Source organism: Alcaligenes sp. GW821-FHT11D07 (genome assembly GCF_058808495.1).
The window spans coordinates 1095618-1210960 of record NZ_JBXART010000001.1; the positions used below are offsets into that span (position 1 = coordinate 1095618).

General features: G+C 54.4%; 95 protein-coding genes, 1 tRNA gene, 1 pseudogene and 3 riboswitches (2 of these 100 cut by a window edge). Of the genes and pseudogenes, 35 read left to right on the forward strand and 62 right to left on the reverse strand.

What is annotated here, in order from left to right; all coding sequences use genetic code 11:
• From AC1RSM_RS05005 to AC1RSM_RS05025, 5 genes are all read left to right on the forward strand, one after another.
• Positions 1-482, forward strand: the 3' end of a protein-coding gene (locus AC1RSM_RS05005) for a TonB-dependent siderophore receptor (RefSeq protein WP_492930064.1). 1813 nt of this gene lie to the left of the window's left edge; the window shows 482 of its 2295 coding nt (coding positions 1814-2295); its start codon lies beyond the left edge, outside the window; the stop codon is at positions 480-482.
• A 208-nt stretch (positions 483-690) separates the two neighbouring features.
• A complete protein-coding gene (gene dsrO / locus AC1RSM_RS05010) occupies positions 691-1449 on the forward strand; it encodes a sulfate reduction electron transfer complex DsrMKJOP subunit DsrO (protein ID WP_492930066.1) in 759 nt (252 codons plus the stop codon).
• Positions 1450-1458: 9 nt separating this feature from the next.
• A complete protein-coding gene (gene nrfD, locus AC1RSM_RS05015; RefSeq protein ID WP_492930068.1) occupies positions 1459-2490 on the forward strand; it encodes an NrfD/PsrC family molybdoenzyme membrane anchor subunit in 1032 nt (343 codons plus the stop codon).
• 39 nt (positions 2491-2529) lie between these two features.
• A complete protein-coding gene (locus AC1RSM_RS05020; protein ID WP_492930070.1) occupies positions 2530-5655 on the forward strand; it encodes a tetrathionate reductase subunit A in 3126 nt (1041 codons plus the stop codon).
• A 737-nt stretch (positions 5656-6392) separates the two neighbouring features.
• Entirely contained in the window at positions 6393-6926 is a 534-nt protein-coding gene (locus AC1RSM_RS05025; RefSeq protein WP_492930072.1) for an AAA family ATPase, read from the forward strand.
• Positions 6927-7002: 76 nt separating this feature from the next.
• Here AC1RSM_RS05025 and AC1RSM_RS05030 read toward each other — a convergent pair whose 3' ends face one another.
• The 4 genes from AC1RSM_RS05030 to AC1RSM_RS05045 form a co-directional block, all read right to left on the reverse strand.
• Complete coding sequence (locus AC1RSM_RS05030) at positions 7003-7629, reverse strand: riboflavin synthase subunit alpha (protein ID WP_492930074.1); 627 nt, start codon at positions 7627-7629, stop codon at positions 7003-7005.
• Positions 7630-7780: 151 nt separating this feature from the next.
• Positions 7781-7926: riboswitch (FMN riboswitch) on the reverse strand.
• Positions 7927-7994: 68 nt separating this feature from the next.
• Positions 7995-8744: an SDR family NAD(P)-dependent oxidoreductase gene (locus tag AC1RSM_RS05035; protein WP_492930076.1), complete on the reverse strand. Its 750-nt coding sequence runs from the start codon at positions 8742-8744 to the stop codon at positions 7995-7997.
• 172 nt (positions 8745-8916) lie between these two features.
• Positions 8917-10209, reverse strand: coding sequence for an LLM class flavin-dependent oxidoreductase (locus AC1RSM_RS05040; protein WP_492930078.1), 1293 nt, complete (start codon positions 10207-10209; stop codon positions 8917-8919).
• Entirely contained in the window at positions 10206-10988 is a 783-nt protein-coding gene (locus tag AC1RSM_RS05045; RefSeq protein WP_492930080.1) for a 3-oxoacyl-ACP reductase, read from the reverse strand. Before AC1RSM_RS05045 ends, AC1RSM_RS05040 begins: the two co-directional genes overlap by 4 nt.
• A 49-nt stretch (positions 10989-11037) precedes the next feature.
• Positions 11038-11135, reverse strand: a riboswitch (TPP riboswitch).
• A 67-nt stretch (positions 11136-11202) separates the two neighbouring features.
• A riboswitch (TPP riboswitch) is annotated at positions 11203-11311 on the forward strand.
• Between the two features lie 141 nt (positions 11312-11452).
• Between AC1RSM_RS05045 and AC1RSM_RS05050 the strand changes: the two genes are divergently transcribed.
• Positions 11453-12892 (forward strand): sodium:solute symporter family protein, encoded by a 1440-nt coding sequence (locus tag AC1RSM_RS05050; RefSeq protein ID WP_492930082.1) that lies wholly within the window; start codon positions 11453-11455, stop codon positions 12890-12892.
• Positions 12893-12964: 72 nt separating this feature from the next.
• On the opposite strand, the gene AC1RSM_RS05055 is transcribed toward AC1RSM_RS05050, so the two are convergent.
• From AC1RSM_RS05055 to AC1RSM_RS05065, 3 genes are all read right to left on the reverse strand, one after another.
• Complete coding sequence (locus AC1RSM_RS05055) at positions 12965-13807, reverse strand: OmpA/MotB family protein (RefSeq protein WP_492930084.1); 843 nt, start codon at positions 13805-13807, stop codon at positions 12965-12967.
• A gap of 4 nt (positions 13808-13811) precedes the next feature.
• Positions 13812-14627, reverse strand: coding sequence for a motility protein A (locus tag AC1RSM_RS05060; protein ID WP_492930086.1), 816 nt, complete (start codon positions 14625-14627; stop codon positions 13812-13814).
• A 255-nt stretch (positions 14628-14882) separates the two neighbouring features.
• Positions 14883-15221, reverse strand: a complete 339-nt coding sequence (locus AC1RSM_RS05065) for a flagellar protein FlhE (RefSeq protein WP_492930088.1) — start codon at positions 15219-15221, stop codon at positions 14883-14885.
• A 288-nt stretch (positions 15222-15509) separates the two neighbouring features.
• Between AC1RSM_RS05065 and pbpG the strand changes: the two genes are divergently transcribed.
• The 6 genes from pbpG (at position 15510) to AC1RSM_RS05095 (ending at position 21140) form a co-directional block, all read left to right on the forward strand.
• Positions 15510-16514: a D-alanyl-D-alanine endopeptidase gene (gene pbpG, locus AC1RSM_RS05070; RefSeq protein ID WP_492930089.1), complete on the forward strand. Its 1005-nt coding sequence runs from the start codon at positions 15510-15512 to the stop codon at positions 16512-16514.
• Positions 16515-16660: 146 nt separating this feature from the next.
• On the forward strand, positions 16661-17575 hold the full coding sequence (locus tag AC1RSM_RS05075; RefSeq protein ID WP_492930091.1) for a LysR family transcriptional regulator: 915 nt from the start codon (positions 16661-16663) through the stop codon (positions 17573-17575).
• A gap of 158 nt (positions 17576-17733) precedes the next feature.
• The gene (locus AC1RSM_RS05080) at positions 17734-18723 is read left to right on the forward strand and encodes a Bug family tripartite tricarboxylate transporter substrate binding protein (RefSeq protein WP_492930093.1); all 990 of its coding nucleotides are present in this window, start codon (positions 17734-17736) and stop codon (positions 18721-18723) included.
• A gap of 42 nt (positions 18724-18765) precedes the next feature.
• Positions 18766-19731 (forward strand): M14 family metallopeptidase, encoded by a 966-nt coding sequence (locus AC1RSM_RS05085; RefSeq protein ID WP_492930095.1) that lies wholly within the window; start codon positions 18766-18768, stop codon positions 19729-19731.
• A 99-nt stretch (positions 19732-19830) separates the two neighbouring features.
• Positions 19831-20694, forward strand: coding sequence for an NRDE family protein (locus tag AC1RSM_RS05090; RefSeq protein WP_492930097.1), 864 nt, complete (start codon positions 19831-19833; stop codon positions 20692-20694).
• A gap of 26 nt (positions 20695-20720) precedes the next feature.
• Positions 20721-21140 carry a carboxypeptidase-like regulatory domain-containing protein gene (locus AC1RSM_RS05095; protein WP_492930099.1) on the forward strand — a complete coding sequence of 140 codons (420 nt, stop codon included), beginning with the start codon at positions 20721-20723 and terminating at the stop codon, positions 21138-21140.
• On the opposite strand, the gene AC1RSM_RS05100 is transcribed toward AC1RSM_RS05095, so the two are convergent.
• Positions 21127-21741, reverse strand: a complete 615-nt coding sequence (locus AC1RSM_RS05100) for a tRNA-uridine aminocarboxypropyltransferase (protein ID WP_492930101.1) — start codon at positions 21739-21741, stop codon at positions 21127-21129. The two genes, AC1RSM_RS05095 and AC1RSM_RS05100, sit on opposite strands and share 14 nt — an antisense overlap.
• Before the next feature lie 115 nt (positions 21742-21856).
• Between AC1RSM_RS05100 and imuA the strand changes: the two genes are divergently transcribed.
• The 5 genes from imuA to AC1RSM_RS05125 all read left to right on the forward strand — a co-directional run bounded on the left by imuA (position 21857) and on the right by AC1RSM_RS05125 (position 28101).
• Positions 21857-22597, forward strand: a complete 741-nt coding sequence (imuA, locus tag AC1RSM_RS05105) for a translesion DNA synthesis-associated protein ImuA (RefSeq protein ID WP_492930103.1) — start codon at positions 21857-21859, stop codon at positions 22595-22597.
• A complete protein-coding gene (locus AC1RSM_RS05110; RefSeq protein ID WP_492930105.1) occupies positions 22554-23837 on the forward strand; it encodes a DNA polymerase Y subunit UmuC family protein in 1284 nt (427 codons plus the stop codon). Before imuA ends, AC1RSM_RS05110 begins: the two co-directional genes overlap by 44 nt.
• Positions 23834-27016, forward strand: a complete 3183-nt coding sequence (locus AC1RSM_RS05115; RefSeq protein WP_492930107.1) for an error-prone DNA polymerase — start codon at positions 23834-23836, stop codon at positions 27014-27016. The genes AC1RSM_RS05110 and AC1RSM_RS05115 overlap by 4 nt, the downstream gene beginning before the upstream one ends.
• 207 nt (positions 27017-27223) lie before the next feature.
• Positions 27224-27685 (forward strand): GatB/YqeY domain-containing protein, encoded by a 462-nt coding sequence (locus AC1RSM_RS05120; protein WP_492930109.1) that lies wholly within the window; start codon positions 27224-27226, stop codon positions 27683-27685.
• A complete protein-coding gene (locus AC1RSM_RS05125) occupies positions 27682-28101 on the forward strand; it encodes a PaaI family thioesterase (protein WP_492930111.1) in 420 nt (139 codons plus the stop codon). Before AC1RSM_RS05120 ends, AC1RSM_RS05125 begins: the two co-directional genes overlap by 4 nt.
• A 91-nt stretch (positions 28102-28192) precedes the next feature.
• Here AC1RSM_RS05125 and AC1RSM_RS05130 read toward each other — a convergent pair whose 3' ends face one another.
• Complete coding sequence (locus AC1RSM_RS05130) at positions 28193-29293, reverse strand: alkene reductase (protein WP_492930113.1); 1101 nt, start codon at positions 29291-29293, stop codon at positions 28193-28195.
• A gap of 156 nt (positions 29294-29449) precedes the next feature.
• Between AC1RSM_RS05130 and AC1RSM_RS05135 the strand changes: the two genes are divergently transcribed.
• The 5 genes from AC1RSM_RS05135 (at position 29450) to AC1RSM_RS05155 (ending at position 33568) form a co-directional block, all read left to right on the forward strand.
• A complete protein-coding gene (locus AC1RSM_RS05135) occupies positions 29450-30103 on the forward strand; it encodes a potassium channel family protein (protein WP_492930115.1) in 654 nt (217 codons plus the stop codon).
• A gap of 3 nt (positions 30104-30106) precedes the next feature.
• Positions 30107-31474 (forward strand): TrkH family potassium uptake protein, encoded by a 1368-nt coding sequence (locus AC1RSM_RS05140; RefSeq protein WP_492930117.1) that lies wholly within the window; start codon positions 30107-30109, stop codon positions 31472-31474.
• A 132-nt stretch (positions 31475-31606) separates the two neighbouring features.
• The gene (locus tag AC1RSM_RS05145) at positions 31607-31807 is read left to right on the forward strand and encodes a hypothetical protein (RefSeq protein WP_492930119.1); all 201 of its coding nucleotides are present in this window, start codon (positions 31607-31609) and stop codon (positions 31805-31807) included.
• 57 nt (positions 31808-31864) lie between these two features.
• Positions 31865-32488: a hypothetical protein gene (locus tag AC1RSM_RS05150; RefSeq protein WP_492930121.1), complete on the forward strand. Its 624-nt coding sequence runs from the start codon at positions 31865-31867 to the stop codon at positions 32486-32488.
• Positions 32489-32644: 156 nt separating this feature from the next.
• Complete coding sequence (locus AC1RSM_RS05155) at positions 32645-33568, forward strand: formylglycine-generating enzyme family protein (protein WP_492930123.1); 924 nt, start codon at positions 32645-32647, stop codon at positions 33566-33568.
• A 23-nt stretch (positions 33569-33591) separates the two neighbouring features.
• Here the strand turns inward: AC1RSM_RS05155 and AC1RSM_RS05160 are convergent, their stop codons facing one another.
• A complete protein-coding gene (locus AC1RSM_RS05160) occupies positions 33592-34182 on the reverse strand; it encodes a TetR/AcrR family transcriptional regulator (protein ID WP_492930125.1) in 591 nt (196 codons plus the stop codon).
• Between the two features lie 2 nt (positions 34183-34184).
• Here AC1RSM_RS05160 and AC1RSM_RS05165 point away from each other — a divergent pair, with 2 nt between their 5' ends.
• Positions 34185-35552 carry an MFS transporter gene (locus AC1RSM_RS05165; RefSeq protein ID WP_492930127.1) on the forward strand — a complete coding sequence of 456 codons (1368 nt, stop codon included), beginning with the start codon at positions 34185-34187 and terminating at the stop codon, positions 35550-35552.
• A gap of 31 nt (positions 35553-35583) precedes the next feature.
• On the opposite strand, the gene AC1RSM_RS05170 is transcribed toward AC1RSM_RS05165, so the two are convergent.
• From AC1RSM_RS05170 to AC1RSM_RS05185, 4 genes are all read right to left on the reverse strand, one after another.
• A complete protein-coding gene (locus AC1RSM_RS05170) occupies positions 35584-36198 on the reverse strand; it encodes a helix-turn-helix domain-containing protein (protein WP_492930129.1) in 615 nt (204 codons plus the stop codon).
• A complete protein-coding gene (locus tag AC1RSM_RS05175; protein WP_492930130.1) occupies positions 36188-37261 on the reverse strand; it encodes a YkvI family membrane protein in 1074 nt (357 codons plus the stop codon). Before AC1RSM_RS05175 ends, AC1RSM_RS05170 begins: the two co-directional genes overlap by 11 nt.
• Positions 37262-37296: 35 nt before the next feature.
• Complete coding sequence (locus AC1RSM_RS05180; protein ID WP_492930132.1) at positions 37297-38427, reverse strand: NAD(P)/FAD-dependent oxidoreductase; 1131 nt, start codon at positions 38425-38427, stop codon at positions 37297-37299.
• A 382-nt stretch (positions 38428-38809) separates the two neighbouring features.
• Positions 38810-40888, reverse strand: a complete 2079-nt coding sequence (locus AC1RSM_RS05185) for a serine hydrolase domain-containing protein (RefSeq protein WP_492930134.1) — start codon at positions 40886-40888, stop codon at positions 38810-38812.
• A gap of 753 nt (positions 40889-41641) precedes the next feature.
• On the opposite strand from AC1RSM_RS05185, the gene AC1RSM_RS05190 reads away from it, so the two are divergent.
• The 3 genes from AC1RSM_RS05190 to dsdA all read left to right on the forward strand — a co-directional run bounded on the left by AC1RSM_RS05190 (position 41642) and on the right by dsdA (position 45468).
• A complete protein-coding gene (locus tag AC1RSM_RS05190) occupies positions 41642-43006 on the forward strand; it encodes a cytochrome c (RefSeq protein ID WP_492930136.1) in 1365 nt (454 codons plus the stop codon).
• Positions 42999-43910, forward strand: coding sequence for a c-type cytochrome (locus tag AC1RSM_RS05195; RefSeq protein ID WP_492930138.1), 912 nt, complete (start codon positions 42999-43001; stop codon positions 43908-43910). Before AC1RSM_RS05190 ends, AC1RSM_RS05195 begins: the two co-directional genes overlap by 8 nt.
• Before the next feature lie 208 nt (positions 43911-44118).
• Complete coding sequence (gene dsdA / locus AC1RSM_RS05200; RefSeq protein WP_492930140.1) at positions 44119-45468, forward strand: D-serine ammonia-lyase; 1350 nt, start codon at positions 44119-44121, stop codon at positions 45466-45468.
• 16 nt (positions 45469-45484) lie between these two features.
• Here the strand turns inward: dsdA and AC1RSM_RS05205 are convergent, their stop codons facing one another.
• Both AC1RSM_RS05205 and AC1RSM_RS05210 read right to left on the reverse strand, forming a co-directional pair.
• Positions 45485-46126 carry a hypothetical protein gene (locus AC1RSM_RS05205; RefSeq protein ID WP_492930142.1) on the reverse strand — a complete coding sequence of 214 codons (642 nt, stop codon included), beginning with the start codon at positions 46124-46126 and terminating at the stop codon, positions 45485-45487.
• Positions 46127-46291: 165 nt separating this feature from the next.
• Positions 46292-46591: a hypothetical protein gene (locus AC1RSM_RS05210; protein ID WP_492930143.1), complete on the reverse strand. Its 300-nt coding sequence runs from the start codon at positions 46589-46591 to the stop codon at positions 46292-46294.
• A gap of 235 nt (positions 46592-46826) precedes the next feature.
• On the opposite strand from AC1RSM_RS05210, the gene AC1RSM_RS05215 reads away from it, so the two are divergent.
• Positions 46827-48137: a ParB/Srx family N-terminal domain-containing protein gene (locus tag AC1RSM_RS05215; protein ID WP_492930144.1), complete on the forward strand. Its 1311-nt coding sequence runs from the start codon at positions 46827-46829 to the stop codon at positions 48135-48137.
• A 204-nt stretch (positions 48138-48341) separates the two neighbouring features.
• Here AC1RSM_RS05215 and AC1RSM_RS05220 read toward each other — a convergent pair whose 3' ends face one another.
• The gene (locus AC1RSM_RS05220; RefSeq protein ID WP_492930145.1) at positions 48342-48620 is read right to left on the reverse strand and encodes a hypothetical protein; all 279 of its coding nucleotides are present in this window, start codon (positions 48618-48620) and stop codon (positions 48342-48344) included.
• Between the two features lie 247 nt (positions 48621-48867).
• Between AC1RSM_RS05220 and AC1RSM_RS05225 the strand changes: the two genes are divergently transcribed.
• Both AC1RSM_RS05225 and AC1RSM_RS05230 read left to right on the forward strand, forming a co-directional pair.
• On the forward strand, positions 48868-49101 hold the full coding sequence (locus tag AC1RSM_RS05225; RefSeq protein ID WP_492930147.1) for a hypothetical protein: 234 nt from the start codon (positions 48868-48870) through the stop codon (positions 49099-49101).
• Between the two features lie 83 nt (positions 49102-49184).
• Entirely contained in the window at positions 49185-49334 is a 150-nt protein-coding gene (locus AC1RSM_RS05230) for a hypothetical protein (protein WP_492930149.1), read from the forward strand.
• Positions 49335-50144: 810 nt separating this feature from the next.
• On the opposite strand, the gene AC1RSM_RS05235 is transcribed toward AC1RSM_RS05230, so the two are convergent.
• Positions 50145-50684, reverse strand: coding sequence for a lipocalin family protein (locus tag AC1RSM_RS05235; RefSeq protein WP_492930151.1), 540 nt, complete (start codon positions 50682-50684; stop codon positions 50145-50147).
• Between the two features lie 797 nt (positions 50685-51481).
• On the reverse strand, positions 51482-51742 hold the full coding sequence (locus AC1RSM_RS05240) for a SemiSWEET family transporter (RefSeq protein WP_492930153.1): 261 nt from the start codon (positions 51740-51742) through the stop codon (positions 51482-51484).
• Positions 51743-52859: 1117 nt separating this feature from the next.
• Here AC1RSM_RS05240 and AC1RSM_RS05245 point away from each other — a divergent pair.
• Positions 52860-53279, forward strand: coding sequence for a BON domain-containing protein (locus AC1RSM_RS05245; RefSeq protein WP_492930155.1), 420 nt, complete (start codon positions 52860-52862; stop codon positions 53277-53279).
• Positions 53280-53317: 38 nt separating this feature from the next.
• Here AC1RSM_RS05245 and AC1RSM_RS05250 read toward each other — a convergent pair whose 3' ends face one another.
• The 21 genes and pseudogenes from AC1RSM_RS05250 to AC1RSM_RS05350 all read right to left on the reverse strand — a co-directional run bounded on the left by AC1RSM_RS05250 (position 53318) and on the right by AC1RSM_RS05350 (position 87112).
• Positions 53318-53485, reverse strand: a complete 168-nt coding sequence (locus tag AC1RSM_RS05250; protein WP_492930157.1) for a hypothetical protein — start codon at positions 53483-53485, stop codon at positions 53318-53320.
• Between the two features lie 518 nt (positions 53486-54003).
• Positions 54004-54080 (reverse strand) — tRNA-Pro (locus AC1RSM_RS05255).
• Between the two features lie 223 nt (positions 54081-54303).
• Positions 54304-55827 carry a M81 family metallopeptidase gene (locus AC1RSM_RS05260; protein ID WP_492930159.1) on the reverse strand — a complete coding sequence of 508 codons (1524 nt, stop codon included), beginning with the start codon at positions 55825-55827 and terminating at the stop codon, positions 54304-54306.
• 21 nt (positions 55828-55848) lie between these two features.
• Positions 55849-57030 carry a YgeY family selenium metabolism-linked hydrolase gene (locus AC1RSM_RS05265; RefSeq protein WP_492930161.1) on the reverse strand — a complete coding sequence of 394 codons (1182 nt, stop codon included), beginning with the start codon at positions 57028-57030 and terminating at the stop codon, positions 55849-55851.
• Positions 57021-57956, reverse strand: a complete 936-nt coding sequence (locus tag AC1RSM_RS05270) for an N-carbamoyl-D-amino-acid hydrolase (RefSeq protein WP_492930163.1) — start codon at positions 57954-57956, stop codon at positions 57021-57023. Before AC1RSM_RS05270 ends, AC1RSM_RS05265 begins: the two co-directional genes overlap by 10 nt.
• Before the next feature lie 134 nt (positions 57957-58090).
• Positions 58091-59734: a dipeptide ABC transporter ATP-binding protein gene (locus AC1RSM_RS05275; protein WP_492930165.1), complete on the reverse strand. Its 1644-nt coding sequence runs from the start codon at positions 59732-59734 to the stop codon at positions 58091-58093.
• Between the two features lie 24 nt (positions 59735-59758).
• The gene (locus AC1RSM_RS05280; protein WP_492930167.1) at positions 59759-60598 is read right to left on the reverse strand and encodes an ABC transporter permease; all 840 of its coding nucleotides are present in this window, start codon (positions 60596-60598) and stop codon (positions 59759-59761) included.
• Positions 60599-60625: 27 nt separating this feature from the next.
• A complete protein-coding gene (locus AC1RSM_RS05285) occupies positions 60626-61567 on the reverse strand; it encodes an ABC transporter permease (protein WP_492930169.1) in 942 nt (313 codons plus the stop codon).
• Positions 61564-63162 carry an ABC transporter substrate-binding protein gene (locus AC1RSM_RS05290; protein ID WP_492930171.1) on the reverse strand — a complete coding sequence of 533 codons (1599 nt, stop codon included), beginning with the start codon at positions 63160-63162 and terminating at the stop codon, positions 61564-61566. The genes AC1RSM_RS05285 and AC1RSM_RS05290 overlap by 4 nt, the downstream gene beginning before the upstream one ends.
• A 77-nt stretch (positions 63163-63239) precedes the next feature.
• Entirely contained in the window at positions 63240-64484 is a 1245-nt protein-coding gene (locus AC1RSM_RS05295; protein WP_492930173.1) for a Zn-dependent hydrolase, read from the reverse strand.
• Positions 64481-65728: a diaminopropionate ammonia-lyase gene (locus AC1RSM_RS05300; protein ID WP_492930175.1), complete on the reverse strand. Its 1248-nt coding sequence runs from the start codon at positions 65726-65728 to the stop codon at positions 64481-64483. The genes AC1RSM_RS05295 and AC1RSM_RS05300 overlap by 4 nt, the downstream gene beginning before the upstream one ends.
• Positions 65729-65749: 21 nt before the next feature.
• Positions 65750-66595 carry a MurR/RpiR family transcriptional regulator gene (locus AC1RSM_RS05305; protein WP_492930177.1) on the reverse strand — a complete coding sequence of 282 codons (846 nt, stop codon included), beginning with the start codon at positions 66593-66595 and terminating at the stop codon, positions 65750-65752.
• 325 nt (positions 66596-66920) lie between these two features.
• Positions 66921-68600 (reverse strand): hypothetical protein, encoded by a 1680-nt coding sequence (locus AC1RSM_RS05310; RefSeq protein WP_492930179.1) that lies wholly within the window; start codon positions 68598-68600, stop codon positions 66921-66923.
• A gap of 8 nt (positions 68601-68608) precedes the next feature.
• Complete coding sequence (locus AC1RSM_RS05315; protein WP_492930181.1) at positions 68609-69544, reverse strand: hypothetical protein; 936 nt, start codon at positions 69542-69544, stop codon at positions 68609-68611.
• 32 nt (positions 69545-69576) lie between these two features.
• A complete protein-coding gene (locus AC1RSM_RS05320; RefSeq protein ID WP_492930183.1) occupies positions 69577-74775 on the reverse strand; it encodes a YheC/YheD family protein in 5199 nt (1732 codons plus the stop codon).
• A 1-nt stretch (position 74776) separates the two neighbouring features.
• A complete protein-coding gene (locus AC1RSM_RS05325) occupies positions 74777-76018 on the reverse strand; it encodes a beta-barrel domain-containing protein (RefSeq protein ID WP_492930185.1) in 1242 nt (413 codons plus the stop codon).
• On the reverse strand, positions 76008-78197 hold the full coding sequence (locus AC1RSM_RS05330; protein ID WP_492930187.1) for a type I secretion system permease/ATPase: 2190 nt from the start codon (positions 78195-78197) through the stop codon (positions 76008-76010). Before AC1RSM_RS05330 ends, AC1RSM_RS05325 begins: the two co-directional genes overlap by 11 nt.
• Before the next feature lie 151 nt (positions 78198-78348).
• Positions 78349-80103 carry a BapA/Bap/LapF family large adhesin gene (locus tag AC1RSM_RS05335; RefSeq protein ID WP_492931463.1) on the reverse strand — a complete coding sequence of 585 codons (1755 nt, stop codon included), beginning with the start codon at positions 80101-80103 and terminating at the stop codon, positions 78349-78351.
• 47 nt (positions 80104-80150) lie between these two features.
• The gene (locus AC1RSM_RS05340) at positions 80151-84734 is read right to left on the reverse strand and encodes a hypothetical protein (protein ID WP_492931506.1); all 4584 of its coding nucleotides are present in this window, start codon (positions 84732-84734) and stop codon (positions 80151-80153) included.
• Positions 84735-85509: 775 nt separating this feature from the next.
• Positions 85510-85788, reverse strand: a pseudogene (locus tag AC1RSM_RS05345) (BapA/Bap/LapF family prefix-like domain-containing protein); the annotation flags it as partial.
• A gap of 55 nt (positions 85789-85843) precedes the next feature.
• The gene (locus AC1RSM_RS05350; protein ID WP_492930189.1) at positions 85844-87112 is read right to left on the reverse strand and encodes a TolC family protein; all 1269 of its coding nucleotides are present in this window, start codon (positions 87110-87112) and stop codon (positions 85844-85846) included.
• A 548-nt stretch (positions 87113-87660) separates the two neighbouring features.
• Here AC1RSM_RS05350 and AC1RSM_RS05355 point away from each other — a divergent pair.
• Positions 87661-88092: a helix-turn-helix domain-containing protein gene (locus tag AC1RSM_RS05355; protein WP_492930191.1), complete on the forward strand. Its 432-nt coding sequence runs from the start codon at positions 87661-87663 to the stop codon at positions 88090-88092.
• A gap of 162 nt (positions 88093-88254) precedes the next feature.
• On the opposite strand, the gene AC1RSM_RS05360 is transcribed toward AC1RSM_RS05355, so the two are convergent.
• Positions 88255-89013 carry a winged helix-turn-helix domain-containing protein gene (locus AC1RSM_RS05360; protein WP_492930193.1) on the reverse strand — a complete coding sequence of 253 codons (759 nt, stop codon included), beginning with the start codon at positions 89011-89013 and terminating at the stop codon, positions 88255-88257.
• Between the two features lie 410 nt (positions 89014-89423).
• Here AC1RSM_RS05360 and AC1RSM_RS05365 point away from each other — a divergent pair, with 410 nt between their 5' ends.
• Positions 89424-89936, forward strand: a complete 513-nt coding sequence (locus AC1RSM_RS05365; protein WP_492930195.1) for a helix-turn-helix domain-containing protein — start codon at positions 89424-89426, stop codon at positions 89934-89936.
• A 791-nt stretch (positions 89937-90727) separates the two neighbouring features.
• Here the strand turns inward: AC1RSM_RS05365 and sufT are convergent.
• The 8 genes from sufT to AC1RSM_RS05405 are packed head-to-tail and all read right to left on the reverse strand — an operon-like array spanning position 90728 to position 98879.
• Positions 90728-91288 carry a putative Fe-S cluster assembly protein SufT gene (gene sufT, locus AC1RSM_RS05370; RefSeq protein ID WP_492930197.1) on the reverse strand — a complete coding sequence of 187 codons (561 nt, stop codon included), beginning with the start codon at positions 91286-91288 and terminating at the stop codon, positions 90728-90730.
• 15 nt (positions 91289-91303) lie between these two features.
• A complete protein-coding gene (gene sufU, locus AC1RSM_RS05375) occupies positions 91304-91756 on the reverse strand; it encodes a Fe-S cluster assembly sulfur transfer protein SufU (RefSeq protein WP_492930199.1) in 453 nt (150 codons plus the stop codon).
• Positions 91757-93004 carry a cysteine desulfurase gene (locus AC1RSM_RS05380; RefSeq protein ID WP_492930201.1) on the reverse strand — a complete coding sequence of 416 codons (1248 nt, stop codon included), beginning with the start codon at positions 93002-93004 and terminating at the stop codon, positions 91757-91759. It abuts the gene before it with no gap.
• Positions 93001-94308, reverse strand: a complete 1308-nt coding sequence (sufD, locus tag AC1RSM_RS05385) for a Fe-S cluster assembly protein SufD (protein WP_492930203.1) — start codon at positions 94306-94308, stop codon at positions 93001-93003. Before sufD ends, AC1RSM_RS05380 begins: the two co-directional genes overlap by 4 nt.
• The gene (gene sufC / locus AC1RSM_RS05390) at positions 94305-95084 is read right to left on the reverse strand and encodes a Fe-S cluster assembly ATPase SufC (RefSeq protein WP_492930205.1); all 780 of its coding nucleotides are present in this window, start codon (positions 95082-95084) and stop codon (positions 94305-94307) included. Before sufC ends, sufD begins: the two co-directional genes overlap by 4 nt.
• Positions 95085-95097: 13 nt before the next feature.
• A complete protein-coding gene (gene sufB / locus AC1RSM_RS05395; RefSeq protein WP_492930207.1) occupies positions 95098-96546 on the reverse strand; it encodes a Fe-S cluster assembly protein SufB in 1449 nt (482 codons plus the stop codon).
• Positions 96543-97037: an SUF system Fe-S cluster assembly regulator gene (locus AC1RSM_RS05400; protein WP_492930209.1), complete on the reverse strand. Its 495-nt coding sequence runs from the start codon at positions 97035-97037 to the stop codon at positions 96543-96545. Before AC1RSM_RS05400 ends, sufB begins: the two co-directional genes overlap by 4 nt.
• A 60-nt stretch (positions 97038-97097) precedes the next feature.
• A complete protein-coding gene (locus AC1RSM_RS05405; protein ID WP_492930211.1) occupies positions 97098-98879 on the reverse strand; it encodes an ABCB family ABC transporter ATP-binding protein/permease in 1782 nt (593 codons plus the stop codon).
• A 527-nt stretch (positions 98880-99406) separates the two neighbouring features.
• Here AC1RSM_RS05405 and AC1RSM_RS05410 point away from each other — a divergent pair.
• Positions 99407-101119 carry an anti-sigma factor domain-containing protein gene (locus tag AC1RSM_RS05410; protein WP_492930213.1) on the forward strand — a complete coding sequence of 571 codons (1713 nt, stop codon included), beginning with the start codon at positions 99407-99409 and terminating at the stop codon, positions 101117-101119.
• Here the strand turns inward: AC1RSM_RS05410 and AC1RSM_RS05415 are convergent.
• The 7 genes from AC1RSM_RS05415 to rpmI all read right to left on the reverse strand — a co-directional run bounded on the left by AC1RSM_RS05415 (position 101097) and on the right by rpmI (position 106941).
• Entirely contained in the window at positions 101097-101906 is an 810-nt protein-coding gene (locus AC1RSM_RS05415) for a ferritin-like domain-containing protein (protein ID WP_492930215.1), read from the reverse strand. The two genes, AC1RSM_RS05410 and AC1RSM_RS05415, sit on opposite strands and share 23 nt — an antisense overlap.
• Before the next feature lie 70 nt (positions 101907-101976).
• The gene (locus AC1RSM_RS05420; protein ID WP_492930217.1) at positions 101977-102381 is read right to left on the reverse strand and encodes a MerR family transcriptional regulator; all 405 of its coding nucleotides are present in this window, start codon (positions 102379-102381) and stop codon (positions 101977-101979) included.
• A 77-nt stretch (positions 102382-102458) separates the two neighbouring features.
• Positions 102459-102782 (reverse strand): integration host factor subunit alpha, encoded by a 324-nt coding sequence (locus AC1RSM_RS05425; RefSeq protein WP_492930219.1) that lies wholly within the window; start codon positions 102780-102782, stop codon positions 102459-102461.
• 9 nt (positions 102783-102791) lie between these two features.
• On the reverse strand, positions 102792-105197 hold the full coding sequence (pheT, locus tag AC1RSM_RS05430; protein ID WP_492930221.1) for a phenylalanine--tRNA ligase subunit beta: 2406 nt from the start codon (positions 105195-105197) through the stop codon (positions 102792-102794).
• A gap of 77 nt (positions 105198-105274) precedes the next feature.
• A complete protein-coding gene (gene pheS, locus AC1RSM_RS05435) occupies positions 105275-106297 on the reverse strand; it encodes a phenylalanine--tRNA ligase subunit alpha (RefSeq protein ID WP_492930223.1) in 1023 nt (340 codons plus the stop codon).
• 70 nt (positions 106298-106367) lie between these two features.
• Complete coding sequence (gene rplT / locus AC1RSM_RS05440; RefSeq protein ID WP_009454390.1) at positions 106368-106727, reverse strand: 50S ribosomal protein L20; 360 nt, start codon at positions 106725-106727, stop codon at positions 106368-106370.
• Between the two features lie 16 nt (positions 106728-106743).
• The gene (gene rpmI / locus AC1RSM_RS05445) at positions 106744-106941 is read right to left on the reverse strand and encodes a 50S ribosomal protein L35 (protein ID WP_492930226.1); all 198 of its coding nucleotides are present in this window, start codon (positions 106939-106941) and stop codon (positions 106744-106746) included.
• Between the two features lie 994 nt (positions 106942-107935).
• On the opposite strand from rpmI, the gene AC1RSM_RS05450 reads away from it, so the two are divergent.
• Together AC1RSM_RS05450 and AC1RSM_RS05455 are read left to right on the forward strand one after the other, a co-directional pair.
• A complete protein-coding gene (locus tag AC1RSM_RS05450; RefSeq protein ID WP_492930227.1) occupies positions 107936-108709 on the forward strand; it encodes a hypothetical protein in 774 nt (257 codons plus the stop codon).
• A gap of 74 nt (positions 108710-108783) precedes the next feature.
• A complete protein-coding gene (locus tag AC1RSM_RS05455) occupies positions 108784-109566 on the forward strand; it encodes a hypothetical protein (RefSeq protein ID WP_492930229.1) in 783 nt (260 codons plus the stop codon).
• A gap of 148 nt (positions 109567-109714) precedes the next feature.
• Here AC1RSM_RS05455 and AC1RSM_RS05460 read toward each other — a convergent pair whose 3' ends face one another.
• The 6 genes from AC1RSM_RS05460 to ptsP form a co-directional block, all read right to left on the reverse strand.
• Positions 109715-111235, reverse strand: coding sequence for a YifB family Mg chelatase-like AAA ATPase (locus AC1RSM_RS05460; protein WP_492930231.1), 1521 nt, complete (start codon positions 111233-111235; stop codon positions 109715-109717).
• Between the two features lie 105 nt (positions 111236-111340).
• The gene (locus AC1RSM_RS05465) at positions 111341-112021 is read right to left on the reverse strand and encodes a pentapeptide repeat-containing protein (RefSeq protein ID WP_492930233.1); all 681 of its coding nucleotides are present in this window, start codon (positions 112019-112021) and stop codon (positions 111341-111343) included.
• Positions 112022-112122: 101 nt separating this feature from the next.
• Positions 112123-113277 carry an MFS transporter gene (locus AC1RSM_RS05470; RefSeq protein ID WP_492931465.1) on the reverse strand — a complete coding sequence of 385 codons (1155 nt, stop codon included), beginning with the start codon at positions 113275-113277 and terminating at the stop codon, positions 112123-112125.
• An 87-nt stretch (positions 113278-113364) separates the two neighbouring features.
• On the reverse strand, positions 113365-113652 hold the full coding sequence (locus AC1RSM_RS05475; RefSeq protein WP_492930235.1) for an accessory factor UbiK family protein: 288 nt from the start codon (positions 113650-113652) through the stop codon (positions 113365-113367).
• 106 nt (positions 113653-113758) lie between these two features.
• Positions 113759-114244 (reverse strand): hypothetical protein, encoded by a 486-nt coding sequence (locus AC1RSM_RS05480; protein ID WP_492930237.1) that lies wholly within the window; start codon positions 114242-114244, stop codon positions 113759-113761.
• Positions 114245-114562: 318 nt separating this feature from the next.
• On the reverse strand, positions 114563-115343 hold the final stretch of the coding sequence (gene ptsP / locus AC1RSM_RS05485; RefSeq protein ID WP_492931467.1) for a phosphoenolpyruvate--protein phosphotransferase. Its footprint extends 932 nt past the window's final position; 781 of the gene's 1713 nt are visible here — the last part of the coding sequence; its start codon lies beyond the right edge, outside the window — the gene reads right to left on this strand; it ends in the stop codon at positions 114563-114565.

A 115343-nucleotide genomic window follows, 5' to 3' on the forward strand; every position in this document is an offset into this window, starting at 1 on the left:
CGGGTCTGGAAGGTAACTTGACGCTGCCTTTGGCTGAAAACTGGCTGTGGTCAACCAACTTCACCTACATGATCGAGTCCAAGAACAAGACCACGGGTGAAGCGCTATCCACGATTCCCAAGTACACCATCAACACCACTCTGGACTGGAACGTGAATGCTGACTGGTCTTTGCGTGCCAAAGCAACCTTTTATGGTGAACAAAAACCGCCCAAGTATGACTTTTATGGCCAGCCTTTGACGGGCTCCGCCACCGACAAGGTTTCCCCTTATGCCTTGTTTGGCTTGAGTACGCAGTACAAGATCAACAAGCATTTCCGCATCAATGCCGGTGTGGATAATCTGTTCGACAAACGCCTGTTCCGTCGTGGTAATGCCATCGGTGTGAACCTGGGTACACCCAACTATATCTACGGTGCCGGTGCCTACACATTCAACCAACCCGGTCGCACTTTCTTCCTGGGCTTGAGCGGCACGTTCTAAGCAAAATCGTAAATAACTTAGGTATATAGCGCCCCGCTTACGGAAGACGGGGCGCTTTTTTATGCCTGAAAAGTACAGGCGAGCGTCAACATTTCAACCTTTAAATGTTCTGTTTGACCTTCATCAAGTCCGTATCTGTGAATTCTTAATATGCTTATAACTACAAATAATGTAATTGGGTTAAACCCAAGCAAAAAAAGGAAAACACATGATTCCCACCGCCGAGCCCAAGAAGGGCAAGCGACGTTTTCTTAAGGAATTGCTGGGCCTGAGCGCCGGTGCCACGATCATTCCTATTCAGCCTGTTCAGGCAGCCATGAATAGCCAGCCACCACGACGCGGTGGCGGTAAAGACGGGGCTCGCTATGGCATGGTGGTTGACTTGAGAAAGTGCATCGGTTGCCAGGCCTGTACGGTCAGCTGTTCGATCGAAAACGCTCCTCCCATTGGGCAGTTCCGCACCACGGTTCTGCAGTACGAAGTGCTGGACGAACAGCAGCAAGCGGCCATGCTGAGCTTGCCTCGCCTCTGTAATCACTGTGACGACCCACCCTGTGTGCCGGTTTGTCCTGTGCAGGCAACCTTCCAGCGCGAAGACGGTGTGGTGTTGGTCGACAACGAACGCTGTGTCGGCTGTGCCTACTGTGTACAGGCCTGTCCTTACGATGCCCGTTTCATTAACCATGAAACGCAGACCGCCGACAAGTGCACTTTCTGCGAGCATCGCCTGGAAGTGGGTCTGTTGCCAGCCTGTGTGGAAAGCTGTGTGGGCGGTGCCCGCATTATTGGCGACATGAACGACGAAGCCAGCACGATTTCCCAATTGCTCAAAGAGCACAAAGAGGAAATTCGCGTGCTCAAGCCCGGCATGAACACCAATCCGCATGTGTTCTACATCGGTTTGCCGGACGAGTTCGTTGATGGTGTGGATGGCCAGGCCAGTGTGCGCCTGACCACTCAGTTCTAAGGGGCCGCTATGTCTATTATCGAAATTTTGACCCCCGCCTATGAAGTTGCCTGGCTGCCTTGGGCGGTTCAATACTTTTTTCTGGTCGGGATTGCAGCAACCAGCACCGTGTGGGTGTGGCGTTGCGCCTGGTCCAGCGACAGCGCCTTGCGCCGTCTGGAACCGGCCTTGATGATTGTGCTGCTGTGCAGCAGCATTGCTGCACCAGTGTCCTTGCTGGCCGACCTGCATCAGCCCGGTCGTTTCTGGCACTTTTATGCCCATTTCACCCCTTGGTCCTGGATGTCGGTTGGTGCGGTGCTGCTGCCGATCTTCATCGGCCTGTCCGTGGCCAATGTGCTGGCGTGGTGGTTGGACAAGCGTGCGCTGTGGCGATGGCTGAGCCTTGCTTTGCTCCTGTCTGCCGTATCAATTCTGGTGTACACCGGGATGGAAGTGATGGTGCTGCGTTCGCGTCCCCTGTGGAATACCGCCTTCCTGCCGGTCAATTTCACATTGACGGCGGCTCTGGCCAGCTTGGGTGCCATCTTGTTAGTGGCCCGTTTCTTGCCGGGCGGCTTGGCAGCCTTGCCTTTGGGCATTGTGCGCCGCTGGTCTCTTGGTACGATCGCCGCGCTGGTGGTTTGCGCTGCCTCCTGGGCAATAGCCGGTTGGATGGGTTTAAGCGATTCGTTTGGCGCTGCATGGGATCTGTTCCAAACCTATCCGGTGTGGCAGCTTGGTTTTCTGGGCTCTTTGCTCCTGGGTCTGCTCATCGTGTATTTGCTCAGTCGCCCTGCCCAAGCTTTGCGAGGTCCCTTTTATAGCTTGCTGTGCGCTGCCCTGATGCTGGGCTCCGCCTGGGTCTTTCGTTGGATCATTTTTATGGCGGTCCAAGGCGTCCCCAAATACGGTGCTGGCCTGTATCTCTACACCATGCCCTTAGGCAGCGATGGTCTGCTGGGTATGCTGGGCGTGTTGGGCTTGTGCATTGCCTTGCTGGCCGCCAGCACCACCCTGCTTTCTCTGTTCCCCGCCCGTGGCCTTTCCAAAGCGGCTTGAACTTCGCGCAGATAAATCAGATTTCAGGTACTTAATGTCATGAGCAAGAAAAAAGAAACTCCTAACCTGTCTCGTCGACAGGTGCTGACTCGCGGCGGTGCTGCGGTGGGTGGCCTGGCTGCTTTTGCGGCAGGTTATAGCGATACAGTGATCAAGGCCGTGCATGGTCTGGGCCATGGCAGCGCAGGTGTGCCCACAGCCCACGCTACGCGCGGAAACTCCTTAAAGACTGAATTTCGGATAGACCCGATAACAGGCCTGCTGGATACGCAGCCTGGTCAAATCGTCAGCCCGTCTAGCTGTTTGGGTTGCTGGACCCAGTGCGGTGTACGAGTCCGCGTTGATACCGAGACAAATTCGATCTTGCGTATCGCAGGCAACCCTTATCACCCCTTGGCAACCACACGTCCTGCCGCGATGGAACTTCCTGTGCGAGAGGTCTACGCCATGCTGGGCGGTGAGAACGGCCTTGAAGGTCGTGCCAGCGCCTGTGCACGAGGTGCTTCCATGCTGGAACAGCACGCCAGCCCTTACCGTGTGTTGTCGCCCTTGAAGCGGGTGGGCCCCCGAGGTTCTGGTCAGTGGCAACGCATCAGCTTTGAGCAGTTGATTGAAGAGGTGTGCGAAGGTGGTGACCTTTTCAACGAAGGCAAAGTAGATGGTTTGCGTGCGATTTGGGATCATAAAACCCCTATCGACCCGGAAAACCCCGAGTTCGGCCCTATTGCCAATCAGTTGCTCTTTACCGATGCGTCCAACGAGGGGCGTACCCCGCTAATCAAACGCTTTGTTGAACAGTCCTTCGGAACCGTTAACTTCAGCAACCACGGTTCTTATTGTGGTCAGAGCTTCCGAGTAGGCACAGCTGCCGCCTTGGGTGATTTGAAATCCATGCCGCATGGCAAGCCTGACTGGAGCAATGCCCGTTTCGGCCTGTTTATTGGTGCAGCTCCGGCTCAAGCCGGTAACCCTTTCCAGCGCCAGGGCCGCGAGCTGGCCGAGGCGCGTTCACGCCCGGAAAACACCTTCCGCTATGTGGTGGTGTCCCCTATTCTGCCTACCTCGTCCAGTTTGGCCGCTGGCAGTGGCAACCGCTGGCAACCTGTCCTGCCCGGCAGTGACTTGTCCTTGGTAATGGGGATGCTGCGCTGGATTCTGGACAATGAACGTTTTGATGCTGAGTATCTGTCTCGGCCCCATGCTCCTACCGAACAAGATGTGGATATCGCCTCTTGGACCAATGCGAGTCATTTGCTGATCGCTGATCCTGAGCATCCTGAATTTGGACGCTACCTGCGAGGCACAGACCTTGCCTGGGAAAGTGCCGAGGGTAGCGAGCCCGCTTTTGTGGTGTTGGATGATCAAGGCCAATTGCGTGCGTACGAAGACGTAGACAGCGCCACCTTATTTGTAGATCAGCAGGTCACTATTGATGGCAAAGAGGTTCGTGTCTGTACCGCTTTGCAAATGCTGCGCGAGTGCAGCCATGAGCAAACGCTTGAGCAATACGCCAAAGGCTGTGGGGTGACGGAAGAAACCTTGGTGGAACTGACCCGCGAGTTCACCAGCTACGGCCGCCAAGCGGTTGTGGATGCTCACGGTGGCACCATGAGTGGCTCCGGCTTCTACACGGCGTATGCCATTGCCATGCTCAATACCTTGATGGGTAACTTGAACTTGAAGGGTGGCTTAGTGCTGGACGCAGGCCCATTTGGCCCCTTTGGTCCTGGTCCTCGCTATAACTTTGCTCAGTTCCCCGGCAAAGTGAAGGCCAGCGGTGTCAGCCTGTCTCGCAACCGTTTCGCTTACGAAAAATCCAGCGAATTCAAACGCCGTAAAGAGAGCGGCCAAGCTCTTTATCCGGCTCCTGCTCCCTGGTACCCCGCTGTCGGCGGCTTGAGCACTGAGATGATTGCCTCGGGCCTGAACGGCTATCCCTACACGTGCAAAGTGTGGATCAACCACATGAGCAATCCGGTTTACGCCATTGCCGGCTTCAAGAACACCTTGTTGGACAAGCTAAAAGACCCTGCAGCCTTACCCCTGTCCATCTCGGTCAATCCTTTTATCAATGAGACCAACGCCTACGCCGACTACATCGTACCGGACACCGTGACCTACGAAAGCTGGGGAGTCTCGGCCCCTTGGGCTGACGTGATCGCAAAATCCTCAACAGTACGTTGGCCTGTGGTGCCACCACGCGTCGATCGCACGGCAGATGGCAAACCCATCAGTCTGGAGAGCTTCCTGTTTGCGGTTGCTTTGCGCTTGGGCTTGCCTGGATTTGGCAAAGGCGTCTTGAAAGATAAAGATGGCCAAGCTCACGATTTGCTATGTGCAGAGGACTTTTATCTGCGTGGCATGGCCAATATCGCGTACGGAGCCGGTCGCCCTGTGGAAGACGCCACGGATGACGATATGCGCCTTACCGGTGTTGATCGTCTGTTCCCAGAATTGCAGTCTCGATTGCATGCTGAAGAGCAGAGAAAAGTAGCCATGCTACTGACTCGTGGTGGCCGTTTTGATCGGATTGAAAACGCTTGGAAAGGCAATCAGCTGAAAGCCCGTTATCAGCCTACTTTGCAGGTCTGGAGCGAGGATCTAGCCAAAATGCGCCATTCGCTGACCGGCGAACGCCTCAGCGGCTGCCCAAGCTGGTATCCCACCCGGATGGCTGATGGCAGTTCTATGCGTGAACACTACTCTGAACAAGAATGGCCTCTGTTGATGAGCTCATACAAGTCTAATCTTATGAGTTCCATGTCGATTGGAATGGACAGGCTACGTCAGGTTCACCCGCATAACCCGATCTCTCTGAACTTAGAAGATGCCAAGGGTATGGGGATCAGCAATGGTGATCATATTCGAGTCAGCACGCCAGGCGGATCGATCGAAGGCGTTGCTATGGTTCGGGGTGGAATCATGCGCGGTGCAATCGCCATTGAATACGGATTCGGGCATACCGAATTGGGCGCACGATCTCATCAGATTGATGGTCAAGCCATGCCTCACCGTCCTGATCTGGCAGCCGGCGTTAACCTGAACGATCTGGGTTTTGCTGATCCTACCCGTGGTGAAGGTCAGGATAACGTCTGGATTGACTGGGTTTCTGGTGCTGCCGTGCGTCAGGGTCTGCCCGCGAAGGTTGAAAAACTGTCTGCTTAAGCGCCCTGCTCTTTCAACTTGTTGTTGAGAGATAAAAAACGCCGATTGTGTCTTGATGAGCAATCGGCGTTTTGCGTTGACGTCGGGAGTTCAAGAGCATGGTTTATCTGGCGAACAGAGCAAACGCCAGTTGAGTGAGACGTTAACGAGCGATAACCACTGACTTTGATGCTTAGAAAGCCATGTCAGCGCTAGATAGCTTCATTCAAAGTCACCGATTTCGCCCTCTTTTTCTTGTAGACGGTCTTTTTCAATGCAGTAGAATCTTTTCCGTTAATTGCATTTTATATTCTATGACTGGACTTTATAGCGATCGGTCCTTACTGCTGTGACTATGGTTTGGGGGTTTAGCTGTGATTTTTAGCCGGTTTAGCTTCCTTCGTTCCTTCCCATGTCTGCTCAAATACCTAGGGTGACTCTGCTTAAGGATTAATGCGATTCTGAAAGCTAAGCTCGGTATCCTCCTCCACCATTCCCTATATTATTTAAGGACTTGGATCTGATCAGGCCTTTTAAAGATAAAGCCAGCTGCGTTAAACTACGCTCATCTTCACGGCGTCTCTATTCTAGATTCCGCCACCAGGGGCTCTCCCCTACATCCCTACATCCCTACATCCCTACATCCCTACATCCCTACATCCCTACATCCCTACATCCCTACATCCCTACATCCAGCTTCAGTGTCGGGGCATACCGCTGCCCAAAACATCCATCAACCTTTAGAACCACTCTTATTTATGAACGCATTCGTCCTTCTTTCCGGCTGCTCGGGCGGCGGCAAATCTACTTTGTTAGCGGAGCTGGAACAACGCGGATATGCCGTGGTCCAAGAGCCTGGCCGTCGCATTGTTCAGGATCAGTTGGCCCAGGGCGGAACGGCCCTGCCCTGGACGGACATGGAGGCCTTTTTACAGGCTGCAATCAGCATGGCTTGCGCAGACTATTCCAGCGCAGCACGCGATGGCCAATGGGTGTTTTTTGATCGTGGCGTGATTGATGCCGCGTCTGCATTGCAGGAACTCACCGGCAAGCCTGTGCTAAAGCAGATGAATACGCTCTACCCTTATCACCAACACGTGTTTTTGACGCCCCCGTGGCCAGAGATATATCTTTCTGATCCGGAGCGTCGTCATGATATGAACGCTGCAATAGAAGAATACGAACGTCTGGTGCAGGTTTACCCCGCACTCTGCTATCAAGTTAAGGTCTTGCCCAAAATCAGCGTGTCAGAGCGGGCGGATTGGGTCTTGAAAACCCTGACACAAAGATAGATCCCAGCAAAGGCACATAAAAAAGCCGCCAGTCAGAAAACTGGCAGCCCTTTGCTGACTACTTTTTGCCCAATTTTTAAGCAGGCAGAAATCGAGACAGTGTTCCTGCAATAGTGCGTTCCAACACATCTACCAGTACAAGCGTCTGCTGATCCACCTCGATATTCAAGAGATCACCGGCCTTGTACTGGGGGAACGTAGTCTGCCTGAGCGTCTCTGGAATCAGGTTGATCGTAACCACACCGTCTTCCACATCAGCCACCGTCAAGCTGCAGCCGTTCACGCCCAGAAAGCCGCGTGGAAATACGTATTTAGCCCAAGCTTCTGGCATACGAAAACGCAGACGGTTAGCCGCTTCAGAAATGCTTAATTCCAGCACTTCGGCAGTCGTGGCGATATGTCCTGCCATCACGTGGCCACCCACTTCTTCATTGAGCTTGGCCGATCGTTCGATATTGACCAGGTCGCCTGTTTTAAGCCCGCCCAGATTCGTGCGTTCCAATGTGACTGGAATCGCGTCAAAGGTGACTTTAGGTCCGGAAATGCTGGTCACGCTCAGGCACGTGCCTTCAACACTGACGCTGGCGCCCAGTTGCAGATCCACCAGCAGCTCGTCCGTGAAGTCGATTTCAAATTCCGTACGGCCGATCTCGGCTTTAACAGCGGTCAAAGGTCGAACCGCTTTAACAATACCGGTATACATCAGTGCGCTCCTTGGCAGAGTTCATGCAAAAGGCACGCGGCTAATGCAGGGGAAATAGGGAGTTTTTTCATGTGAACGCATCCTTGATTACACAATGCGTCCTCTGGGCTGCAATAAAACACGTCGCTGCCTGTATCACCAGGCAGCGATGCTTCATCTTCTTTCATCCGGACTGTGACCGTCGGCCCAGGTTTTGCACCTGATCTGCTGACCTTTCCTTCGCAGAAAAGCGCTCGCGGGCTTGGGACTGAGCCCTTTACCGCCGGTGGGGAATTTCACCCCGCCCTGAAGACCACTGCAGTGTAAATCCTGAGCTTGGCTCAAAGCAAGCCAGGCTACAGCGCAGTCATAGCGCTAAACAGCCTTTAGGCTTTGCGGTGTACGCTCAAGCCCGCAAAGCTTTGGGCAACCGGCATCAGCTCGATGTAGTTGACGTTCATGTGCGCGGGCGCATTCATGATCCAGGCAATGGTGCCAGCAATATCGTCAGGCGTCAGCGCGTCTACGTTCTGGTACAGCGCAGCCGCTTTATCTTTGTCGCCCAGGCGAACCGTAGAGAAATCCGTACCTGAACACAGGCCAGGCGCGACAGTCGAAACACGAACAGCGGTACCAGCCAAGTCAGCGCGCAGATTACGACCAAATTGATGCACAAAGGCCTTGGTCGCACCATATACATTGCCACCCGCGTAGGCATATTCACCCGCCGTGGAACCCAGGTTAATGATGTGACCACAGTTGCGCTCCACCATGCCCGGCAACAAAGCCTGCGTGATGTGCAACAAGGCGCTGATATTGGTGGCAACCATGGTGTCCCACTGATCCAGCTGGGCATCTTGGGCTTTATCCACCCCTAAGGCCAGACCGGCATTATTGATCAGCACATCGATATGGGGGAAGCGAGCTTTCAGGTCAGTCAACACGGCTTCGGAACGAGCGCGATCGGTCAAATCCACGCTGACAGGCACAAATCGTTCACCCAATTCCGCAGCTAGTGCATCCAGCTTGTCCTGACGACGAGCCAGGCCCAGGACGGTATGTCCCTCAGCGACCAATTGACGGGCAAGCGCAGCCCCAAATCCTGAAGAAGCCCCAGTGACAACGGCGGTTTTCATAGTGCGATCCCTATACAGCTCGCTGCTAGTTCAGCGGGCGACAGTTAAAGCATTAAGGATAGCAAAATTCAGCAAGACCGTAGGCCAATCAAGCAGGGAAAAAGAGGATAAACGCGGCAATCAAAAACTCTGACTTGGCATTTTTACCCACCTTGTCCCCTGCTAACCCTGACTAGGCCGCAGGACGCTCCAGCCCCAGATGACCACGCAAGGTCGTGTGCTCGTACTCGTGTCGGAACAAACCGCGCTTTTGCAGCACAGGGACAACTTGCTCAACAAAGTCTCGGATACCGCCCGGCAAGGACGGTGGCATCAAGTTAAAGCCATCCGCCCCTTCATTACGCCACCAGTGCTCAATCTGATCAGCAATAGATTCAGGTGTGCCCACCATGGTGCAATGACCACCGCCCGCCGCAATACGTCCCAGCAACTGACGCACTGTGGGCTGCTCGGTCTCGATAATGCGTAGCATCGTCGCGTAACGCCCTTTGGGTCCGCTAAAGCTTTCCAACGGAGGCAGCGGCGGCACGGGTGCATCCAGCTCCCAGTTCATGCAATCCTGACCGACAAACATACCCAGCTGACGCAGGGACGTTTCAGCCGGCAAAAGCTCATCCAGTTCCTGCTGTTTACGACGTGCCTCTTCCATGGTGGAGCCCACGTAGGTCACCAGTCCCGGCATCACCGGCACATCAACCCCACGCCCGGTTTCTCGCACGCGTCGTTTGATATCGCGGTAATACGCTTGGGCCGAAGGCAGGTCATAGGCCACCGCATAAATCGCCTCTGCTTTTCGGGCAGCCAAGTCCCGGCCTTGCTCGGAAGCACCCGCCTGAAACAGAACGGGCTGACCTTGAGGGGAGCGTGGCAGTGTCAAGGGCCCATCCACCAGGAAATGATCGCCTTTATGCAAAATCTGGCGAACCTGATCAACCTTGGCGTAATCACCTTGCCTATCCATGAGCAAAGCGCTGTCGCTCCAGGAGTCAAACAGCTGCAAAGACGTGTTCACAAACTCTTCCGCCCGTGCATAACGCCAGGCATGGTCAGGCATGGCCTCGTAACCGTGATTGCGTGCTTCGGAGTCGAACATGGACGTCACCACGTTCCAGCCCATACGGCCATTGGAGAGGTGGTCCAAAGAACACAGCATCCGCGCAGCTACAAAAGGCGTGTAAAAAGTGCTGGACACCGTGCTGATCAAACCGATGCGCTCAGTGGCTCGGGCCAAGGCCGCCATCATGGTCAAGGGTTCCAGAAACCAGCGCGGACCATCCGAAACATTGTCGCTGGACTGACCATCAGCGAAGAAAATAGCGTCCAGCTTGCCACGTTCGGCTAACTGAGTAAGCTCTTCGTAAAACCGCACATCGCCCAAGCGCTCGACTTGCGAGTCCGGATGACGCCACGCTGCCTTGTGATGACCGCAGCCCATAATGAATAAATTGAAATGCAGCTGCCTCATCCGTTTTTCACCAATCCGCCGTCAACAACCAGGTTTTGTCCTGTCACAGCACGTGCCCACGGGCCTGCAAAGAACAAAGCCGCATCGGCAAACTCTTCTGGTGTGGTGACACGGCGCAGCGGTGTGCTGGCAGCAATTAAATCAAAGACCGCTTCTGGCGTGGCGGCCGAGGCATCTGTCGTGCGCAGCAAGCCACCCGAAATCATATTGACCGTAATTTGATCCGGCCCCAGGTCGTGGGACAAGGTGCGAGTCATGGACAGCAACGCGGCCTTGGCGGCGGTGTAGTCGTGATAAGGCACTACGGGGTTCTGAAACAGATTGGTGCCGATATTGATGATGCGACCAAAACCGGCTTGTTTCATACCGGGCAAGGCGGCTTGTGTCGTGTTCAAGGCACCGCCCACAATACCTTCCAATTGCTGATTCAAGTGCGACCAGCGCAGCGTATCGGCATGGGGACGGGCATCACCGTTAAAAGAGAACTGGGGCAGCGCATTGTTCACTACCGTGGTGATGGGCTTGCCAAAGTGAGCTTGAGCGGTGGCAAACAAAGCCTGTACAGCAGCCGCATCCACGACATCAGCCTGCACGGCCAGACACTGCTGGGGGAATTCGTCCGCCAGCGCCTTGGCCGCTGCTTCGCTTTTCAGATAATTGATGACGACATTGGCACCCTGGCGTGCAAAGGCACGTACCAGCCAAGCCCCCAGGCCGCGTGCGCCGCCGGTAATCAGAACTACTTGTTGGGAGAGTTCCGAGACGTGTTCCACTGACATGACATTCCTTGCAAAAGATCGGCGAGGATGTCGGCCCAGTTCGGACTTAGGGCTAGTGTTCGGACATCCCTTCGCCAGTATGAGCTGGATCAGGTTCGACGGGTTTTATCTCAGCCCTTGCAATGAAGGACACCCCGTGCCGCAGGCCAGACCTTAGCATAAATTGGACTCAGTCGTATTATTGACATTTGAAAGAAGCTCTCCTACTCTTCTAGCCTGTTCCTGGGGGAGTCCTTAACGGGCTGAGACTCCGCATATCCTGCGGTAACCCTTAGAACCTGATCCGGGTCATGCCGGCGAAGGGAAAGGAAACGCGGCCTGGCAGCCTGCCCGCACGTGTCTGTGCGGCGCATTCACAAGCTCACACGCCCCATTTCAATCCCTCCATTTTTCTGCGCCTATTGTTGGCACCTCGCCAGCCTGGCCGGTTTGTGCCTGTTTCAACAGGCTTTTGGGGAGATCTCATGCTGGACCAACACGCCACCCTACTGTGGCTAATCATTTTTTCTGCCGCTTTTGCCTTGGCTGGGGTGCTTTATGCCCGCCACTACAACAGCTCGCTGGAAGACTTTGTCGTTGCCCGTAATAGCCAAAGTTCTTTGGCCACCATTCTGACTTTATTGGCTTCTTCGCTCGGTGCGTGGATTCTGTTCTCGCCCGCCCAGGCGGCCAGTTGGGGGGGCTTAAGTGCAGTCATTGGTTACGCCATCGGCTCCATGTCTCCTCGTCTGGCCATGATTCCCCTTGGCAAGCGCATGCGTGAATTGCTGCCTCGGGGCCACAGCTTGAGCGAGTTTGTGATCGCCCGTTATGGTCGCCCCATGTATGCACTGACCTTGGTCATCATGCTGTTTTATATGTTCATCTCCATGACGGCGGAAATCACCGCCATGTCCAAGATGATCTCCCTGATCGCACCGATTCCTTTATGGGTTCCGGCCAGCATCGTCTTGTTGGCCACACTGATCTACACCTCCTACGGTGGCCTGCGCGCTTCCATCTTTACCGACAAGGTACAGATGTTCGTGATTTTGCCCATGCTGTTTTTGATCGTCATGTTTGGCTGGCAAGCCGTGGGCGGCCCGGTGCAGCTGTTTGAAAGCGTCAAGCTGGAAGCCCCGCGCCTGATCGAACTGAGCGACCCCGTAGGCGTAAAAGCCGGACTGACCTTTTTTGTGGCCATCTTGTTAACCGGCCTGTTTCACCAAGGCAACTGGCAGCGCATCTATGCCGCCAAAGACACCCAATCCATGCGTCGCGGTTTTTTGCTGGGCGGTCTGTTGGTCGCCCCCTTCATCTTTCTGATGGGTTTGTTTGGCTTGGCATTTGTGGGCCTGGGTTCGCCCGGTGACAGCTCCGTTGCCTTGTTCAATGTGATCCTGCCGCACGTACCCGTCTGGTTTCTGGTCTTGCTGATCCCACTGGGCTTGTCTTTGGTCATGAGCAGTGCCGACACGGCGATCAGTGCGGTTTCCAGCTTGATTGCCGTTGACCTGAGCCGCATCATGCCGCATCGCAATACGGCTCAAATGATGAGTCTGTCGCGCTCTTTGATCTGGATTTGCTCCATCCCCGTTCTGTATGCCTCGTCCCAAGGCTTTAGCGTGCTGTACCTGTTCCTGTTGGCCGACTTGCTGTGCTCAGCGGCGGCATTCCCCGTGTTCTTTGGCCTATACAGCCGACGCTACGATGGCTTTACCGCCACCATCAGCACGATCGGCGGTTTGGTGGCTGGATTGGCGGTTTTCCCGCGCCCTGACGGCCCTATGGATTACTTGCTGGAATCTTTCCTGCTAGCTGCCATCGTGCCTGTTGCGATCAGCGTCTTGATCATGCCTTTACGCCGCCACCTGCCCAAGTTTGATTTATCGACTCTGGCCTCCTCGACCCGCGTACTGGACTAAGCGCCCCAAAAACAAAAACAAAAAAGCCCGGTTTGTAGATCACAAACCGGGCTTTTGTTTATCCGCTGAGACTTAGGGCGTTGCGCTGCTTTCAGTTGGTGGGATTTGCACAATAATCTCCACACGCCGATTACTGGCTCGCCCTTGCGCAGTTTCGTTATCACCCAAAGGCCGCGTGTCTGAGTACCCTACCGCACTCAGCCGCTGGCTGTTAATGCCATTGGCTTCCATATAGCGCACCACACTACCCGCACGCGCCCCCGACAACTCCCAATTGGACGGATAACGGTAGCTGCGAATCGGCACGGAATCGGTGTGGCCTTCAATCACGATAGGATGCGCGGACTTCTGCAAGACGGTGGCCAACTGGCGCAAGACTGCCAGACCTTCCAGCCCCAAATCCGCTCCGCCCGAGTTGAACAACAGCTCGCTATTGATGCGGAAGCTGACGGACTGATCGTTCATGACTACGTCAATGCTATCGCCCAAACCATCCAGATCCAGACCGTGATTGCCTTTACCTTTACCCTCACCCGCCCCTGACTCGGGAAACAAGCCGGCTCCGGCAGGCAGTAAACCAGCACCGTCCTTACCCGCTTGCGCCACGACCGTTGCCCCGCCCTGCCCTTGTCCTTGCGCCGCTGTTTGTGCCCGCTTGCCCGCAAACGAGAGCATCACAATCATCAAGACCAGCAGCAAGGTCATCATGTCCAGGTAGGTCGTCAACCACGCCTCTTCCTCTTCAGGAACCGCCAGCCCCGGATCGTTCCAAGGCCGACTGCGCCGTCTACTACCCAGATTGCTGGCCAACTGCTGTTCGATCTTGGCACCTCGGGCCTGCTCAAGCTCCTTTTGCAGAGACTTCTGGCGATCAGCCAGTTCTCCCAGGGTTAAGTCCTGCTCCTTGCTTGCCATGCGATCAACCCCGCTCGGGTGCCGGGTCAGCGTCGTCATCACGTCCGCCCCGATCGTTGATTTCGTCTTGATACTGCGCCATGAAGGAGTTCAGCGTTTCACGCATCAAGGCAGGGCCACGGCGCTGGCTCATCATGGACACCCCTTGCATGATCATGTTCATCAAGACCACACGTTGCTCGGTACGGCGCTCCAGCTTCACAGCCACCGGTTTGAACACCAGATTAGAGAGCAACACACCGTAAAACGTGGTCATCAAGGCCAGGGCCATTTGTTGACCAATGGAGGTGATATCCCCGTCACCCAGCAAGAACATCAGGTTCACCAGACCAATCAAGGTCCCCACCATGCCAAAGGCCGGCGCAAAACTGGCCATCAGGCGGAATAGCTGAGCTTCGGCATGTTCACGCGCACGCAAACGGCTGATACGCCATTGCAACAGGTCTTCGATGTCCTCTTGAGGCGCTCGGTCAATCACCAGTTGCACACCTGTTTTCAGAAACGGGTTGGCGACTTTATCCAGAGCCTCTTCAACGGCCCGAATATCTCCCATCATCCACAGGCGCGAAATATTGATCAGTTCGTCCATATCTTGCTGGGTGTACAGACGCTCGTTACGCAGCACAGTCCCGATCAAACCGAAAATACGGACGACTTCACTTAAGGGATAACTAATAAATGTGGCCGCCAAGGTGCCGACCAGCACAACCGCCAGACTGGGCAAATCCACGAACAGCGCGGGGTTTTCTGCGGTAAAAAACAAGATCACGGCAAACAGCAGCACGCTGGCTACGATGCCGATCAGAGTAGAGGGATTCATGCACAAGTCCTGGTTATGGCCCGAGGGGCATCAGGACTACATATCGGCAGGCTTTCTACTTTCTTTAGGCTTAGACCTTGAGGTGGATCAAGTACACAGACAATAAAGTCGTATATAGCGCGTAAAGCGCGTTTTCAGGCTCGCAAACTGGATTGGCACAACAAAATCCGCACTCTGCTTCACCCGTGGCCTCAGGGCTTTGTCGGCACTGCCTTGGATACTGGCTGTGGCCTGCATGGCGGAGCTTGCGTAGATTTAATGCTGATAATTCACTCGAATAGAGGTGTGCACCCGCACCGGTACCGTGCTACCCGCCCAGCTCCACACTTCATGATGCAGCACAAAGCCGCGTCTGGCGTCTTGCCCCTCGAAGGCCTTGGTGCTTAATGCCGCACCATTCATGTCTACGCAGGGGCCGCCTTGCAGACACAGGCGGCTTTTCAGCACGGCTCGTCCTGCATGCCGATAACTGACCTGCACTTTGCCCAATGTGCTGGCCTGAGCACGTATTTCCTCGGGCAAAACAAAGTGTTGTTCCGTGCGTGGGGAGCCTGTCGTGATGGCCTCACTGAACTGCTCACTATCCCAGGCCAAGGATGCACCTTGCCCGATCACCGGCACACTAGTCAAAGCCGTAAAAAGCAAGAATCGATTTAAAAACCTGTTTAAAAAAACAGGGTTTTTATTATTTTTTGATTTAAGAAAAAACATAAGCTGTGTTTTTATACAGATAAAAATAAGTTTCTTAATGATACCGCGCAGACATCTTAAATTTTTTTTAACTTTGGGCCGTAAGATACTAATATAAAGAGGATTTTTTCTGGTAGCATAAGCGCATAAATTCCTTCCGCCCTTCTGTTTCTCGCCCTCCGGGAACTGAAAATGCCTCAGACCAGAACAAATAAATTGATTCGCCACGCGCTATGTGTTTTATTTTTAGCGCCTTTTTCGACTTCGGCATTAGCGCAAACGCTAGCGCTGGCTGAACCGTCCTCGCTGGATGAAGCCACAGCCGCCGTTAGCTACAACGTGCCGCACCTGGTGTTCGAGAAGAACCTGCAGCCTATCAGCTATAGCGAAAACGATAGCCGCCGCGCCTTGAACGCCCTCAAACACGATGCCCTGATCCAGCATGCCGCTCTGCGTTCGGAAATTGCCTTTGTGCAAGATCTGGAATCCTCGACGGTGCTGTACCAGAAAAACAGCGACGCTGTGCGCCCGATTGCTTCCATCTCCAAGTTGATGACTGCGCTGGTCGTGGCGGAATCCGGCTTGCCCATGGACGAAATGCTGGAGATCATCGACGAAGATGTTGATCGCGTCAAACACTCCAGCTCGCGTCTTAGTGTGGGTTCCAAGCTCAGCCGCGCCGATATGATGCATCTGGCCCTGATGTCTTCGGAAAACCGGGCGGCTCATGCCTTGGGCCGCAGCTATCCCGGTGGCCTGCCCGCTTTTGTGCGTGCCATGAACGATAAGGCCCGCTCTTTGGGCATGCGCAACACACGTTTTGTGGAACCCACCGGCCTGTCCAGCGATAACGTGGCCAGCCCGCGTGATCTGGTCAAACTTTTGACCGCTACCAGCCAGCACTCCCGCATTCAGCAATACACCACCAACGACCAGTATTCGGTGCAACCTATCCGTGGTCGACAACTGGTGTTCAACAACACCAATCGTCTGGTGAAAAACGCCAACTGGGATATTCAGGTTTCCAAAACCGGCTTTATCAACGAGGCCGGTGAGTGCCTGGTGATGCTGACCAAGATCGAAGACCGGGAAGTGGCTATTGTGCTGCTTAACTCGTCGGGCCGATACTCCCGTATTGGTGATGCCGTCCGCATCCGTGACCTGGTTGAAAAGTCCAACGGTCTGGCCATGCTCTAAGCGTCTTGTCGCAGTCGGCCGGCTCGGTCGACTCCGCCATTTAACGCCCCAAAATCTGGTTTCACCGCCAGCTTTTGGGGCGTTTTCATACGCGTCTTTGACGCAGTACGACGCTACTTGCCATAACAATAAGGAAAAGCCCCTCTGTGACACAGCTCAAACTGCTTGAAGACTTTGTAACCTTGGCCCGGGCTGGCAGCTTTGTACGGGCCGCAGAACAGCGCCATGTCACCCACCCGGCATTTGGCCGCCGTATCCGGGCGCTGGAAGCCTGGGTCGGAACACCTTTGATACAACGCGACAGCCTGCCCATTAGCCTGACACCAGAAGGCCAGGTGTTCTACAACACGGCCAATCAAGTGCTGGAACAGCTGAACCGCGTACGCCGGCAATTGCAGGCGTCGGATCAAACCGGGCAAGGCAGTTTGCGCATTGCCACCGGCCGCAGTCTGGCCCGTACTTTGGTCACCGACTGGGTGAGCCGCTTGCACAAAGGTGCGCACGCCCCCTTGTCGGCTCATGTGCAGATCGACATCAATACCGGCATGATGGCGGATATGGCCAAATTGCTCGCCCAAGGTAAAACAGACTTTTTATGCTGTTATGAGCACCCGGCCTTGTCGATTGAACTGCTGGCCGAACAAGTCACCTACATGACCATCGCCACCGACAAGCTGGTGCCCACCTGCCAGCGCCGCAAAAACGGCACGCCTCTTTTTGAGCTCAACGCAGACAGTGGACGCAGCATTCCTTTGATTTCCTATTCCGGCGGTCTGGCCATGGCTAGAATTTTGGGCGACAAGCTGCATCACTTCCCTTATCCCCTGGTGAGTACCGTACGCTGCGATTCCCTGGATACGGCCATGGGATCGGTCCTGAAAGGCATGGGAGTGGCCTGGCTGCCGCTATCCATGATTGCCAACGAGTGCCGCCGGGGCACCTTGGTACAACTGGGCGGTAAAGGCGATGAAATCGCCTTCGAAGTCCGTCTGTACCGTTCTCGTGCACAGTTGTCCGATCTGGCTGAGTCAGTCTGGGCCTTCACCCAACAAAGCCGTTAAACCCGGCTCGATTCAAAAAAGCACGATGATGTGCCGTAACGGCACGGCATGACCTATAACAGCAGACACAATACTCTTTCATAACTAAGGATAAACAGGCCCCGAGCATCCTGACTGGCCGCTCGCCGGAGACCTATCCATCGAACGGGGAGTACATCATGTCTTTTTCCATTTCCAAGCGCCGTCTGGTTCTGGCCATTCTGGGTACCTGTAGCCTGCTGCAAGCCTCTATCAGCCAGGCAGACACCTACCCATCACGCAGCCTGACGCTAGTCGTAGGCTACCCCGCAGGGGGCAGTGTTGATTTAACGGCCCGTCTAGTGGCCGAAGAGCTCAGCGCCCGTCTGGGCCAGAGCGTTGTGGTTGAGAACGCGGGGGGAGCGGGCGGCACCATTGGTGCACAGCGCGTTCAGCGCGCTGCGGCAGACGGCTATACCTTGCTGCTGGGTTCGACTAACGAGATGATCATCGCCGGCATGATCAATAAAGCGGTCCGTTACGACGGGCAAAAAGACTTTACGCCTATTGGCATGATTGCCTCCCAGCCTTTGCTTTTGGCGGCCTCCAAAGAGTCCGGTATTCGCTCGGCAGCCGACTATGCTCAGAAATTGCGGGCCGCCGAACCCGAAGCCTTTAGCTTTGGGTCCTCCGGAGTGGGCACCACGCTGCACCTGGCCGGTGAAATGGTAAATGCTTCTACCGGCACTACAGCCATGCACGTACCCTACCGAGGCGTACCGCCCCTGGTTTCAGATCTGATGAGCGGACAGTTGGATACCGCCTACCTGGTCCTGTCTTCGGGCCTGTCACAAGCCCGCGCCGGTGCCATTGTACCTTTGGGTATTACAGAAACCAAAGCCTCTGCCGCCGCACCGGAAATTCCGCCCCTGGCAGATACCCCCGGCTTTGAGAAAGTGGATATCAACGTCTGGTTTGGTTTGTACGCCCCTAAAGACCTGCCTGAGTCCGTTGCCAACACCTTGCGCCAAGCCTTGAACAGCAGTTTGGAATCGGCTTCCCTACAGGAAAAAATGCAATCCAATGGCGCCACTTTGTACGCGCCGGGCATCAATGCTGCTGAGTTCCAGGCCAAAGAAATGGATAAATATGCTCGCCTGGTCGATCTGGCCAAGCTGCAAGCCGAATAAAACACAATCGCCCTGGCCGGTGGCTGGGGCGATGGAGTCATCATGCAATTTTCACTTTCTTTTCCAGACCTGAGCCAGGAGCGTCAGGGCAATACGGGCGTGCCCGGTGTCTGGAGCCTGGATTCAGGCCAGCCTGGCCGCACAGTCATGATCAGTGCCTTGATACACGGCAACGAGTTGTGCGGGGCCTGGGCGCTTAAGCAACTGCTGGCCAGCGCCTTACGCCCCCGCCGGGGCAAACTGATTCTGGCTTTCTGCAATCTGGACGCCTTTGATCGTTTTGACCCGGCCCAACACGATGCCAGTCGTTACGTGGACGAGGATATGAATCGCGTCTGGAGCGATCAAAAACTGGCTCAGGGTCAGACCCTTGAACAACGCCGGGCTCAGGCGATTTTGCCCTGGCTGGAACAGGCAGACTGGTTGCTAGACCTGCACTCCATGCACGAGCCCAGCGCCCCCTTATTGCTGACAGGCCCCTTGCCGCGCAATATCGAACTGGCTCGAACTCTGGCTGCGCCCGAGCACGTCATTGTGGACACCGGCCATAAAGACGGCGTACGCATGCGTGACTATGGTCGTTTTTCTGACCCAGAGGCTCAGGAAGCCCGTTCCTTGCTGCTGGAATGTGGCTTTCATGGCGATCCGGATACCCCTGCCATCGCTCTGAATCTGATTGCCCGCTTTTTGTTGGCCTCAGACATTGTTGAGGCGCAGGACTTACCATCAACCTGGCGTCAAGCGGACCCAGACCAGCAACACGTTCTACAAGTCACCCACGCCATTGTTGCTCCCTCCATGCAGGTGCACTTCACTGAAAACTGGCAAGGTCTGGAAACGCTATCGCAGGCAGGCAGCGTTATTGGCTATGCCGACGATCAGCCTTTGCTGACCCCTTACGATAATTGCACGCTGGTGATGCCCTCATTGCGTCAATTACGTCCCGGCGTCACGGTCGTGCGTTTGGCTCAGAACTATCAGCCCGTATCCCCACCCACCTCCACGTAGGTGCAAAGGCCAAGTTCCGCCTGGCAATCAGAAGAAAAAAAGCCGAACTTGGCGGCTCTTTGGCTACCAAAGCCTTCATAGCCATCCTACAATCGGCACATGTGCATCGCTTATATCGCCGTTGGAGTTAATGCAGATTGGCCGCTGATTATTGCCGCCAATCGCGATGAATATCATGCTCGCCCCAGCCAGCCGGCTCAGCCCTGGCACGACGAGCCGCAGGTGCTGGCAGGCCGGGATCTGCAAGCAGGCGGCACATGGCTGGGACTGTCACAAAACCGTGGGCGGCTGGCCTTGCTGACCAATTACCGGGAAGCACCCAGCCAGAAAGGCACGACGCAGCGTTCTCGGGGCGAGTTAATTCCACGGTTTTTGCGCGATGAGCGCTCGCCCGACGACTACCTGGCCGATCTTGCCCACCAACAGGCCGACTACGCAGGCTTTAATTTGTTCGTGCTGCAATGGCCCAATGACGAACATGCTTTGCAGTTGGGTTATTACAGCAACCGCCATCCCGACGGCAGCCCGCACACACTGCAAGCGGGTGTTCATGTCTTGAGCAATGCCTGGCTGAACACCCCTTGGCCCAAAAGCCTGTTCTTGAAAGAAACCCTGCAAGCTCAGAACTTTGATGGTTCTGCCGCCGCGTTCGAGGGCTTGTTCCAAGGTCTGCGCAATCAGGAAGTCGCCCCAGATGCCGACTTACCCAAAACCGGCTTGAGCCTGGCGCACGAACGCTTATTAAGCAGCCCTTTTATTGTCAGCCCCGATTACGGTACGCGTTGCACCACCGTTATCGCCATTAACCGGCACGGCCAAGGATGCTTGCGTGAGCGCAGCTTCAATGCCGATGCCCTTGTTAGTCGCCAACACGATTGGCCTGTGCACTGGCCTGCCTTTCATCGCAGTCCGGCCAGCAGCACTCCCCATAACAGCAACAGGGCTCCTAACAAGCCCGATTAGCCCCCTACTTCAAGCAAGGAAAACTCATGAGCTCTCGTCTTTCATTGATCGGCATTGCCATGTCGCTGGCCTTAATGAGCAGCCCCATTGTGCATTCGCAAGAATTGCCTCCCAGCCAGTATTACGGCTCTACCGAATACATCAGCGGCGGCATAGGCAGCGACGAAGCCCAACTATTTCGCATGGTACGCAGCACCTTCCCGCTCTCGGTGAATTTCTCGGCCAACCAGGGCGAGCGCGTTGGCTACATTTCCGATGTGCAACTGGTCATCCGTAATAGCGCTGATCAAACCGTGTTGAACAGTCTGATTGACGGGCCTTACTGCCTGATCCGCCTGTCACCCGGTTCCTACAAGGTATTTGCCACCTATCAGGGCCAAACCCAGGAACGCCAAACCACGATTGTCGAAAGCCAGCCGCGCGAGCTGAACTTTACCTGGAAGTAGGATAGTTACGTTGATAAGTATCCAGGCCCATGGCCTGGATCTGCTCATCGATCAAATGTTCAAAAGGCCGTAGCAAAGGGCTGAAATCCTGCTCCGGTGCCATTATCTGCATCACCCTGACAATGGCCTCCAAGGTAGAAACCGCTTGGGGGTCCGGGGCTTTACGCAGTCGGTAGCGCGAGACCTCGCCTTCGGGAAGAACCCAGCGCGGCAGAGTTTGCAAGACCGGGTTGCTATGCACGATCAAGCGGGCCTTGCGCCAAGTGCCATCAGGCACCACGATTAAATCCGGCTTTTCCCCCTCAGACATAGGCCCGACCACCTTGGCCTGTTCCCCCGGAAACAGCAGCACTGGCTGACGCGCTTGTGCCAAATGCGACTCCAAATCCTCAAACTGCTCCCCCACCCACATCTGCACGCCACGCAAACCCAAATAGGCCAGACGCGCTGTATTAAGCGCATGCCGGGCTTCGGAGTGATGCTGCAAAATCAAGACGGGGCAGGCCGCGTCAATCGAGGGAATTAAAGGACACAAGCAACGCGCCAGTGGACGCTGACACTGTTCACAACGTCCAGGGCGGAATAGAGGGGGAGATTTCATGCGGGAGCGCCAAACATAAGACCACAGTATATAAAAGTTCCCCTTTGGAGCGAATGCCACAGTTTGCCAGCAAACAAATTTACTGTATATTTATACAGCAATCAGGAGCAACAGCATGGCGAACTCACTTCGTTCACTCTTAGATCTTCACCCTTCCTTGTGGACAGGCAAACATTATGCGCATGCCGCAGGCTCCTGCTTGCCCAGCGGTTTTGATGCCCTGGATGCCCAGTTGCCGGGCGGTGGCTGGCCACTCGGCAGCTTGATCGAACTGCATGCCCCTATAGACAGTAGTGCCCTGTCCTTATTAATGCCTGCCTTAAGCACCCTGCAGGCAGAGCGTATGCGTGTGCTGATCGCTCCACCCTATCAACCCGTACAGCAGCGTTGGCGAGGCACTCCAGCCAACCTTAAGCAAGCGTCGCAGCCCCCCGAGGCGGACTTGCCTGCCCGCCTGCTGTGGATACGCAGCCAGCATTTGAACGACACCTTATGGGCTAGTGCCCAGGCGCTGCGTCATGGCCATTGTGCTGCCGTACTGACCTGGTTGCCTGCCCATGTTCCCTTGGCCTCCTTGCGCCAGTTGCAATTGCTGGCCAGCCATAGCGACAGCCTGTTTTTTTGTCTGCGTCCCGCTCATAGTCAAACCAATAGCCCCGCGCTTTTACGTCTGGAATTACAGCCCCGGCAAGACAGCCAGGGCCAAGCATGGCTGGATGTGCATATACGCAAACGACGCGGGCCGCCTTGCATGGACAGCATTGCTTTAGCCTTACACAACACCTTGATCCCGCCTGCCGCGGCCCCCTCTCATGTACCTGTGCCTGCGGCTACCCCAGAGCCTCATTACGCCTGAGGCCAGCGCTGAGCAGCAGGACGCCATTCAGGCTCTGTTGCTGCGTTACAGCCCTCAGTTGGCGAAAGTTCAAGCCGATTTATGGGTCTTGAGCCTGAGCGCCAGCATCCGGCTGTTTGGTGGCGTACGTGCTTTGTACCGACAAATTCGGACGACACTGCAAGACCTGATCCCCGAACCCTGTCTGGCATTGGCCCCGACGGCCCGCGCCGCCTGCTTGCTGGCCTTGTCCACGCAGAAGCAACGCCGCTGCCTGCGCCGCTTGCGTGCCTGCCTGAACCCCTTGCCCCTCCATCTTTTGGCGCCCCCGGTGGACCAATTGCAATGGCTGCACAATCTGGGCTGCCACACCTTGGGCCAATTGCATCAATTACCACGCGACGGCTTGGCCCAACGTGGGCTGCGCCCCCTCTTACTGCAGTTGGATCAGGCCTATGGCGTACAAAGCTGGACCCTGGAGTGGGTGCACAGCGCCCCTCAATTTACGCGCCGCATCGAATTGGACTCGCCTTCCAATAGCAAACCCACTGTATTACGTGCCTTGACCCGTGTATTGAAGCAGTTGGAGCTCTGGCTGAATCAATATCAACTGGCCTGCGGACGGCTGGAACTGGTACTGCACACGGAAAGGTACAAAGACCATCCCCGCAGCACATTGTTAGAACTGCAAATGGCTCGTTCTTGCTGGCGCAGCCAAGATTTCCTGCCCGTGTGGGAGGAACATTTTCAACCGTTGCAACTACACGCAGCCGTACAAAGCCTGCAGTTGCAGGCTCTGCAATTGCACCCGCGCCAGACCCATGCCAGCAGCCTGTTTCCCGATGCACGGCATTGGCAAGAGCAAGACCAGCAACTACTGGAGCGCTTGCAAGCCAGGCTGGGCCTGGAACAAATTCTGACGCCTGCGGCACAAGCCAGCTATCTGCCCGAGCAGGCCAACCAATGGTTGCCGGTGCAAACGGATCGCCCCCGCCCTGTCCAAGCCCCTCCTTTGCAACGTCCTTGCTGGATGTTGGATCAGGCCCAGCCTCTTGAACATGACCGCCAGTCTCCTTGTCTCAACCATCAACGCTTACGACTGGTTCAAGGCCCGGAACGGGTACAAACCGGCTGGTGGAGTGGTGACGGCCATCAGCAGCGGGACTACTTCATTGCCTTATGCCCACAAGGCAAACTCTATTGGGTGTACCGGGATTTAAGTCAGGAACAGGCCTGGTATCTGCACGGAGTCTTTGGATGAGCTCCATCGTAGACCTGCAATACTCGGAGCTGGACTGCCTGTCCAATTACAGCTTTTTGAATGGAGCTTCGCATCCCGAAGAGCTGGTCAGCCGCGCGGTAGAGCTAGGCTATAAAGCCCTGGCCCTCTGTGATTACGCTTCTATGGCCGGCGTGGTCCGCGCCTATGCCCAAGCCAAGCTTCATCCTGAAATTCGTTTTTTAGTCGGTAGCCGCTTCCGATTTACCGGGGCTTGGGATCGGCGCGCCTCCAGCACCGGCCATTCTGACGACAGCATCACCCACGAGCTTTTAATTCTGCCTCGCAACAAGGAAGGCTATGGGAATCTGTGCCAGTTCATTTCCCACCTGCATCAATCACTGGATTTAAAACACGAGGCCTCGATTGACTGGTCCTTGTTGCGGCAAGCTGGCCAAGGGAAAGAAAACCAGGTCTTGCCGGACTGCCTGCTTATTTACAAACCCGCTTACGGGCTTGATAGCCCCCAGATCCACGCGCAGACACAAAACCTGCTCAGCCTGTTTGCCGATCGTTTATTTTTAGGCATCAGCCTGCACCGACGCGATCAAGACACCCAACACTTGCGCACCGTGCGCTTGGTGGCTCAAGAGTGCGCGGTACGCTGCGCCGCTTTGGGAGGCGTACATATGCATGTGCGCTCACGCCAGCCTTTGCACGACACCCTGGCTGCCATTCGGCTTAAAACTCCTGTGCAAGACTGTGGCTGGGCCTTGGCAGGCAATGCTGAACATCACCTGCGCAGCCGCCTGCAATTAGCCAATCTGTACCCCGCAGAGCTTCGTGAGACGACCGATCACATTCAGCAGCAATGCCAGTTCTCCTTAAGCGAGATCCGCTACGAATACCCGGTCGAAATCGTGCCCCCCGGTCTTAGCGGAATTGAACATCTGCGGCAGGAAACCGAACGGGGTGCCCAGCGACGCTATCCTCAAGGGGTCAGCGAACACGTCCGAACGCGTCTGCATGAAGAACTCTCTTTGATCGAGGATCTGGGCTACGAATCGTATTTTCTAACCCTGCACGATATCGTTGGCTATGCTCGCAGCCAGGGGATTTTGTGCCAAGGCCGTGGGTCGGCCGCCAACTCCGCCGTGTGCTATTGCCTGGGGATTACTGAAGTTGACCCAGCCAGCAGCCACACCCTCTTTGCCCGTTTCATCAGCCGGGCTCGGGCCGAGCCACCAGATATTGATGTGGACTTCGAACACCAGCGCCGTGAAGAGGTCATCCAGTATATCTATCGAAAATATGGGCGGCATCGGGCGGCCTTAACTGCCGTCATCACGACCTACCGGCGGCGCAGCGCCTTGCGTGACACAGGCAAGGCGCTGGCTATTCCGCCAGCCTTGATCGAAGCCTTGATTCAATGCGACCGGGCCTGGCTGAAAGACACCCGCATTCAGGAGGACGTGTTCTCCCGTTTTCCTGAATGTCCGCCTGAACAAGCCCACCAGTGGCTGTCCTTGACCCGTCAGCTAATGGGGTTCCCGCGTCACTTGTCTCAGCATCCGGGCGGGTTTGTGATCTCCCAAACGCCTTTGCACCGGCTGGTCCCCATACAAAATGCCGCCATGCCAGGGCGTAGTGTCGTGCAATGGGATAAAGACGACCTGGATGTCTTAGGCCTGCTGAAAGTCGATATTCTGGCCTTGGGTATGTTGAGTGCTTTGCGACGCTGCCTGGACAGTATCAGTCAAGAAAAAGGCAAAGCTTTTCGCTTGCAGGACATTCCGCGTCACAGCGCCAAGACTTTTCGCATGATACGGCGGGCTGACACCTTGGGCGTTTTCCAGATCGAGTCCCGCGCCCAGATGAGCATGCTGCCTCGCCTGCGGCCCCATTGTTTTTATGATCTGGTGGTGCAAGTTGCCATTGTGCGTCCCGGTCCTATTCAAGGCGGCATGGTGCACCCGTATCTGGAGCGCCGCCGCGACCGTAGCAAAGTGGATTACCCCGCCCCAGAAATCCGCCATGTGCTGGAACGAACCTTGGGTGTGCCTATTTTTCAGGAACAAGCAATGGAGCTGGCCATGGAGGCCGCGGGCTTTTCAGCGGACAAGGCCGATGCCTTACGCCGTGCCATGGCTGCCTGGCGGCGTCGGGGAGGCTTGGGGCCCTTTGAGCAAGAGCTCCTGGATGGCATGGCTGAAAAAGGTTATGCCCCCGAATTTGCCCAGCGCCTGTTCGATCAGATCAGTGGTTTCGGGGAATATGGTTTTCCAGAAAGTCATTCGGCCAGTTTTGCCAAGCTGGCCTGGTTTAGCGCCTACCTGAAAGCGCGTTATCCCGATCACTTTCTGGCCGCTTTACTGAACTCCCAGCCCATGGGCTTTTATGGCCCCAGCCAATTAGTCCAGGATGCCCGTCGCCACGGCGTTCAAGTACTGCCCGTTGATGTGCAACACAGCCTGTTTGATAGCCATGTGTGTACAGAGGCAGGCGGGCAGCGCCGGGTACGCTTGGGTTTGCATATGGTCAAAGGACTCAGTCTGCTCGGTGCGCAGGCTATCGTGAATTACCGCCAGGCCCACCCTCAGCAAACACTGGATCTGGCCTGCTTGCGGCAGGAACTGGCTTTGTCGGCCCATGACCAGCAAGCCTTGGCGCAAGCCCATGCATTACGCAGTGCCTACGGCCAGCGCCGTGACAGCGTGTGGGACGCACGCCGCCCCAGCCAGCCGGGCCTGCTCAGTCACGCTGAATCACCGGATGCTACGCCAGACTTACCGCGAGCCAGCGTCGGGGTGGAGGTACTGAGCGACTATCAGTCCCTAGGTTTGAGCCTGACACGCCACCCCCTGGCCCTGCTGCGCAAGCATCTGGAACCCATGCGTTTTTCAAATGCGGAGCTCCTCAATCAACACTGCCCCGATCGACGGCTAGCACGCGCCTGTGGTCTGGTCACAACCCGCCAACGCCCCGGAACCGCCAAAGGAACCGTTTTTGTAACCTTAGAAGATGAGACCGGCAGCGTGAATGTGATTGTGCGCGAGGAGCTGGCACAGGAGCAGTCCAATGCCCTGCTGCAATCACGTTTGATGGGGGTCTACGGTGTTTGGCAACGCGATGGGGCTGTCTGCCACCTGATTGCACGCCGTTTAGTGAATATGAACCACCTGATTGGCGACTTGATGGCGCGTAGCCGGGATTTCCAATGAAACAAGCCCTCTCGTGGCCTGTATCAGGCAGCCTTCAAGCCAGTCTAGCGGCATCAGCCCTCCAGCCTGGCACCTTGGGAAAATACGCCGGGATACGCCTTTATCCTCCACACGCGTTTGGCAAGGTCGCAAAAATACCCAAGCGAGATTTTCCCCGCCGCGCCCCTGCGTTAAACTAGCGCTTTGCCCGTTCAACCAGGAACCACCATGAGTCAAACACTCAAAATCCGTTTAGCTGAAGATATCAAAACGGCAATGCGCGCTCGCGATAGCGGCCGTCTGGAAACCTTGCGTTTTCTGCAAGCTGCGATCAAACAACGCGAAGTGGACGAACGTATCGAGATGGGCGATGCCGACGTAACCAGCATCATCGAAAAACAGGTCAAACAACGCCGCGAATCTATTCAGGCTTTTGAATCGGCTGGCCGCACTGAAAGCGCGGAAAAAGAAAAATCCGAATTGGTGATTTTGCAGGAATACCTGCCCCAGCAAGCCGATAGCGCAGAAGTGGATGCAGTGATTGCAGAGGCCATTGCCCAGGCTCAGGCAGACGGCGCTCAAGGCCCGGCTTTGATGGGTAAAGTGATGGGCTTGGTCAAAACCAAGCTGGCCGGTCGTGCCGATATGTCCCAAGTCTCCGCTCAAGTGAAACAAAAACTGAACCCATGAAGCATTTGCAGGCCGAACTGGCGCAGCCCAAACAGGATTTTTTCGGCACCCATATCCCTTTGATGCAGCACCTGGGCCTGCAAACAGTCAGCAGTTCCGAGCAGGAGGTCGTCACCTTCCTGCCTTGGCAAGCCTGCAATGCCAACTCCCGGGCCGACGTCCATGGTGGCACCTTGATGGCCATCCTGGACTTCACCCTGAGCGCGGCTGCACGGGCAAAGCGCCCCGGCTCCGGCATGGCAACGATAGACATGAACACTCAGTTCCTGCTGCCAGCACGCGGTAATGTCTGGTTCAAAGCTTCCTGCCTGCACCTGGAAGGCGATACTGCCTATTGCGAAGGCGGTGGCTACGACGAAAAAGACCGCTTATTGGTTAAAGCGGCAGCCACCTTCCGGATTGTGCGTGGCAGCTAAGTACTGTGCCCCACAAACAGGCATCAAAAAAGCCCGTTTTGAACGGGCTTTTTTGATGCCTGCGAATCGCCACTCTGGCGACATCCAAGTCTTAATGCGTTTGTAGATCTTCGCCTACCGGCTGGTCCGATTCAGGATTGGACTTCAGGAAAGGATAGTCTGTATATCCCTTAGGGCCCTGCGTATAAAACGAATTGCAATCCCAGCTGTTCAAGGGAGCGCGTAACTGCAGGCGCAGGGGTAAATCCGGATTAGACAAAAAAGCCTTACCGAACGACACGGCATCTGCCATGCCTTTGGATAAAGTGGTCTGTGCCGTAGGCAAATCAAAATGCTCATTGGCGATAATCGCACCGCCAAACTGGCATTTAATCATGGGCAACAAGCTGTCTGAAGCCGGGCTTTCACGCAAAAACAAGAAAGCGATGTCACGTCGATCCAGTTCACAAGCCACATAAGAGAACAAACGAGCCGGATCAGAATCCTTCATGCCATGCAGACCGCCACGAGGGGACAAATGCACACCTACGCGGCCTGCGCCCCAAATCGCAACACAGGCATCCACAATTTCCAACAGGAAGCGGGAGCGATTTTCAATAGAGCCACCGTAATTATCGGTACGCGTATTGGAGCCGTCGTGCAGGAACTGATCGATCAAATACCCATTCGCGCCGTGAATCTCTACCCCATCAAAACCCGCGCTCAAAGCGTTTTGGGCGGCGACAGCAAAATCATCCACAATGTCTGCAATTTCTTCGCTGCGCAAAGCCCGTGGCACCACAAACTCACGTTCTGGGCTTAAATGGCTGACCGTGCCTTCACAGGCAATAGCGCTGGGCGCCACGGGCATTTGACCATTCAAAAATTCCGGGTCAGACACCCGGCCCACATGCCACAGTTGCAGGACAATACGACCGCCCCGAGCATGCACGGCTTGCGTGATGGTGCGCCAGGCGTCTACCTGTGCGCTACTCCAAATGCCCGGCGTGTGCGCATAGCCCACACCTTGCGGCGATACCGAGGTGGCTTCGGCTACAATCAGCCCCGCACTGGCACGCTGACAATAGTACATACGCATCAAATCATTGGGCATACGGCCCTCCGAGGCGCGCGCACGTGTCATAGGCGCCATGATGATGCGGTTCATGAGCTCAATATCACCCAGTTTGATCGGATCAAACAAACTAACCATTGTTTTACACTGTCCACTATTGATGTTTCCGCCGGGGCCCTAACGACACGCGCCCAAGGGAATACCCGATAAGGGTTTTTACCAGATATGTCTTTATACCATCAACGCTTAATTTGGCTTGAAATTGTTTCAAGCATCAAACGGATCAAATAAGCTATGGCACAGTTTGCCGTCATAGGACTAGGCCGCTTCGGATCGGCCTGCGCCCTGGAACTCATGAAAATGGGACACTCCGTACTTGGAGTGGATACCAATCCCAAATTGGTCAACAAATATGCGGACCAATTAAACCGTGCGGTCATTGCCGACGTCACTGATCGCCAAGCCCTGGAAGAACTGGGGCTGGACAATTATGACGTAGTTCTGGTTGCAATTGGAGCTGATATTGAAGCTTGTCTGGTTTGCGTGGTGCATTTGAAAAGTTTTGGGGTACCCACTATTTGGGCCAAAGCCATTTCCCACGCCCAGCATTTGATCCTGGCCAAAATTGGCGTGAATCGCATTATTCACCCTGAAGAAGAAATGGGCATACGGGTAGCCCAAATGCTGAGCTACCCCATGGTCAACGACTACATCAGCCTGGGCAACGGCGATTATGTGGTTGAAGTGACTGCCAGCGACAATATGAACGGCCAAACCATCAAAGATGTATTGCGCGAGCAAATGGACGAAGTGCAGGTCCTGCTGATCAAGCGCCGTGGCCAAACCACCATTCAACCCGCTCCTGACTACGCCTTGCATGCCAAAGACCTGTTGATCCTGCTGGGACAACTGCAAGCATTACGTACCGCCGCCCCCAAATTGGTTTGATGTATGCGCAACTGGCTGCCCAATAGTGTTATCCGCCGCCTTGAGGTCCCCCCTCATTCCCGGACCCTGAGCGCCAGCCCGCCCTTGGTGCTGGCCTTGGGTTTTCTGGCCTTGATTGTGCTAGGCGCTGTCTTGTTAAGCCTGCCACAAGCCGCTGATCAAAGACTGGGCTTTTTCGAGGCCCTGTTCATGGCGACCTCTGCGGTGACGGTGACCGGCCTGGCCGTGATCGACCCGGCTACGGATTTAACGCATTTCGGCCAGATTGTGCTTGCCCTGCTGGTGCAGATAGGTGGCATGGGCTTTGTGACCTTTGCGGTTATTGCGGCCATCACCATGCACAAACGCATCAGTGTCAGCCAACAGGCCTTGGCCCTGGAAGCCTTTAACCAAACCAGTGTTTCGCGCATACGCAGCACCGCTGTGCAGGTGTTCAAAATTGCCGCCTTGATCGAGCTGACCGCCGCGGCCATCCTATTTCTTCGATGGGCAATTGATTTCCCCTGGACTACGGCCTTGTACCGCGCCCTGTTCCATGCCGTCACAGCCTTCAACAACGCTGGATTCTCACTTTTTCATGATTCGCTGATTCCCATCTCCGGCGATATTGTGTCGGTGCTGACCTTGTCCAGCCTGATTATTCTGGGCGGGATTGGCTTTACCGTGCTGGCTGATGTGGGCCAGAAAAAGCGCTGGCAGACCTTGCTGCCCTATACCAAAATGATTCTGCTCGGCACGCTAATCCTGAATCTGATTGGTTTTCTTAGCCTATGGGCACTGGAATTCAATAATCCGCAGACCTTAGGCATGTTGGGCGTAGGCGATCAGGCACTAGCCGCCTGGATGCAAAATGCAGCCACCCGTACGGCCGGTTTTACCACCATGGATATTTCCAGCCTGCGAGACAGCACACAACTGATGCTGATTGTCTTGATGTTGATTGGTGGTGGCTCGCTAAGTACCGCCAGCGGCATCAAAATCGGCACTTTGATTGTTCTGTTGGCCGCCGTGCGCTCCTATATCCGCCAGCGCGAGGAAGTGGTTCTAATGGAACGCACCGTTGCCCCTGAAACAGTTCAAAAAGCCTTGGCCCTGTTTCTGATTACAGGCGCCTTGTACTTCCTCAGCGTGCTGCTGTTGACCTTGTTTGAGGACATGCCCCTGACCAGCCTGCTGTTTGAAGCGGCCTCCGCCTTGAGCACGACTGGCATGAGCCACGGCATTACGCACAAACTCTCTACCCCCAGCCAGATCCTAATTATGGTGCTGATGTTTGCCGGCCGCCTGGGCCCTCTGACCCTGATTTACTCTCTGGCCACACGCAAACGCAGCCGCATACGGTATCCGGACGGTAATTTTCAAGTAGGGTAAGCCTGTAGCTAAACCACAGATATACAAGAAGTTTTAAGAAAAACCACTATTGTCATCGATTTTTGGTATGGTTAATGGATGTAAACATCGAACAACTACAGATCGGGACACAGGCTTATGGATCACAGGAAGATGGCTACCTTAACCAAGCGCGCTGGAACGGGTCTTAGCGCTCTGTGTCGGGAACTGACCAGCCGTGGCATCAGTTATCACCCCTTGGTTGAGATGTATCAAAGTCAGATGGCCATTATCGGCTTGCTGAGCGATGAGGTTGTCGCTTTGCGAAAAGAACTGGATGATCTGAAAAAAGTAGTGAAAAAAAACGGCTCATGAGCCGTTTATTTTTTGTCTGTCACTTAATAGGCCCCCAAGGCTCTCATCGATCGCTTTTTGTTCACGCCCATGATTGCTGCCCTGCCCCGTTTTTGGCTGTTAGCCGCTTTAGCACTGTATTCGGTCAGCGCTAACAGTCAAAGCGACCAGGTTCTTTCCACATCCAGGCTCCCTAGCGCCCCGCGCACCCTCCCTCCGATCGCCCCCATTGCCCCGATTCAAAACCACGCCGACACTCTGCTCACGCCAGAGCATCAAGGTTCCCGCGTGTATATTGCCATTGACCAGTGGCACAGCCAGACAGATCTGGCCTCGGACGATCTGGCTCGCCCTGCCCGGCACGACAATCTGTTTGTGATCGTGAATTACCACTACACCAACAGCACGCCTCGGCCTTTGGACCCACGGATTCATCAGCCGCGCTTGTTCCTTGTGGACCCCGCAGGCCAAAAAATTGCTCCCAATCGACGGGCCAGCCAAGACTGGCGCTATGCCCAGGACATGGATACCACTGGTCCGGATAAACTTAATCCGCTGGTCACCGTCGCCGATGTTGCCGTGTTTGAGGTCAGCCCCTTATTATTTGATCCAGATCGCTGGAGCCTGATGATTCAAGACGGACAAAACGTCCGTATCCCCTTGCGTCGCATCCCTGAAAAGCGCGTTTCAAGCCCGGAATAGCCCTCTCCCGGCGACCAGGCCCGCCATAGAAATTAGTAAACCCTGCGCTCAGACAAGCCCGTCTTATCAGCAAGCATGAAATAATACGGGGCCATATAAGCGAAATTAATTAATCAAGCCCCGAACCTGAGCAGGGTCGGAAGCAAGGAACCCAGAGTGCGTCATACCCCCGTCCGGATCAGCGCCACCCTCATTGTTGCCAGCGTTTTACTGTTACTGGTGTTGAGGTCACTGCCCACGCGCCCCGAACCCGGCCCCGAATTAATTCAGGTAGAAGGCGGCTCCTTTACCGCAGGCAATTTCCAGGTGCCCATGCGCGCCCCTGATGGAGAACTGTCGGTGCAATGGGTGGCTCAAGCGGATCAACAAGTGCTGGCCCCCTACCCCGTAGAAGTCAGCGCTTTTTCCATCATGAAAAAAGAGGCCAGCAACGCCTTGTACGACCGCTTTTTAAAGCAAGCCAAACTTCCTGCACGATGGCAAGCCGTCAAGGGCGACGGGGATCAGGCCGCCAATATGCCCTACGACGAAGCCCAGGCATTTTGCACCTGGTTAGGTCAACAAAGTGGGCTGGACATGCGCTTGCCAACTGAAGCCGAATGGGAATATGCGGCTCGCAGCCGCGGACAAGCTTTCCCCTGGGCTACTGATAATGGCCAATGGCAAGCCGGGCGCAATCTGCCAGGGCAAGGCAAAGAATCCGACAAAACCGAAACGGGAGCCTTTCCGGCCAATCCCTTGGGAATACAAGATATGGCCAACGGGCTGCATGAATGGGTCATTTCCGACCCGGCGCGCGACCCAGTCAATGTGCGGATTTTCAAAGGGGGCAGCGATAGCACTGCCTCACCGCGCACAACTATTCCCACCCGGGGGACAGTCTTTCCCTTATCCGAAGCGGACATTGAAGCCAAACCCGAGCTGGCTCGCTTACGTGGTCGCAGCATAGGCACGGTTTATTTTCAAAACGCCACAGCCCGTTGCGTTGCCCCCATGAAGTCCAGCGGCACGCCCCCTGTGTCCGCCACGCAAAACACTATCCTGCCACCGATTTTTGATGATGTGCCAGACAAGCCCTAAAGTCAGGGCAGTGCATCACCAGACTAGGCGTTCTTCAGCAAACCCGTCGCCAGCGCAACGAACGCCTGCTTAGCCTTTTTCAACTCCACAGCAGGCTGTTCCGCCGCCGCAATCCACAAGGCCGCATTCAGGGTGGCGCCACTTAACAGCCTGGACATCGCCTCAGTTTCAATCTCCCTGATAATGCCCTCGCTCATCAACTGCTCCAAGCATTTCTTGGTGCCTTGAATGCAGGCATTCTGGTTCGCCCATTGTGCTGGATTACCCAACACCGCCGGACCATCCAGCAAGACAATGCGCTGAATCTCGGGTTCTATCGCCATCTCCATATAGGCAATGCTTTCACTGATAAAGCCCTGCCAGGTGGACTCAGCCTGACTGACAATGACCCGCAGGCGTGCCGACATTTCCTGATCTATCTCAGCAATCACCGCCTCCAGCAGGCCCTTCTTATCGCCAAAGTGGTGATACAGCGCGCCGCGAGTTAGCCCAACATCCGCCGTGAAATCATCCATGGAAGAATCGGCATACCCTTTTGTCGCAAACGCATGTCTGCCTGCCGCCAATAATCGTTGGCGTGTTTCTTTGATCATCTGATCGCGTTTTCTCACCATGAATGCGCCTGTCTCCACGTACTAAACCTAAAAACCATACGCCGCGTATGTCAATATCGGTCATTGACATACGCTGCGTATATTATTTCGCATACGCTACGTATGTTACTGCATACGAGGCGTATTTGAATGCTACAAGCTTCACCGTCGCCCAACAAGGACTAACCATGCCAAACGCTTACATAGAGATCTTTCATCCACCTGGAGCCAAAAGCTTCATGGCCGCGTCCACCCTGGCCAGGCTGGCACTCCCGATGACGACCATCGGCATTGTCGCCATGCTGTCCCAAACACACGGACAATACTGGCTAGCAGGTGCCGTCTCTGCCCTGTTCGCCATTGCCAATGCCCTTATTGCACCCAGGATCTCAAAGTGGGTGGATACCAAAGGCCAAGCCGCCGTGTTAAAACCCGCCACACTGATCACCCTTTTTGCGCTGCTGGGGTTAGCAATTGCCACCCACCGCGCATGGCCGATCTGGACTCTTTTTGTATTCGCACTTCTGGCCGGAGTCATGCCCAGCATGGCCGCCTTGTCCCGTGCCCGCTGGGCCGAGCTGTTTCGCGGTAAACCCCAGTTGCACACCGCGTTTTCGTTTGAATCCATTGTGGATGAGATCGCCTATATTTGCGGGCCGGTTTTTGGCATTGGCTTAAGCATCAGCTTGTTTCCCGAAGCGGGCGTATTGAGTTCAGCCTTCTTCCTGGCGATTGGCTCTTTTTGGCTCTCCTCACAAAAATCGACCGAACCACCAATCACGGTGAAAACAGACCTAAGCGGCAGCTCTATCCTGAAATACCCCGCGGTGTGGCTGGTTGCCCTTATGTTCGCAGGCATGGGCTGCATCGTGGGTACCGCCGAAGTTGCTGTCGTGGCACTCACAGAGGCCCAGGCCAATAAAGGAGCCGCAACCTACATCCTGTCTGCCAATGCCTTGGGCTCTTTTCTGGTCGGCATCGTTTTTGGTGCAATGAGTTTTAAAAGCTCGCTGACACAGCGCTTGTTTTATGCAGCACTGATTGCCACCTTGATGACCTTACCCTTGCCATTTACCGACTCTCTGGTCTGCTTGGCCTTTATCTACTTTCTGTCCGGTGCATCCCTGTCACCCACCTTTATTTCCGGCTTTGGCCTGATCGAACACACCGTGCCCTCCGCCCAGCTTACCGAAGGCATAACTTACGCTCAGACCGGCTTATTACTTGGCTTTGCCTTTGGCTCTGCAGCGACGGGTTGGGTGGTGGATGCCTATGGCCCGTCCAACGGTTTCTGGATTGCTGTCGGTGGTGGCGTCGCGGCCTTGCTCACAATTGCGAGCGGATACAAACATCTTTCAAGCGCCTCGCTGCGGCAAGCCTCCATAGCCTGACGACATTTAGCCCAGCCGCACTCAATAATGGCTAAACAATCCCCGGCGGCAAGCCGCTGGTACAGACGGCAACGACCTTAGCGTCTTCTACGCTGGTAGACAGGTAGATATGCCCGATGCCGCTGTCAAAATAAGCAGACTCGTGGGTTTCCAGAAACAGGGTTTCGCCGTTCTCAAACTGAATGGCGATAGAGCCAGACAGAACAATCACAAATTCCTGCCCGGCATGGCGGATATAGTCGTCGAACTCACTGGCATCGCGTGAATCAATCACGGCCAGAATCGGGTTCATATGCTTGCCGGTCAATTCGCCAAACAACAAGCCATATTCGTAGTTACGCGTGGCGTAGCCTGGGGTGGCGGTTGATTTATGGCTGGAAATGCCCACTTCAGTAGTGGGTAGAGGCTGGGCAGTTTCCCCATCCGGGACGGCAAACAGGGAGCCCACTTCTATATTCAGGGCGCGGGCCAGCACCACAAACTTTTCATAGCTTAAAGTGACCTGCCCCAGTTCTGCTTTGGAAATAGTAGAAAGCGCCAAGCCCGTTTTTTCAGCCACCTGCTTCAGTGTCTGTTTTTGATTATGTCGGGCTTGGCGCAGGCGCGTTCCTACCTGTTCCTTGCTGAGCAGTTCATTACGTAGCATTCCTGGATTGTAAGCGGCGCAAACGGAACCAGGCAATCAGAATCCAGGCCATCAACACGAAGCCCAAGTAGCCAAAGAAGGGGTACACCGTGCCCACCAAATTGATGAAACCGATCTTGGCTCCCACCAGTCCCAGCACACCGGCAACGGCCGTTCCAATATTGAATTTGCGCGTATTAGGCGTAAAGATGCGGGCCGAAAAGGAATACAGCACCCCTACCGAGGTCGTCAGAATCATGGCGAAAATCACCACGGACATCAGCGTCCCTAACACCCGAGACTGCTCGGTGGCCAGCATCAACATGGGCAAGGCGGCCGAACCAATGGTGTCGATGCGCCCAAATACGCCCGCACTGATCAGCACGATCAACACACCCAGCAATAAACCGCCCACCAGACCACCCAACAAGGCATTACGACGCGAGGTAGCTTGCGAACCGGCAATCATCAAAAACGGCGCCCCCACCACCATGTTGTAAGACACGTAGAGCAAGGCGGCGACTAACCAGTGACCAGCCCCTTGAGGCTTGGTATGGGCAATCACGTCCAGTTCTTGCAAGGGCAAGGTGCGCGTATTCCAGCTGTAAATGCACAAAAACACCACCATCAACACCAGGATGGGCGTGACGCTACCAATAAAGGCCAGCACGCGGTCCACTCGCAAAAACACCACCAGGACCGTAACCAGCATCACGGCAAGACTGCCGTACTCAGCAGGCACGCCCCATTGCTGCTCCATCAAGGAACCGCCACCTGCAAACATCACGACGGCAATCGCGTACATGAAAAAGGTGATCAAGACATCCACCACCACACCCATGCGCGGGCCGCAAATCAAATACAAACCCTCTTTAAACGAATGCGACACCGAGACCTGGCTTAACTCCCCCACCGCCATGCCCAGTATCGTGAAGCACACACCACTGACCACCCCTCCCAACAGCCCCCAATACCCAAAGCTGCTGAAAAACTGCAATATCTCTTGTCCTGATGCAAAGCCGGCCCCCACCACCACGCCGACAAAAGCCATCGCTATGCCCAGGATATTTTTTATATTCGACATGCTTTCTCCTCCGGGAGATCAAAGTGCTGCTGTTTTTATGTTCTGAAACGAGCGGGAGACACAATGGCAGGATCAATATCCAGCGCCTTCAAGGAGTCCGGCAGATCCTGTTGCTGCAACAAGCTGGCCGCCAACAAAGACGCACCGGCCGCTGTTTGAATGCCATAACCGCCTTGACCCGCCAACCAGAAAAAACCTGGGCAGTCTGCGTCTGGCCCAATCACGAGTTCTCCATCGGGAGCAAAGCTGCGCAGCCCCGCCCAGGTATGGCTAGGGCGACGAATTCGAAGCTGAGTGCGCTCTTCAATGCGGTAAATGCCGGTCGCCACATCCAATTCCTCGGCAACCACATCATGGGCATCTACATCGTCCGCATTGGCCGGCGAACCCAACAACATGCCCGCATCGGGTTTGAAGTAAAACTCTTCGCCAATATCAATGACAGCCGGCCAGTCGCGGTGGTCCACGCCTTCCGGAGGCGAAAACAGAAAGGCAGATCGGCGCTTGGGTTGAATGCCTAAAGGATTAAGACCACAACGCTCAGCCAGCGTGTCGGCCCATGCACCCGCCGCATTCACCAGTACCCGAGTGCGCAAGGGCTCAGGCTGGGAGCTCAGTTGGACTTCCCAAGATTCGCCGTCCCACTGCGCCGACACTACTTCTGTATCCAGACGCAGCGCTACGCCCTTGGCTTGGGCTCCTTTTAAAAAGCCTTGATGCAGCGCATGTACGTCCATGTCCTGACCTTGAGAGTCATACAAGCCGCCCACTAACTGAGCCGGGTCCAGGCACGGAACCATGGCCAAGGCTTCTTCGGCGGTCAGTCTGCTCACATCCAGACCTTGGCCGTGCCAATCTTGATACTGGCTGTCCAGCAAATCCTGCTGCTCGGCAGTACCTATGTACAGCACGCCCCGAGGCATCAAAATTGCGTGATCCGTGAAACCTTCAGGCGGATGGCTGAAAAAATCGTTACCCGCAACCGTCAGGGCGCGGATCGTCTCGGTACCGTAAGTTTCAACAAACATGGCGGCCGAACGTCCCGTGGAGTGATACGCAGCATGGGACTCTCTTTCCAGAACCAGCACTTGGGCGCTTTCAGGCAAACGGTAGGCCAACGACACACCCGCCATCCCGGCTCCAACAATTACGTAGTCATACACCATAAAATTCTCATATCCGATAATTGAGCGCCCATAGTAGGTCTTTCCCAGAAAAACATCCAAGAGGGTTTTTACTAGGCGGACACTTTCTGGCGAAACCGAGCCTTATTTCAAGCCGCTTCCACGTCATTTAGCGCCTCTAAAGGGATGGTTTCTCCCTGTTTTCAAAGATAGCGACAAGAAGGTAGAGACAGGGGGGCAGCACAGTCCCAAAACCCGTATCCAGCCGGCAAATTATTCAAACGTCACGAAACCTCTTTGAAAACCGGCGGGGGCAACAGATAGGATTGCGGTCAAAAAAGAAAAAAAACCTTCTGACTCGAACAAGTCAGAAGGCAAAAAAGCGCCCGTCTGTGCTCGACAGGCCGCTTTTGGGAAGAAAGACTTAATGAATATTCAGTTCAAACACGGCCGCAGGAGAACCGGCAAATACAATGCTGCCCTTTTTGGGCAAACGCACCGGACCGGCTCCATCCAACAAACTGTAATGAACACACGCCCCTTCTGCGTCATACACGGCGTAAGCGCTTTTTTCCGCTAAATTCACGTACAGCATCTGCTCGGCGGTCTGCTCATCCAGCATGAACCATTGTGCAAAACCAGTGGCTCCGATCTGCACCCGAGAGGTCTTTGTCGACAAAGCCGGGATAGCCTGCTCACTGAGCATTAAATCGTTGTTGAGCAGCAGATACTCCTGGCCGTCATGCAGCTCAAAGCTGGCATGCTGGGTTTCGCGACCCGCCTGCCCCGGAATTTGCACTTCACTGGCCGCGGTATACGCATCACGAATACGCAACGCTCCCACATAACCCGCCAGCTCCTTGCTTAAGGTCAGCTTGGCCCCTGGCAGCCCGTCCACAAAGTAATACTCCGAGTTATAGAGATACTTCAGCGGAAAGTAACGCAAGCCATCGCGTTGTGCCCACACCGTCTGAATCGCTTTATCCAAAACGTTTGGCTGCAGTTTCTGAGCTCGGTACGCGGATTCCGCATTCTGGCCTAAACCCTTGTCCATTTCATAACGTCGATCCCACAAATAGGTATGACCATTGGGGGCCTCCATGAACTCAATGCGAATGGCGCGCTTGGCATCCACAAAGCCCATCTGCCCGTCGTACTGATAGTGCTCCGTTTCCTGCGTTTCGGTCTCGATACGCAAGGCGCCATTCGCCTGAATATCAAGCTTCATCAAGGAGCCGCTATCGCCGTACACACCGGCATAGCGCATTAATTGTGTTGGCATGGAGGCGCCCGCCTCAAACGGAAAGGACTTTGTACTGATGGCAGACAAGTCAAACCCTTTCAGTTCCAGGGCCTTGAGCAGGATTTGTGTTGCCATCAACTGATTTGTGCCGCTATTTCCACCTGCGCTCAGCACAACGGCAGCTATATTCAATTTGGGCACCACCACCAAAATCGCATGATGGGCGCTGATATCCCCGCCTTTGGCCAAGGCCTGAATGCCCAGATCATTAAAAGGATAAAGCTTGACGCTGTCCCAACCCAAACCGTAGTTACCGCTATCGTCCACGTCCTTAGGCCATAAGCCACGCAAGTATTCCGGGGCTTGCATCGCCTCACGCGATTGAGGGGATAAAAGAGCCGGGCCGTCTTGCATGAACAGGCGAGCAAAATTGGCCATATCTTCAGCCGTGGAATTAACACCTCCCGAGGCAATCACGTTGTAGTGAATCCACGGCAAACCATGGTCGCGGCCTGGCCACTTCAAGCGCGCATAATTGTCGCCCGGCCCGCTTACCGGAGTGCTGGTATGTGTCATGCCCAAAGGCTCGTTAAACGAGGCCTGGATATAGTCGGTGAAACTTTGTCCGCTTAGCTGCTCAACCAGCTTCTCTGCCAAGGTAAAGCAACTATTGCAGTACACGGAAAATGCACCGGGATCAGCATTCAAGGTTTGCAGGACCAGGGTATCCAGGAACTGCTCGTAACCCTTGATATTGTTATCGCCCATGAACAGCGAGTCATTGATGACGTCATCCCCCCGTAAACCAGCGGAGTGATTCAGCAGCATGCGGGCCGTAATCTGCTGATAACGTGGGTCCGCCATGCGAAAGTTCGGTACGTACTGGTAGATAGGCGTATCCAGATCCAGCTTGCCCTCTTGCACCAGCTTCATGACGCTGGCTGCCCCAAACATCTTGCTGACAGAGCCAATGGCATACACCGTCTCATGGTCCAAGGGCGTGTCGTTCTCGCCTGCATACCCGGACAACACAATGGTGTTGTTCTCAATCAAGGCGTATTGCAGGCTAGTAATGTTCGGGCGCAACGCCACTTTGCGTGCCATTTCCTGAACATGACGGCTTAGCTCCGCCAGCGCGCGACTGCTTTGTAATGATTCACTGGTGGCAGGCTGTGTGTCAGCCATAACAGGCACAGCGGTGGCACAAAGAGCAATCAGGGCCAAGGCCTGCGTCGCTTTTTTCAGCCGTATCGTTAACATGGGATTTCCGTAGCAATAAAGCAAACAAGGATTAAGGGGCGTGACCTCGCTTTAGCAGGGTCCACGTCACTATCTCCACGCGCCCGGACAACGCGCATACGCTGCTTTAAGGACGCACAAGACAGACCGAATCATGCCCATGCATCGTGATGACTTGATGGAGTATTTTTAACCAAATAATTCTAAATGCGTCTAAATAACACAGACGACAAGTTTTTGTGTGTGCTTCTGAAAAGCAGAACGCCAGCCTGTGTAGCCTTGCCATCTCAGCCAAGAGCCTATAATTGGCACAAAATTTGCTTATACGTCAATGCCTTTGAACTATGAATCAAATAAAACAAGGCATTAGAGCTGAACAAGATGCTGGTTCAAGCCCGTATCCCTTCCCCGTTCTCACTTACATTTAATTCAAACAAGAGCGGCAAAAAAGCGAATCAGCTTGAGCTCAGAAATACACCTTCACCAAGAAAATACAGATGAGTGTCCCCCTAAAGCGTGCGTAGATGCGAACGTTAAGCACTAAGCCTCTTTGATCTCCTTCTACCGCTTGAGTCCTGAACCGTCTATTCAGCCGCCATATAACTGTCACTTTAAGATTACAATTTCATGCTCGTTATAAGCATATGTATATAACCCTTGTTTTAGATCAAATTTGCTCTGAACAGAGGTTTCTTGACCCCTTGGGCTGTCTATACCATGCGTACTGAGTGTGACATCAAGTTATTTGGCACATTTATTTAATAATTATGGGTAATGTCTATGAAAGCCTTGTCCAAGACTCTGATTCTTGCGCTAATTGGGCTGGGGGCCGCTTATGGTGGCTCTCAGCTCATACTGTCGCAACGCAGCATCGTCTCCTCATCGGCAAACACAATCAATCTTGATGATGAAACCTTGATCCAGCAGGGAGCCTACATCTCCCGCACAGGCGACTGTGTTGCCTGTCATACCGTTCCTGGTGGCCAAAAGTATGCAGGCGGCCTGGCCATGCAAACTCCGCTGGGAGCCATTTATTCGACCAATATCACGCCGGACAAAGCGACAGGCATAGGCAACTACAGCCTGGACGAGTTCAAAACCGCTGTTCAGCACGGTGTGCGTAAAGACGGGGCTGCCTTGTATCCGGCCATGCCCTACCCCTCCTACGCCATCATGAGCGAGCAAGACATGGACGCCTTGTACGCCTATTTCATGCGTGGGGTTCCGGCGGTCAAACAAGAAAATGCCGCACCGACACTGCCCAAGCTGTTTCAGATGCGCTGGACCATCGCTTTCTGGCAATGGATGTTCGCCCCCAAGGACCAACAATTTATCGCTGAGGAAGGACTGGATGAGCTGAAAAACCGTGGAGCCTATCTTGTTCAAGGCCCGGGTCACTGCGGCGCCTGTCATACCCCGCGTGGACTGGCCTACCAAGAACTGGCCCTGAGCCTGAAGGAGGGTGACGATTACCTGTCTGGCGCTGTCATTGATGGCTGGCGCGCCAAAAGCTTGCGCGGAGAAGGCCGTGGTCTGGCAAGCTGGTCCGAGGCTGAGCTGCTGGACTTCTTTGCCACCGGCCGCACGGACAAAGTGGCCGCTTTTGGGGCAATGACTGACGTGGTGGAACACAGCACCCAGCACATGAGCGCACAGGATCAAAACGCGATGGTCCAGTACCTGAAGTCCCTGCCCCCCGTCAAAGGTCGTAACCCAGACATCCCCCATCAAACCGATACCACTACTGCCGCTCTCTTGGCGGGTGATTACACATCGCCCGGCGCCTGGCTGTATGCCGCTCACTGTGTCACCTGTCACCGCGCAGACGGCAAGGGTGTGCCGCGCATCTTCCCGGCGCTGGCAGGCAACTCTGCTGTGTTTGCAAACAACCCGCAGTCGGTGATTCAAGTCACTTTGGAGGGGGGGCGCATGCCTGAAAACAAGGTCGACAAAATGACCTTCACCATGCCAGCTTTCCGTCATCTGGGCGACCAGGAAGTGGCAGATCTAGTTAATTTCATTCGCACTAGCTGGACCAACAAGGCCCCTACCGTCAAAGCCACCGACGTTGCCCATATCCGCCAGTTTGTTGCCAATAAAGCGCCTCATATCCTGCCCGAAGGAGCCCGCCATGAGTAAAGCCAAAACCGTGTCCATTCTGGCTGTGGCAGTAGCTGGGCTTGCCGCTGGCAGCTGGTATGCCTTTGCCAGCCCCACCTTGACCGGGCCAACGTCCTCCAGCTATCCCATCATTGATGTAGAAAGCAAACAGGTCATTGGGCAGTACACCATCCCGTCAGACCTGCTGATTGAAAAAGAGCCCGATGCAGAAGCTATTTTGTACGGCAAGCGCCTGCTGAACGAGACCCGTCGTTTACTGCCAGACAATGTGGGCGCGGCCATGAACTGCAATAGCTGCCACGTCGACCAGGGCAAAGCACCGCGCGGCGCTCACTACATCAACAGCTTTGTAAGCTACCCCAAAGTCATGCCGCGCTCGGGCAAGATGGTGGATCTGGCTGGTCGTATCAACGGCTGCTTCATGCGCTCCATGAACGGCAAAGCCCTGCCCGTGGATTCAGCTGAAATGCAAGGCATGCTGGCCTATATGAAATGGCTGAGTCAAGGTGTCCAGGTCGGCCAAAAAGTGCAGGTTCCTATTGACGGCCCACTGGACGAAAGCCTGGTTCCCAACACGGTACGAGGGCAAGCGCTGTATGCCGCCCAATGCGCCAGCTGCCACGGCATGAACGGGGAAGGCTTGAAGGACGAACGCGGCGATATTGTGTTCCCGCCACTGTGGGGCGATGAGTCTTTTAATATCGGAGCTGGCATGGCCCGCACCTATAAGGCGGCCGTTTTCATTAAATACAATATGCCGATGAGTGTGGCTTCCCATGGCGCGTGGGGCCAAGGGGGCGTGTTGCAAGATCAGGATGCGGTCGATATTGCGGAGTATTTCACCCATATGCCACGGCCTGACTTTGCAGGCAAAGTCAACGACTGGCCCAATGGTAAAAAGCCCAAGGATGCTCGCTACTAAAGCCGCTTAGCCCCTGCTTGGGACAGCCTGAAAGGGCGTAAGCAAGCTCTCCCAAGCCACTAAAACAGCCCTTTTTAAAAGGGCTGTTTTTTTATGGGAACCTTACCAGCGCTATCGCCCCCTCACCCGGACCTGCCCGCAACAGCCACAATCAGGTAGCATCTTTTTTCTGCCTTTGCCGATTTCACCTTACTGGTCAGCTCAACTTATGATCCATGGAAAGACCCTAGAAGCCTGGCAACACAGCCACCCGCTTATCCGCGACCTGATCGCCCTGAAAGAGAGCAACTGGTTCAATCCGGGTATTGCTTCCAGCGCCCAAGCCTTGTCAGACGTCGGGCTGACCGCCACTGATGTGCAAGCGGCCAGCGCGCGACTGCAACGCTTTGCGCCGTATTTAAGGAGCGTATTTCCCGATACGGCCGCCAGTGGTGGAATTATTGAGTCCCCTCTTTACCCACTCCCTCATCTGCGTCAGTCCTTGATTAAAGAGAATGGGCTGGAACACGTAGGCGCTTTATGGCTGAAAGCCGATAGCGAACTACCCATTTCCGGCTCCATCAAAGCCCGTGGCGGCATTCATGAAGTCCTGAAACACGCAGAAGACCTGGCTTTGCAAGCCGGACTCATCAGTCTGGACGAAGACTACAGCAAGCTGGCCAGCGAGAACGCTCGCCAGTTCTTTCAGCAATACTCAATTGCGGTCGGTTCAACTGGCAATCTGGGCTTGTCCATTGGCATCATGAGTGCGCAGCTTGGATTCAAAGTCAGCGTGCACATGTCTGCAGATGCCAGGCAATGGAAAAAAGACAAGTTGCGCAGCCACGGCGTGACGGTTGTCGAACATCAATCTGACTACAGCGTCGCGGTGGAGCAAGGACGCGAACAAGCCGCCGCTGATCCACGCTGCTATTTTGTGGATGACGAGAATTCCCCCGACCTGTTTTTGGGCTATGCCGTTGCGGCCGAGCGACTGGCTACGCAGTTCCAGCAAGCTGACATTCGCATCGACGCCGAACACCCTCTTTTTGTGTATCTGCCCTGCGGGGTAGGCGGTGGCCCGGGGGGCGTCGCCTTTGGTTTGAAGCTGGTGTTTGGTGACGCAGTGCATTGCATCTTTGCCGAGCCCACCCATTCCCCCTGCATGCTGCTGGGCGTGTATACCGGCCTGCATGATCTGATCAGCGTGCAAGATTTTGGCATTGATAACATCACGGCTGCTGACGGGCTGGCCGTAGGACGCCCATCGGGTTTTGTGGGCAAAGCCATGCAAAGGCTGATTGACGGTTACTACACCGTGACCGATGAACAGTTGTACCGCTTGATGCTCATGGTCTATGAAAACGACAAGGTGAAACTGGAGCCATCCGCCTTGGCAGGGGCCCCAGGAATGGTCCGTGTACTGAAATCACCCGAATATGTGCAGCGTATGGGATTGACGGATACGCAACTGAGCCAAGCGACTCATCTGATTTGGGGCACAGGCGGCAGCATGGTGCCAGACGAGGAGTTTCAGGCTTACTTGGACAAGGGGCGCCAACAAGCAAGCCTGGATTAAGCGCGGCGCACCACGCTTAGTTGGCCTTTCCCTGATGCGCTTTGAGCTGTTGCGCCCGCTCGCTCACAGCAAGTTTTTGATTGGCCGGATCATTCGCGTAGTCCAGCCATTCCTTGATGATGGGATGCTGATCCAGGGCGTAGGCATCCCGTGCCAGGCCCAGTGCTTTATCCAGTTGGATAGGGCCACATATGCCGCTGAAATAATGCTGGGACAGAGCCACTTTAGCGTGTGGAAGGTTCATGTCACTACCGCGCTTCAACCAGTTCTGCCCGGTACGAACCACGCTGCAATTAGTGTAGTGCTGACCAATTTCATAATAGGTTCTGCCCAGAGCCATGATGGAAGCCTCGTCACCCTGCTCGGCCGCATGCGCAACCTCCAGCAGTTTCTCCCGGCTAATGGGCATACCAGGATAAAACGTCTCCATTGCCGTCAGATAGCGGATATCAGGGTTGCCGCCAGTCACCTGCTTGCTAAGCACTTGCTCGCCTGTCGGCCCCTTGTAATTGGCCCCGCAAGACGCAGGATACGGCCCTTGTGGATTCAAGCAAGCAGCTTGCTCCGCATAGCGTTCTGACAAGATGTCGGAGGTGACGCAGCCGCCAAGCGCAAGCACAAGCACGGGAGTCAAAATAGATTTTGCGAAGTTAAGCACGATAGATTGTTCCTGCCAGCAGCTCAGTAATTGTTTTTTCTGTTTTTTCTGTATATGGCATTCAAGAAAACATAAAAGAAGGCCCTAGCACGAGCGCCCCCTTCAAAACGTGTCATGCAGCAACGAGCTACCGAACCCGCCTCCTGAATGGCAGCATACAGAAAGTCAGGATGGCTCTGCGGGGTCTGGCTGCGTATGATCATGCCCGCATTGGCCACATTTTCGGCGCGGGATCGGCGAATAGGTGGTAAACAAGCCCGGGCTTCCCATAAAGGGAGAAACATCGCATTTAGGGCAGCTAAAAGCCGTCATCGCGACCAGGCCCTGACCCAATATATAAACGCCAAACACCAGAAAGCTAAAGGTTCCCAGCGCCCGATCAAGTACCGGTATCCAGAAAGAAAACGTACACAGCACCAGGACATTGAACACCGTAAATAACCAGGCTTTTTTGTAGAGCGACATCCCTAACCTTTCTATTTAGCACCAGCACGAACTGGGCCAAAATGTTGATTCAAGGTGGGCTAGTTTACGGGATTGAAGCCAGGTCAGAACCCCTCGGAAGAAGCTGGTCACAATTTTGATAGAAAAACTGGGGGTGGGCCTGCTCCACACCGCTTACCCAAAAGAAGAAGTGCCATCTTCTGGCAATACCCGTCCTTCATCATCTACGCTCACTCAACCACATCCAGAACCCACTATGAGCCCCGCTATCTATCGTGTGTTTACCTTTCGCCCCGCTGGGCATAGCTTGTGGCGCACTATCAGCGCTGTGTTACTTCCCTTGGCCCTAGTGGCTTGCGGCAGCAGTACAGGCAGTCAAGAAGAGGACACCGCCTCTCTTGTTCCGCCCCCACCCACAGAGGAAACACCAGCGTCGCGCAATACCGCCTATCTGGATGCCCAACCGGGCGAAGTCCTGAAAGTTCGCATCGAGGAGCTGCGTCCCACACAGTCAGCCATTGGCTACGATCAGGTCTACTACAAGCTGGGCCGTTGGCAAGGCGATCTCCAACGATCAAGCTGGGCGAATGACAGCAAAAAGCAGTTGGATTACCTGAACCGCACAATAGGTAAAAAGTTCGATGATTACTGTGAAGATGTAGGCGGCACCGAACGAGCAGAGAAGTTTCTGAGCATTGCCGAAGTGCAAGCCGCCCGCCTGGATCAACCCACTACCTTCCTGTGCAAAGATGCCCCTGGCACCCAAACCGCTAAACTGAAAACCGTGGTTGTGGGCTGGGACGGGAATCTTTACCTGACTGATGGCCACCATACCTTTTCATCGCTACGTGAAATCCCCGACGGTGGACCTAAGCTGCCTGTGTGGGTGAAAGTAGATGCCAACTACAGCGCTCTGCCCGACGCCACCGCATTCTGGCAACGCATGATCGAAGACCGGCGCGTTTGGCTGCGAGACGGCCAGAACCAAGCCATCACCGTTGATCAGCTACCTGCACGCCTAGGGCTGGCCACGCCACAAGAGAGCGGCGGCATGCAAGAAGATCCGTATCGCTCGCTGGTCTATTTCACCCGTGACATTGCCTATGGCAACGGAGACTTGCCTGAATACGCCGAGTTTCTATGGGGCGATTGGTTACGTCGTCAGGTCTCTGCCAATGAGCTGCCAAGCCTAGCGCAATACATGATGGCGCCCCCTGCTACACCCGAGCAGATACTGGCGCCCAGTACCTTGAACAAGTCCCTGAAACCGGGCGGCTCGGACAAGAGCTATGCCGCAGCGGTACGTGATGCGTCCTTAAAAATGGCAGCACTACAGGATGATGAGCCGGTATTCGAAGACCGAACCGCCGCCTCTTTGGCACGTATTGTTTTGGAAGCCGATGCCGCCAGCGACTCACCCACCAAGACGGCCCGCGATACGCTGGAGGAGTTGCCACGCAATGATGTCAAATCAGATGGCAGCCCCCGAGGTGCTGGCAAGCTGTGGTTCGCCGTGAATTATCGCAACTGCGGAAAACCGGCAGCGGGCACTTGCTGGGGCTGGTAGATTGCACGACACCTTCCTGGCAAGCCGTCTGAATAGCCCACTGATGCGGAATGAAAGTACACGTTATCCAGACCTTGCCACAAGGGCTACATAAGCGGTCGCCGCTGCATTCACAGTCCGCCTTCACGGCGGATTTGATGCCCGCTGATACTTCACGAGTATCTCTCAGACCACGCCCCCAGCCTCAGTCAAAGGCAGGCAGATTCACTTTTTTTGCTTGAAATGCTCTTCCAGGCGTCGAATGCGGGATTTGATTTCCGCTTTGTCAAAAGCATCTTTGATCGCCTGGGTATTGAGCAATCTTTGCTGTTCGCTGGCGGGCAAGTCATCCCACAAGCTCAGTAAAGAGGCGCCTAAAAAGCCCAAGATCAATTGGTCTTCTTTATCCAGCTGATCTACCGCCCGAGACACGGCCAGAGCCTTGAGCTGGGAGCCACCGTCCTCGTCCCACTGCTGCTTTTCTGACGATATTTTTGTGCTCATGATCCACCCCAAACGGCTGATTAAGGAGCACTCAGTATAGGCTTGCAAGACTTTTTCAACTGAATTAACTTCAATCGAACAGACTTATTTTTTATTAAAATACAATGACTTACAAATGAGCATGGTGTGGATTTTCAGAACACGTCTAGTATGAAGATAGACCTTCTCGAGAACACCGTGAAGGAGCTACTGACGCTGTCACTCAGACTTTCTGACATGCATGCTGTCAGTCATGGCAGGAGTGCCTATGACTTACTACCTCCGGTCCACAGGAACCCAAGCTAACTTGCTTCGCTTCCCCCTTCAATCGGCTAGCGAAGCTGCCGAGCCTACTTCCCCAGATCCCCGCGACAAGCGCCCCGTCGAAATCGAACGTGTTGAAGATGAAGATCAAGCACAGCCGAACCCAGACGAGCGTACAGGCCAGGACGGTCCCCGAAACCCTCCCCCTGCGCAAAAAAATCAGTCCCTGTTGAACTGATCCCTTTCGCGGCACCGCAAGGCGGTCTTTTGCTGCCTGCGTTTAGCTCGCCGCGACGACGTTCTTTATATTGGAGTTATGACATGACACAATCCAACCAAAAACCCGAGCAAGCTCCCAAATCCCCCCAACAGCCTTCACCCGCTCCTGATCACAAAGCCGCCATGCATCCCGAAAAGCATGACGAGAAAAAGGACAGCAAAGTCCCGCAGGATCAGCCAAAAGGCAAGTAAGTAATGCTGCGCAGGCTCGCCCCAACGGGTCTGCTCCCCCAAGACCATCCCTTTCCCGCTCAGTTGATTATTCAGCCCAGCATCGCTCTGCCCCTAACACGTCGAACAAAAGCGCAGAACAACAATAAAAAAATGTAGATCACTCCAGCTTTATGACTGGAGCCACTCCTTAGAGGAGAAAACAGTGCATTATCAGGTTCCACAAACGCTGTGCGTTCTATGCCAGCTGTTACCCCTATCCAAATCACGCAGTCGCAAACACGAATCCATGGTCGTTGCCTGCGGTTCCTCAAAAAGAGACGACGAAGCTAAAAAAGCCCTTTATCAGTGCTCCAGTTGCAAGACATTGTGGCTGTACGAGCAAGACCGATGGGGAGCTTGCCTGGGTTTCAAACTCTGGCCCGGCGGCCTGCAGGATTTCAAGCATTAGCTGCCCCGCTTCTAAATACACAAAAGGGCCCGCAATGATGTCATTGCGGGCCCTTTTCATATCAGAAATAAAAGAGCGGCTACAGTCTCTAGAGCTTATCGGCCCCGAGCGGCCCCTCTTCCAGTGGGTTTATGATCGTGAGCGGCGCTGGCTCGTTTGATCCCTTCGTTGGGGGCCTGAGCTGGCCAACCCGGTTTGACCTGAGTGGGATCAGACTTGCGTACACTTGCTTTTTTAGGCGCCTTACCTTTCTTGTCCATTGTGACCTCCATTGGTCAATGGCGGCTCCAACAAATGTCAGAGCAGTAATACAGCATAGATCATTAGGCAATAAATAGCTTGTTTATCTACGCTATATCAAGGCGATACGTCCAAACCGGCTAGGGGTTTGTAGGAATAACTTTATCCGTCGCAAAACCTTGCGAGGCCGCAAAATCCAATAGCTGCTTCACAACCGCTTGATCAGCTGTCTTGTCCCGCGCCAGCACCCACAAATACTTGCGATCAGGCGTTCCCACCAAGGAATACTGATAATCCCCTTGCAGCTTCATAATCCAGTAATCCCCCCAGACCATCGGGAACCAAGAGAGCCACTTAGGCGCGAAGCGAACTTCCAATATGGCCGGATCTTCAGGATTGACACTGCTGTTCAGACGCCCTTCACCAAGCGCTTCTTTCACACTGCCATCCTTGGCGCGACAACGATTGGTGACCTGAATCGACTTGTCCTGGCCCATCACATAATCCGCCTGTACGTCGCCGACACACTCACGCTGAAAATTATTGGGTAGGCGTGCTTGTTCGTACCAGGTGCCCATGTACTTGTTCAAATCCACCTCTTTCTGGGTCGCCAAATCAGCGGGAGAGGAGGTGCAAGCCATCAGGGGCATCAACAACAACAGCGCAAAACCTGTTCTCATCACAATTCTCCTTGAAAGACCTCTTGAGAATACGCCAATGTTGAACCACAAACTGTTATGAAATGAAGGAATTAAGGATTAAAGCGAGATAAGACAGCACAGGCCTCCAAAGAACAGGCGGGCGCGGCCGTAGCAAACCGCCGTATCACTCGCGTAGCAGCCAATCAAAATCCTGTTTACGAGGCAAAGCGGTAAGGCTCAGACAAGCAACGTGTCTCATGGTCACGCTAAATAAAGTAGATATCGACGGTTTCCCGCCCTGAGCCCTGCACGCTTAGGGTTCAGATGTAAAAAGTTAAAAACAAAAAAAGGGCCGACGCTCTAATTGCCGTCGACCGCCATCCTGACTTTTAGCGTTTAAAACTACTTTTGAAGTTCGTTAACGATTTCAAGATACAGAGCACTAAGGTACATCGCGTCTTGTGGTCTGCAAATCTCGCCGGCTCCCTCAGAAGAAATACCTTCATTTGTCTCCCCTACTTTCCTCAAAGAAATACAGCACACTACTGCCAGCATCAGCTCTTTAGCCAGAGCATGTGCTTGAGTGGAACTTAATGCCATGTTTGTTATTAATCCATTATCAATTACAAGGAGTCAGGAAATTAACACGCAAGGTGTCACGCAGTAGCAGCTGGACACGATATGTGACATAGCTAACTTGAGCGATTCTTTATATGACATTAACGAAACAAATTGATAAACCAGGAACCTAATCAATAGCGTGCTGACCCTGCGCGAGCAATCCCACTGACCACGTCAATAGCTCGTGACTGACCGCAGATCGTTCAAGGTACGATCTAAATAGAAGTAGAAAAGGCGATAAATCCAAACACAATACCTGGGAGATTCGCCACCACAATGGGCCAATCACGTTTAGGTTTCTTGTACAGCCCATATACGACCCAAAGTGAACAATTAAAACCAGCCACTAAAGGTTGTACCCAACTACCTTTGATCCCATTCAAATTATTGCTTATTTGGGGAAGGTAAGAGACATACATGGCAACCGCCGTAAATGTTGCCATCCAGCCCAAATACGTAAGCACTTTGCTATCCATAGCGACTCTCCAACCCAATTATTGAAATTTTCCCAAGCTATACCGCATACAAAGCACTACAAATTACTGGATGGAATATACAGCCTTTTATAAAAAACCAAGATTTATTGCCACTCAGTATTTTTATTCGGATAATTTTCAATCCAGGGATCTCGGCAAAAGGCTCACTTCAAGCCGCATCACATCATTGTTCGCAAGCACACATCCCCAAACATTTTTAATTTCTTGAATAGATAAATATCCGAATTTCTTAAACTATGAATGACGGAATCCATATAACTAGAAGAGCTCAACCTAGAAACGAATAAGCCCCACGCTTCGAAGGAAGATGGGGCTTACTATTTATCCAAACTGCGGCAATATGAGCAAACATGCCAAGCACTTTTCTAGTCAACGCCGGAGCTGCTCAGCACTAAAGGGCCTGAAACCGCTTTTAAATGGCATGTCTTTACCCGTCAAATGAGCAATATAAGGTAACAAGCCCCAAACTAGCCGCCCGACTTCACCGTAAAGACGACACTCAGACATTAGGTTACTGCTGTTACTTTTTTCCCCGATCCTAAAAATACGTCTCGCGCTAAAGTCAGATAAAGGCAAGAGCCTTGAGAATCACACTGTAGATTTCTTGACTCGTCTAGGCGTAGCCAGTACCTGTATCAAGCCTAAGCGAAGAAGCACTACAAGGGGAAAACTGGATCATGGCAGGATGAGCACAATGGGTCGGACGTTACGGCCCTCAAGGCTGCATACCCCTGGCCACCTCTATATGCCCCCATTAACGCTCAAACAAGACCTCAGCGAACGTGGTGTTCGCCAGCTTTATGGCTGTTCGGCCTGTCAGATGGTTGGGATTTAACAGCAGGATAGGTGGCAGGCCTGCTTAGGATTGAAGCTCTGCTCAAGCAGTATGAATAATTATTCTTTTGCGGGAAAACCGGCCTATCTCTCCGCCGTAAATACCGCCAATCGGTAGTACGCAGCGAGGGCCGACACATTCGTCTTAGACGCACAATGACCATCACATCATAGTGGCAGTGCCGCTCTCAAATGCTGTGAAAGTAATAGCTATGTAGTAACGAACTCTTTGAAACTCATTCCGCTTACGCCAGGTGAAAAAATGACTGACTCAACGACCATCCGTAAACTACTGATTACCTCAGCACTCAGCTTTGGATTAAGCGCAGGCGCCATGGCAGCCGACAAGGCGTCCCATCCCAATCTGTCTGCAACACCGGAAAATGCAACGCTAGAGAAGAAAACGCCAGGAGAGGCAAACGCTAAAGAAGTCGCCGATTACAAGACGAATGCTGGAAAACACACGAACGACGAAGAAATTTCTAAACGAATTAAAGCCGTCCTAGCGGGAGATAAAGGACTGCAGGGCCAAAACATTACTGTCGAGACTAAGGGTGGCGTCGCAACGATTGCCGGAACTGCCTCTGATGAAGACGCACTCAAGAAAACCGTAGCGGCAGCTGAAAAAGTGGAAGGCGTAACTAAGGTTGAAGCCGCCGGACTAAGAGTAAAAGCTGACTAACTCAGGGGCGCTCAGTTTCAACTGTGCGCCCCCAGAAATTAGCCCGAATGCGCGCGCTTGCCGGGATTTTTCTTGCTGCGCGTATGAGCGCCGCGCTCCTGGCTAACACGTTGGCCCCGGACCTGTGTGCTAAGGGTCACGCCTTTGGGAGGCGTGGGAGCAGGAGTACGTTTACGATCGGCTTCAGTAATAATTTTTGTACCCATGGGAATCTCTCCAGTTTGGTTAAACGTGCTTTTGTTTATCGTTCGCTTGGTCTTGCATGGCAGCAGGAAACAGGCAGAGGATATGCCCGGCAATGCATTAATGCGCAAAGACACTGCTGAGGCAATATCATGAAGGATGGCCTGCCGCCTACGCTAGCATAGCAGGCATTGAGCAAGCCGGCTCGAAAGGCCCCACGGGGCCGATGACGAACACCCATGGGGTGGTTCATTTCTACAAGACAACGTCCCTACTTCCGGCACTCCCGCTTTCAAACGGTGGCTGCCGTTTCTACTTGGCGCACTACAACTCGGACATAGGAATGGCCGCGTAACGTCACGCTACTCAGCAACAGACCTGGGGGGAGCTGATTGGGGATACAAACGGGGGGGACGGGGAGCAACTCGCAGGCACCCGTATTAACTCTACTGAAAAGGAGATCTGCGTGAGAGGTCACGTAAATGTCACGCACAATAGAACAAGGGCTTACAGCAATTAAGCTGTAAGCCCTTGTTAAATATGGTCGGAACGGAAGGATTTGAACCTTCGACCCCTTGCACCCCATGCAAGTGCGCTACCAGGCTGCGCTACGCCCCGAAAGAATTAAACTATAACCCTGTTCCTAACTTCTGGCAAGTGTTTTTTAGGTTTTTTCTTTCGATTTGAGATTTTCGATAGTCAATCTCAGTCCTGAAGAAATCCTGCACTGGCCTGAACAGTCGGTCTGATATGCAAGTAAGTATTTACTGCCTCGCAAAGCTTCAAAACCGTGAAGGCGAAAGTATACCTACTCGGTAAAAAAATGCAACGCTCTTGTTGATCAGCCCCCTGCTCCTGTCTGTGCTTGCCGCCACTGAGCCAGGCTAGGTCCTCCCGGATACAGCAAACGTTCCGAGGGCAGCCGCTCCCAAGGCAAATCTGTGGTGCGCATGGATACGCCCCCTGGCGCGGCGCCCACAATGATCTGGTCGCTAATGCTGCCAAAATCTGCCCTGAAGTGCACGGCACTTTTTAAAACCAGAATCTTCATGCTCTCCGGCTCTATACCCACAAAACGGAACATGCTTTGATCCGCCATTTGTGACTTATAGGACGCCAACACAATACGCACGCCCTCTATGCGCAAGCAGGCGCTGGGCCCTAAGTTCATGGCACAGCCCGCGTAGTAAGGTCCGGTCGCCCGGAATTGGCCATCGGACACGGACTCGATATAGAAGCGACCATGCAAAGGCATATCTCCCGGCACGCCGGATTTGCCGCCCAAAGCCAGTTCTATGGTTTGACCTGGACCTGCTCGATGAACCAAGGCGGCACTTTCCGGGTCCACGATCAGTCCCAAGGCCGCCCCCGATACGTTCGCCTTCAGCAAGGCGCGTAAGAGTCCACAGGTATCAGAACTGGCGCCACCACCAGGATTGTCGTGTGCATCGGCAATAATGACCGGAGCAGAACCTGCATGGTCCAAAGCCCACTGCACCGCCTCATCTGGCTCGTAAAGCCTGCCTTGAAAGCCTTCGGCCTTGCTGAGCACCTCATCCAGGAAACCAGCCAGACGGCTGTCTGCTTGCTCTTGTGTCGGTGCATAGGCCCACAGTACCGCTCCGCACTCAGGCACGTCCGCTGCCGGAAAGCCCATTGCAAAGGAGACACTGCCCTCGCCCTCTATCGCTTCCAGCTTGGAAAGGCTGTCATACAAGCTGGCGGCTGGCTCCATTTCCGTGCTTTGCCAAATAGCAGGAATCAGGAACGGCAAGCGATGCCAAGCCAGCTTGGGACGATTAGCACTGCGCATTCGCCGCATCAAAGCGTGAAAGCTACGCTCGCCTGTCTGCCCCATATCCACGTGCGGATAGGTTTTGTACGCCACCAAAACATCAGCCTGCGCCAGCATGGTGTCGCTGACGTTGGCATGTAAATCCAGACTGGCAACCAGAGGAACATGAGGCCCGATCATCTCTCGGACCAGAACCATCAAATGTCCCTCTCCGTCGTCTCTATGCTCGGCCACCATCGCCCCGTGCAAGTCCAGATACACCGCATCCACCGGCAAAACCTGTTTCAGCCGGTGCAGAATCTCCGCCACAATAGCCTCGTAGGTCATGGCCTCGACGGGCGCAGAGGGGCTGGCAGCCGCCCACAGTAACGGGACACAGTCGACTCCCGCCTGGGCAGCCGCAGCCATAAACCCGGCAGCGGGAATGTTGGCCCCACGCAAGGCTGGCTCTATGGCCTCCCCGCGGCACATCCCTGGCCACCCGCCCCCATGCTCAAAGTCTGCCATCGTGGCCATCGCGGGACCAAAGGTATTGGTCTCGTGCTGAAAACCCGCTACTGCAATACGCATCACTTGTCTCCGATTGGATGGTTAAGCTTGCCCTGCTAATTGCATGCACAACTGCTCGTAAATGTCCTTGGCCCCCAGAACATCATCGATGGCCACAGATTCGTCCGCGGTATGCGCCTGGGCCTCTTCACCTGGCCCCAAACCTATCGTCGGAATCCCGCGTCGCCCTGCAGATTCAGAACCATTGGTACAAAACCACCAGGTATCCATCTCTACCGGTCTCCCCGCCTTCTGCACAGCGTGCACCATCGCCTGTGCCAAGGGGGCTGCTTCATCCAGGCGCCAGGCGGGTAGATCCCGCGCAGGGCTGGCTTGCTCACCGGTATAAGTTTGTACCTGACTGTCCACTACTTCCAGCGAGAAACCCTCCACCCCCGCCGCCTGCAAACATTGCTCCATCTGTTTTAGAACAGATTCGCTGCTCTCGCCGACTAAGGTACGGCGGTCAAAGCGCACCGTGACCGAAGACGGTATCAAGGAAATGGACGGATGCGGGTCCGAAATAATATCGGTAGGCACCAGCAGCGCTTGGCCAACCTGCGCGTCCTGCGGCAAGGCCAAAACGTGCAAGGCCGCGATCGCCTTGGCAACTGCCTGAATCGGGTTCACCCCCAGATGCGGCAAGGCGGCGTGCGCAGGACGGCCTTGCAGACGCAGCAAAATTTCTTGACGCCCCTTTTGCCCTACCATGATGCGCAACCGTGAAGGCTCACAAATCACCACAGCGGCTGGTGTGCACTGCTCCAAAGCGTGTGACAAGGCAAAGCCTTCAATCACTTCTTCCATCACACTGGCCGACACCGCGATACGTTGTTTAAGCTTGCCGCTACGGGCTGCTGCCGCCGCTCCGCACAGTGCCGCGGCCAGGCCCGCCTTCATATCGCTGGTGCCGCGCCCGTACATGCGGCCATCCTTAATCACGGCCCCGAAAGGCTCCACCGTCCAGGTTCCGGCAATGGGCACCACATCCATATGGGCATCAAATAGCAGCGCCAAAGGTGCCTGTTCCGGGCCTACAAAGCCCAGCACCGAGCCCTTTTCGTCAACACGGATCTGATCAAATCCAAGCTCTTGCATGACCTTCTGCACGAAGTCCGCCATGTCCTGTTCTTGTCCGGACAGGCTGGGAATACGCACAAAGGCTTGCGTCAGGCTGACGGCATCCCAAGCCATGTCCACAGAAGTAGTTGCATTTAGGCCCATGGCACGACCGCTCCACGTTGCGAGCTGATCAGGCTATAGGCTTCCGGACGCCGATGTCGCTCAAAGTTGAATGTCGTGCTCTTGTAGGAATGGCACAGATCCAGATCACAACGAGCAATTGCCAGCTCATCACCTTTGGTCGAGCAGGACGCCACGATCTCGCCCGACGGGGCAATGATGGCACTGCCGCCAATCATCTCAATACCTTCTTCGCTGCCTGCTTTCGCTACCCCCACCACCCAGGTGCCATTTTGATAAGCACCGGCCTGCATCACTAAATGGTTATGGAACATGGACAAATCATCATGCTCTGGGGCGGGCGGATTATGTACGGGCGTGTTGTAGCCCAGCATGACCATTTCCACGCCTTTCAAACCCATGACGCGATACGTTTCTGACCAGCGGCGGTCATTGCACAAGGCCATGCCCATGACGCCCCCAAAGGCGGACCACACACCGAACTCATGGCCAGGCTCGAAATAGTATTTTTCAAGATGCTGAAAAGCACGCCAGGGTTCGTCCTGACCATGGCCGGGTAAATGAACCTTGCGATACTTGCCCACAATCGTGCCGGTTTTATCGACCAGAATGGAGACGTTAAAGCGCCGCTTTACGCCGTTCTCGACGACCAGTTCGGCGTAGCCCAGATAGAAGCCAATCTGCAAACGGGCCGCCGCATCGAACAAGGCTTGGGTATCTGGCCCCGGCATCTGGGTTTCGTAAAAACAATCAAAATCCGAAATATCTTCACTGAACCAACGGGGAAAAAACGTAGTCAGTGCCAACTCTGGAAAGACCACCACATCAACATCCATTTTTTTGGCCTGATGCAAATGGGCCAGCAAGCGATCAACCACCTGCTTTTTGCTTTCATTGCGCGCGATAGGGCCCAATTGAGCCGCTGCTACATTGACAAACCTGGACATGAAATTTGAACTCCATCAACAATTAAGATCCGCGCTGGGCGGGATTCGGAACGCCGGCCACCGGTCGGGGCCAGAAATCAGAGACGGCCATGAGACAAGCGGCGTCAATCCGCTCACAGCAACACCTTGCTTACTCAGGCATACGCACAAAAATTTTGGAAATCCCAATGCACACCAGGGGCTGATTCCACCAGTTCACGGGTATAGGCCTGGCTAGGCTGGCTAATGACACGGCTGGGATCACCGGTCTCCACAACTCGGCCTTTTTGCATCACCACAATGCGGTCGGAAATCTGCGCGGCCACCCGCAAATCGTGCGTGATGAACAAAATCGCGACGCCGGTTTTGCGCTTGATATCCACAAGCAGCTTGAGCACCTGCTCTTGAACCAGCACGTCCAGGGCGGAGACAGACTCGTCCGCAATCAGTACATCCGGCTCCATCACAATGGCGCGTGCCAGACAGAGACGCTGCCGCTGCCCACCAGAAAATTGATGGGGATAGCGGTCCAGCACATCAGCCTCCAGCCCTACAATGGACAGCACCTGCGTCACCCGCTCCAAGGCCAGCCTGGAATCAATGCCAATGTTGTGCATCCCTTCTGTTAAAGACTGCCCAATCGTGACGCGGGGATTCAAGGAGCGGTACGGGTCCTGGAACACAATCTGAACCTTGCGCCGCTGCGCCAAGCTTCGGTCCTTGCAAGCTGCCGGCAAGGTCTCCCCATTTAAGGTGATTTGCCCGGAACTGGCCTCGACCAAGCCAATAATGCAGCGGGCCAGGGTGGATTTACCGGAGCCGGACTCCCCCACAATGCCCAGCACTTCGTCACGTCGGATATCCAGATTGATGTCACTGAGCGCATGCATTTTGCGGCCCTTGGAGAACCAGCAATCCGAGCCATACACTTTGCCCAGACCTCGAGCACTCAAGACAATCTCGTTCTGCACAGCCTCTTTTTCAGGAGGATGCACATTGGGGACGGAGGCAATCAAAGAGCGCGTATAGGCTTGTTGCGGATTGGACAAAATCTGCTGGCATGTCCCCATTTCCACGCTGTCGCCCCGCTTCATCACCAGAATTCGGTCAGCAATATCAGCCACCACACCGAAGTCATGGGTTACGAAAATCACGGAAGTGCCACACTCGCTTTGCAGCTCCTTGATCAAGCTCAGAATCTGCTTTTGCGTGGTCACATCCAAAGCAGTCGTAGGTTCATCAGCAATCAAAAGACGCGGCTGCAAGATCAGCGCCATCGCAATCATGATGCGTTGGCGCTGACCACCAGAGAGCTCGTGGGGATAGGCCATGAACAGTTTTTCTGGCTCGGGCAAACGCACCCGCTCCAGCATGCTGATCACACGTTGACGGCGCTCCTGCCGGGAGCTGTTTTTCTCGTGGATACGGATGACCTCGTCAATCTGTTCACCCACCCGTTGAACCGGATTCAAGGCCGTCATGGGCTCCTGAAACACCATCGACATGGCTGAGGCTCGCAAGGACAGCAACTGCTCTTTGTCCATCGTCAACAGGTTCTGCCCCAGCAGTTCGATGCTGCCCTGGCTGACGCGCAGCGTATCGGGCGGCAGCAAACCCATGATCGCAAAGGAACTCAAGGACTTGCCCGATCCGGACTCACCCACAATGCACAAGGTTTCACCCGCATACACATCAAAGCTGAGCTTGTTCACCAGCTGACGCGGCTGGGCTGCTTTGGTCTCGATGCACAAGTCTTTGACAGACAAGACGCAAGGCGCCGCGGTAGAAGTAGTATTCATTCTTATGTCTCCTGCCAGCTTCACTTACAGCCGTGTGACCAGCTTGGGGTCCAGAGCGTCGCGTAAAGAGTCGCCCAGGATGTTGATACTGAGAATCGTGATGGACAGCACCAGACCGGGGTACAGCACAATGCCCGGAATCAACTGAAAGTACAGGCGACCTTCAGCGATGATGTTCCCCCAGGACGGCATTTCTGGTGGGATGCCCGCCCCCAGAAAACTGAGAACCGCTTCCAGCAAAACGGCCGAGGCAAAGACATACGTGCCTTGCACGATCAAAGGCGCAAACGTGTTAGGAAACATGTGGCGTGACAAAATCACATAGGCCGATGTTCCCACCGTCATGGCCGCTTCCACATAGGGTTCAGAGCGCACACTCAAGATCACGCCTCGCACCAAACGGGTCATGCGCGGGATTTCCGGGATCGCAATAGCAATCAGCACCGTGGACAGACTGGCCCCGGATACCGACACCAAAGCAATCGCCAGCAAAATACCGGGAATCGCCATCACCCCATCCATCACCCGCATGATGACGGCATCCAGACGCCGAAAATAACCGGCCAAAGAACCCAGAATCACCCCAAAGAACACGCTGATGGCCAGAACACCGAAACCCACCATAAAGGACACCTGAGCCCCGTACACCACACGGGAATACAGATCACGCCCCAGCGCATCGGTCCCCAACCAAAACTGCTCGGAAGGCGCTTGCAGACGCACACTAGGGTCCAGTTGGGTAGGATCTTGCGTCCCCAGAAAGGGGGCAAAAATCGCCATCGCCGCCATCAATATCAGGAATAGCAAGGCGGCACGAGCCGAATGACTGGCGACCACTTTTTGCAACTTGTTGAGCTTTTGCATCTTGTTCTACCTATAAAAAGCGACGGCTCAATAATCGATCCGGGGATCGACCAGCATGTAGGAGATATCAATCAAGAGATTCACCCCCACATACACCAGCGAAAACAGCACAATCAAGGTCTGGATTACCGTAAAGTCGCGGGACAACACCGCATCCAGCACTAGCCGGCCCAGACCTGGAATGTTGAAGACAGACTCTGTCACCACCACCCCGCCGATCAGCATGGTGATACTGATGCCGATAATCGTCAGAATGGGGACGGCCGCATTACCCAAGGCATGACGCGTCAGCACACGGCGCTCACACAAGCCTTTGGCGCGAGCGGTACGGATGTAGTCCTCATTCAAGGTGTCGATCACACTGGTGCGCACAATGCGGGTAATCAAGGCGATGTACACCGTCCCCAGGGACACGGCAGGCAGAATCAAATGCCGTATGTGCTCCCACAGACCATCACTCAAGGGCTTGTAGCCCTGTACGGGTAACCAGCGCAGTTCCAGCGAGAACAGCAGGATCAACAGATAAGCCACGATGAATACCGGCACCGAAAACCCCGCCACAGAACCGGCCATTACAAAACGATCCAGCGACTTGCCACGGAACCAGGCTGAACACACGCCCAAGGGAATGGAAATGGCCAGGGTGTAGATCAGGGTCAGCACCGTCAGGGAAATGGTGGGGCCCATTCGGTCCAGCACCAATTCCTTGACTGGACGGTTGGAGATCAAGGACATGCCAAAGTCTCCTTGCACCATGCTGCCCAGCCACTGCACAAACTGCACCGGCACGGGCTGATCCAGTCCCATCTGATGGCGAATTTCCGCAATCTGCTCATTGGTGGCGCTGTCACCGGCCACCAGGATGGCTGGATCGCCGTGCGTCATGCGCAAGACCACAAAGATCACCAGCGCCACAATCAGCAATACCGGTACGGTAGCCAGTACGCGCTTGAAGATAAGCCCAATCATCGCTTCTCCACATTCCAGAAGACGGGAACAGGCGTGGTCAAAAAGCCGCTCAGGTTTTTACGCATGGCGCTGACCATCTTGAATTCCCCCAGCGGCACGATCACCCCTTCGTCCATGATCTGTGTTTGCAGATCGGTGGCCAGGCGGCTCAAGTCAGCCTGACCGCTGGCACGAGCAAACTCCATGCGTGTTTTTTCAATGGCAGGAACATCTGGCCAGCCAAACCAGGCTTTGTCGCCATTAGCAGCCACGGCCATGAAACTCAAGGGATTGCTGACATCAACCAGGCCCGAATAGGTGGTGATGATGCTCCAGCCCCCCTCTTGCACGGGACGCTTGGACGTGCGGCGAGTCTGCACGGTTTGCCAGTCCATTGCCTCCACATTCACGGTGAAACCGGCGTTGCGCAATTGCTGGGCAATGACCGGCACCACGGGGGAGGTCAGGAAATCCGTGGGATGCAGCAAGACCACTGGCTCACCCTTGTAGCCCGATTGCTCCAACAACTTTTTCGCGCCAGCGGCATCACCCTTGAAGTACGCATCGGAGCCCGCCTGCGAGGGAAAAATGCTGTGACAACCAAACACGGCACCGCAGGTTTCAAAGTAGTCCGGGTTGCCGACCTGGGCCTGCATCAAGGGTTTCTGATTCAAGGCCATCATGGCGGCCTGACGCACCTGCTTGTTGTTGAAGGGTGGCTGCAGGAAGTTAAAACGCATCTCTGTCTGTGCACCCCGCGCGGTGGAGGCGTTCAGGACAATATCCGACTCGTTTTGCAGCAAAGGCAGCAGATCCAGCTGGACTTGATCGATCACATCAATCTCGCCACTGCGCAGCGCATTAACGCCTGTCATGGCATCGGGCATGGCGACCCAACGCACACGATCCACCTTGACCTGCTTGCCCCCTGCCAGGCCACTGGCTGGTTCACTGCGCGGCACGTAGTCAGGGTTCTTCTCAAACACGGCCTGTACGCCGGGGCGGTACTCTTTTTCAACAAAGCGGAAAGGCCCTGAGCCCACTGTCGAGGTAATGGCCTGACTCACCGGCGTGCTGGCCACGGCTTTAGGCATCACAAACAAAGGCAAGGAGCTGGGTTTGCCCATGGCTCGCAGCGCAATGTCGGTGGGGATAGAAAACTGCATGACAAAGGAGCGATCATCCACCACGTCCATTTTTGTCAGGAACTCGGTCATGACCTGACCCATCTTGTCCAACTGGATCCAGCGCTTGATGGACTCCACCGCATCTTGCGCGGTCACCGCCGAACCATCGTGCCAACGCAGGCCGTCACGCAAGGTCATGGTGTAGGTCTGGCCATCTTCCGACACTTTCCAACCTTCCAGCATCTGTGGCTGAACCTGTCCCTGCGCATCTTCGGCCAACAAGGTGTCATACACCATATAGCCGTAATTACGCACAATGTAGGAAGTCGTGATGACCGGGTCCAGGGATCGCAGCGGCGCTTCCATTACCGCAGTCAACGTGGTCTGCGCGCTAACGGCTGTGGGCGCAATCAAGGTGATGGCAAGGCCAGCCCAGACAGCGGCTAACGTTTTGGCAGGACGCAAGCGGTCCTTAAGCAGGTTGCTCATTTTTTGTCTCTCCAGGTAGTTAAAAGCGGTCCGCCTTTGCTCTTATGTCGGCGATCCCGTCATCAGGGGTTTACGGCTTATTCATGGGCCAGCTCCACCAAGGTCGATAGCAAGATGGAACATCCGGCAATCAAATCTTTATCGTGGGTAAACTCTGCGGGGTTGTGACTTAAGCCCCGCACACTTGGTACAAAAATCATGCCGGTCGGGCAGGAGCGCGCCAGCATCTGCGCATCGTGCCCGGCTCCGCTGGGCATACGCTTGACCGTGCAGCCCAGCTCCTTGGCGTGCAGCTCTACTTTGCTGATCAAGGCTTCATCAAACTGCACAGGATCAAAGCGAGCCAAATGCCGGTGCGTGATCTGCACCCCTTCGCGCTGCGCGCAACGCTGTACGAAATCCAGCACTTCTTGCTCCGCCTGGTCCAGAATGGCCTTGTCCACATGTCGCAAATCCACCGTAAATACGGCCTTGCTGGGGATCACATTGACCAGATTCGGAAACAGTTCACAGCGCCCTACGGTGCCTAACTGCGGCGGGCCGTAACGCGCCGTTAATTCCCGTACAAAAGAACCAATTTGCTGTGCCACAACGCCCGCGTCATGGCGCAAGTGCATGGGTGTGGTGCCCGCATGGTTGGAGACTCCTTGAACCTCGAACTCCAGCCAACAAATACCCTGCACACCCGTGACGGCTCCAATATCAATACCTTCATGCTCCAGCACAGGGCCTTGTTCGATGTGCAGCTCCATATAGGCGTGGACTTGAGGCTGCCCGCAAGCAAGCGAGCCGGCATAACCAATGCGCTCCAAGTTTTCACGCACGGTAGTGCCATCAATGCCAACCGTGTCCAAGGCTTGCTGCAAGGACAGGCCTCCTTGAAACACCAGGCTGCCCATCATGTCCGGAGCAAAACGCGCACCCTCTTCATTAGTAAAGGCCACCACTTGCAAGGGGCGATTCAGCTGCACATCGGCGTCATTCAAGCTGGCAACCACTTCCAAACCCGCCAGCACACCCAGGTTGCCGTCATATCGCCCGCCGGTACGCACGGTATCAATGTGCGAGCCGGTCATGACAGGCGCCACATCCAGACGACCGGCGCGTGTCCCGATAATGTTGCCGATCTGATCAATCTGAACACTCATGCCCAGTTCGCGCATCCAGTGGACGAGCTGATCCCGACCGGCCTTGTCTTCGTCCGTCAAGGCCAGACGGCAGACACCGCCCCCGTCGATGGCACCAATCTGCGCCAACTGCGCAATACGCTGCAGCAGGCGTTCGCCGTTAATGGCTAAGCAAGTGCTGGCGGGGCTGTTCATACTGACTCCTGAGCCAGAACCTCTTTGGCGCTCATACCAACAATGCGTTGATACAACTCTGCGTCGGTATCGCCTTCGCTGGCAAAAAATAGGATCTGACTAGTAGCATCAATGCCCAGCGCCTGACGCCAATCTGCTTGTTCGCAAGCGGCCATGCAGGCTGCTACCCCCGCCACCGCAGACTCACCCGCCACGATCGGAGCATCGCCCTTGTCGGCACGAGCCAGACGGCGCATGGTCTGTAAGGCCGCATCGTCCTCCAAAGTCATATAGGCATAGGTTCCTGGGTCCAAAATCTCCCAGGCCAGCAAGGAGATTTCACCGCAAGCCAGCCCAGCCATCACGGTATTCAACTCCCCCGTCACCGAGACAGGTTTGCCTTGGACGGCACTTTGGAACAGGCAGTCAGCCTTATTGGGCTCCACCACAATAAAGCGTGGGCGTTGGGCCCCCAGACGCTCCCACATATGCGCACAAACCGCAGCGGCCAAACCACCCACGCCCCCTTGAATAAAGACATGGCTAACGGGCTTACCGGTCCCAATCTGATCCAGCGCTTCTTGCACCATCACGGTGTAGCCCTGCATCACATCTTTGGGTACATCCATATACCCGGGGTAGGATGTGTCAGACACAACAAAGTACCCATGCTCTTTGGCATCTTCAGCAGCCTGCCGTACGGAATCATCGTAATTGCCCGGAACTCGAATCACTTTCGCGCCAAAGGCGGCAATGGCCTGCTCCCGCCCCGTGCTGACATGCTCATGGATATAGATCACACATTGGCATCCGGCGTTATGCGCCCCCCAGGCCACCGAACGCCCATGATTGCCATCCGTGGCGCAAGTCACCGTCAGGCCGGCGATAAAGTCCCGATGAGCCGGGTCCTTTAAATCGTCCAGCGTCAAATCCGCATTGCCGGTATGAGCCTGCAACTGGCGCAATAACAAGCGATTAACCGCATACGCACCGCCCAAGGCCTTAAAGCTGCCCAAACCAAAACGCCCGGCTTCGTCCTTGTAATACACACCACCCACATCCATCTGCGCGGCAAGCCCCGGCAAATGACGCAAGGGTGTGGGCGTATAGCCGGGCCACTGCACAATACTGGCATGGGCCTGTTCATACGCCGCTACCGACAGAATCGTTTGCAGGGAGGCGCTGTATTCCTGGCTGTCCTGAGCACAGCGGGGATTCAGATACAGTTGCACCGTGTCCTGCTCCTGAACGGCATGTTTGTTCATGTCTGCTCCACTTTGATAGGTTTAATTATTGGACTTCAAGTCCTGAAAACTACGATGTATGGATTCAATCTTCTGCAACTTGCGCGCCACCTGGGTTTCGGCCTGCAAGGCCACCCGGCTAACCAAGTAATTGATCAGACTGAGCGTGCCGGTATGCGAGTCAAACAAGTACTCGCCACGGGTCGCCACGGTGAAGGCAATATCGTTGGAACGCAGCAAGGAACTTTCCAGACCATCAGTCAGAAAAGCCATCTGCACCGATTCGCTACGCAAGTGCTCCACCAAGGAAGGCAGCAAGACCGAGCGGCGACGAAAATCCATCACCAAGGCCAGGTCCCCTGCTTCCACATCGGCCAACTGCTCAGTCAGATGGGCAACCGTGCCCACCGCCAGATGCACATCGGAGCGCAGCTGCTGCAATAAAGAATGGGCATAGCAGGCCAGAATCTGGCCATTGCGAAAACCGAACACCCAGATACGGCGGGCTTTCAATGCAGCTTGGGTGAAGTTATCCAGATGCTGTTCAGTGATGTTCTGGAAAGTGGTGGAAATGTTTTGAACGTCCGCGCTGATAAACGGCGACATATCTGCCTGAATACCGCTATTGGACATGGAGCTCAGACGCTTGAAGGGAGCACCATCCCCCATCTGCTCGCGGGCTGTTACCCGAAATTCGTTGAAACCGTTAAAGCCCAGGCGCCGGAAAAAACGCACGGCCGTGGCTGCGGACACGCCTGCTTTCTCGGCCAGCTCTTGTGCAGAATAAGTCGCCAATTGCCCCATATGAGACAGAACCACATCGGCCAAACGCCGTTCCGCACCCGGCAAGGTATCGAGAATATCCAGGATCGAATCTTTGATGACCATGACACAACCTAAAGTTGAAATTTGTTTTTCACATAATACTTAATAAAATTTAAATTTCAATTCAGGACGCGATGATTTGGCTCCGTATTTACCCTAAAACAGCCGAAATCGAGAATTACCGGAGGGAAACAGCCCCCTCATAGACCGCTTAAAATAAGGAAAGCAGATGAAAACAAGGTATTAACCCTGAGTATGCTTTTGAGACGCTCAGAGAGGATGAAAGCACCCTAACAATCATGAAATTTAAATTTCATGCGTACTAAAAGAAAGACTGTTTTCAAGCAAAATCGTGGCTAAAAACCAGAGCCAACTAGGGTGAACAGCATCAACCCGCCGGCAACAAAGATAAACAGCGGCTAATCAAAATGTCGGCCAGTGCCAGATTTTTAGAAGCGCTACGCGACCATAAGGCGTAGATCTGGCAAGCCAGCATGGCATCCTCCAGGTCCACTGCCAGCAAGTCCGGCCGGTAGGCAGACCCCTCTTGCAAGGCTTGGCGCATTACTGCGGGTGAACTTGCCGATGGCCAACCCGCCCCCACTGGCATCCACTGCCAGCGGCTCCAGCTCATTAAGTGATACTGCCCTGAAGGATTCCGCGCAATACGGCGGCTCAGCAAATTGGGCAAGACCAGTTGTCCCGGCAAAGCTGCCAAACGCTCAGAGACCAGGGCCTGGCGCTCCCGCAAGCTTCGCACCCGTTCTCTGGCCTGCTCGTCGCTTGCCGACAGCAAACAGGATTGCCAATCCAGTTCTTTGTGCCAGCGCTCATGCAAAGGGGCATTCGCCTTCTCGTAGCGGGCCTGCAAATCCTCTGAGATGGAGCAGGCCAATAAGCGCGTGCGTAAAGATGTGCTGCATTTCCGCTTTTCAGATTCATTCAGCCATTGGCTGCTCTCATCCCAGGGCCAGATCAAAGCCTGGACATCTTTATCTTCATGCGTCGCCAACAAAGGCGGTACCGGCCAATGTGCTCGGGCTTGCTCCAAAACGATGCGCTCATGCTCGCCCACTGCTTGACGGCTGCTATCGTAGACTTTGATCAGGCTGATGGCTGATTGCCCCTGGGCGTAGTCCTGTACTAAAGACACATAGGCCGCATGCCCTCGTTCCACCAAAAAACCTGAGGCTTGCCGTATCGTCCCCTTCAAACCCAGCACGCTTGTTAAGCGCGTTAAACCACTAAAAGGCGGTGACAGGTCCTGCATGTACTTGTGCAAACTGGCAGTTTCTTTCGTCTCTTGTGCACGGCCAATACGCTGCGGCAGAAACAATAAAAACACTTGCTCCTGGTTCTTCCACAAGACCTGCACACGCAACAAAGACGTAAACAGCTGGATCAACATCTGCCTGCAGGCAATGACACAAATCACGATCCACATCACGTCCGGGGCTTGCACATGGGGATAGGTAAAGACGATCCAGGCCAGCACAAAAATAAAACCCAGGTGCCAGCCATATTTAGACAGACTTTCGGCCTGCACAAAGACCCGAAAGTAGCTGTGCCTCCAGGCCAGAACCGCCAGCATCAGCCAAGCAAACAGATAAACAGCGACCCCCAGCGCCAAAGACGGATAAATCCAAAGCAGTAACGCCAGCACAGCCAATAGCAAGATGCCTGAAGACAGCAGACGCGCCAGAATCATGAAGTACTTACGGGTCTTGCCTTGATAGCCATTGGGCAAGCCTATTTTGGCGTATTCATCCAGCAGCTTTTGAGCACCACGTTTGCCCACCAGCCCAATCGCCCATTCGCACAGCACATGCAGTACGAAAGCAATCAGGATAATGGTTCCAATCGTCATGACCGCCTGATCGGCCATCAGCCATTGCCAGCGCGCGGAGGACCGACCATCAATGACGGTCAGCAATTGCCAGGGCAAGATCAGACTGATCAGCAGTGCGGCTAAAGACAGCAAGACCAGAAGCACGATCAGCAGCAGGCAGCCGCCAGCGTGGCGGCCTAGTGCTTGGTAGACATCCAGAAAATGTTTGGCGCTACGCATGGGAGGTCTCAGGGCAGAATGCGAGTTATTGCCTGACACATGGGCGCATCAAAATCCTTGGACCCTTGGACCCGCGATGGCCAACGATACAAGGGTAAATCGTGCTGCTGAGCCATGCTTTTGCTCAAGCTCCCCAGCTCTTCCAGCACTTGCTTGACCATCTCCCCATGTTTGAAGCTGTGATTCGTAAACACAGCCAAACCGTTGCTGTAGCGTAATGCGGTCAACGAGGGGGGAATCTGCACCGCTGCGCTCGAGTCCTGCTGCTCTTGCCAGAAACGCACTGCTGAATACGACTCAGCCATGACAGTTTCACAAGTAAGCGGACCAAGGACAGCCTGTTGATAGCGCTGCAGACGCTCGGGTCCCGCAAAGGCTGTCTCCATCAAACGAGCCATGCCCTCCAGATACCAAGGGCGCTTGAACATGGCATAGCCATACTGATATAGGTGAAATAGCTCATGGGCTGGGGTTAGGTTACGGCTGGGGTCCAGTTCATGGTTCACATAGATGCGTAGCCCACAGGGCTGCGAGTCCGCCTTGCGAGAGGGGCGACTTTGCACGGGCTCATGAAAAGCCAGGCCGTTTCCTTTACGCATGGCCAGTACATACACATTGATGCCCTGCGCCTGAGCATACCGAGCTTGCTGCAAAGGTGGTGTCAATTGCAGAACATCAGTGTAAAAGTCCCTGGCCGCCTGCAACTGCAAAAGCAAGTCATCAATCCGATCTGGCACACCATTGCCATTCAGATCCTGCGTGTCTGCTAAAGCATGAGGTCCCTGGGTGGCGTACCACAGCTTGAATTCCCCCGCCTCGACGGTATGGGACAGCTCCCCCATGCTTTTGAACAGTTGGCGGGAACACGTGTTGTCCTGTGCATGAGCCACGCTGCCAAACAGTAAACCCAGCAATAGCCAACACGCCTTCACTTTTCCTGACATAGGCCTTCCTTATTACAGCTCAAGCAGATCGTTCAAACCACTTCCACCAAACTCTCGCTCAAGATCTCAAACCCTTGGAAGGTATCGGAGGGCTCTTGCTCCGTAAAAACCTCAAATGACTGGACACGGGCCGCTTTAGGGCCCAGGCGACATTTGACAAGCAGTTGCTCCACTGAACGCGAAGGACCGTGCAGCATGGCCTCCACAGCGCCATCCGGACGATTGCAAACCCATCCTTGCACCCCGTGCAAATGGGCCTGGCTCCACAGCCATTTTCGATAGCCTACCGCTTGCACTTTGCCACCCAGCACCACACGCTGCGTCACCACGGCAAAGGGCTTGTCCATCTTGAATACCTGCTCGATCAACTGTCCGGCCACATCTCGAGCCTGACCATGTTGAATAAAGTGTTGCCCGAACTCCGGATTGCTATTGACCTCGATAATGGCCCATTTCTGTTTGCGGGGCGGCTTACGCAAATCTTCTGCCAATACGTCCACACCGACATGCACGGCGTCGTAAAGCGCCATCCGAGCTCGTACTGCCGCCTCGGCCCATTCAGGATGTACATTCGCTGTCAGATCATGCCCTTCCCCTCCAGAGCCGATATTGGCAACCTCATGCAACTGCACACGCAGGCCGTGAGACACGACAGATAAGGGAGCCAGCCCCGCTTTTTCCAAGTGACGACGCACAGTAGGAGTCAAAACAATCAGCTTGGAGCGTAGATAAGGGTTTTGCTCGCGCTGCTGATTCTTGATTGCCACCAATTCCTCAATACTGTGTTTACCGTCCCCCACTACAAATGCTGGAACGCGCTCAGTGACGGCGCACAAGCACTGGCCGATCACGATTAAACGGTAATCTTTACCCGGAATCTGCTCTTCACAGATGACTGTTTTGGCCCGCATGCCTTTAATCACAGACCACGCTGCCTCAAAATGCGCACGGCTACGAATATCCGTGCTGATGCCTGCTCCGCCCGATCCAGCCAACGGTTTGAGCACAAGCGGCACATCCAGACGCCGGGCAAACTCCCACGCCTTATCAATGGCATCAATGGGGAAGCTGCGACCTTGCGGCGTATTCAAACCTGCCTGACTCAACAGCTTTTTAGTCCATTGCTTATTAGTGGTTGCCTGCGTGGTAGAGGCTCGAGTCAAACCACACATGCCGTTCACAAAGGCAATCTGCTGATGTGAGTCCCCGATCAAAGTCAGCGCGCTATCGACTATATCGACCTGCAAATTGCGTCGATATGCTGCCTGACGCAGCAATCGGGTTTGAATGGCCGCACTATTAAGAACAAAGGAGGCGCCTTGGCAGGACGCATGGTAGGGAGCTGCCGGCGCAAGCACTGGCTTACCCGCAAAGCGATTCACATGCAGCTGATTCGCCAAGGCGTAACTGAGCAACTTCTCTGGCAGATCTTGGAAGCTTTGGCCGTACGCAGAAAAAGCAGGCGTGGCAACGGCAGGATCCGCATTAATTTCAATGACATAGGCATTGCCCTCTGCTGCAGCCTGAAAATCCTGAGCAATGATATCCAGTCCTAATTGGGTGGCATGCGGTATCGCGTGCCAAACTTGCTCAGCCATACGACAGATGGACGGGTGAAGAAATTCCAGCACGCCTACACTTTCCCCACCCAAGGCCACATTGGACACCATTGCCAGCCGCACATACTCTGACGCAGCGGGTACATAGTCCAGACCTTGCCCCAAGACCTGAGTCAAATAATCAAAGCTCTTGATGGGATAGACCTTCAGCAAGGGGTTGCGCTTACGCTCTTCATTTTTCTGCGTAACCAGTTCTTGAACCGTAAGGCGGCCATCGCCCACCACATAGGCCGGCACTCGGCATACGGCGGCCGTCACTTTGCCATTCAAGACAAATACGCGAACCTCATCCCCTTCGATAAAGTCCTCAACAATAATTGTGTTCGTTCCCCCGCCTGCTCTGGCCCAAGCCTGCGTAAATAACGCCTCGTTCGTAATATGGGCCGTTACCCCTTTGCCCCCCGTTCCTGTTCTGGGTTTGACCACTTGTGGCAAGGAGCGAGAAAGGAAGTAGCTCTTGGCTGCATCAAAGGATTGAAATACACGCCCTTGAGGAACAGCAATTCCTGCCTTTTGCAGGAAAAACTTACTAAGCTCTTTATTGTTGGCAATGCGACGCGTCGCCAAAGACAAATCGGGTGAGTTAGGCGAAAAAACAGACACCAAACGGGCCGATTCATAAATTTCAAGACAAATGTTTTTACGTACCTTGGCAGTACATCCCCGTTTTTTAGCTTGATCCCGAATCATGTGATAGACCGGGTTAGCGATACCTTTACGCAAGTAAGGCGACGCCGAATAATCGTTTTCCCCGCCGGACATCACGCGTCTTAGCAAAGCCTGGTTCTCTTTGCTCGCCGCTTGAATCAGAATCGGCGCTGCTGTATCCGCCGTGCCAGCCTGGCTCAAAACGTATCCATAGAAATCTGTTTTCAGAGCAACAGCGCTGTCCAAGCAGCCTTTCAAGCCCGGGTAGGAATTGACCTCAAACAAAAAAAGGTTGCCGTCTTGAATCCCGAAGTCGCAACCCAAGGCATCAATCTCAAAGCCGTAATGCTTTTGCAAAACATGTGCAATCTTGAGCGCAGCCTGAGCAAGATTTTTCTCTATTTTCTGGGCAGTCTTTTTCCCATACAACTGCGCCAGAAAATCCACCGCCTCGTAGGACGAACCCCCGGTAGCCAAATTAGAGGTCAAGGCCCCTGCTCCGACACGTGCATAGTTACGCGCAACTGCCCATTTTCCGGACTTCGCCCTGAATACGGGCACACGAATATCAAAGGGTTTTTGTTCAGCGGAACGACTGGATATATAGCGCTGGATCATCCAGGCTTGGGCTGACTTGCCACGGCAAAAATCTTCCAGACCGTGCACCGACAGCTTCTGACTATCGGTATCACTATCCAATTGATAGACATCAGCATCGAGCTTGGATATCTGGTAGACCTGCTTGCCCCGGTTTGAGCGATAAGGCTTAAGCACCAGACTGCCGTACAAGTCCAGCATTCGCGTCAAATCAAGCACGCTGAGATTCGCGGCCTCGATCATGAGACCAGCAGTCTGACTATCCCTTTGCAAAATATCCAGCGTTACCGCTTTCCCCCCCAATCGATGGCACAGCAGTCGGGTCCGCCCCTTTAAGGAATCTAATATCTGACGCTGGGCGCCGGTATTGGCCGGGGCATTATCAATGACAGCGGGTAAAGCGGAATACCCTTGCTGCCACTTCTGGCCGTCATACAGATAGCCCTTCACCCGCCCCTCTTGCTCGACAAAATCCTGATAGGACAAATAAAGCACCGTTATGCCCTTGGCCCAGGCAGCCTGAGCCAACCCCTTGGCCTCCATAAACCTCACAGGGCTTTTGGGATAGCTCAGCAAGCCAATCAAGGCGTGATCAGATGACAGCGTCTCCACGGCAAGGTCAAACGGAGCGGGCTCAGGGAGGGTAGAAAGGTTAATTTTTTTTGTGAATGACTTCTGGCCATCAGGACCACCCTGGCTGCGAGTCTGCAGATACTTCAAATACGCCACATAGCCCGACAAATAATGCTCGATATCGTCAATCCGCACCCGAAAACTGTGGTGGCGAATAAAAAAGCCATTCACAATCCGGGCCGGATTTTTGAAGAACATGGCCAGTTCAGGCCAGAAAAATCCATCAAGTAAACTTCGGGCACGAGCTTCCAACGCCTGATAAAACTCGTCTAGGGGAAAACCATCCAGCATGGCCTGGACTTGCGGATTGGCGTCAGACTGCATGCGCACAATCATGCGCTGAGCGGCCATCATCAGTTCCAGCAGCGTCGGAAAGGTGGTGATGCGGTTTTGAACAAAGTCCAAATAGCCACGTACATTGTCCAGACCAAATTGGTAGTAACGCTGCTCTGGTTTGTACAAGGTCAGCTCATTGACGCAGTAGCTCAGCCAATGATCATGAGCCTCCCAGTGCTTGGCTTTAATGAAGTAATCAAAGGCTTTTTCTACGCTAGAGAGCCAGCGCTCGTCCTGTGTCAATCCATACAAACGCATCATGCCAAAAGCGGCTTCACCGTCGTAATAAATAATGCGGTGCTCATCTTTCAGGGACAGATCCGGGTAGTTCAACACATGCACAAAAGCGCCTGTGTCCGCGTTCTGCATGTACACAATACCTAGAGCCAATTGCTCCAAGAGCGGCAAGTACTGCGTGTCGCCAGTCAGCTCGGTATATTTGACCAAGGCCAGCAAACACACGGCATTTCCACCCAGCTTGATCTCATTCCCCGTATCCACCAGAAAAGCAGCGCTGCTGCCGTCGGGCAGATCCGCTGTTTTGATCAAGTGCTGCGTCAAATATTGCAGCGCGCGAAGGATAGCCTGCTTTTGATGATCCTGACCAGTTACTTCCCACCCTTCCAACAAGGCATAGGTGGAGCTGGCATGGCGCAAAGCGTTATAAGTGGGGATCGCGCGGTCAAAGCAGGGAAACCAGCCATAGTGGTATTGACCCGTCTGCTTGACCTGCTCGGACAAGTACTGGGTGCTGGCGTCAATCGTGTGACGCACCCGTGTCGGGCCCCAGTCCAGCACTTTCCTGTAGCCGCTATGGCGACCCTTGCTTTCTATTTCATGGACATCCTGCCCATCGCTGAACACAGCCAAGGTCTTGAATCGCCAGACGATTTCATTTGGATTTTGTGGCCAGTCCAAAGCTTGGCCAAAACGCAGACGGGAATAATGCGCCAGGTTAATCGCGTTGGGGGTGGCTTCCCCCAGCTTGCCGTCATACAAAATTGCATTGGCGGCCAGCTCTTGCTCCAGAAACGCGACGGAGAAATCTGCCTTGAAAGACAAACCGAAGCGGAAATAATTCCGTTTCGACATACTCATTCGCTGCTGCTGGTCCGCCCAGCTTAACGCTTCCACCTTATTGACCAGGTCCACTCGCAAACACTGGGCAGGCTTATCTTGCTCAGCAAAGCTAGCCATCAACGCCTGGCTGCCCTGCTCCCAGGCAAGTTCAAAACTCTCCGCTTGTGCAATCTGCACATGGGCACGCTCTTGGCCCTTGCACACACTGAAAAACAGGACGCAGGCTGGCACGCCTTCAGCCCTGTCCGTACCCCTGACGGAGGCCTGTTGTTGCGCCAGCAGCGGCTTACATTGATTCAATAAAACGGTCAGGCTCATCTCAACGCTCCCGCAAGGCTTCCTGCGCCCGGTTGATCGGTTTAATCAAATATTCAAAAACTGTTTTTGCTCCGGTTTTGATATCCACGGTGGCAATCATGCCCGGAACGATGGGATAGCGAATACCGCTTTTTTGATTCACCAAAGCATCATCAGTCGTGCGAATAAAAGCCCGGTAGTAAAAGACCTCCGGCTTGATTTCATCTTGGATGGTGTCCGGCGATACCGTCACGACTTCGCCGTTCAAAGCCCCATAAATGGAGTAGTCATAGGCAGTCACTTTGACTTTGGCTTCCAGGCCGGGACGAATAAAAGCAATGTCGCGCGGTGAAATGCGGGCCTCCACCAGCAACTGGTCCTCCATCGGCACAATCACCATCAGGCGTCCATTGGGCGGGATCACCCCGCCCTGGGTAGTCACCTCAATATCTTTAACGACGCCTCGTACCGGCGAGCGCAAGGTCAAGCGGGACAGGGAATCCGAACGTCCACGAATGACTTCTTCCAGGGAGTCTGCCTCGGCCTTGGCACGAGCCAACTCTTCACGCGCCTTCACCATGTACTCCCCCTGCCGCTCGGTCATCTTCAAGCGGATCTCGGAGACTTGACGCTGCAACTTGAGCACATCCACATGGCTGGCAGCTCCCGCTTTAGCCAAGGACTGCGTCAGATTTAGCTCTTCGCTAACAATCCCCAAGGCCTGCCTCAAACCGGAGATGGATTCACTAAGTCCAGCCTGGCGCGTGTTGTAGAGCCGTGTCTCTGCCTGCATCAGCATGGGGTATTCATTCAGAAACTCTGGAAAGCTCAACTTGGTGCCGTTCACCTCCGCTTCTAGGCGCGCCACACTGGCCACCGCGGCTCTGTGCTTGGCCGCGCTTTCGCCAACATTGGCCTCGGTTTTGGTCAAATCAAGCTGCGCCAGCACTTGCTGTGGCTCGACAATGTCGCCCTCACGGACATACAGCCGGGAAATAATCCCGCCTTCCAGCGATTGAATGACCTGCTCTCGGGAATTGGGAATGATCTTCCCGGTTCCCGACGACACTTCCGTCAATTCGGCCACGTAAGCCCAAGCGATCAACACCACCAAGAGCAAACCAAAGAACCAGATAATCCGGTTGGACCGAATAATCTGCGCTTCACTGACATCATCTTGGTATTGATGCCGATCTCGCTCAGGATCAAAAAGCAACACTGCATCCAGGCTGGGTTCCGTCGTGATGGGTTTCTTAGTTGTCATTAGCGGGCTCCTGCTTTTTCTTTGTGCCTTGAGCCAACTTATCCAGCACAATCTGTTTTTTATCGTCCATCACGATTTTGCCGTTGCTGACCACCAAGATACGATCCACCAGTTCCAACATGCGCAGCTTATGGGTGGCCATCACTAGGGTCTTGTCCTGAGCCCAATGCTGCAAATGCCGGATGAAGTGGCGCTCGCTAGCGTCATCCATTGCCGAGGTAGGTTCATCCAACAGCACCACGTCCGGGTTGCCCAAAATCAGTCGCGACAGCAACAAAGCCTGACGTTGCCCACCCGACAAACCTTTACCACCTTCAGTCAGCACATAGTCCAAGCCAGTAGGTAGGCGCTGAATGAAGTCGATCGCACCCGTCATGGTCAGTGCCTTCAAAATATCCTGATCACTGGCCAAGGGCGCTCCCAAGGTAATGTTGTCGCGTATGGTCCCGTAAAACAAAGAGGCACTTTGACTGAGCAGACCCATATCTCGCCGCAGATCGGCAGTATCAATATGCGCCAGGCTGACCCCTTCAATCGTGGCGGTCCCTTCAGTCGGAATCAGCAAGCCGGACAAGACCTGCAACAAGGTGGATTTACCCGCTCCATTGCGCCCCAAAATGCCGATCTTTTCCCCAGCACGAATCTGCAAATCCTTGATAGCCAGAGCAGGCATGGGGTTATCAGATCGGTAGCTAATCAGGCAATCCTTGAACACATAATTGCCACGCACATTGGAGACATGAATGCGCCCTTCTTCGGCGGCATCATCGTCAGTTGGCAGGCTCATCAATTTATCGATCGCACCAATGGCAACTTTGGTCTGCTGCCAACGGGATAGAACACCGGTCAGTTTGGCCATCGGCCCCAACATGCGAGTCCCCAGAATCGAGGCAGCAATCACCGAACCCGTACTGAGTTCGCCGTCAATCACCTTGAACGCACCGAACATTACGATTACCGCAAACACCGAACCCTGCACCGCACTGGTCCAGCTACTGAGCCAACTATTTAGGGAACGCAGCTTCAAGGCGACGTCAGCACTGGCGGCGTTGAAGTTATTCCACTGGTTTTGGAAGCGCAGCTCGGACTGAGTAGTTTTAATGTCCTCATAGCCCTGCACCGCTTCCACCAAAATCGCGTTGCGCAAACTGGCCTCGCGAGCCGACTGACTGGCGTACTGACGCAAGCGCGGCTGCGCCAACAAGTTGGGCACAATCATCAGCACCACGGCAACTAAAGGCACCCAGACCAGATTGCCCGCCAAATACCAGAACACCAGGCAAAACAAGACAAAAAATGGGATGTCCACCAAGGAGGTTACGGTGGCAGAGGTCAACATCTCCCGAATACTGTCCAGCTCCCGCACCTGAGCAATCAAGCTGCCCGTGGATTGCGGCCTGTCACTATTGCGGATACGCAGCACACGCCCATAAACCCGGTCCGATATACGCAGGTCAGCCCGTTTGCCCAGCATATTGATGACTTTGCTGCGGGCAATTCGAAAGGTAAATGAGAAAATCAGCGCCACCATCACGCCGCTAAACAACACAAACAAGGTGGGATAGGACTCAGCAGGAATCACCCGGTCATACACCTGACGGGTAAACAGAATGCCGGACAGCCCCAGCACATTGATTAAAAAAGACGCCACGAATAAGTGTGAATAGGGACGCCAATCGCTAAAGATAATCGCCCGCAGCCAATGCTTCTCAAAGGGTTTGACGTAGTCATCCACCCGCGCGTCGGCCACCGCATGAATCGGCCGCATCACAAAGGCTGCACGCACATTTTTCAGCAAATCAGCAACGGCGACCTCGCTAAGCAAGCCTTCGTCACCGCTATACCGGATGCCTAGCAGACCGCCTTCATTAATCTGCTCAACAACGCCCACCTGACCGTTGTCCAGCTGTACCAGCAAAGGCAAACGCCAGATATTCAAATCGCTTTCCGACAACTGCACGGACTTGACGTAAAGCCCTGCCTCTTTAGCCAAGCGGCGCAAGACATAGGCAATGTCCTTCACCTTGAGCCAGTTGGCAGTCAACTCCAGATTCTGGGGTGAGACATCCAGGCGGTAATGCCTGGCAATAGACAAAACAGCTTCTATCCAGGGCTTGTACAGGTCTTGGGGCCTGGCCTCTGGGGCGCTAGCAACTGATACGGCTTCCTGCAATGACATGCATTCATCCTTGTGAAATACAACGATCAAACGTCTTATCAATGACCTGCACACAGGGCAGTGACAAAAGGTCTGGATCTGAAACCCTATGCCTGAACGGCAAAGACAGAAAAGCACTGGGCTTTGCAGCCCAGTGCTCCCGACAGATGAATTAGCCTACAAGGCTGTGTTCATCCAGTTCGTCCATGACAGGATCAACCTCGACTTCAGGCACCAGCAGATCTTCTTCGCTGCTACCTTCAAACAAGGCTGGCTCGCCAGCGGCTTGGTCAGACTGCTCTTGCTCATCCTCAAGCGCGCCCAAATCAACATCGGTAGGCTCGGAGCCTTGAAGCTCAATTTCCTCTTCAAGAGCCGGGGTTTCCTCTGTTGCTTCGTGTGTGCTGTCCTCCACGTTGTCCAGCGACATGGCAGCTTCATCAGCAGCCATTTCTGTGTCGTAGTCAGCGCTAAAGGCGGCTGCCTCAGGAACGTACGGACCATCACCATGCTCAACGCCCACCGTCAGCGTCGCATCAGACGTTGTTCCGTTTGGATGCTCCAGACGGTATTCAAAAGCGTCTTCATGACCCGTTTCTTCCAGGCCTGGCTTAGGCTGGTACGAGTAGCTGCCGTTGGTGTTGATCGTCAAGGTGCCATGTTGACCGACCACCGTCGTTCCATTGACCACTTCGATAAAGTCGCCATTGGCGTCTTTAACCAGGAACTTGGTGTAGGTCGATGCCAGATGATCATCGTCCAGCACATTACCCTTGGCGGCATGAGTGCCATTGCTGACATACTCATCCAGGTAAGTAAGGGTGCCGCTGTAACCCAGCTTCAGCGTGCCCGTACCACCCGCGCCACCGCGCTCGTACTCAGCCTTGACGGTGTACGTGCCTTGCGGCAAGGACGACAAGTCAAACGAAACCTTAGGACTACCGATCAAAGGATTCTGCGTTTCGGTATGAACAATCGAGCCATCGGGTCCGTAGACCGTCAGCTTGACCGAACCACGATCCGAGGCCTCAGCCGTCACCTTGACGGAGAAAGTCCGGTTCGCACCGACCACAAAGGTATCTTGCGCATCCGCCTTGGTCGTCCCAAACGGATTAAGCGTTGAACTGATACCGGCTTGCTTGTTGCCCGCAGGACCTGCTTCAGTCTTGTAGGTGCTGTCGATAGACGCAGTGCCGTGGTCATCGTTGGCAACCAGATCAACCTGGGCGGGCAAGCTTGGGTCCTCAGGCCAGATCAGGCCTTGGCCATCACTGTCGATACGTACATGAATCTTGGCGCTGCTAACCGAGCCGTCAGCTGCCTTGATCGTGTACTCGAAGGTTTCCACCTGTCCGATACCCGAACCATCAGTGTTGTAAGGCGTGTAGGTGAACTCGCCGTCCGAACCAATAGTCAACTTGCCGTACTCACCTTCAAACGTCGTTGTACCGTTGGCACCCACTTGTTCCCCATTGATATGGGTCACTTTGGCACCTTCGCCAGCAGCGTCGTTATCCAGCACGTTGCCGTTAACCGGCGTAGACGTGTAAGAGCCTGCTTCAGTGTGGTCGTAGAACGTCGTCGAGCCTTCAACCTTGGTTGTACTCAGAACGCTCAGGCCACGTACCGCCGCAATCACTTGGTACTCGCCAGGAGGCAAGTCATTAATGGTGAACTTGGCTTTGCCACCGAAAATACCAATGACATCGATCAAGCCGCCGGAGCCCGACTCCTCAAGCACCTTCCAGTTGCCGTTCTCATCCTTGACGCGCAGCTGAACCTTGACGTTATCAAGCACGCTGATCACCGAGCCCGAAGACACACTGATCTCGCTGGTGGCTGACTGGCCCTCTTCTACCTTGAAGCTAAAGCGCGGTGCACCGTCAAAGAAAGCATCCCACAAACCACCGATGTCAATAATGGACAAGCGGCTGTCAGACTGCGCTTTCGTATCCAGCTCAGTCGGTTCGATGTTCAGCTTGGCAGTGAAGTAGTCGTCAGAGACGTCGGCATCGGCATCTGCATCAGCATCGGCATCAGCGTCTGCGTCTGCGTCAGCATCCGCATCAGCGTCGGCGTCGGCATCGGCGTCAGCGTCAGCGTCAGCGTCAGCATCGGCGTCAGCGTCGGCATCCGCATCCGCGTCGGCGTCAGCATCAGCGTCGGCATCGGCGTCAGCGTCAGCATCAGCATCGGCATCGGCATCGGCATCTGCATCGGCATCTGCATCGGCGTCAGCATCAGCATCCGCATCGGCGTCAGCATCCGCATCCGCATCCGCATCCGCATCAGCGTCGGCATCAGCGTCGGCGTCGGCATCGGCATCGGCGTCGGCATCCGCATCAGCGTCTGCATCCGCGTCGGCGTCGGCGTCCGCATCAGCATCAGCATCGGCGTCAGCATCTGCGTCAGCGTCAGCGTCAGCATCGGCATCCGCGTCGGCATCAGCATCGGCGTCGGCATCGGCATCGGCATCGGCGTCGGCATCCGCATCCGCATCAGCATCAGCATCAGCATCTGCATCGGCATCGGCGTCAGCATCGGCGTCAGCATCGGCGTCAGCATCGGCATCAGCGTCTGCATCCGCATCCGCGTCGGCATCCGCATCCGCATCGGCGTCAGCGTCAGCGTCAGCATCTGCATCAGCATCGGCGTCAGCATCGGCGTCAGCATCGGCGTCAGCATCGGCGTCGGCGTCGGCATCAGCGTCAGCATCCGCATCCGCATCCGCATCGGCGTCAGCATCCGCGTCTGCATCAGCGTCAGCATCCGCGTCTGCATCAGCGTCAGCATCGGCGTCGGCATCAGCGTCGGCGTCGGCGTCGGCATCAGCGTCGGCGTCGGCATCGGCATCGGCGTCAGCATCCGCGTCTGCATCCGCATCAGCGTCGGCATCGGCATCAGCGTCGGCATCGGCATCAGCATCAGCATCTGCATCAGCGTCGGCGTCGGCGTCGGCATCGGCATCGGCATCGGCGTCGGCGTCGGCGTCAGCATCTGCGTCAGCGTCTGCATCCGCATCTGCGTCAGCGTCAGCGTCAGCATCCGCGTCGGCATCAGCATCCGCATCAGCGTCGGCATCTGCATCAGCGTCAGCATCAGCATCCGCATCGGCGTCAGCATCAGCATCGGCGTCGGCATCAGCGTCAGCATCCGCATCGGCGTCGGCATCCGCATCGGCGTCGGCATCCGCATCGGCGTCGGCGTCGGCGTCTGCATCGGCGTCAGCATCGGCATCGGCATCAGCATCAGCGTCAGCATCCGCATCCGCATCGGCATCAGCGTCAGCATCCGCATCCGCATCGGCATCGGCATCAGCATCCGCATCGGCATCAGCATCGGCATCGGCATCAGCATCCGCATCAGCATCGGCATCGGCATCCGCATCCGCATCCGCATCAGCGTCAGCGTCAGCATCGGCATCTGCGTCAGCATCGGCATCTGCGTCAGCATCGGCATCAGCATCTGCATCTGCATCTGCATCAGCATCAGCATCAGCATCAGCATCGGCGTCGGCGTCGGCGTCGGCGTCGGCATCCGCATCGGCATCGGCATCTGCATCTGCATCGGCATCGGCATCGGCATCGGCATCGGCATCGGCATCGGCATCGGCGTCAGCATCTGCATCTGCATCTGCATCTGCATCCGCGTCGGCGTCGGCATCAGCGTCAGCATCAGCATCTGCGTCAGCATCGGCATCGGCATCGGCATCAGCATCAGCGTCAGCATCGGCGTCAGCATCTGCATCAGCATCGGCATCGGCATCGGCGTCCGCATCTGCATCTGCATCTGCATCCGCGTCGGCGTCGGCATCAGCGTCAGCGTCAGCGTCTGCATCAGCATCGGCATCCGCATCGGCATCTGCATCGGCATCTGCATCTGCATCGGCATCGGCATCGGCATCGGCATCGGCATCGGCGTCAGCATCTGCATCTGCATCTGCATCTGCATCCGCGTCGGCGTCGGCATCAGCGTCAGCATCAGCATCTGCGTCAGCATCGGCATCGGCATCGGCATCAGCATCAGCGTCAGCATCGGCGTCAGCATCTGCATCAGCATCGGCATCGGCATCGGCGTCCGCATCTGCATCTGCATCTGCATCCGCGTCGGCGTCGGCATCAGCGTCAGCGTCAGCGTCTGCATCAGCATCGGCATCCGCATCGGCATCTGCATCGGCATCTGCATCTGCATCGGCATCGGCATCGGCATCGGCATCGGCATCGGCGTCTGCGTCTGCATCTGCATCTGCATCTGCGTCTGCATCAGCATCGGCATCGGCATCGGCATCGGCATCGGCGTCAGCATCGGCGTCGGCATCAGCGTCGGCGTCTGCATCTGCGTCTGCATCCGCATCTGCGTCAGCGTCGGCATCAGCGTCAGCATCGGCATCCGCATCCGCGTCGGCGTCGGCGTCGGCGTCCGCATCCGCGTCGGCATCAGCGTCAGCATCCGCATCAGCGTCGGCATCAGCGTCAGCATCCGCATCAGCGTCGGCATCGGCATCCGCATCGGCGTCCGCATCCGCGTCGGCATCCGCATCCGCGTCAGCGTCCGCATCGGCATCAGCATCCGCATCTGCGTCGGCATCTGCATCAGCGTCAGCATCGGCGTCGGCGTCGGCGTCGGCATCAGCATCAGCATCAGCATCAGCATCAGCATCAGCATCAGCATCAGCATCAGCATCAGCATCAGCATCAGCATCAGCGTCTGCATCCGCATCCGCGTCAGCATCAGCATCAGCATCGGCGTCAGCGTCAGCGTCGGCATCAGCGTCAGCGTCGGCATCAGCGTCAGCGTCGGCATCCGCATCTGCGTCGGCATCAGCGTCAGCATCGGCGTCGGCATCAGCATCAGCATCCGCATCAGCATCCGCATCAGCATCCGCATCCGCATCGGCATCGGCATCGGCATCGGCATCAGCGTCAGCGTCAGCGTCAGCGTCAGCGTCGGCGTCGGCATCAGCATCAGCATCAGCGTCGGCATCCGCATCCGCGTCGGCGTCAGCATCCGCGTCGGCGTCTGCATCAGCATCCGCATCGGCGTCTGCATCAGCGTCTGCATCGGCATCGGCATCAGCATCCGCATCGGCGTCAGCATCAGCATCGGCGTCAGCGTCAGCGTCCGCATCGGCGTCAGCATCAGCATCAGCATCAGCGTCGGCATCCGCGTCGGCATCCGCATCCGCATCTGCATCTGCATCAGCGTCCGCGTCGGCATCCGCATCAGCGTCGGCGTCAGCATCCGCGTCGGCATCGGCGTCTGCATCAGCATCAGCATCCGCGTCCGCATCCGCATCCGCATCCGCATCCGCATCGGCGTCGGCATCCGCGTCGGCGTCAGCGTCGGCGTCAGCGTCAGCGTCAGCGTCAGCATCAGCATCAGCGTCAGCATCAGCATCAGCATCAGCATCAGCGTCGGCGTCTGCATCAGCGTCAGCATCGGCATCGGCATCGGCATCAGCATCGGCATCAGCATCCGCGTCGGCATCCGCATCCGCATCCGCATCCGCATCAGCGTCAGCATCCGCGTCGGCGTCGGCATCCGCATCGGCATCGGCATCAGCATCGGCATCGGCGTCTGCATCAGCGTCAGCGTCTGCATCCGCATCCGCATCTGCATCAGCGTCCGCGTCGGCATCCGCATCAGCGTCGGCATCGGCGTCTGCATCAGCGTCGGCATCCGCATCGGCGTCAGCGTCGGCATCAGCATCAGCGTCTGCATCGGAATCGGCATCCGCGTCAGCGTCAGCGTCAGCATCCGCATCTGCATCAGCGTCGGCATCGGCGTCTGCATCAGCATCAGCATCAGCATCAGCATCAGCATCAGCATCAGCATCAGCATCAGCATCAGCATCAGCATCAGCATCAGCGTCGGCGTCAGCGTCGGCATCCGCATCGGCATCCGCATCCGCATCTGCATCTGCATCAGCGTCCGCGTCGGCATCCGCATCAGCGTCGGCGTCGGCATCCGCATCAGCGTCGGCATCAGCATCAGCATCCGCATCTGCGTCGGCATCGGCGTCCGCATCGGCGTCAGCGTCAGCATCGGCATCCGCATCAGCGTCGGCGTCGGCGTCGGCATCCGCATCAGCGTCGGCATCAGCATCAGCATCCGCATCTGCGTCGGCATCGGCGTCCGCATCGGCGTCAGCATCGGCGTCAGCATCGGCGTCAGCATCGGCATCGGCATCGGCATCAGCATCTGCGTCAGCATCTGCATCGGCGTCGGCGTCGGCATCAGCATCCGCGTCAGCGTCAGCATCAGCATCCGCGTCAGCGTCAGCATCAGCATCCGCATCTGCGTCAGCATCAGCATCCGCATCTGCGTCAGCATCAGCATCCGCATCTGCGTCGGCATCTGCATCAGCATCCGCATCCGCGTCCGCATCCGCATCCGCATCGGCGTCGGCATCCGCGTCGGCGTCAGCATCTGCGTCCGCATCCGCATCCGCATCGGCGTCGGCATCAGCGTCGGCGTCGGCGTCCGCATCAGCATCTGCGTCGGCGTCAGCGTCAGCGTCAGCGTCTGCGTCTGCGTCTGCGTCTGCGTCGCCATCATCTGGAACCAAGTCGAGCTCGCCTTCTACAGGCTCAGACGTTATTTCTTTTCCGTTTTCGTCCGTCGCCTGGGCCACAGCTGTAATCGGGCCGTCGGCCAGCTTTCCTTCAGGTACGTGTGCTGTAAAGCGTCCGTCTTCACCGACTTCAGCTTCCAGCTGAATCGACTTTCCGTCAGCATCCGTAACAGTAACGAGTACGATCGCGCCTACGGCAACACCAGTTGTTACGCCGCTAATCGTCCCGTCTTTACCGACATGCTCAATGGAAACAGTGCCGTCTTCGCCCTGATCCGGCACAAGATGCAATTCGCCGGTGACAGGCTCAGAGCCAATGTCATTGCCCTTGGTGTCCTTTGTTTGGGCAACAACGCTAATCTCGCCATCCGCCAGTTCACCTTCCGGGACTTGAACGGTAAAGCGCCCGTCTGCGTCAACTACCGTGTCCAGGCTAATAGTCTTGCCATTAGCATCGGTTACCAGAACGGTCACCTTCGTGCCGGGAGCGACTCCTGTCGTCTGGCCACTAATGGTGCCGTCCGGATTGACTTGGCCGACTTTAATCGTGCCGTCTTCTTTAACTTCCGAAGACCCGCCACCCGAGCCGCTAGACGAACTGCTTGAGGCTACGGCAATGCCCGTTATGCCTGCCAGAAGCAGGCCCAAAATCCAAGGCGGGGGTGTGCTGGTACCGGCAGGAGCAGCACATACGGTTTCAGCAGTTACTGGATCCGTATTGGCAAATACGGCATCCTGCGCGGAGATTTCAACCAGCTCTCCACTTTCGTTCAGCCACCAAAGTTGGCAGGCCTCGTCTTCCAGAACCAGCTCACTATGTTCGCCGTCTGCGTTTTCGTTGTAGAACCCTTTCAAGGTGACTTGCTGGCCATTGGCCATCACCAAGACAAGGTCATTCCCTTGGCGAGACATGCTGACGATATCGCCAGGACTCGCGTTTAACTTGACGAGATGGGGGGTTGCCAGCACTTGATCCGCTAATTGCGTCTCCAGTGCCGGCTTTCCCGCTCCCGATCGTTCTGCTAGGATCATTTTCATGAATAGCCCAACCTTTTAATAATAAAAATGGCCACAAGGCCCCTCTTCACAACGGTTAATTCAAGGCAAGCACATTGAACCCAGCGCTCAACAAACCCTGGGAGTACGCACACTCAATCTGTGATGCTTTTAAATCCAACTCACTGTTCAACACCTCGACACGGGCCTGGTGGTATTCCTGTTCGGCATTCAATAAGTCGACCAGTGAACGCGTTCCTAAATCCAGATACTGTTTTCTGTACAAATCTTTGGTGCCGCTAATGTTCACGACACGATTGGCCAATAGCGCCTTGCGGCGCTCCAGCCCTTGATATCGGTTGACTTGATCGGCCAGGCGCTGTTGAACCTGCAGCCTGATTTGTGATTTTTCTGCGCTAGCCGCACGCAAGGCCCCGGACGCAGCACGTTTGCGCGCCGACAGGCCGCCCCCTTGATAAAAGGGCATGGAGAAATTCAGGCGTACCGCGGTTTCCACGCGGCTGCCATACATGGGGGTCGCATTCAAAGCGCGGGAGGCATTGGCCTGAACTGATAAGGTGGGCCACTCTTCAGCACCCGCCAGATCTACGTCGGCCACGGCCTCTTCAGCTGCCATATCGGCCATGACAACTTCAGGAATGCGCTCCCAATTAATTTGGGAGATCGTGCAGCTTTGGTTTAACTCGATCGGGAACTGTGCCAGCGACACCGCATTCACTTCTGGCAGCTGCGTAAGCAGTTCGATTTCCTGGAGCCATTTTTGATATTCGGCTTCAACGTTCAACACCAGAGCCTGGACCGAATCAAGGCGGGATCTTGCCTGCAAGACGTCAGACAGATTGCTGGCACCTTTTTCGTGGCGCTGCTCGACCAGACGAGTTAACTGTTCGACCTCTTGAACATGTTCCTGGGCCAGACTTAGAAAGCCTTCATTGCGAACGGCTTCCAGCACCGAACTGGACGCTTCCCTGACCAACTGTTCGACAACCAGATCGGTTCTGGCTTGTGCTTTCAGGTCACCAAACTCGGCCTTTTTTACAGAGTGCGCAGTTTTACCGAAGTCGTACAACAGCTGCTGTACGTTCAGATCCAGGTTCTGCAGGCTTTTTTCGTCGTAGCGGCCGGAGCGATATTTCTCATAGCTATTTGAAACGCCGCCGCTAACTTGCGGGTAGTAATGTGCCTTGGCAACATCGATCATCTCGCGAGCGCTTGCTTCGTAGCCCAAGGCACTTTGACGACCGGGGTGACGCGCAAGGACGCGATCCACAACATACTGAATACTGAGAGGGGCGTCATGATCGGCTTGCTTGGTGCCATCTTTCCCCTGAAGCTGCTCAAGCATCGTTTGTGCCTTGCTCGATGTGGCAAGAACAGCCAGAGCCAACGCAATTACCACTGTTTTTGTTCTAGTCATATGGCACCCAAGCAAGTGACTTTTTGCATCCGTAGCCCATGGACAAAAAGCCGCACATTCAACACAAACGCACACTCAAGAGGTAGAATCACCGGACGCAGGGCGCAAAAAAGCCACCTGCCTATCCAAAAAGCAAGCAATGCAAAACCGTCATTTACCTGGATTGCGCGCTACCTCAGACACGCCTCATACATAGAAGCAGACGCAGCACAACACGTTCTTATCGAGAAAATCGATTTTTTGTGAAAAAGAATAAGCTTTCGTATGAAAATGGCTTTTTTGTGTAAAAAAGCGTATTTCCGGTTAGATTTCTGTTCAGGAAGAATATTACGACAAGATCTTGTCGCTATCAAGCGAATACTTGGCGCAATTGAAAATAATTGACAAGAACATGCGGAACTAGGCGCTGGATTATAAATTGAATCAGTTGGGGCCCCTCACCACCACAACCTTTGGGCAGACCAGACAACACACTTATGGATAATGAATTTAAAGACTTCTCAGATCGGATAAACCTGGCAATCGCACGCGCAGGCGGAGCCAAGAACTTAGCGGACAAAATGGGAATGTCCACGTCTGTGTTGCGAAGCTGGCGATCCGGTAACTCCGACCCTTCTCGATCAAGCTTGGTAAAAATGGCACAGGCCACGAACCTCTCTGTCAGTTGGCTCGCCTCGGGAGAAGGCAGCCCCTCTCCTTCAGAGCCTTCATCCACCGTGGTGGATCTGGACATCCTGGAAGAGATCATCGCCAAGACTCAACAACTGTTTCAGGGCCAAAACGTAAACCTGAAGCCAGAAGCCGAAGCTCGTATCATTCGCTTGGTTTACGAGTTTTACTTGCGCCAAGGGCAACAAATGGATGAAGCCAGTTTAAATAACCTGATTGAACTGGCATCGTTCCGATAAAAACAAGTGCACAGCAATAGAGCCTGCCTAGGAGCTGTGTAATGTTTGATGCCAAATAATGGGCATGCAAACTCATTAACAGCTCCTTAGCTCGCGGTTTAGCGCCATCATCAGCGCGCGTAAAGGCTGCTAGCTGACAAGGAAAAGTTTTTCTGCCGCAGTTTAATTAGCCGAAAACACATAGCCCACGCCCCAAACAGAGCGAATCGGCAAGTGTTCTCCGTACTGCGCGACCTTACGTTTTAAACGACTGACCACAACGTCTATATAACGACTGGGCGGTTGATCCCCTTCTTTGTCGCTAAACAATCTTTCCCTAGCAACAGGCTCAGGACTTTCAGCCAGCAAGACGCGCAAAACGCGTCGCTCTGCCCCTGTCAAAGTAATCGCATGGCGCTGAGGTGTCATCAGACGCCAGCCATCTTCCAGCAAATCCCAGCCATACATCGCCTCCTGATCCGAGCTGACGCCATTCGCCTGCACTGATGCAGCTGCCACCACTTGCGTCCTGCCTTTGCTGTCCGAGTACTTGGCCCGTAAGGCTAGTTCACGCCGGCGCAAAGCTTGAATACTGGCCAGCACTTCCATGCTTTGCGCCCGTTCATCAAAACAGATATCTGCACCCGCCAATAGCAAAAGACTGCTGTGTTCAGGCGTAATCGTCCCGTCAAAACGCAGAACCACTAAGCCCATCGTGGGGGACTGTGCACGTAAACGCCCTACGTCGCTGAGCAGATCCTCATTTTGTGAACACAGCATGATCAACTCGCCCGCCTCTGCCTGATCGTCCGGAGTCAATAACATCCCGCTTTGGGTCTGTACGACTCGCACTGGGATACCCCATAAGGCCAAATCATCGATCAGCTTTTGTATCCGATCGCCGTTATCGAACAACAGGACGATTCTCTCTGTTCTTAACAATACCAAGCCTCCCTCTCCCCAAAACCGTGGCTATCATTGCCAAGTAGGCCTGCACGCGCTCAAGCCGCTTTGCCTGGCGTCCACCATCGTCTTTATTGTTTCTTACTCAGCAAAGACTTGGCGCACCTACTGCTGATCTGTCTATCAGCAAGGCCACTCTGTCTTTATGCCCCTGAGCCCTGTCAGGGTTCCATATGCATCTCTTTGACGATGCCTCACACTAAGCATAAACACAAAATCTTGCGCTAACAGCTAAGCTCTTAAATTAAAAGTAAGAAAACCACATCATTTACATTTTTCGTGCAGATTCTTGTGTCATTCAGTTGTTTTTCTGTTCAAATCGAATAATAAGGCAAGTATATATCACCATCAAGCACTATCTTGACCAAATAACGAATAACGACAAGAACATGCAATCCCTGGAGGTGGCAATGTATTTCAAACATTCAACGAAGCGATTAAGCAAGGCCGGTCAAAATAGCAAAGTCCAGGACTTCAGGGATTTCCCTGAGCGAATCAATATGGCAATAGAACAAGCGGGTGGCGCACAAGAATTAGCGCAAAAGCTGGGGGTTTCCTTATTGATTCTGCAGGGGTGGAGATCAGGGAAAACAGAGCCCTCTCGCTCGGCTCTGATCAAGATTGCGCAGGCCACCAACTTATCCCTTCATTGGTTGGTGGCCGGAGAAAATGGCCCTGATAAATGCGATATTTCTGTGCATAAACACCGGACCGCGGACTTGGACTCCTTAGAGCAGGCCATCCTTAAAACCAGAGAACGGTTTGTGCAGCAAAGGCTAGACCTACGCTCCCGCGCCGAAGCTCAAGTTGTGCGCTTGCTTTACGAGTTTTATCTGCATAAAGGCCACCACATGGATGACGAGAGCCTGGATAATTTGATCGAACGGCTTGCACTCCGCTAAAGCACCCTTACTCCGTAAGGCCCTTAAGAGTGAAACAGGCTGGGAAGATACTCGTTCAGATAGCAGCTATTTCCGTGCAGCCACTCGAGCCAGCGGGCGTTTAATTTACTTGCTCAGCATCGGGTTTGCCTCTAAAAGTCGCAAATCGTGTCAGGTTGACTGGAGTGAAGTCCTCGCCCGCATGTCTTAGCCATTCTTTTTATTCGGGCTTAAAAGACTGAAGCCTCAATCATAGAAGTCATGCTAAACCGCTGAGATTCGCTTCAAAACCATACAAATCTCTCTAGCAACGTCTACGCACTAACCCTGATCCGGGCACATACACAAAAGCAATTAAAACCGATCAAGCCTAAATGCAGGCAGCGAACTTATTTTTCATAAAATAAAATCTCTAATATAGAAAATCGAGTTTTAAACGCTCCCTGCATTATTTTTATTTATGGAACATAGGTCCGGTTTTTAAGTTTTTATACGCTGGCCGGTCTAGCCCTAGCCCAATCTTCGTTGTAGGCAGCTACGCTTTGATGCTGAACCTCAAAAGCCCGCCTTAGCGTCGGCTAGCCAACACCCTACTCAGCCTATCCAACATGCTGTGCAGCTGCTGTAGCGCTCGCTAGTGCTGCCAAACCCCCACCCACGCCCGCTACCTTATGCTATCCAGAATGTCTCATCACAAACCAAGCAGCACAACAACACGCAGAATACAAAAAAGGCCGCAATTGCGGCCTTTTCCTGATGTTTCAAAATGGGGGAGATACAAAAAAGCCTGCGTATTTCGCAGGCTCTTTCTTTTACAGCATCCCTAATTGTAAGCGGGCTGATTCACTCATGCGTTCGCGGCTCCATGGAGGATCCCAAACCAAGTCAACAAGGGCCTTTTCCACGCCCTGGATGGTCTCCAGCTTGTAGCGGGCCTCGTCGGCAATCATGGTACCCATGCCGCAGCCTGGCGCCGTCAGCGTCATTTCCATGGTGATGGAAAAGGTCTCTGGTCCAGTCTGAGTGACGTGGCAGGCATAGACCAAACCCAGATTGACAATATCAACCGGAATTTCAGGGTCGTAAACGCTGGCCAGAACAATCCAGGCCGCATCTTCGATCGTCTTTTCGCTCAGGGGCAACTCGGGCACAAAGACCTCGGCCTCGCCTTGAGTCTCAAAGCCCAGTGCATCGGCATCCACACCTTCAATCCGGTACAGGTTGCCCTCTACCATCACGGTGTAACTGCCACCCAGCTTTTGGGTAATCGTTGCTGTACAGCCCGACTCAATCGTAACGGGCGCACCGTAAGGGATACTGACGGCCGGGCAATCCCGGCTGACCAGCACATCATGTCGTTCAAAGTAACTCATGGCTTGCTTGCGCCTTTATTCAGTTTGCGCGGTTTCTTTGGCCTGATTGATGGCGTTGTGCAGGGTATGCCAGGCCAAGGTGGCACATTTAACCCGTGCAGGAAATTCACGCACACCAGATAACACTTCCAGCTTGCCCAGGTCTCGATCAGGATGAGCCTCTGTCAGCATGGCGTGCATATCTTTAAAGAGAGACTCAAACTCGGCCAGACTCAAGCCTTTCACCGCTTCGGTCATCAAGGATGCCGAAGCCTTAGAAATAGCGCAGCCATGCCCCACAAAACTGACTTTTTGCACAATGCCGTCTTCTACGACCGCATAGACAGCCAACTGATCCCCACATAAGGGATTATGGCCATTCGCAAAATGGCTGGCATCTTCTAATACTTCAAAGTTACGCGGACTACGATTGTGGTCAAAAATGACCTCTTGGTAGAGCTCACGCAGCCCGTTGAAATCTTGGCTCATTTAGCCAACTCCAAATAGTTTTTGAGCTTTGCGCAGGCTGGCCAGCAAAGCGTCAATATCAGCGTAATCGTTGTACAAGGCAAAGGAAGCACGTGCAGTGCCTGGAATGCCAAAGCGTGTCATCAAGGGCATGGCGCAATGGTGGCCTGCTCGCACCGCCACTCCGTCCATATCCAGAATCGTACCCAAGTCATGGGGATGAATCCCGTCAACCAGGAAAGACACAATTCCCGCCTTATGCTCTGCAGTCCCGATGATTCGGATACCTGGCATTGCCAACAAGGCTTGCGTCGCGTAATCCAGCAGCAAGGCCTCGTGATCCGCAATGCGCTGCATGCCAATGGCCATCAAATACTCGATGGCGGCAGCCATGGTGATGGCACCAGCAATATTAGGCGTACCTGCTTCAAAGCGTTGGGGCACAGGTGCGTAATTGCTTTGCTCAAAACTGACGGTAGTGATCATGTCGCCGCCACCCATCCAGGGCGACATGCTGTCCAGGATCTCGTAACGTACATATAAAGCGCCCATACCCGTGGGGCCATACAGCTTGTGAGCCGAGAACGTGTAGAAGTCCGCATCCAATGCCTGCACGTCCACCACACCGTGGGGAACGGATTGTGCACCGTCAACCAGCACCTTGGCGCCCACAGCATGAGCCTGGCGTGTCATCTCGGCGATAGGGTTGATAGTACCCAGGGCATTGGAGACATGCCCCACTGCCAGCAATCGGGTTTTTTCGTTCAGCAGTTGCTTGAAGGCTTCTTGGTCCAGCTCACCGTTATCCAGTACTGGCACAACGCGAATAACAGCACCGGTACGCTGGGCAACTAATTGCCAAGGCACGATATTGGAGTGGTGCTCCAAACCGGTCAGCAAGATTTCGTCGCCCGCCTTCAGGTTGTCCATACCCCAGCTATACGCCACCAGGTTAATGGATTCTGTTGTGCCGCGCGTAAAGACAATTTCTTCATCGCGCGCGGCATTCAGAAATGCCCGCACCGTACTTCTGGCCTGATCGTACAGCTCAGTTGCGTGCTGAGACAGCCAATGCACACCACGGTGGATGTTGGCATTGGATTGCTCATAGAATCGCGCTTCGGCTTCAATGACCGAACGCGGTTTTTGCGTCGTCGCCCCGTTATCCAGATAGGACAGGCGTTGGCCCCGAATGGGGCGAGCCAGGATAGGGAAATCCTCGCGGTGATTCAGCAAACCAGCAGCAGTTACGGGCAAAGGCGCATTCATGCAAGCTCTCCAAAGGCAAGACCGCCAGGCAACAAAGCATTAATACCTACCATGGCACGGCTGCGCAGGCTCTCCGAAGCGATACGCTCCAAAGACTGAGCGGCAAATGCATAAATCAGCATATTGCGTGCATCTTCCTGCGTCATACCACGCGAGCGCAGATAGAACAGGCTATCCGCGTCTAATTGGCCGACGGTGGCGCCGTGTGCGCACTTCACGTCATCCGCATAGATTTCCAGTTCAGGACGGGAATCTGCGCGCGCCATCTTGGACAAAAGCAAGCTGTCTGAACGCTGTACCGAATCGGTACCGTCAGCCCCCTTGCCCACCAGGATACGGCCACTGAATACACCTCGAGCCGTGTCAGTCAGAACACCACGGTAGAATTCGCGGCTTTGGCAATTAGGCTGGGCATGGTCAATGACCGTGTTGTGATCGACGTGACGGCGGCCGTTCACAAAGTACAAACCATTGAACAATGTTTCGCAGCGCTCGCCGTTGAACACGGTAGCGATGTCGTTACGGGCAATGCGTGCACCGAAAGACAAGGAGTGCGAATTAAAGACCGAGCCGCGCGCCTGTTGAACATCGATATTGGCCAAGTGGAAGTCTTGCAAGGCTTCCTGCTGCAACTTCATGTGCGTCAGATTCGCATCAGGGGCCACGTTCAAACGGGTGACCGCACTGCTCAAAGACGCATCCAATCCATCCTGACCGACATAATGCTCAACGACGGTTGCACTGGCACCGGATTCCAGAGAAATCAAGTTGCGGGTAAAGCTGGCGCTACCGCCTTGGGTACGCACAAACACCAGATGAACAGGCTGTTCCAAATGCTTGCCAGCCGCAAGACTCAGCACCGCACCGTCCTGGGCCAAGGCCAGGTTCAAAGCGGCCGTGGAAGCCCCGGTGGACTCGTCCCCATAAGCTTGCTGCAACCAATCTGCATCTTGCTCCAGACAGGCGCCCAACGTAGTCAAACGAACGCCAGAAGGCATTTCAGCCAAGTGCGACAAGGATGCGTCGTAATGACCATCCACAAAGACCAGGAAATACCCGTCTTCTTCTTGGCGCACCGACGCAACCAGATCCGCTGCCGACGCTGACTTCTGAGGAGCAAAAACTTGCTGCTCCAGCAAAGCCAAAGACGTGTGATGCCAGGCTTCAATGCGCGTGGTTGGCCAGCCTTCCTGGGCAAAACGATCCAGGGCGCGCTGACGCACAGCGCTTAGCCAAGGCAGGCCGGCGCCAGGTGCTTGTGCAGCCTGAGCGGCAAAGCTGTTGACCCAATCCGGCAGACTCATACCGCAGCTCCCTTGGCTTTTTGTTCGGCAGCTGCTTGTTCCAGCACCCAACCGTAGCCACGCTCCTCCAGTTCCAAAGCCAATTCACGGCCACCGGAACGAATAATCTTGCCGCCGGCCAACACGTGCACAAAGTCAGGCACGATGTAGTCCAGCAAACGCTGATAGTGAGTGATCACCAGCAAGGAACGCTCGGGGGAACGCAGACGGTTCACGCCGTCGGCAACCACACGCAAAGCATCAATATCCAGACCGGAGTCGGTTTCGTCCAGGATGGCCAGCTTGGGTTCCAGCAAGCTCATCTGCAACACTTCATTGCGTTTTTTCTCGCCACCGGAAAAGCCTTCGTTCACGGAGCGGTACAGAAACTCTTCACGCATTCCGACGGTCTTCATTTCGTCTTTGACGCGCTTGAGGAAATCCATGGCGTCCAGCTCAGGCAAACCCTGATGACGACGCACGGCGTTCACCGAAGCACGCAGGAAATAGGCGTTAGAGACACCAGGAATTTCAATCGGGTACTGGAAGGCCAGAAACAGACCGGAACGAGCACGGTCCTCAATCTTCATTTCCAGCAAATCTTGACCCAGCCAATCCACCGAACCACTTTCAACGGTGTAGTCTTCACGGCCAGCCAGAACTTGGGACAAGGTGCTCTTGCCCGAGCCGTTCGGGCCCATGATGGCGTGGACTTCACCCGGTTTGATTTCCAGGTTCAGGCCCTTAAGGATAGGTTTGTCTTCAACCGAAGCGTGCAAATCTTTAATCGTCAGCATTTCATTATTCTCCTTAACCTACACTGCCTTCCAAGCTGACGCCGAGCAAGTTCTGTGCTTCGACCGCAAACTCCATGGGCAATTCTTTAATCACTTCTTTACAAAAGCCGTTCACGATCATGGAGACGGCGTCCTCGGCTGTCAGGCCGCGCTGCATTGCATAAAAGAGCTGATCCTCACCAATGCGGGAAGCAGTCGCTTCGTGTTCCACACTGGCAGTGGGGTTCTGCACTTCCATCGTTGGGAAGGTATGAGCCGCACAACGTTTGCCAATCAGCAGGGAATCACACTGGGTGTAATTTCGGGCGTTTTCAGCCTTGGGGGTGATGCGAACCAAACCGCGGTACGTATTGATACCTTGGCCGGCCGAAATCCCCTTGGAGATAATCGTGCTGCGGGTATTGCGACCCATATGAATCATTTTGGTGCCGGTATCGGCTTGCTGGCGGTGGTTGCTCAAAGCGACCGAGTAGAACTCGCCTTGGGAGTCGTCACCACGCAGCACCACGCTAGGGTATTTCCAAGTAATGGACGAGCCAGTTTCAACCTGGGTCCAGGAAATATGGGAGCGTGCGCCACGGCATTCGCCACGCTTGGTGACGAAGTTATAAATACCGCCTACGCCATCTTTGTCGCCGGGGTACCAGTTCTGTACGGTGGAATACTTGATCTTGGCATCATCCAGGGCGACCAGTTCCACGACCGCTGCGTGCAATTGGTTTTCATCGCGCATGGGCGCCGTACAGCCTTCCAGGTAGCTGACCGAAGCACCCTCTTCCGCAATGATCAAGGTGCGCTCGAACTGACCGGTGTCGCGGGCATTGATACGGAAGTAGGTGGACAGCTCCATAGGACAGCGCACCCCTTTGGGGATGAACACAAAGGAACCATCGGAAAACACAGCCGAGTTCAACGCGGCGTAGTAGTTGTCGCTAGGCGGCACCACGGTACCCAGATACTGTTTGATCAGTTCAGGGTATTCGCGCACAGCTTCGGAAAATGAACAGAAGATAACACCGACTTCTTCCAGTTCTTTGCGAAAGGTAGTGGCAACCGAAACCGAGTCAAACACGGCATCGACAGCAACACCTGCCAGACGGGCACGCTCGTGCAGAGGCACGCCCAGTTTTTCATAGGTGCGCAGCAATTCGGGATCGACTTCATCCAGGCTTTTAGGGCCGTCGGTCTTGCTCTTGGGCGCGGAGTAGTAACTGATATCCTGAAAATCGATCGGTGGGTAATCCACAATCGACCACTTGGGATACTTCATGGTCAGCCACTGGCGATAGGCAGCCAAACGCCATTCCAGCATGAACTCCGGTTCGCGTTTTTTCGCGGACAGGAAACGGATGACGTCTTCGTTCAGACCTTTCGGTATGGTTTCAGACTCGATGTCGGTGACAAAGCCTGCCTCGTAATCACGATCGAGGAAGGTGTCCAGATGTTCGTTGACGGTACTCATTCGGTTAACTCCACGTTGGAGGTGCTCGCCTTGTTTCTGTTTTTCAATTCGGGACCCGGTTTGTGTGTCAGGGGAAACTCATGAACCGGCACGCGTATCATGTCTGCAACACTCACGTCTTCCAAAGTGCGGCGGACAATATCGTTGATACGCTGCCAATTACTACGTATATGGCAATCTGACTCCACGGAACAGGCCCCGGGAGTGGCTACACATTCGGTCAAGCCAAAGGGCTGTTCTTCCAGAGCGTCAATAATCTGCGCTACACTTATCTGTTTGGCGGGGCGGCCCAACACATACCCTCCGCGCGCGCCTCGGCTGCTGATGACAAGCTCATGCTGGCCCAGCAGTTTAAGCACCTTGCTGACAGTTGGTTGGCCCAAACCCAGTGTGGCGGCCAAGTCAGACGCACTGAACACACGGTCTGGATCGCCAGCCATGTGTGTCAGCACTAAAGTGCCGTAATCAATGATTTTACTGATTCGCAGCATTCCTTCTCTCTGATCAGGTCGTAGAACCATATAGTACCGCTTTGGTACTATATGGTCAAATTATCCCTCTAGACTTTGCTGGATATTCCACATGCGGGCATAGGTGCCATCCAGCGCCAAAAGCTCACTGTGCGTGCCCTGCTCCACGATCTGCCCACGCTCTAGAACCAGGATCAAATCCGCGTCAGTAATCGTGGATAAGCGGTGAGCAATAATCAATGTGGTGCGCTGACGCGCAATCTCGTTCAGTTCGGATTGAATGGCGCGTTCTGTACGGGTATCCAGAGCGCTGGTAGCCTCGTCCAGAATCAGCACAGGTGGGTTTTTCAACAAGGTGCGGGCAATGGCCACACGCTGCTTTTCCCCACCCGACAGTTTCAGGCCACGCTCGCCAACTACGGTGTCGTAGCCATCAGGCAGACTCAAAATGAAATCGTGAATGCTGGCAGCGCGAGCCGCGGCCACTACTTGCTCTTGGCTGGCATCTGGGCGGCCATAGGCAATATTGTGCAAAATCGTGTCGTTAAACAGGACCGTATCCTGAGGCACGATGCCGATATGTCGTCGCAGGCTCTCTTGTGTCCACTCTCGCAGCTCACGGCCATTGAACAAGATCCGGCCTTCCGTGACATCGTAAAAACGGAATAACAATCTGGACAGGGTGGACTTACCGGCACCCGAGGAGCCCACCACAGCGACCGTCTGGCCTGGGGGAATCTCAAAACTCAAGTTCTGGATCACGGTGCGACGGCGATCATAGGCGAAGCTGACATTCTCAAAACGCACACCCGCTTGCGTACAGGACAGTTCCTGTGCGGTAGGCGAGTCTTCCACTTCCTGCTTACGGCGCAACAAGGAAAATAAACGCTCCATATCAGCCAGGGAGTTCTTGATCTCTCGATACACAAAGCCCAAAAAATTCAAGGGTGCGTACAACTGCGTCAGGAACGCGGACACCAAGACCACATCACCCACCGTCATAGTCCCAGCCAGCACACCCTGCGCGGACATGAACAACAAGGCGGTCACCCCAATGCTGATAATTGAAGCCTGACCAATATTAAGCAGATTCAAGGAGACCTGATTTCGCACGGCGGCCTGGACCCACTGGCCCATATTCTGGTCGTAGCGATTAATTTCGTAGTCTTCATTGCCGAAGTACTTCACTGTTTCGTAATTCAGCAGTGCATCAATCGCTCGGGAATTGGCGCGGCTGTCCAGCTCGTTCATGGCGCGTCGGTAGCGCATGCGCCGCTCCGTCACCAAAAGCGTGAACAAGATGTAAGCCGCAATAGTGCCCAGCGTCACGGCAGCAAAGATCCAGTCGTAGCGCCACAGCAAAATGCCACAGACCAGAGCGATCTCCAGCAGCGTGGGCAAGATATTGAACACCAGAAAGTTCAGCAAGAAACTGACGCCTTTCGTACCCCGCTCAATATCGCGGCTCAGGCCGCCAGTTTGGCGTTCGGTATGAAAGCGTAAAGACAATTCAAGCAGATGGCGAAACACATGGTTCGCAATCAAGCGGACTGATCCTTGGGTCACCTTGGCAAACAAGGCATCCCGAATTTCGCCAAAAGCGCTGGACGCCAGTCGCACCGCACCGTATCCCAGCAAAGCCGCGACAGGCAGCATCAAGGCAGTAGCCGGCAGGCTCAAAGCGTCAATCACTTGCTTTAAATAAAGCGGCATCATGACCGTTGCAAGCTTGGCGAGCAGCAAACAGGACAGTGCCAAGATGACACGAGTCTTGAATCGCCAGACGTAAGGGAACAGGGATTTCAGGGTGCTCAGACCACCGGAGACACCATCAAGCACTTCAGGACGAGGAGGCACACGCAATCGGCCCGTATCAGCCAGCACAACACTGACGACACACAGGCAGCCCTAAAAAATAAGTTACAGCCCAAGGCTGGAATCAAGGCCGGTGAGGGTTAACTACCCTTTCCATGAGCAAGAGCGCCCATGGCTATGCCTTTGATACGAATACAGAAACGTCGTCCGCCTGACTTGGAACCGCTCCAAAAAGAGGGGACGACGGACAACATAGCAGTATAGCCCTTCTGCCTAATCTTCCCCGCCAAGACCCTGCCGCCAACCCTATTGTTGGCACACTTGTTTGCCTGCAAACCACAGTGCTCAACGCAAGCACCCCAAACACCACGGAATGGAGTCTGCAGATCAAAAAATAAACTACTTGCCATTGCAAAGAAAATGCTGGCAATCCTGCACTTTGTTACCTTCAAGCCCCAAGCGAAAAGCATACAATACCTGCTTGCCTGAAACAGGCTGCACTATTGTTTATATTGATAGCCAGCTGGCACTCAGACACCAGATTCATTATTCCCTTTAGCGTGCAAAATCCATCCATGCCGTCTTCTTCTTTTTCGTATTCTTCCTCCCTGGATCAGTTGGCCGCACAAGACAGTCAGGCGCTGGACCTGCTGTACGACCAGGAAGCACCCTTGATGTTGGCCTTGGGCCAGGCCGTATTGGGCCGACGCATTGATGCTGAAGAGGTACTGCGCGATAGTTTTGTGCTGCTGTGGAAGAATGCAGCCGGTTATGACCCTGACCTGGGCGAGGGACGCGCCTGGATTTACAGCATTTTGCGCTTCAGATTATTGGCTCGCCTGCGTCAGCGCACCCAATCCGGTGACAGTAACTACGCTTTACCTGCCATCAAACCTCAAGCAGGCCAGCGCTTCATCCCTGCCCTGGGCAAACTGGATGGCACCAGTCAGCGCGCCATGATTCACGCCTACCTGCACGGCAATAGCTACGAGCAGTTGGGCCCACAACTGAACCGCTCACCCGCCCAGCTACGAGCCGTGGTTCAACATGGGCTGCAACAGTTAAGCCCCCTCATCAGTAATGGTGGAGTGAACGACCCCCGCCATGCAGTCATGATTGGTGAATACACGCTGGGTTTGCTGAGCCAGCACGAGCTGGCGCAAGCGCATACGTTAATGCAGCAAAACGACCAGGCGGCACGTCTGGCGCTAGCTTGGGAGCAATCTTGGTTGGAACTAGTGGATTGCCTGAGCCCCACCCTGCCCGCGCCCACCAGCTTGGCCCACATTCATCACACCTTGGGTTTGCCTCCGCCTACTGCTCGCCGTCAGGCCGGCAGCTCGGCGACTACCGCCAGCGAGGTCGGTAATAAGGACACACCAGACAGCAAGCCAAGCGAGAGCAGTGGAACCACCAGCGGCAAGCCGAGCGTCAAAGTTGAACGCCAAGAGCCCAGCATCAATATCGGTGCCTCGACGGAAAGCCCCTCCAAGGCAGAGGCCGCAAAACGCACCGAGCCTCGTTGGTCTGCCAGCAGCGCAACGAGCGACACGATAGAGGACCACACCCCTCCTTTCCCGACACTTCTGCGAGCCGACTCTGACCCAGCCACGAAAGCGGCTGCTATTCCTCCTGAGCCAGTACCTGTTCCCAACAAAATTGCAGAAAAGAAAAAGCCCTTTAAAAACGCTCCAGAACCAGAAACGGGGGCCCCAACAGTCCCTCTTGAAAAGCGCCAAGCTGAGCCTAGCGAAGAAGGACGTAAGTCCGCCGGCTTTGCCCTGTCTCGCCCTCTTCTATTAGGCGGCTTGGCTGCCATCGTCATCGCAGGACTTGTCATCGCCCTACTGATGAACCTGAACTCGGAGCCGCCCATCAACGTCATCGAGATGAAACCGCGTCAGGCTGCAATTTTGCAGGCTCCCGGCCAATCTTCGACACCCGCCTGGATCGCCACTGTTGATCCTCAAGGCAATGTCTTGCTGGTTCCCAAAGTCAGCACCGAAGTTAAAGCGACCCAATCCGTTCAGCTTTGGACTCACACCCCGCGTGGTACACAAATTCGCTCTTTGGGCTTGATCGACCCGAATCGGCCGATTACGGTTCCGGCTGGTCTAATCGGAACCGTGGAAGATGAGCAGATCTTTGAGATGACACTGGAAGCCGAAGGCGGCTCTAATAGCGGCGCTCCAGAAGGCCCGGTGCTGTATATCGGCCGCGTGGTCAGTTTTGGCCAGCTGGATGCCGTACCCACCGCCAATGATGCTACGTCGGCAACCCGCTCTTAAACGCGGCATCCAGACGCTCTAACTCGTCGATCTCGGCCTCTGTAAAGCCCGCCTCCAGGCGGGCTTTACGATTGAAGGGCCCGCGTAAACGAGGTGCACGGTAACGCTGCGCCAAGTCTCCGTAAGCATCAAAGTCCGAGAGGCCTTGCTCCTGGCACACCTTCCTGTACCAATAATTCCCTAAGGCCACGTGCCCTACCTCATCACGTAAGATGATGGCAATAATGGCAGCCGCCTTCTCGTCCCCTACAGCCAGCAGCTTGCGATGCACAATGGGACAAGCGTCCAGGCCTCGGGCCTCCAAGGTGCGCGGCACCAAGGCTAAGCGCGCCAATAAATCAAAGCGAGTCCGTTCGGCCATTTCCCATAAGCCATCATGAACCGGTAAATCGCCGTAGCTCACGCCCAGTGTTTGCAGATGATTGCTCAGCAGTTCAAAATGCAGCGCCTCTTCAACAGCGACCTGAAGCCAGCCGGCGTAAAAAGCATCAGGCAGACCGGGATAGCGCCACAGCACATCCAGGGCCAAATTGATGGCATTAAATTCAATATGAGCCAAGGAATGTAATAGCGCTGCCCGTCCCTGCTCAGTGCCCAAAGAGCGCTTGGGGACCTGCTGTGGGTCTACAAACTGCAAGCAGTCAGGGCGGCCTGGTACTCCTGGCGGCTCATCCAGATGCTCGTGTGCCCCTATGGGCAAACCATGCTCAATAGCCCGTACTGCGGCTAGCTTCGCCGCCGGCTCCTGGAGCAACAAAGCCTCCAGTGCTTTTCTACGTAAGTTCACCTTTTATCTCTTCCATGAAAAAGGCCGGCGCAAAGGCCGACCTTATCTTTTCCTGCTCTGGACTATAAGACTACTGAGCTGAACCCGGCTCAGTCATGGCCAAGGCCTGGTCCAGCATCTCTTGAATCTGCCCAAGATTATTACGCAAAGCCTGCATTTCCTGACCGGTCAGACGCACTGCCGCTTCCTGATCGAAAGGCATATCCGGGCCATCGCCCAGGCGGTTACGCGCCCCGCTGATGGTAAAGCCTTCGTCGTACAACAAGCCGCGAATCCGGCGAATCAACAGAACCTCGTGGTGCTGGTAATAACGTCGGTTGCCGCGTCGCTTGACGGGTTTTAGCTGCGTGAATTCCTGCTCCCAATAACGCAGGACATGGGGCTTGACCAGGCAAAGCTCACTGACTTCACCGATAGTGAAGTAACGCTTGGCTGGAATAGGAGGCAAGGTCGCCGTCTTTTCGTTTGTGCTCATGGCCACTGATGCTCATCGACAATAGGAGTGATTTTACACGTTCAGTCAGGCAAAACTGTACGCAAACGTACCAGGAATCAGTCCTGTTCATCCTCAGGCGACACTGGCGCCCCTTCTACTACACTTTTGAGCTTTTGACTGGCGTGGAAAGTCACTACACGGCGCGCCGAAATAGGGATGACCTCGCCCGTCTTGGGGTTACGGCCAGGACGCGGGGGTTTGTCCCGCACCTGAAAATTACCAAATCCGGACAGTTTGACCTCCACACCGTCGGCCAAAGAGTCCCGGATTTCCGCAAAAAAGGTGTCCACAATATCTTTGGCTTCACGTTTGTTCAAGCCAACACGTTCAAACAAGAGTTCGGCCAAATCCGCCTTGGTCAAAGTACGCTCTACGTTCATTGTGTCCCCTTATGCCCTTGCCCGCGCACCATGCGCGGACACCAATGCTGCCAGCAATACCTCTAGGCACTGCTCAACACGCTCATCTTCCAGCGTGCTTGTACTGTCTTGCAACCAAAAACGAATCGCCAGACTCTTTTCGGAGGCGTCATTTTTATCACGCCAGACGTCAAACAGCTGAATGTCTTTAACAATTGCCGCCTGTTGGGCGGTGCTGCGAACGCTGTTCAGCGTATCCAGCACAGCTTGATAGGATACGTCTTTATCCAGCCAAACGGCTAGGTCACGTTGCACCACAGGCTGCTTGGATACTTCCTGAGCGTGTACGACCTGGTCATGAGAAATGGCATCAACGTCCACCTCGAACACGACGGGCGCCTGGTTCAAGCCAAACTCGCTTAACCACTGAGGGTGAATTTCGCCAATCCAGCCTATGGTTTTACCATCCAGCTTTACACTGGCACTACGGCCTGGATGCAAAGCGGGATGCGCTTCAGGTTCAAAGCGAGCCTGAGCTGCGCGCTGACCCAGCAAGGTTTCCAAATCGCGTTTGACATCAAAGAAGTCAACGGGACGATCCGGCTGACCCCACTGCTCGGTGACGACAGGCCCCCAAGCGGCGGCAGCAATGCGATTAGGCTGGTGAATACCGGCTACCGTCAAAGGACCGTTTTCCTGATCAGCTTGGCGCATGAAAACGCGACCAAACTCAAACACACGAACGCGCGACTGACGACGGTTGGCGTTACGTTCGATATTGGCCAGCAGGCCAGGAATCAAACTGGTACGCATCACCGCCAATTGGCTGGCGATCGGGTTCAACAAACGGATAGGATCAGCCTGCCCGTTAATGTCTTTTTCCCAGGACTCCTGCACAAAGGAGAAGTTGATCACTTCCTGATAATCCTGCGCCGCCAATACAGCGCGCAAGGCGTGAGGCCCACGCAAAGATTCGCTAGGCACACGAATTTGTGCAGCAGCGACGGGAGGCAGATCAGGAATATTCTCAAAGCCGTAGATACGGGCGACTTCTTCGATCAGATCCTCTTCGATCGTCAAATCAAAACGGAAGCTGGGAGGAGTCACGGCGAAGACACCATCGGTCACCGAGAAACTCAAGCCCAAGCGAGTGAAAATACTTTCAACCTGATCTTGCTCCAGCGGGATACCCAAGACGCGACGACAACGATCCAAACGCATGGCCACTGGCTGGCGTTCGGGCAAAGCGATAACTTGGTCATCCAAGGGACCGGCCTGACCACCGCAGATCTCCAGGATCAAGGCGGTGGTGCGCTCCAGATGCTGGGCGATAGAATCGAAATCCACCCCACGCTCAAAGCGGTGGCTGGCGTCCGAGGAGAATTTATAGCGACGGGCACGGCCCATGATGGCGTCAGGCCACCAGAACGCACCTTCCAAATAGACATCAGTGGTATCCAGTGTGACGGAGCTTTGCTCGCCACCCATGATGCCAGCCATGCTTTGAGGCACGTCATTGACCGCAATCACACCTACATCACTGTCCAGCTCGACGGTCAAACCACTGAGCAATTCCAGCTGCTCGCCCTTGCGCGCCCAACGAACTTCCAGGCCCGACTGCACATGCTGCAAATCGAACACATGGGTAGGACGCCCCAGCTCCAGCATCACGTAATTGGAGATATCCACCAAAGCGGAAATCGAGCGCTGGCCACTGCGCTCCAGACGGCTTCTCATCCAGTCCGGAGTTTGAGCACGCGCATTCACGCCACGGATCACACGACCGGCAAAACGGCCGCACAAATCTGCGTCTTTCACTGTCACGGACACACGGTCTTCAATCGTGACAGGAACAGGAGTGAAGTCAGGCACGGTCAGAGGCTCGCCAGTCAGGGCGGCAACTTCTCGGGCAACACCCAACACCGACAGGCAGTCTGCACGGTTAGGCGTCAACTTCAATTCAATAATTTGATCATCCAGATCCAGCAGCTCACGCAAGTTCTGGCCAACTGGCGCATCAGCGTCCAGTACCAGCAAACCATCATGATCTTGCGACAAGCCCAGCTCACGACCCGAGCACAACATGCCGGCGGAGTCTACGCCTCGCATTTTGACCGGGCCAATTTTCATGCCACCGGGCAATTGCGCACCGACACGGGCTACAGGGATTTTGATACCTTGGGCCGCATTGGGAGCACCGCAGACAATTTGCAGCAGTTTGCCCGAGCCGTCGTCAACCTGGCACACGCGCAGGCGGTCAGCGTCGGGATGCGGCGCAATCTCAGCGATAAAACCCACCACGACCTGCTCAAAAGCGGGCGCAGCGGCTTGAATTTCTTCGACCTCCAAACCAGCCATAGTCAGCTGGTGACCCAGTTCTTCAGTTCCCAGTTTGGGATTCACAAAGCGGCGCAGCCACGATTCGGAAAATAACATGATGCAAAGATGGAAACGATAAACAGCGTATACCGGAACCGACTGGGCCTAACAGGCCCAGCGGCGCGAAGAAGGAATCAACGATTGAACTGCTTCAGAAAGCGCAGGTCGCCTTCAAAGAACTGACGCAAATCGTTAACACCATAGCGCAACATAGTCAGGCGCTCCAGTCCGGAGCCAAAAGCGAAACCAATGTAACGCTCTGGGTCCAAGCCGAAATTGCGCACCACTTGCGGGTGAACCTGTCCTGACCCGGAGATCTCCAGCCAGCGGCCCTTGTTGGGACCGGAGGAGAACATCATGTCAATCTCAGCCGACGGTTCGGTAAAGGGGAAAAAAGAGGGGCGAAAGCGAACGACCAGATCGTCGCTTTCAAAGAAGGCACGCAGAAAATTGGTGTAGACGCCCTTCAAGTCGGCAAAGGAAATATCCTCGGCAATCCACAGCCCTTCCACCTGGTGAAACATGGGCGAGTGGGTGGCATCACTATCAACACGATAGGTCCGGCCGGGCGCAATCACTTTGATCGGCGCTTTATTCATGCGGGCATAACGCACCTGCATGGGACTGGTGTGCGTGCGCAGCAAATAAGGCTCGCCAGTCTCATCTTGCATATCCACATAAAAAGTGTCATGCATGGAGCGGGCGGGATGGTTTTCAGGGCTGTTCAGCGCTGTGAAGTTAGTCCAGTCATTTTCGATTTCGGGGCCGTCGGCCACTTCAAAACCGATAGAACGGAAAATGGCCTCGACACGCTGCCAAGTCTGGATCACCGGGTGAATACCACCGGTACCACGACCGCGGCCGGGCAAACTTACATCAATCTGCTCTTGAGCCAGTCGCTGGTTCAATTGGTCTGCCGCCAGGGCAGCACGACGATCGTTCAGTAATTCTTCAATTTCGCGCTTGAGCACGTTAATGCTGGCACCCGCGGCTTTTTTCTGCTCCGGCTCCATCTGGGCCAAGCCTTTCATCAAGGCTGTGATGGCGCCTTGCTTGCCCAAAAATCGGGCTTTGGCATTTTCCAGCGAGGCGGCGTCCTGAGACTGTTCAAATAAAACCCGCGCTTGGGCAATAAGATCGTCGTGAGAGGAAGTCATGGCGTGTTACTTTCCAAAAACAAACGGAGCCCCAAAGGCCCCGTTTGTGAACTATACAGTCAGATACCGCTTAAGCAGCCAGAGCGTTCTTAGCCTGTGCAACAACAGCAGCAAAACCTGCTTTGTCTTTAACAGCCAAGTCAGCCAGAACCTTACGGTCCAAAGCGATGGAGGCTTTGTTCAGGCCGGCGATAAACTGGCTGTAGCTCATGTCCAGTTCGCGGCAAGCTGCGTTGATACGGGTAATCCACAGCGAGCGGAATACACGTTTCTTGTTACGGCGGTCACGGTAGGCGTACTGACCTGCCTTCATGACAGCCTGTTTGGCTATACGGAATACGTTACCACGGCGACCGCGAAAACCTTTGGCCTGGGCAATTACTTTTTTGTGGCGTGCGCGTGCGTTAACACCGCGTTTTACTCGTGACATGTTCGATTCTCCCTAATCAAGCGAAAGGCATCATTGCTTTTACGGAAGCAACGTCGGCTTTATGAACCTCGACGGAACCGCGCAATTGACGTTTGTTCTTGGTCGTCTTCTTGGTCAGAATGTGACGCTTGAACGCTTGGCCCCGCTTGATGGAACCGCTACCACGAACCACAAAGCGCTTGGAGGCGCTTTTTTTGGTTTTCATTTTAGGCATGAAATTACTCGACTAATTTATGTCTGCGGGTGGCCGCCTTGGAAGCTGGCTGGCACTTGTATGACCCAAAACAGGCACTTATTTTTTTCTTTGCCCGCTGCCAAGACAAGTCCAAACAGGGGAAAAGCTCTTGATTATAGGGTGATTGCTGGAAAATTGTCTAGATGTCCGGTGGATTATTAGCAACGCTAAACGGCCACCCCTGGTCACTGAACCATGTCGATACACCACTAGCGTGTCCTTGCAAGTGGCAAGCCGGGGCCACCTGCCCTTTCACGCTTTTGTATCCCACATCTCTTTCTGCCCTCTGTCCGCCAAAACTGCATACCTGTTCCCGAAAAGGCGGCCAAGACCCCCGCTCTATTATTCATACGCGTGGGTTCTGCGAACGCAGCCTGCTGCCGCGCACATCGCCTTGTGCCGCTCGACACATAAAAAAGACAAAAGCGCCATGACTGAATCAGCCCATCTGCTGGAGCGGCAACCCGCAAGCAGACAAAACCCTAACCCTAAGCTACAAGCTTAACGGGACGTTGCCATGTAAAAACCAGAGTCTGGCTACTGCATGGAACGAATTTGACACTGCATAAAAAGTCGACAGCCTTATTAAAAATAATCAGAATAAAAAATCAATTAAAAACACAGGCATATAATCGACAACCTAATAATTAAAAATAAATATATTATTAGCAGCAAAATTAATTAAATCAGTTGACATATATAACGGCCACTAATAAAACACACCCTATAAAAGTTTTTATATTCAATAAAAACCCTTGACAAGGAACCACCAATGAACTTAACTGTACACATCAAGCAAAAAATAGAAACTAAATAAATTACAAAATAAAATATTTCTATTTAATTAATTAATTTATTTTTATAAAGCATATAAATTAATTAAAAAGTCTTTATAGAAATACTATTACTTAGAAATTCAAAAAAGGCTGCTTGATTTAGTAAATCTCTCCTCTTCAACTTACGGAGTTCTACTATGAGCACTATTACTGATCACAAATCCCGCCTGGCATGGATTGAGGCCCTCGAGATTCCGGAGACTCACAACCTTAAGCTAGATGCCTCCCCCTCGAACCGAGCCGCTACAAACCCCAACGATAAAGGTGCCATGGTCGCCGCAGCCAGCGTCCCGAGCTTTGTCAGTGGCTTGGCTCTTCAGGCGCGTGATGACGTTCAAAACAGCACACTGCTGATGCAACTGGCGGCGAACAATGCATACCCTGATGAAAAGGACAAAGATAAATGGTTCACGTTCTACTCAGACGGGCTAGCCAGACTGGGCTGGGGCACCACCAGCTCAGTCTATGAGCGCTACCAACCAAAAAATACCAATGTCACCATGAACCAAGTCGTTCTGGAGATCATTCTAGATGTGGTCGGCAATATGAGTAATCCGCTGTACAAAATTGCTCAAGACGCCTTTGGAGCCATGAATGACCCGGCCAATAAAAGCCCTTTGATGCTGTTTGACCAGACCAGCACGGAACAAGGCCGCGGAAAATTTCAGATTCTACCCGCCGGGCAGGACCAGAACGGTACAGTCAGCATGGTTCTAACTGCTATCAATGCCCACACTGACGTGCAAACTGGCAGCTTCCTTTTTTGGAAATGGAGCACATCAAGCTCTGTGTTGTACCGCGCTGCAAGCTTGATTGTGCTCAATGAGTCGGTTTACTCACAAGTGCGCCAGGCTGTGATCGCAAAACTTGGGGCAAACGCTAAAGATTGGCTAGCTAACCTGAAGCTCTAAACCAAAAACATAAGGCCCAATCAGCGTGTTGGGCCTCGGTCTCTATTTTAATATTTTGAACAGAGGGGCACTCAATGGCTTACCAGACTGATCAGGTACTCGTCGTTTCTGGCAATCTACTATCCGCCACCGCGACAGACGCTAGTGCTGTCGTTTATGAAGACATCATTCATTCCAACCTTCTCAGTCAGATGGTTGCAGATAACGACCCCGGAACACGCTTAACCGACCCTGCTTCCTGGCTAAATTCTTATAAAAATGCATTAGGCAACTTATTTTGGAAGTTCACCGAATATGAAACAAGCACTTATGCAAGCAGCCCAGGCGAAGTAGATGTCACAATCCCGCAAATTTTAGAAAAAAAATTCTTTAAAAATTTAACAGCAGATCAAAAAAAAAGAGTTACAGAAAGCATATCTCTTTTCAATAACATTCCAGATGACGATGCCGCGGCTTTACTTTATAACTTAAAAACACAACTAAAAATCGAACCAAAAAAACATCCTGGAAAACCACCGCAAAAAAATAAATTCTCAGTTAACCTGCAAGTAAGTGTCGCGCACAACGACTCTTTAGTTTCTGTATGCAGCATTTACTTTCAGACCTACCAAGAAATAGGCAACAAATTATTCAAACAAAATTTCTCTATCCAAGAGATAATTGGAAATATCAATGTATTTTATATTAAGGCTGATATTCTTGAGTCGAATTATGCCATCATCCGACAAGGCGTAATTAATAAGCTAGGACAGGACAATATAAACACGAACATCCTAGCGGTGTCAGACGAAACAGAACCACCCGAAGCACCATCTCACAGAGCAGCACTGTCCTATGTGCAAAACGTAAAAATCTAAATACGTCAGACAGGTCAGCCGTGCTCATCATGGCACCTGTCGACGCGCACAAGCAAATTCATGCTCCGGTACATAAAACACTAGATAGAAGCGGTTTGCAATCCCGTCTTGCGCTCTGAAAAACCCCAGCTCATATCAACAATCTCCATCACGGCCAATCGGGGCGAAATTGCAGAGCTTCCGCCAAGTGTGAACGCTCAATCTGCTCCTGTCCCGCCAGATCTGCAATCGTCCGCGCTACGCGCAATACCCTGCCCTGCACCCGTTCAGACCAATGCCAGCGCTGCCGCGCGGCTAACAATAGTTGCCTGGCACTTTCTGACAGAACACAACATTCTTTAAGCCTAGAGACCGATAGGCGCGCATTGCTTGATGCCTGCCGTGCCCATTGCCTATCCATGGCTGCCTGCACACGCACCCTGACCAAGCAAGAAGCCTCAGCAGCCTGATCGCGCTCTGAATCTGACTCCGTCATAGTCACCAAAAGGTCGATCCTGTCCAGCATAGGCCCGGACAGACGCTGTTTATATTGCTCACGCTGAGCAGGTGAACATCGACAAGCCCGCTGCCGACTCGCAGCCCAACCGCAAGCACAAGGATTCATCGCCGCCACAAACTGGAACTGTGCTGGGAAGACAGCCTGCTGCTGTGCACGAGAAATACGAACACAGGCTTGCTCTAGCGGCTCACGCAAAGACTCCAAGGCACGTCGGCTGAATTCGGGCAGCTCATCCAAAAACAAAACACCATGATGCGCTAAGGACACTTCACCCGGCTTAGGCCGACTACCACCACCGATCAAGGCCGGAGTAGAAATACTATGGTGCGGAGCCCTAAAGGGCGGTCGGACTGTCAGGAAACTCTGCTCTTGTACAAAGGAATATAAGGCAGCCACGTCCAATTGAGCTTGCTTGTCCAGATCGGGTAAAAGCCCAGTTAAACGCTGAGCCAACATAGTCTTACCCACTCCCGGCGAGCCATTCAATAGCAAGCTATGCCCACCTGCGGCAGCAATTTCCAAAGCCCGACAGGCTAAAGACTGCCCCAAGACATCAGACAAGCAATAGAGCACACTATCATCCTGCTGCGGCCAGGGATCAGCCACAGCCAACTCCAACTCCTCATCGCCTCGCAGATAAGCCGCTGCCTGGGTCAGGCTCACTATCCCACGCACTCGCAAACCAGGGACGTGCGCAGCCAGCGCCGCACTCTGAGCGGGCAGCAGCAAGCACTGATCAGGGTGTTGCCGTGCCATTCCTAATGCAATCGTCAATGCACTTTGTACAGGCACGACCGCTCCCGTCAAAGAAAGCTCACCCGCCATCACGTAATGCTCTAGACCAGCAATAGCCTGCTCTCGGTGATGCTTATCAGGGCGACTTAACTGGCCACTGGCCAACAAAATCGCCAAGGCCACCGGCAAATCAAAGCGTCCGGAGTCTTTAGGCAAATCAGCGGGAGCCAGATTGATCGTTAAGCGCGCTGCCGGAAAGTCAAAACCGCTCGCTTGCAAGGCAGAGCGCACCCGTTCACGGCTTTCTCGTATCCCAGCATCCGGTAATCCAACGATATGAAAAGCTGGCAAACCGGGTGCCACATGCGCTTCCACGCGTACATCAATAAAATCCAAGCCTGATAATGCGCAACTGTTCAAGACGGCTAAGGACATGTGCCCTTCCCCTTTTAAACTCAAACAGTCAGTTTGCCTGCAGGGGAAATGAAGCTCTAGCGATCAGCGTTAAAACAGCACAGCGTGCTTATACGTACCCCGCTTTTATTGCACCACCATCACGCCCATGGAGCTAACTAACTGAACCGCCTGATCCACAGAAAGGCAAGCACCTTGAAAAGAGTGGTTTAGGTCGTACAACGTAATGCTGCCTAATTCGACACTGCGCAAATCTGCTCCCTTAAAGTTCACGCCTCGTAGGCTGGCACCGCGCAAACTGCCCCCATCGAAAATGGCGTCCTGAAAATCGCAGCCGCCCAAATCCGCATCCGAGAAATCCAGGTGCACCAAGCTTTGCTTACGGAAATTAATTGAACGCAAGGTCGTGCCGACCAATTTGCACTCTCGCAGTGTCAGGTCCAAGCCTTGTGTTTCATTGAAAACCGCTCCGCTCAATTTAGAATCGGCTATATACAGGGAGGCAATTCGTGCACGCAGCCACTTACTGAGATGAAGATCACAAGCCTCAAAACGGGCTGAGCTTACATCAGCCAAACCAAAATCTGCCAGCCCCATCTTGCAACGCTGCCAAACCGTGTCCTGTAGTTGTGCACGCTTAAAGCTTGTATCCAGGAAACTGCATCCCGAAAAGTGCAGCCCCTCCAGGCCCAAACCCGACAGATCTTCCTCATCAAACGTGCAGTTTTCAAAACTCAGCGTTTCTTGAGCCGAAGACAACAAGTCAACCAGTTCATCTCGAACTACGTGGGCATTACTGATAAGCATGCTACTGCACTTCCTTAAATAAAATAGAGCCAGCGAAAAAGTCTCGCTGGCTCTTTCTTCGACTCATACCTCGAGGGAGACTCCCTCTCGCCAAACGAGGTTTAGCTTGCCTTAGGTAAACCAAGCCGGGATAAATTCCAGGCGATTAAAAGTCCCAAGACAGCAAAACTGACCGTCGCTATCCACGCCCATTGCCACCCGCCCAGTGTGTGCACAACCCAGGCCACAACAGGCGGTCCAACAAACTGTCCCAGAGAGGAGCATTGCTGCACCCAGCCTACCGAGGTGGAGGTGGTTTGAGGGGATGGTGCCGCAGTCACGGCCAAAAAGAATAAGGTAGCGGGAATCAGCCCGCCCACAATCGAAAACAGCAAGATGGCGACAAACTGAACCACTATGTTTTGCGTCAAGGCAAAAGCCACAATGGCACAAGCAATCATGCCAAGGTATCCAGCTTGTAGTAGTCGATGCGGCAAGATGCCAGCGTGTAAAACCCGCCCTGCTCCCAGATTGCCGACCACATTACCGGCGGCGATCATCGCCGTCAGCAAACCGGCCGTGCCCACCGCTATCTGCGCCTGATTGTAGATCGTAGGCATAAACCCCACGACCGCTGCCCACTGCGCTGCATATACACCAAAGGCCAAGGCCAGCATCCAGACTCGGCTGGAGCTCAAGGTAATACGCAACAACTGAGTCCAATTATTGGACGGTAGCTGCCGTGCTGCATTTTCACTCTTGGTTCTGCTATCGGGCGGGACAAGGAAAAGCGTCAAGAGCATGAATACAGCAGTCAGGACGCCCAACACTACCCAAAGCGTCCGCCAGGAGCCCACACCCAACCAGGCAGCGCCTGCCCAGAGCATGAGAACGGCACCAGCGGGCATATAACAGCCCCACAGACCCATTACGCGACTCAAACGCGTGGCGTCGGTAATGCGCTTGATCAAGGCCGGTATAGGCAACACCACCATCAAAAAGCCGCAGCCTTCTATCATCCGGCCCAACAAGATCAAGCTGCTGTGCTGAAACTGGGAGGCAATGGCCGAGGACAAACTCAAAACGGTCAGGCCGATCAAAATACAGCGTCGCAAGCCGATTTTTTCGGATATCAAACCGATGCAGAGTCCCAGCAACATGCCCGCCATTTGGACACTGGCCAGCAAAAAGCCAGACTGCACCAGGTCCATGCCCAGCTCTCGCTGCATAAAAGGCAAGGCCGGGGGTACTTTCCACACATGCAGTGCAGCGCACACCCCGGTCAAGACAAGAAAGACAGCAATGAAAAAGGGGCTGGCCGATCGTGTGCCCCTAGGCCTGGTGACAGTGTTCAAATGAAGTGATCAGCTTTGGCTGCTCTCTTTGCCAGCGGTATCGCTGTCTTGAGGGACGGGAGTTTGACGCCCTTCCAATGCCTGCAAACGTGTCTCCAGAGCAGCAACCCGTGCCAGGGCCCGCTCCAGCATCAGCTTGTAAGTGTCGAATTCCTCTCGGGTTACCAGGTCCATGCGATTAAAAGCCTGGCCCATAAAGGCTTTCACATTACGCTCAATATCGGCAGCCGGACTTTTGGCGATCAGCTCCGAGACATTTTTTTGTAAATCTTCCAGCCACTCGCTACGATTAATCATGGTCCTCTCCTGAAAATATTGAAACTACCTGCAGTATAGAAAAAGCGGGTGCCAAAGGCACCCGCTTTTTTCATCTGGCTAAACGATTAGCTCGAAATATCCAGCCTTAAGGCTTGGCTTGTTCCGAAGGAACCGAAGATGGGGAGGAATCTACACCATTACCCACCTTGTTTTGAATGGCATTGTCTGCCTTGGCAGCGCCGTCTTTAATGGCGTTACCAGCACGGCTGGCGGCATCAGACACGGCGTCTTTCGCTTCACCGGCTTTCTCGGCGACTTTATCGCCAGCAGCCTTGGCATCTTCTTTCAGGCTGTTGGTGTTTTCTTTCGCGTTTTCTTTCTGTACTTCAGCCTCTTTCTTGACGTCGTCGGCTACTTTAGCGGCGTCCTGCTTCAGGTCTTCCGTTTTTTGCTCCAGGGACTTATTGGCTTCTGGTGCAGGTGGAGTGGCAGGTGCTGTCGTTTGAGGCGTAGCGACAGGAGCAGGTGGCGCGCTCGTAGCAGCAGTATCGTTCTCTTTGGAACACGCAGCCAAAAGAGTCATCGAAGCAGCAGCGGCCATGACAGCAAAATGAGCACGAGTCAGTTTCATAAGATTTCCTTCCTACTATTCCAAGGTCGCTAGATAGAATGGGCCGATGCCTGGTGCGACTTCCGGCTCGGCCTTGGGTCTGTTACAACTCCCCTAAGGGCCATTCTATCGGTGCTGGGCAGCCAGACCAATCTATTAGTGTAAATCCTGATTTCAATTATTCTGACGAACTCGCCCAAGCTTTATGACAAACCCTTTAACAACAAGCACCTAGCACGTACACCCCACTTAGGGCGTGTTACAAATAGAATCGCTCGTAGGGATAGAGCCCCGGTTTGTTACATATTTGGCAAAGTAAATGAGCTTATTTTCAATCACTTAGGCAACTAAGGTTGCCAAGTCGATGCGCTCGGCCCGGTTCAAGGCACTGGCTACCTTCACACGCAAGGCGTTGGAATGGGACAGACGCACTTCTTTTTTCACATCCAGCAATTGCTGCGGATGCATGGAAAACTCTTTCAAACCCAGCCCCAGCAACATACGGGTCACCGAGGCATCCCCTGCCATCTCGCCGCACACTGCCACAGGCTTGCCAGCGCGCTCAGCCGCGTTAATGGTGTGGGCGATCAAACGCAATACCGCGGGGTGCATGGGGTCGTACAGATTGGCAACTTCCGCATCGCCACGGTCCACGGCCAAAACATACTGAATCAGGTCGTTAGTGCCGATAGACAGAAAATCCAGTTCCTGCACAAAAGGCTCAATCGCAATCGCAATGGCGGGCACCTCTACCATGGCGCCTAGCAAATAGTTGCGTGCAAACGGCGTGCCTGACTTTTCCAGTTCGCGGGCCGCCGATTCGATAGCCTGACGGCTGGCGTGCACTTCGCTCATGGAAGAAATCATGGGGATAAGAATACGGATTTGCCCGTGCAAACTAGCTCGCAGCAATGCACGCAATTGCGTGGCAAACATTTCTGGCCGATCCAGACAGTAGCGAATCGCGCGCAAGCCTAAGGCGGGGTTAGTAGCGACGGTTGCATCACCATCCAAAGTCTTGTCAGCACCGATATCCAGAGTACGGATAGTGACGACTTTACCGTTCATGGCTTTCACCACACGGGAATACGCCTCGTACTGTTCCTGTTCGGTAGGCAAA

Coding starts and splice junctions, on each gene's coding strand:
- AC1RSM_RS05380 (WP_492930201.1), bottom strand. CDS start 93,004: ATGAATGCGCCTTTGCCCGTAACTGCTGCTGGTTTGCTGAATCACCGC.
- AC1RSM_RS05160 (WP_492930125.1), bottom strand. CDS start 34,182: ATGGTGAGAAAACGCGATCAGATGATCAAAGAAACACGCCAACGATTA.
- AC1RSM_RS05040 (WP_492930078.1), bottom strand. CDS start 10,209: ATGAGGCAGCTGCATTTCAATTTATTCATTATGGGCTGCGGTCATCAC.
- AC1RSM_RS05250 (WP_492930157.1), bottom strand. CDS start 53,485: ATGGGTACAAAAATTATTACTGAAGCCGATCGTAAACGTACTCCTGCT.
- sufU (WP_492930199.1), bottom strand. CDS start 91,756: ATGAGCCAAGATTTCAACGGGCTGCGTGAGCTCTACCAAGAGGTCATT.
- AC1RSM_RS05140 (WP_492930117.1), top strand. CDS start 30,107: ATGCGCAACTGGCTGCCCAATAGTGTTATCCGCCGCCTTGAGGTCCCC.
- AC1RSM_RS05315 (WP_492930181.1), bottom strand. CDS start 69,544: ATGTCAGGAAAAGTGAAGGCGTGTTGGCTATTGCTGGGTTTACTGTTT.
- AC1RSM_RS05320 (WP_492930183.1), bottom strand. CDS start 74,775: ATGAGCCTGACCGTTTTATTGAATCAATGTAAGCCGCTGCTGGCGCAA.
- AC1RSM_RS05400 (WP_492930209.1), bottom strand. CDS start 97,037: ATGCTGCGAATCAGTAAAATCATTGATTACGGCACTTTAGTGCTGACA.
- AC1RSM_RS05125 (WP_492930111.1), top strand. CDS start 27,682: ATGAAGCATTTGCAGGCCGAACTGGCGCAGCCCAAACAGGATTTTTTC.
- AC1RSM_RS05480 (WP_492930237.1), bottom strand. CDS start 114,244: ATGAAACTGACTCGTGCTCATTTTGCTGTCATGGCCGCTGCTGCTTCG.
- sufT (WP_492930197.1), bottom strand. CDS start 91,288: ATGAGTTACTTTGAACGACATGATGTGCTGGTCAGCCGGGATTGCCCG.
- AC1RSM_RS05045 (WP_492930080.1), bottom strand. CDS start 10,988: ATGTCAGTGGAACACGTCTCGGAACTCTCCCAACAAGTAGTTCTGATT.
- AC1RSM_RS05310 (WP_492930179.1), bottom strand. CDS start 68,600: ATGCGTAGCGCCAAACATTTTCTGGATGTCTACCAAGCACTAGGCCGC.
- AC1RSM_RS05120 (WP_492930109.1), top strand. CDS start 27,224: ATGAGTCAAACACTCAAAATCCGTTTAGCTGAAGATATCAAAACGGCA.
- nrfD (WP_492930068.1), top strand. CDS start 1,459: ATGTCTATTATCGAAATTTTGACCCCCGCCTATGAAGTTGCCTGGCTG.
- AC1RSM_RS05455 (WP_492930229.1), top strand. CDS start 108,784: ATGGCTTACCAGACTGATCAGGTACTCGTCGTTTCTGGCAATCTACTA.
- rpmI (WP_492930226.1), bottom strand. CDS start 106,941: ATGCCTAAAATGAAAACCAAAAAAAGCGCCTCCAAGCGCTTTGTGGTT.
- AC1RSM_RS05275 (WP_492930165.1), bottom strand. CDS start 59,734: ATGAATACTACTTCTACCGCGGCGCCTTGCGTCTTGTCTGTCAAAGAC.
- AC1RSM_RS05300 (WP_492930175.1), bottom strand. CDS start 65,728: ATGAACAAACATGCCGTTCAGGAGCAGGACACGGTGCAACTGTATCTG.
- AC1RSM_RS05020 (WP_492930070.1), top strand. CDS start 2,530: ATGAGCAAGAAAAAAGAAACTCCTAACCTGTCTCGTCGACAGGTGCTG.
- AC1RSM_RS05030 (WP_492930074.1), bottom strand. CDS start 7,629: ATGTATACCGGTATTGTTAAAGCGGTTCGACCTTTGACCGCTGTTAAA.
- AC1RSM_RS05270 (WP_492930163.1), bottom strand. CDS start 57,956: ATGTCCAGGTTTGTCAATGTAGCAGCGGCTCAATTGGGCCCTATCGCG.
- pbpG (WP_492930089.1), top strand. CDS start 15,510: ATGCCTCAGACCAGAACAAATAAATTGATTCGCCACGCGCTATGTGTT.
- AC1RSM_RS05100 (WP_492930101.1), bottom strand. CDS start 21,741: ATGAAATCTCCCCCTCTATTCCGCCCTGGACGTTGTGAACAGTGTCAG.
- AC1RSM_RS05235 (WP_492930151.1), bottom strand. CDS start 50,684: ATGAGAACAGGTTTTGCGCTGTTGTTGTTGATGCCCCTGATGGCTTGC.
- AC1RSM_RS05340 (WP_492931506.1), bottom strand. CDS start 84,734: ATGATGGCGACGCAGACGCAGACGCAGACGCAGACGCTGACGCTGACG.
- imuA (WP_492930103.1), top strand. CDS start 21,857: ATGGCGAACTCACTTCGTTCACTCTTAGATCTTCACCCTTCCTTGTGG.
- AC1RSM_RS05285 (WP_492930169.1), bottom strand. CDS start 61,567: ATGATTGGGCTTATCTTCAAGCGCGTACTGGCTACCGTACCGGTATTG.
- dsrO (WP_492930066.1), top strand. CDS start 691: ATGATTCCCACCGCCGAGCCCAAGAAGGGCAAGCGACGTTTTCTTAAG.
- AC1RSM_RS05190 (WP_492930136.1), top strand. CDS start 41,642: ATGTCTATGAAAGCCTTGTCCAAGACTCTGATTCTTGCGCTAATTGGG.
- sufD (WP_492930203.1), bottom strand. CDS start 94,308: ATGAGTCTGCCGGATTGGGTCAACAGCTTTGCCGCTCAGGCTGCACAA.
- AC1RSM_RS05115 (WP_492930107.1), top strand. CDS start 23,834: ATGAGCTCCATCGTAGACCTGCAATACTCGGAGCTGGACTGCCTGTCC.
- AC1RSM_RS05305 (WP_492930177.1), bottom strand. CDS start 66,595: ATGGTCATCAAAGATTCGATCCTGGATATTCTCGATACCTTGCCGGGT.
- rplT (WP_009454390.1), bottom strand. CDS start 106,727: ATGTCACGAGTAAAACGCGGTGTTAACGCACGCGCACGCCACAAAAAA.
- AC1RSM_RS05055 (WP_492930084.1), bottom strand. CDS start 13,807: ATGGCAAGCAAGGAGCAGGACTTAACCCTGGGAGAACTGGCTGATCGC.
- AC1RSM_RS05035 (WP_492930076.1), bottom strand. CDS start 8,744: ATGAAAACCGCCGTTGTCACTGGGGCTTCTTCAGGATTTGGGGCTGCG.
- AC1RSM_RS05260 (WP_492930159.1), bottom strand. CDS start 55,827: ATGCGTATTGCAGTAGCGGGTTTTCAGCACGAGACCAATACCTTTGGT.
- AC1RSM_RS05220 (WP_492930145.1), bottom strand. CDS start 48,620: ATGAGCACAAAAATATCGTCAGAAAAGCAGCAGTGGGACGAGGACGGT.
- AC1RSM_RS05145 (WP_492930119.1), top strand. CDS start 31,607: ATGGCTACCTTAACCAAGCGCGCTGGAACGGGTCTTAGCGCTCTGTGT.
- AC1RSM_RS05290 (WP_492930171.1), bottom strand. CDS start 63,162: ATGAGCAACCTGCTTAAGGACCGCTTGCGTCCTGCCAAAACGTTAGCC.
- AC1RSM_RS05170 (WP_492930129.1), bottom strand. CDS start 36,198: ATGCTACGTAATGAACTGCTCAGCAAGGAACAGGTAGGAACGCGCCTG.
- AC1RSM_RS05090 (WP_492930097.1), top strand. CDS start 19,831: ATGTGCATCGCTTATATCGCCGTTGGAGTTAATGCAGATTGGCCGCTG.
- AC1RSM_RS05280 (WP_492930167.1), bottom strand. CDS start 60,598: ATGCAAAAGCTCAACAAGTTGCAAAAAGTGGTCGCCAGTCATTCGGCT.
- AC1RSM_RS05025 (WP_492930072.1), top strand. CDS start 6,393: ATGAACGCATTCGTCCTTCTTTCCGGCTGCTCGGGCGGCGGCAAATCT.
- pheS (WP_492930223.1), bottom strand. CDS start 106,297: ATGACTTCCTCTCACGACGATCTTATTGCCCAAGCGCGGGTTTTATTT.
- AC1RSM_RS05110 (WP_492930105.1), top strand. CDS start 22,554: ATGTACCTGTGCCTGCGGCTACCCCAGAGCCTCATTACGCCTGAGGCC.
- dsdA (WP_492930140.1), top strand. CDS start 44,119: ATGATCCATGGAAAGACCCTAGAAGCCTGGCAACACAGCCACCCGCTT.
- AC1RSM_RS05425 (WP_492930219.1), bottom strand. CDS start 102,782: ATGAACGTAGAGCGTACTTTGACCAAGGCGGATTTGGCCGAACTCTTG.
- AC1RSM_RS05225 (WP_492930147.1), top strand. CDS start 48,868: ATGACTTACTACCTCCGGTCCACAGGAACCCAAGCTAACTTGCTTCGC.
- AC1RSM_RS05230 (WP_492930149.1), top strand. CDS start 49,185: ATGACACAATCCAACCAAAAACCCGAGCAAGCTCCCAAATCCCCCCAA.
- sufB (WP_492930207.1), bottom strand. CDS start 96,546: ATGAGTACCGTCAACGAACATCTGGACACCTTCCTCGATCGTGATTAC.
- AC1RSM_RS05080 (WP_492930093.1), top strand. CDS start 17,734: ATGTCTTTTTCCATTTCCAAGCGCCGTCTGGTTCTGGCCATTCTGGGT.
- AC1RSM_RS05210 (WP_492930143.1), bottom strand. CDS start 46,591: ATGTCGCTCTACAAAAAAGCCTGGTTATTTACGGTGTTCAATGTCCTG.
- AC1RSM_RS05460 (WP_492930231.1), bottom strand. CDS start 111,235: ATGTCCTTAGCCGTCTTGAACAGTTGCGCATTATCAGGCTTGGATTTT.
- AC1RSM_RS05420 (WP_492930217.1), bottom strand. CDS start 102,381: ATGAGCACAAACGAAAAGACGGCGACCTTGCCTCCTATTCCAGCCAAG.
- AC1RSM_RS05365 (WP_492930195.1), top strand. CDS start 89,424: ATGCAATCCCTGGAGGTGGCAATGTATTTCAAACATTCAACGAAGCGA.
- AC1RSM_RS05450 (WP_492930227.1), top strand. CDS start 107,936: ATGAGCACTATTACTGATCACAAATCCCGCCTGGCATGGATTGAGGCC.
- AC1RSM_RS05050 (WP_492930082.1), top strand. CDS start 11,453: ATGCTGGACCAACACGCCACCCTACTGTGGCTAATCATTTTTTCTGCC.
- AC1RSM_RS05215 (WP_492930144.1), top strand. CDS start 46,827: ATGAGCCCCGCTATCTATCGTGTGTTTACCTTTCGCCCCGCTGGGCAT.
- AC1RSM_RS05350 (WP_492930189.1), bottom strand. CDS start 87,112: ATGCTTGAGCAGCTTCAGGGGAAAGATGGCACCAAGCAAGCCGATCAT.
- AC1RSM_RS05295 (WP_492930173.1), bottom strand. CDS start 64,484: ATGAACAGCCCCGCCAGCACTTGCTTAGCCATTAACGGCGAACGCCTG.
- pheT (WP_492930221.1), bottom strand. CDS start 105,197: ATGTTATTTTCCGAATCGTGGCTGCGCCGCTTTGTGAATCCCAAACTG.
- AC1RSM_RS05195 (WP_492930138.1), top strand. CDS start 42,999: ATGAGTAAAGCCAAAACCGTGTCCATTCTGGCTGTGGCAGTAGCTGGG.
- AC1RSM_RS05180 (WP_492930132.1), bottom strand. CDS start 38,427: ATGGTGTATGACTACGTAATTGTTGGAGCCGGGATGGCGGGTGTGTCG.
- AC1RSM_RS05245 (WP_492930155.1), top strand. CDS start 52,860: ATGACTGACTCAACGACCATCCGTAAACTACTGATTACCTCAGCACTC.
- AC1RSM_RS05475 (WP_492930235.1), bottom strand. CDS start 113,652: ATGATTAATCGTAGCGAGTGGCTGGAAGATTTACAAAAAAATGTCTCG.
- AC1RSM_RS05465 (WP_492930233.1), bottom strand. CDS start 112,021: ATGCTTATCAGTAATGCCCACGTAGTTCGAGATGAACTGGTTGACTTG.
- AC1RSM_RS05165 (WP_492930127.1), top strand. CDS start 34,185: ATGCGCCTGTCTCCACGTACTAAACCTAAAAACCATACGCCGCGTATG.
- sufC (WP_492930205.1), bottom strand. CDS start 95,084: ATGCTGACGATTAAAGATTTGCACGCTTCGGTTGAAGACAAACCTATC.
- AC1RSM_RS05330 (WP_492930187.1), bottom strand. CDS start 78,197: ATGTCATTGCAGGAAGCCGTATCAGTTGCTAGCGCCCCAGAGGCCAGG.
- AC1RSM_RS05410 (WP_492930213.1), top strand. CDS start 99,407: ATGCCGTCTTCTTCTTTTTCGTATTCTTCCTCCCTGGATCAGTTGGCC.
- AC1RSM_RS05355 (WP_492930191.1), top strand. CDS start 87,661: ATGGATAATGAATTTAAAGACTTCTCAGATCGGATAAACCTGGCAATC.
- AC1RSM_RS05265 (WP_492930161.1), bottom strand. CDS start 57,030: ATGGGCCTAAATGCAACTACTTCTGTGGACATGGCTTGGGATGCCGTC.
- AC1RSM_RS05325 (WP_492930185.1), bottom strand. CDS start 76,018: ATGACAACTAAGAAACCCATCACGACGGAACCCAGCCTGGATGCAGTG.
- AC1RSM_RS05175 (WP_492930130.1), bottom strand. CDS start 37,261: ATGTCGAATATAAAAAATATCCTGGGCATAGCGATGGCTTTTGTCGGC.
- AC1RSM_RS05130 (WP_492930113.1), bottom strand. CDS start 29,293: ATGGTTAGTTTGTTTGATCCGATCAAACTGGGTGATATTGAGCTCATG.
- AC1RSM_RS05095 (WP_492930099.1), top strand. CDS start 20,721: ATGAGCTCTCGTCTTTCATTGATCGGCATTGCCATGTCGCTGGCCTTA.
- AC1RSM_RS05060 (WP_492930086.1), bottom strand. CDS start 14,627: ATGAATCCCTCTACTCTGATCGGCATCGTAGCCAGCGTGCTGCTGTTT.
- AC1RSM_RS05135 (WP_492930115.1), top strand. CDS start 29,450: ATGGCACAGTTTGCCGTCATAGGACTAGGCCGCTTCGGATCGGCCTGC.
- AC1RSM_RS05240 (WP_492930153.1), bottom strand. CDS start 51,742: ATGGATAGCAAAGTGCTTACGTATTTGGGCTGGATGGCAACATTTACG.
- AC1RSM_RS05185 (WP_492930134.1), bottom strand. CDS start 40,888: ATGTTAACGATACGGCTGAAAAAAGCGACGCAGGCCTTGGCCCTGATT.
- AC1RSM_RS05085 (WP_492930095.1), top strand. CDS start 18,766: ATGCAATTTTCACTTTCTTTTCCAGACCTGAGCCAGGAGCGTCAGGGC.